We start from the raw sequence: 115,343 nt of genomic DNA, 5'->3' as shown, positions 1-115,343 counted from the left end.
TACCTGCAACGCGCTGGTGTAGCTGAGCAGCCCGACGAGCTGTTCGGTAACGAGTTGTTCAGGGCTGATGGTTTCGGTGATGTCGAAGACGGTAAGGCTGCCGTTTTCCGTATCGTCATTTTCGGGGTAGGGGTATTCCAGATATTCGCTGGAACGCACGCGGGCGATGCGGCTGGGGATATTGAAGAGGTCGGCGGCGATTTTACAGGCGACGATGTTGGTTTCGTCGCTGCGGGTCAGGGCGAGCAGGAGGTCGGAGTCTGCCGCCCCCGCCTGTTCGAGGATGAACGGGGATGCGCCGTTGCCAAGTATGGTTTGGACGTCGAGACGGCTGCCGATGTGTTGCAGGGCTTTTTCGTCGATGTCGATAACGGTAACGTCGTTGCTGGAAACGGAGGCGAGGTTTTGCGCGACGGTCGAGCCGACCTGTCCGCTGCCGAGGATGAGGATTTTCACGGTTTTTTGGGGGGATTGGTAAGGATGATGGGATTGTATAACAAAAAGGTCGTCTGAAAACCTATTTTCAGACGACCTTTTGTTGATTTCAGGCAGGGTTTACCAGTAGCCCAGCACTTTCCACCAGATAATGCCGATGGTGCCGAAAATCAGGATTTCGACCACGCTCATGATGAAGCCGGCTTTCCACCATTCGGTCATGCTGACATAGTTCGAACCGTAGATGACGGGGGATGAACCGGAAGCGTAGTGGGTCAGCGACATCATGATGCCGGTGGCGGACGCCATAATCAGGGCGAACAGCATTGGCGGTGCGTCCAAGGCGAGACCTGCACCGTAGAACGCGCCGAACATGGCGGTAACGTGTGCCGTGCCGCTGGCGAAAACGTAGTGGGCGTAGAGGTAGGCGAGTACCAGAAGGGCGCAGCCGGCTTCCCAGCCCAAGCCGAGATGGGAGATGCCGCACTGCAGGGATTCGGACAGCCATGCAATCAGTCCCAATTTGTTGAGGAAGTTCGCCATCATTACCAAGGCGGCAAACCAGACGATGGTGTCCCACGCGCCTTTTTCTTTCAGCGCGTCGTCCCATGTCAGTACGCCGGTGAGCAGGCACAGGCTCAGGCCGAGGAAGGTGGTGGCGGTGGCATCGACTTTCACGCCGAACAGCATTTCGGGAACGCCCGCCCACAAAAGCAGCAGAATCACGAAAATGCCGAGCATGATTTTTTCATCGCGCTTCATCGCGCCCATTTCTTTCAGTTTTTCTTTGGCAAGGGCGGTCGCGTTAGGTGTTTGTTTGATTTCGGGCGGATACAGGAAATACAGCACCAGCGGCATCAGGAACATGGCGATCAGACCGGGGACGACCATGGCGGCGAACCATGTGCCCCAAGAGAGGTGGATTTGCGAATCGGTAGCTTTGGCGACTAATTCGACAACCAACGGGTTGGGTGCGGTTGCGGTAATGAAGATACAGCAGGTGATGATGTTGGCGTGGTAGTTGACCAGCGCGAGGTATTTACCGATTTTGCCTTCCGTGCCTTTTTCGGGGTCGGAATCGAAGCTCAGGGCGATGGAACGCATAATCGGATGCACAATCGCGCCGCCGCGCGCGGTGTTGCTCGGCGTTACCGGACCGATGACCAAGTCCGCCAAAGCCAGGCTGTAACCTACGCCCAGCGTGCGTTTGCCGAAAAGGGAAATCAGAAGGTAGCCGATACGCATCCCCAAGCCGGTTTTCAACAAACCGCGCGAGATGATGATGGCGATACCGATCATCCAGATTAACGAGTTGTTGAGGCTACTCAGAGCGTCTTTGGTTGCGTCGGCTGCTTTTTCGTTGGTCACGCCGGTCAGCGCGACCAAGGTAATGCCCAAAATCGCCATTGCGCCGATGGGCATGGCTTTGCCGATGATGCCGGCGATGATGCCGACGAACAACGCCAAAAGGTGCCATGCGTCGGGCGATACGCCCTGCGGCACGGGTATGACGAACCAGATAATCAGCGTCAGCGCGAGCGCAACCGCCGCAGGAATTGGCTTGAAGCCCATGTTGAGTCTCCTAGTTTGAGGTATCGGGGAAATCGGATTTCAGACGACGTGTGTCCGTTTTGGTGGGGAGAGGTCGTCTGAAACGTATTTGGCAGCAGTTGTTTTTTATGTTTTTCTTTTGGTGGTTTGGGTAGTGCGTGTTTGTGTTGCCATCTTTTTCAGACGACGTTTCTTGAGTTTTACGTTTTGCCCTCTCCCTAACCCTCTCCCACGGGGAGAGGGAATAATGGCGCTGAAAATCAACCTTTATCAAATTTTCTGCAATCTGTCCCCTCTCCCCGCGGGAGAGGGTTAGGGAGAGGGTAAAATCTCAGGATGCACCGTATCGTTTTCCTTGATGGCAAATCTTCCGGTAAGTTTTAGTCAGACGACGTGTGCCCGTTTTGGTGGGGGAGGTCGTCTGAAACGTATTTGGCAGCAGTTATTTTTTATGTTTTTCTTTTGAGTGTTTGGGTAATGCGTATTTTTTGTTGCCATCTTTTTCAGACGACGTTTTTTAGGTTATTGCGTTTTGCCCTCTCCCTAACCCTCTCCCACGGGGAGAGGGGATAATGGCGCTGAAAATCAACTATTATCGGATTTTCTGCAATCTGTCCCCTCTCCTGCGGGGAGAGGGAATAATGGCGCTGAAATCAACTATTATGGATTTTCTGTAATCCGTCCCCTCTCCCCGTGGGAGAGGGTTAGGGAGAGGGAAAAACCTCAGATTTAGTAGGTTCGGTTGTGAAACCCAACAAATACTGAAACCCTAATCATCATGTTGGTTCATATCCCAACCTACGAGCATTTTTCAGACGACCTCCTATATAGAAAAGGTCGTCTGAAACGCCGTATCGGATTAATCCTGCTCCGCCGGCAGTCCGTACTCTTCGGGGAAGGTACGCAGCGAGCTTTGCAACACGGTAACCGCGCCGTCAATCAGGCCGCAGCGGCCGCTTCGGGGCAGCAGTTGGCACAGGCTTTGCAGGGCGCGGAGGTCGTCTGAAGTGCCGATGCCGGTATCCACGCGGTTGAGCAGGCGTGAAAGTTGGAAGGTGCCGCCTTTGCACGGCGGGCATTGTCCGCATGAGTTGGAGGCAAAAAATTCCACATACTCAGCCACTTTGCGCACGACGCTGGTTCCTTCGGAAATCACAATCATCGCGCCCGTGCCGAGGCTGGATTTGCGTTCGCGCACGGACACGAAGTCCAAAGGCACATCCAAATCTTTGACGGTCAGGAGCGTGTTTGACGGGCCACCGGTGAAGACGGCTTTAAACGTCCGTCCTTCGAGCATACCGCCGCCGTGGTCGAAAATCAGCGATTGCAGGGTCGTACCCATCGGCAGTTCGTACAGGCCCGGATTCAATACGTCGCCGGAGAGCGAGTAGAGTTTCGTGCCTGCGGCATCGCCCAGGCCCAGCGATTTGTACCATTCCGCGCCTTTGGCAAGGATTTGCGGGATGTTGGCGAAGGTTTCGGTGTTGTTGATTAAGGTCGGTTCACCTGCTACGCCGCTTTCGGCAGGGAACGGCGGCTTGCGGCGCGGGAACGGGAAACCGCCTTCCAACCATGAAATCACGGCGGTTTCTTCGCCGCCGATGTAGCGGCCTGAAGTTTCGACCAATTTCAGGTCTAAAGGTTTGCCCAGATAGTTTTCGATGCGGATGAACAAATCGCTTTTTTTCCATTGCTCGATGGCGGGTACGATGGAGGCGACGGATTCGGTCTGGTGCGGGTTGACGTACATAATCGCTTTGTTGGCGCGGCAGGCGACGGCGGCAATCAGTACGCCCTCGATGACTTGGTGCGGCGTTTTCGCCAGCAGTACGCGGTCTTTGAACGTACCCGGTTCGTCTTCGTTGGCGTTGCAGACGACGTATTTGTCGCCGTGTTTGCTTTCTGCGGCAACGGCCGCCTCCCATTTGCGCCAGGTCGGGAAACCTGCGCCGCCCATGCCGCAGAGGTTGGCGTCTTGCAGCTTGGAAACGATGCTTTGAGGATCGGCAAGCGCCGCCAGCAGGCCTTCGCCGCCGCCGACTTTGCGCCACGCGGCCAAATCCGCGCCGACTTGGCGGGACGGGTGCAGTAAGTTTTGATTGGCTTGGTTCATGATTGTTGCTCCTGCAAACCGGCGTGTTCGCGCAAATCGAATTTGCCGTAGTCGGGATATAAAACGGGGGCTTTGATGTCGCTGGTTAGTCCGGCGCGGGTCATTTCGCGTTGCAGATCGTGGACGTGTCCGACACCGCCGCGTACTTTTTTCAGCGGCAGACCGCAATTTGCGGCGGCTTTACCCGCGCGGCGGCCGAAGCTGATGATGTCCAGAAGCGCATTGCCCATTAAGCGGTTGCGGCCGTGGATGCCGCCGGTTACTTCGCCGGCGCAATAGAGACCTTCGACGCAGGTCGCGCCGTCGCCGTTGATTTCGACGCCGCCGTTTTGGTAGTGCAGGGTCGGATGAATCATTACAGGCTCGACGGCGGGATCGATGCCGCATTTATGGGCGACGTGGCCGAGCGTAACCAAACGGTTCAATACATCAGGATCGTTTTCAATCAGGCGCGGGGTGTCGAGGAACACGCCGACCTGTCCGTCGCGTACTACGCCGCGGCCTTCGCGGCACTCGCGCAAAATGGCGGCGGCAACAACGTCGCGCGGCTGTAATTCGTCAACGAAACGTTCGCCCAAGCCGTTGACCAGTTTGGTGCCTGCGGAACGCACGGCTTCGGAAATCAGCGCGCCTGCCAAGTGCGGCGGATGGGCGACGCCGGTCGGATGGTATTGGAAGGAATCGATGTCGCGCAGTTTCGCGCCGATGCGGTATGCCATCACCAGACCGTCGGCGGTTGCGCCGTAGTGGTTGGAAGTGGCGAAACCCTGCAAATGCAGCCGTCCGCTGCCGCCGGTTGCCAATACCACGGCTTTGGCGTGAACCAATACCAAAGAGCGTTTTTCCAAATCGTACAAAATCGCGCCGACGCAGCGGCCGTGTTCGTCCGACAATAATTCGATGGCGGGGTGGCGGTTGAGCTGGGTAATGTTTTCGTCGAGTTCGACCGCCTCGCGCAGTACGCGCATCATTTCGAGGCCGGTGAAGTCGCGGTAGCTCAGGATGCGCGGCACGGTTGTACCGCCCGCACGTTTGCGGCTCAACATACCGTTGCTGTCCGCGCCTTTGGCAAGGTCGAAAGTCATGCCCAAGCCGATCAGCCAGCGGATAGCGGACGGCGCGTCGGTAACCATTTGCGCCACCAATTCTTTTTTGCCTGCGTTGTGGCCGCCTTTGATGGTGTCGTCAAAGTGCTGCTGCAAGCTGTCTTCCGCGCCGACAGCAGCCTGAATGCCGCCTTCTGCCATTACGGTATTGCTGTCGCCGATACGCAGCTTGTTCGCCATAATCACGCGCGCGCCTGCTTCGGTTGCAGACAACGCCGCTGCCGCACCCGCACCGCCGCCGCCGATAACCAGCACGTCGGTGTTCAAATGTTCCGCGCCTGACAAATCATAGTCGTCAATCAGCGGATGACTGATCAGCAGTTTCGCTAAATCAGGATGGCAGTAATCGCCCGTGTTCGGGCCGATGGGCAGTTTGACGCGCGCATTTGCTTGATAGTCGGGGTGGAATTGGCTCAACAATTCGTTTTTTTCCGGCAAGTCGCCGCGCAGTTCCAATGAGGAAGCACGCAGGTTGGCAAGGGCGGTTTCGTAGTCTATGCCTTGAATTTTTTTCGCCATCACATTGCCTCCTCTTCAAATTCGACTTTCATTTTGCCGCTGTCGATTTCTTGCAGGCGGCGCATCAAATCCACCGGACGCAGCGTGCGCGCAGCTTTCATACGGCGGGCGAACAAGCCTAAGTGGTTCGGACGGATGTGTTCCGGGCAGGAAAGGGTGCAGAGGTTGCACATCACGCATTGGTCGAACGTCAGCGCAGCCGCGCCAAAATCTCCTGATACCACTTGCGCCACGCCGTTTTCCACTTCCAAACCTTTGGGGCAGGCGCGGTTGCAGCCGCCGCAATGACGGCAGTGTTGCGCTTCGGGGAAGGCTTTGGCGGTGTCGTCCAGCCAGTTCCAGCCGTCGCCGACCTCGCTCACGTCGTAATATTGGATATGCTCGGGAATGAAGTAGTCCAAGAAGCTGACCTGCATCCCTTCTTCGACTTTGGTTTCACACGCCAACGCAGTCGTTACTTCGCGCTCGCCTTCCTTGCGGATCATGCAGCGGCACGAACCGCACACGCCTTGCCCCATACAACCGACGTTGGCGGTAATCGCGCTGCCGGCACGGGCATAGGCCTGAATGATTGACGAGTCGGCGGAGGCTTTGACCTCGTGGCCGTCTATGGTCAGGGTTAACAAGTTTTCACTCATGGTAGTGTCCTGTGGAATGAGATAGGGAAATCGGATGCGTGTATTTTTATTACAAATTTTTAAAAGTGCGGATATTTTTGGGAAATATCTTATAAATCAATGTCTGACTGTCTTTTATCAGTGTATCAGAATTCGGATTTTTTGATGATGGCGGAGTTTGAAAGACAGAGCAGGGGCGGATTGTGAACAAAAAACAGCAGTTTTCAGACGACTTTTACGCCATCTTGTTATTTTGTAAGATAAAATAAACTTACGATAAAAGAATAATTGCTAAAAATCGTTTTGAAATACGAGTAAATATCATTATTAAGCATTTGATATAAAAGTATATATCTATGTATTTATTAGATAAATTTGCGAAGTGTAAGCAAATGCAAATGGTGTTATAAAATTTCAGAAAAATAACTAAGTTTGACTTCCATCAAAAATCATCATGGGTAGAATGACACGGCTTTTACATTTGTGTATGGTTGAAAAAAGAAGGATGGGTCGTCTGAAAAGTAATTGTTTATTTTCTAAATTATGGTTTTAGTAGATTTGGTTGCAGCGATGAAGCCGAAGTTTTCAGACGACCACTTACGCTTTGAACCATCGGTTTGCTTGTAGTTTTATTTCTGTCTGTGAAAATTGCCGACAATATCCGTTATCATCATCCGAGTGGAATGATAGGTTATTAAGTTCTATAAGAATCAATTAATTATAAAAATTATATTGTCGCTCATAGCGATTGACAGCACTATTACACCGATTAAGGTCGTCTGAAAAGCGACATCTATAAAAAGTGAACAAACCCTCCCTACCATGAGAAAAGGAACATAATCATGACCGTCATCAAGCAAGAAGACTTTATCCAAAGTATCTGCGATGCCTTCCAATTCATTAGCTATTACCATCCGAAAGACTACATTGACGCGCTCTATAAAGCGTGGCAGAAGGAAGAAAATCCCGCCGCTAAAGACGCGATGACGCAGATTTTGGTCAACAGCCGTATGTGTGCGGAAAACAACCGCCCCATCTGCCAAGATACCGGTATCGCAACCGTTTTCCTCAAAGTCGGCATGAACGTCCAATGGGATGCGGACATGAGCGTGGAAGAGATGGTTAACGAAGGCGTACGCCGCGCCTACACTTGGGAAGGCAACACCCTGCGCGCGTCCGTTCTCGCCGACCCTGCCGGCAAGCGTCAAAACACCAAAGACAACACCCCCGCCGTCATCCATATGAGCATCGTGCCGGGCGATAAAGTCGAAGTAACCTGCGCGGCAAAAGGCGGCGGCTCTGAAAACAAATCCAAACTCGCCATGCTCAATCCTTCCGACAACATCGTCGATTGGGTGTTGAAAACCATTCCGACCATGGGTGCGGGCTGGTGTCCTCCCGGCATTTTGGGCATCGGCATCGGTGGTACGCCCGAAAAAGCCGTGTTGATGGCGAAAGAATCCCTGATGAGCCACATCGACATTCAAGAGTTGCAGGAAAAAGCCGCGTCAGGCGCAGAATTGTCCACCACAGAAGCCCTGCGCCTCGAACTCTTTGAAAAAGTCAACGCGCTGGGCATCGGCGCACAAGGTTTGGGCGGTCTGACCACCGTGTTGGACGTCAAAATCCTCGATTACCCGACCCATGCCGCTTCCAAACCGATTGCCATGATTCCGAACTGCGCCGCCACCCGCCACGTCGAATTCGAATTGGACGGCTCAGGTCCGGTCGAACTGACTCCGCCGCGCGTTGAAGATTGGCCCGATTTGATTTACAGCCCCGACAACGGCAAACGCATTGATGTCGATAAACTGACCAAAGAAGAAGTCGCCAGCTGGAAAACCGGCGACGTATTGCTGCTGAACGGCAAAATCCTCACCGGCCGCGATGCCGCGCACAAGCGTCTCGTCGATATGCTCGATAAAGGCGAAGAATTGCCCGTCGATTTCACCAACCGCCTGATTTACTACGTCGGCCCCGTCGATCCGGTCGGCGACGAAGTTGTCGGTCCCGCAGGTCCGACCACCGCCACCCGCATGGACAAATTCACCCGCCAAATGCTCGAACAAACCGGCCTCTTGGGTATGATCGGCAAATCCGAGCGCGGCGCAGCCACCTGCGAAGCCATTGCCGACAACAAAGCCGTGTACCTCATGGCAGTCGGCGGCGCGGCGTATCTCGTGGCGAAAGCCATCAAATCTTCCAAAGTATTGGCGTTCCCCGAATTGGGCATGGAGGCGGTTTACGAGTTTGAAGTCAAAGACATGCCCGTAACCGTCGCCGTGGACAGCAAAGGCGAGTCCATCCACGCCACCGCCCCACGTAAATGGCAGGCAAAAATCGGCATCATCCCCGTCGAGTCCTAATGTCTTGATGCTGGGTTGAAAAGGTCGTCTGAAAACTTGAAACAGGGTTTTCAGACGACCTTTTGGCTAATACGGTTTCAATGACGTAAAACCGGCATCCGTATTCCGGCAAAACCCTGCGACAAAGCGTAAAAAACCGCTATAATTGCTGACAATTTTCCCTTTCAGACGACCTTCTTAAACCGAGAGGTCGTCTGAAAAAACAGACAAGGAAGAAATCCGATGAAAAACTACCAAGCGCCCGACGAGAAGGGCTTTTTCGGCGAACACGGCGGACTTTATGTCTCCGAAACCCTGATTCCCGCCTTACAAGAGCTGGCGGATGCCTATAAAGCAGCGAAAAACGACCCGTCGTTTTGGGAAGAGTTCCACCGCGATTTGAAACACTACGTCGGCCGCCCCAGCCCCGTTTACCATGCCGCGCGATTGTCCGAGCATTTGGGCGGCGCGCAAATCTGGTTGAAACGCGAAGACTTGAACCATACCGGCGCACACAAGGTAAACAACACCATCGGTCAGGCATTGCTTGCCCGCCGCATGGGCAAAAAACGCGTCATCGCCGAAACCGGCGCGGGTCAACACGGCGTGGCTTCCGCCACCGTCGCCGCCCGCTTCGGCATGACTTGCGACGTGTACATGGGCGCGGACGACATCCAGCGTCAAATGCCCAACGTGTTCCGCATGAAATTATTGGGCGCAAACGTGGTCAGTGTCGACAGCGGCAGCCGCACGCTGAAAGACGCGATGAATGAAGCCATGCGCGAATGGGTCGCCCGCGTGGACGATACGTTCTACATCATCGGCACCGCAGCCGGCCCCGCGCCGTATCCCGAAATGGTGCGCGATTTCCAATGCGTTATCGGCAACGAAGCCAAAGCGCAGATGCAGGAAGCCATCGGCAGACAGCCTGACGTCGCCGTTGCCTGCGTCGGCGGCGGATCGAACGCCATCGGACTGTTCCACCCGTATATCGGCGAAGAAAACGTGCGCCTCGTCGGCGTGGAAGCCGGCGGTTTGGGCGTGGATACCCCCGACCACGCCGCACCGATTACCAGCAAAGCCCCCATCGGCGTATTGCACGGCTTCCGCAGCTACCTGATGCAGGACGAAAACGGTCAAGTTTTGGGGACGCACTCCGTTTCCGCAGGCTTGGATTACCCCGGCATCGGCCCGGAACACAGCCACCTGAACGACATCCAACGCGTCGAATACACCGTCGCCAAAGACGACGAAGCACTCGAAGCCTTTGATTTATTGTGCCGCTTCGAAGGCATCATCCCCGCGCTCGAATCCAGCCACGCCCTCGCATGGGCAGTCGCCAACGCGCCGAAGATGGGCAAAGACCAAGTGATTCTGGTCAACCTGTCCGGCCGCGGCGATAAAGACATCAATACCGTGGCGAAGTTGAAAGGGATTGAGTTGTAAGCATCTCCGTTGAGCGGATAAAGACAAGAGGTCGTCTGAAAACTGGGTAAATAGGTTTCAGACGACCTTTTACCTTTTCAATAACAAAGTATAGTGGATTAACTTTAAATCAGGACAAGGCGACGAAGCCGCAGACAGTACAGATAGTACGGCAAGGCGAGGCAACGCCGTACTGGTTTAAAGTTAATCCACTATAAAGTTATGGAGGTTTGGTCTGCCGCATGATGCCGTTATAATGCGGGTTGCAGCATTTTGAAAGGGCAGGGTGATGGAAGAATGGTTTGAACGGACTATTATCGGCCGCTATACGGCGGAGCGGGAAAAGCAGTTTTTTGCGCATTACTTGGAGCGGTTTGCGCCATGCGGTGTTCAAACCGTCGTCCAGCAAGGTGGTGAATGGTTGGGGTCGTCTGAAAACGTGGTTGCCGTGCCTCATGATGTATTGATGACGGCGGATGCTATGGCTTGGGAAAGTCATTCTATTGATGTGCTGCTGATGCCGCACAGTCATGAAACTGCCGCGCTGACGCAAGTGCTGCATGAAGCGTCCAGGGTGTTGAAACCTGAAGGGCGGTTGGTTTTGACGGGATTTAATCCGAAATCTTTGTGGTTTTTCAGCAAGTGGTTTGATGGAACGCGCTTGCCTAAAAAGGAGCATTGCCTGACTTTGCCGGCTTTGAAGCAGCGGCTGGCGGATTTAGATTTTGAGGTGGAGTTTGGGAAGTTTATGGTGTACCTGCCTGCTGTGAATTCGCAAAATGGGCTGCGGTTTTGGCGTTTTATGGAGAAGGCGGGGGATAGGTGGTGGCCGCAGTGCGCGGCGGTGTACGGTTTGGTTTTGGTTAAACGTATGGCGGGGGTTACGCCGTTGCCGGAGTTTGAAAAAATATTGGGAACGCAGACAGTGGCTTTGGGGGCGGCGCGGATTTCGGATTGAGAAATGCGGTGTTGATAAAACCGGCATGACTGGTTTTCAGACGACGTTTTGGGGCTGAATATTTGAAAACAGCAGGTTTGACTCCATAAAAATAGCCTCTTCTATATTTGTCATTTTGCCTTGGATTTGCTGCTTGCTTCCTGTAAAGCCGATTGGTTGCAAATTGTCAGGCTGCTTTTGCATCGGTAGAATCGCAGGTCGTCTGAAAGATCGATGTTGACTGTATTAGCTTGAGGATAAAGAAAAATGCCGGAATTGCCTGAGGTGGAAACGACTTTGCGCGGTATCAGCCCGCATATTCAAGGTAAAAAGGTGGCGGATGTCGTGTTGCGCCAAACCAAGCTGCGTTGGCAGGTCAATCCGCAGTTGGCGGAGCTTTTGGCGGGGCAGGAGGTGTTGAGTTGTCGTCGGCGGGCGAAATATCTGATTATCGGTTTTGCAACGGGTATTTTGTTGATTCATCTGGGTATGTCGGGCAGCTTACGGATTTTTACGGATGGCGACGCGCGGATTGATCATCCTGATAAACATGATCATGTGGACATTGTGTTTGCGGATGGAACGGTGTTGCGCTATCACGACCCGCGTAAGTTCGGCGCAATTTTGTGGTACGAAGGCATTGCGGAACATCATCCGCTCCTTGAGAAACTGGGCCACGAGCCGCTTTCAGACGACTTTTCCGCCGATTATCTGTATCAAAAGCTCAAAACGCAAAAACGCGCGGTCAAATTGGCTCTGATGGACAATGCCGTCGTGGTCGGTGTGGGCAATATTTATGCGAACGAAAGCCTGTTTAAAGCGGGTATTTCGCCGCACCGCCCAGCGGACAAGATTAAGAAAAAAGAATGTGCCGTCTTGGTGGAGACGGTCAAAGCAGTGTTGCAGCGCGCGATTGAAACCGGCGGCAGTACGTTGCGCGACTTCGTCAACAGCGACGGCAAAAGCGGCTATTTCCAGCAGGAATATACGGTGTACGGCAGACACAACGAACCCTGCGTCCGTTGCGGCGGTTTGGTACAGAAGGAAGTTCTGGGGCAGCGCGGGACGTTTTATTGTCCGAACTGCCAGAAATAATGTTTGAACCTGTTTTCAGACGATCCCTTCAATAATTCAGGTCGTCTGAAAATTCTATTACTATGATTTGATACACATTTAATACGAAAAGAAAAACAGTTATGCACTCACGAAAAGCACCGTTTTTTACCCGTTTGGGCAGATTGTTCCGCCTGACGGGATGGCTGTTCCGAACCGGAAGTCATTTGCGCCGTATCGATGCCGGCAATCCTGCCGAACGCGACCATGCGGTCATCACTTTGGGCAAAGGCGCGCTGGAAGCCTTGGATATTGAATTGGAAATCGGCACGCCGCCCGTAGATAATGTGAATGGTGCTTTGGTGGCGGCAAATCATGTGTCTTGGCTGGATATTTTTGCCATGAGCGCGGTGTATCCGAGTAGCTTTATCGCCAAGCAAGAGATTAAAAACTGGCCGGTGTTGGGTAAAATGGGGCAAAATGCAGGTACGGTGTTTATCAACCGCAATTCCCGCCGCGATGTCGAGCCGATTAACCAAGCCATCTGCGCTGCGTTGAAAGCAGGGCAGAATGTCAGCTTTTTCCCCGAGGCGCGGACTTCTTTGGGCTTGGATATTTTGCCGTTCAAAGCCGCGCTCTTCCAATCCGCCATTGATGCCGACGCGCCTGTTCAGGCGGTTACGCTGCGCTATTATGATGATGCCGGTAAAAGGACGACGATTCCGTCTTATGCGCAAGTCGATTTGGTGCGCTCGCTCTGGCGTATCGTTTCCATGAAAAAGCTGCGCATTCGTATTGATTTTGCCGCCCCGATTCGCCCCGGTAAAGACGAAGACCGCTTTATGTTGAAAGACAAAGTAGAAAGCAGCATCCGCGAAGTCGTATTGTCCGATGCACATGATTCCGAAAAATAATTCCAAGCTGGGGGCTTGTTTTCTTTCAGACGACCTCTATTTGATTGAAACATTCGCAGATTGATTTTCATAGCTTCAGGTAATTAATATTATTTGAACTATAAATTATACAAATCAAACTCCCTGCGCTAGAATGCACCCATTCACTCGTATCATTCCCTAAACCTAAAATTTCAAGGAGATCCAAAATGGCTTTGCAAGATCGTACCGGTCAAAAAGTACCTTCCGTCGTATTCCGTACCCGCGTGGGCGACACTTGGAAAGATGTTTCCACTGATGATTTGTTCAAAGGCAAAAAAGTAGTCGTATTCTCTCTGCCTGGTGCATTTACTCCGACTTGTTCTTCTTCCCACCTGCCACGTTACAACGAATTGTTCGGCGCGTTCAAAGAAAACGGCGTTGACGCAATCTACTGCGTATCTGTAAACGATACTTTCGTGATGAACGCTTGGGCTGCCGCAGAAGAATCTGACAACATCTACATGATTCCTGATGGCAACGGCGAATTTACCGAAGGCATGGGCATGCTGGTCGGCAAAGAAGACTTGGGCTTCGGCAAACGCTCTTGGCGTTACTCCATGCTGGTTAACGACGGCGTGATTGAAAAAATGTTCATCGAGCCTGAAGAGCCGGGCGATCCTTTCAAAGTGTCTGACGCTGACACTATGTTGAAATTCATCGCTCCTGACTGGAAAGCTCAAGAGTCTGTTGCCATCTTCACCAAACCTGGCTGCCAATTCTGCGCTAAAGCTAAAAAGGCTTTGCAAGACAAAGGTCTGTCTTACGAAGAAATCGTATTGGGCAAAGATGCAACTGTTACTTCCGTTCGCGCCATCACCGGCAAGATGACTGCTCCTCAAGTCTTCATCGGCGGCAAATACATCGGCGGCAGCGAAGATTTGGAAGCTTACTTGGCTAAAAACTGATTGCCTAGTGCTTTAAGACGGTTTGAATAAAACCGTCTGAACAGAAAAATAGAGTTATTCAGACGATACGCTACACGGTCGTTCTGAATAGCTCTATATTTACAAGTAGAATTTGAGATTATTGTTTTAAATCGAGATTTTTAAAATGGCTATTGATTTTATATTATCGATAGTTTTTTAGAGAGGTCGTCTGAAAACTTGATACGCTTCACGCTGATACCGCTTCGGACGCTCAACAAAAAAAGGACAAAGATTATGAAAAAAATTCAAGCAGATGTCGTCGTAATTGGCGGCGGTACTGCCGGCATGGGCGCGTTTCGCAATGCCCGTTTACATTCGGATAATGTTTACCTGATTGAAAACAACGTGTTCGGCACGACCTGCGCGCGCGTGGGCTGTATGCCTTCCAAGCTCTTGATTGCCGCCGCAGAAGCGCGTCATCACGCATTGCATACCGATCCGTTCGGCGTGCATTTGGACAAAGACAGCATCGTCGTTAATGGCGAAGAAGTGATGTACCGTGTCAAATCCGAGCGCGACCGTTTTGTCGGCTTTGTCGTTGCCGATGTGGAAGAGTGGCCTGCCGACAAGCGCATTATGGGTTCGGCTAAATTTATCGACGAGCATACCGTCCAAATCGACGACCATACCCAAATCACGGCAAAAAGTTTCGTAATTGCCACCGGTTCGCGTCCTGTCATCCTGCCGCAGTGGCAGTCTTTGGGCGACCGTTTGATTATCAACGACGACGTTTTTTCATGGGATACGCTGCCTAAGAGCGTTGCCGTGTTCGGACCGGGCGTTATCGGTTTGGAACTGGGTCAGGCATTGCACCGTTTGGGCGTGAAAGTTGAAATTTTCGGCTTGGGCGGCATCATCGGCGGCATTTCCGACCCTGTCGTTTCAGACGAGGCAAAAGCCGTGTTCGGCGAAGAATTGAAACTGCATTTGGATGCTAAAACCGAGGTCAAACTCGATGCGGACGGCAATGTAGAAGTCCATTGGGAGCAGGACGGCGAAAAAGGCATCTTTGTTGCCGAATATATGCTGGCAGCCGTAGGCCGCCGTCCGAACGTTGACAATATCGGTTTGGAAAACATCAATATCGAAAAAGACGCGCGCGGCGTACCCGTTGCCGATCCGCTGACCATGCAAACCAGCATTCCGCATATCTTCATCGCGGGAGATGCGTCCAATCAATTGCCTCTGCTGCACGAAGCTGCGGATCAAGGCAAGATTGCCGGCGACAACGCGGGCCGCTACCCGAATATCGTCGGCGGTTTGCGCCGCAGCACCATCGGCGTAGTGTTCACCAGTCCGCAAATCGGCTTTGTCGGTTTGAAATACGCGCAGGTTGCCGAACAATACCAACACGACGAATTTGTCATAGGCGAAGTATCGTTCAAAAACCAAGGCCGCAGCCGCGTGATGCTGGTAAACAAAGGCCATATGCGCCTGTATGCCGAAAAAGCCACCGGCCGCTTCATCGGTGCAGAAATCTTAGGCCCGGCCGCCGAACATTTGGCGCACCTGTTGGCATGGGCGCATCAAATGAAGATGACCGTTCCGCAAATGCTGGATATGCCGTTCTACCACCCTGTTATCGAGGAAGGTCTGCGCACCGCGTTGCGCGATGCCGATGCGAAGTTGAAAGAGGCTTGATGGTTTGACTTAGTTAATCAGCAGGAATGAAAGGTCGTCTGAAAACCTGATGATTTAAGGTTTTCAGATGACCTTTTTTGTCTTTACGTTGCGGAATAAAATCAGTTGCTGGGTAATGTGTAGTCGGATACTTGTATTCGACGAATATTTAATGCTTCTGCTTCCTTTAGGTGTTGTGGCAGATGGAGATGTCAGATTCAAGAATCTGACCTACAGCTGTCCTCTCTACCAAAGTGAAAGGTCGTCTGAAAACCTGATTCAAAGTTTTCAGACGACCTTTTATCTCTCGATTCAAATATTGTCGGGTGGTTCAATATCGGTTTCGCCGATTCCCGCATTTTTCCGATACTGTCCTGGCGAAATCCCGTATTGTTTTTTAAACGCTTTGCCGAAGTGGGTTTCGGATTGGAAGCCGACGTTCAGCGCGACGGATAAGACAGAATCGGCGGTTTGCCGCAGCAATACGGCGGCTTGGCGCAGGCGGATGAGGTTGACGAAGGCGTGGGGGCTGATGCCGGTTTGCTGTTTGAACAGGCGCATGAGTTGGGCGCGGGAGAGATTGGCAAGCGCGGTCATTTTTTCGATGTTCCATTCGTCTTCGGGGCGGCTGACGACGGTTTGGATAAGCTGGCGCAGGCGTTTGTCGCGCAGGCCGTTGAGTATGCCGCCCAAAGGCGCTTCTCCGCCTTGTTCGAGATGGGCGCGGACGATGAGGACGAGGAGGACGGAGGAAAGGGCGTTGACGATGGCGCGCGAGCCGGAAAGCGTGTGCGCGCTTTCGTATTGCAACATGGAAATGAGGCATTGCAGCGAGGGATGGTCCATCTTGATAAGGACGGTTTCGGGCAGGTCGTGCATGATGTCGGCGTGTTCGTCGTATTCGAAGCGGGCGCAAAACAAATCGAGGCTTTTTTCGCCGCCGCTACGGGACGAAGCGACCGTGAATGCGCCGCTGTTGTCGATATGCGGTGTATCGCCGCAGTTGTTGCAGTCCGCTTCGCTGCTGATGATGTGTTCCGCGCCGCGCGGGAAAAAGATAAGGTCGCCGGTTTGCAAGAGACGTGCTTCGGGTTCGCCTTCGATTTTGATGTAGCTTTCTCCGGCGACGACAAGGTGCGCGATGCCGTGTGCGCGCCTGCGTCCGTGCGGTGCGTACCATTTGTCGCGGAACAGGCATTGTATGTCCACGCTGCCGGTGATTTGCGCCAGTTCGATGAGTTTGTCCAAAGTGTCCATAAGTGTTTTTTGCAAGTGAATGAGATGATTTGACGATTATAATAGTCAAATTATTGCAATAATGCCATTCATCGGATGTAAAGATGGCGGATTAAATTTTAAATCCGCCATGAAAGAGCAGCATCCTACATATCAAACACATTGGAAAGGAAATCAAAATGTTTCAAAATTGGCCCGAACACACCGCACACGTTAAAAAATCTTTCGGCGAGCTGGGTAAAAACCACCCGAAAATGCTGCAAGCCTACGGCGCGCTGGAACAAGCCGCCGCAGCCGAAGCATTGGATGCGAAAACCCGCGAACTGATTGCCATCGCCGTTGCCATCACTACCCGTTGCGAAAGCTGCATCAGCGTACATGCCGCCGCAGCCGCCAAAGCGGGTGCGACTGAAAGCGAAATCGCCGGCGCGCTGGCGACCGCTATTTCCTTGAACGCAGGCGCAGCCTACACTTATGCCCTGCGCGCTTTGGAAGCGGTTGACGCGCAGCGTTGATTTTTGTCTCAAAGGGTCGTCTGAAAACAACTCCCGTTTCAGACGACCCTTCTGCTGACGGGCATTGCTTTTTGCCGCCGAACCGTTTAGATTGATGTCTTTGTTCAACCGTTTGGAGAAACAACCATGAAAAAATTACTGACTGCTGCGCTGACTGCCGCCGCACTCGTCCTTCCTGCCGCCGTATCCTATGCCGCGCCCGCTGCCAAAGCCGCCAGCGCGCAACCTGCCAAAGCAAAAGGCGTATGGATTGACGTACGTTCTGAAGAAGAATTCAAATCCGGCCACCTGCAAGGCTCGGTCAACATTCCGCACGAACAAATCGTCGAACGCATCAAAAGCGTCAGCCCCGACAAAAACGCGCCCGTCAACCTCTACTGCCGCAGCGGCCGCCGTGCCGAAGTCGCGCTTGCCGAGTTGAAAAAAGCAGGCTACACCAACGTAACCAACCACGGCGGTTACGAAGACTTGCTGAAAAAAGGTTTGAAATAACAACAAACAAGGTCGTCTGAAAAAGTTTCAGACGACCTTTTATCCAAGGAAAAACATGAAACCGATACGCACTTTCGCCGCAGCCGCCATTCTCGCCGCCCTGACCGCCTGCGCTTCACATAGCGGCGATGCCGCCCGACAACCCGATTCCCGACAAAGTTCAGCCATGAATCAAACCCATACCGCCGTCAGCAAATACAGCTTCGACGATACCGTCCGCCGTTTGGAAACCGCCGTCAAAGGAAAAGGCATGACCGTGTTCGCCGTCATCGACCACCAAGCCGCCGCGCGACAAAGCGGTTTGGACATGCAGCCCGCGAAAGTCATCGTTTTCGGCACGCCCAAAGCAGGCACGCCGCTGATGCAAAAAGACCCTGCTTTCGCCCTGCAACTGCCATTGCGCGTCCTCGTTACCGAAACCGACGGCGCAGTCCAAGTCGTATTCAACGACACGCGCGCGCTGGTGTCGGGCAGCAAAATCGAGTTTGCCGAAGTGGAAAACACACTCGCCAACGCGGAAAAACTGATCCGTAAAACGGTAGCGGAATAGGGATAAACCAAATAATCGAAAGGTCGTCTGAAACCGACAAAAGGTTTCAGACGACCTTTATTGTTAATAGGCTTACTATTCTTCAGAAGCGTCGAATATAGAGTGGATTAACTTTAAACCAGTACGGCGTTGCCTCGCCTTAGCTCAAAGAGAACGATTCTCTAAGGTGCTGAAGCACCAAGTGAATCGGTTCCGTACTATCTGTACTGTCTGCGGCTTCGTCGCCTTGTCCTGATTTTTGTTAATCCACTATATTTCTTCGTCCCAGCTGCTTTTGAGTGCGGCGTGAATAGTGTCCATGTCGAATCCGCGGTAGGCGAGGAAACGCGCTTGTTTTTGTTTGTCTTTCAAATCGGCGGCAGGCTGTTTGAATTTTTTGCGTAACACGGCGACTGCGGTTTGCAGTTCGCGCGCTTTGTCGGGCATGAATTCGTGGCTGACGGTTTCGTCTATGCCTTGCTGCGCCAATGCCTGTTTCAGACGCAGGGAGCCGTGTTGACGGCTTTTGCTGTGGATGTAGGCTTCGGCGTAGCGTTGGTCGGATTGCCAGTTGCGTTCGGCAAATTCGTCCAACACGTTTTCCAATTCTTCTTCGCTTTCGGCATACGGGGCGAGCTTGCGCTTGAGTCCGACACGGCTGATTTCTTGTCGGGAAAGGATGTCCATCGCGCGGGCGCGCAGGGATTTTTGGGGTTTCATGCAGAGGTCGTCTGAAAAGGTCGATTCGTAGGTCAGATACTTGAATCTGACTTTAGGGGTCGGATAGAGGAGAGATAAGAAACTTTCATTCTGTCATTCTCTTTGTTCGGGAATGACGAGTCTTTTTATTTCCACTGCTTTATTTTCAGACGACCTTTTGAAGTAGGAATAAAGGTCGTCTGAAAACAAGGGTGCCGATTTATTCGTCGTCTTCCGCTTTTTTCGGTCGCAGGTTTTCGTAGATTTCGGGCAGCGAGCCGATAATCCAGTCGGGCTTGGTCGCTTTGTCTTGTGAGAGCAGAGTCATGTCGCCGTAGCCGAAGGTTACGCCGACGCTGAGGCAGCCGGCGGCTTTGGCGGCGATAATGTCGTTGCGGGAGTCGCCGACCATAATCATGTTGGCGGGATCAATGCCCAAAACTTCGGCGGCGTGTTGCAGCGGCAATGGGCTGGGTTTCTTTTCGGGCAGGCTGTCGCCGCCGAGAATCAGGCTGAAGTAGTCGGCGAGTCCGAGCTGTTTCAAGAGTTCGGCGGCGAGGATTTCGTTTTTGTTGGTGATGACCACCAGCGGGATACCCAGCGATTTGAGCAATGCCAGTCCGGCTGCGGTTTCGGGGTAGGGGCGGGTGAAGTCGCTTAAGTGGTCGCGGTAGTATTTCATGTAGAACACGAAACCTTTTTCCCACAAATCGGGCGCAGCTTCTTGGTCGCGGTCGTCGGTGATGACGCGGTGGACGAGTTTGCCGATGCCGTCGCCGACGTAGCTTTCTACCGTTTTAGCGGGAAGCGGCTCCATGCCGAGATATTCGCGCATGGCTTCGGCTGCGGCGGCAAGGTCGGGGACGGAATCGCATAATGTGCCGTCCAAATCAAAAGCTGCGGCTTGGACGTGTTCGATGGCGGCGGTCATGATGTGTTTGCTCGTGAATGATAGGGACGCGTATTTTAACATTGTTTCCCGATAGGTAGTTTTCAGATGGATTGTTAACAATATAGTTGGAGCTTGAAATGGCATTTCATTGATTTTCAGAAGCTTTGACTTTGAAAGGCAGGCTGATTCAATTTTCAGACGACCTTTTTTAAAAACAAAGGTTTTTGGAGAGCGTTCAGAAAATAGGAACATTCTGTAAAGGGATGGATGAAGCAGTTTGAATGTCCTCTTCAGTCGTCTGAAAAATAAAACCATATATAAATTAATCAATTTTGAAAATACCGACTACATGCTATTACATTTCATTTGGAAATTGGTTATAGTTACAGCTGCAAAGTCTTTAAACCTCAATCCGACATGAGAAGGAAGAGCAATGTCCCAATCCGCAGCAAAAGAAACCCTTAATCCTTTCGAAATCGCCCGCAAACAGGTCAAAACCGCCTGCGACCGACTCAATGCCGATCCCGCGGTTTATGAAATCCTGAAAAACCCGCAACGCGTTTTGGAAGTTACCTTCCCCGTCAAACTCGACGACGGCACGGTCAAAACCTTCACCGGCTACCGTTCGCAACACAACAATGCCGTCGGCCCTTACAAAGGCGGCGTGCGCTTCCATCCCCATGTGAATCTGGACGAAGTCAAAGCCCTGTCGATTTGGATGACCATCAAATGCTGCGTTGCGGGCATTCCTTACGGCGGCGGAAAAGGCGGCATTACCTTGGATCCGCGCGATTACTCAGAAGCCGAGTTGGAACGCATTTCACGCGCTTATTCTGAAGCCATTTCTCCGCTCATCGGCGAAAAAATCGATATTCCTGCACCTGATGTGAACACCAACGGCAAAATCATGTCGTGGATGGTCGATGCCTACGAAAACGTCGTTAAAAAATCCGCGCCCGGCGTGTTCACCGGCAAACCGGTCGAATTCGGCGGCTCTTTGGCGCGTACCGAAGCAACGGGTTACGGCGTAAACTTCGCCGCCGTCCAAGCTTTGGAAAAACTCGGCAAAGACGTGAAAGGCGCAACCTACGCCATTCAAGGTTTCGGCAATGTGGGCTATCACACAGGCTATTACGCGCATCAATCCGGCGCGAAAATCGTTGCCGTTTCTACCGTCGATGTCGCCATCTACAATGAAAACGGCTTGGATATGGAAGCCCTGTTCAAAGAGTTCCAAGAAAAAGGCTTTATTACCAATGAAGCGGGCTACGGCAAAGAAATCAGCAACGCCGAACTCTTGGCGCTGGATGTGGACGTACTCGCCCCTTGTGCGCTGGAAAACCAACTGACTTCGGAAAACGCCGGCAAAGTGCGCGCTAAAATCGTGGTCGAAGGCGCAAATGGCCCGACTACGCCTGAAGCCGATGCCATCCTGCGTCAAAACGGCGTGTTGGTCGTCCCCGATATTTTGGCGAACTGCGGCGGCGTGGTCGTTTCCTATTTCGAATGGGTGCAAAACCTGCAAGGCTATTACTGGGAATTTGACGAAGTTCAGGAAAAAGAAACCGTCGTCCTGCGCCGCGCGTTCCGCGATATTTGGAATCTGGCACAAGAGTATGACGTGGACCTGCGTACCGCGTCGTACATGATGAGTATCCGTCGTGTTGAAAAAGCGATGAAGCTGCGCGGCTGGTACTAATTAAATTTTGAAGGATTGGTTTGAGAAAAAAGGTCGTCTGAAAATTTTTCAGACGACCTTTTGGTTTGTGTGGCGGATAGTGCTTAAAAATGGAGCGGGCGGACTGACGGCATTGCGGGTCGTATGTCTGCGGATAGGGGAGGTACGTCGATTGTCAGGTTTTTCTTGGAAGAGCGGGTGTGAATGTCGAGGTTGACGTGCAGCGGTAAACCCGAACCGGCAGCCGGGACGGGCTGATAGATTTTGCCATCGAGGTTGATGCACTTGAATGGCGTTTTTTCCCCTTTGCTGAAGGTGAACGCCAATTTTTGCAGCGTTTTTTCTTCATCTTTATCAGTATGGGGGTAAGACAGGCAAAGCAGTGTGCTGAATCTGCGATCCTCTTGCCAAACGGTAAACCCTGCCTTTTTGATATTCTTCATAGAAGAGGCAAACTTGATTTCGTAGGGATGTTTCAGTTTGGCCTTAAAGACGGGAGATAGCTTTTCAGACGACCCTTTGTCTAACACATAGGTGTATTGATCGCCGAACATGACCCAGCCGCCTGCGGGCGCATCTTCCGTAGCGGAGCCAAGCTTCCCGAAAGAGAGGATGCTGTCGTTGCCTTCGCGGATAGAAGGTGTGCCGTCGTCTGAAAAAGCAGCGCAGCCTGCAAGAAGGAATACTGCGGATAAAAAGGGGAAGGCGTATGTTTTCATAATGTTTGTTTGAAGGTATTTAAAATCAGGCAAATGGGGGAATACTCAATCCGAATTGTTCCAACAAGCCGACCGTTTCGTAAACGGGCAGGCCCATCACGCCGGTGAAGCTGCCTTGCAAATGCTCGACAAACACGCCGCCCAAACCCTGAATGCCATACGCGCCCGCTTTGTCCATCGGTTCGCCGCTTCGGATATAGGCGGATATTTCTTCGGCAGACAAGGTTTTGAAACGTACATCGCTGGTTTGCAAAACGCCGTGCGTTTTCCCTTGCCAATATACGCATACGGCAGTCAGCACCTGATGCGTCTGCCCTGAAAGCCGGGCGAGCATTTCGGCTGCTTGGGCTTCGGTTTCCGGTTTGCCGAGGATGTGGTTTTGATAGGCGACCGTAGTGTCGGCGGTCAGAATCGGATATTCGGGCGACGCGTCGTGTGTGGCAAACCATTGCTCGACAGCGGCGGCATTTTTTTCCTGCGCCATACGTTGCACATAATCGGCGGCTTTTTCGTCGGAATGCGGCGTTTCGTCGATGTCGGCAGGGAGACGGATAACTTTGAATCCTAGGTTTTCCAGAATTTCGCGGCGGCGCGGGCTGCCGGAGGCTAGGTAGAGTGTGTGCATAAAACTTTCTTTTTTAAAGGGATATAAGGTCGTCTGAAAATTATTTTGACTGTTTGTGTTGGCCGGACAGGCGCACATAATGCGCGGAAGAATATTTCAAAAATTCTTTTTCTTTTTCGGTCAGCGGGCGGACTTGTTTGACGGGCGAGCCGACATAAAGATAGCCGCTTTCCAAACGTTTGCGTGGTGGCACCAAGCTACCTGCGCCTATCATCACGTCGTCTTCGATGACGGTATCGTCCAGAATAATCGTACCCATCCCAATCAACACACGATCGCCGATGCGGCAGCCGTGCAGCATGACTTTGTGTCCGACGGTTACGTCTTCGCCGATAATCAGGGGCGAGCCTTCAGGCTTTTCCGCGTTTTTGTGCGAAACGTGTAAAACGCTGCCGTCCTGCACATTACTGCGCGCGCCGATGCTGATGCTGTTCACGTCGCCGCGCAACACGGCATACGGCCAAACGGATACGTCTTCGGCAAGCGATACTTCGCCGATGATGACGGAGGTTTCGTCGATGAGGCAGGATTCGTGAATTTGCGGAGTATGGTCTAAGAAGGGGCGGATAGGGTTCATGTTGTTTCTTCCTTTTTGATAGTGTGGCAGGTTTCAGACGACCTGCGGCTCGGTATGGCGAAAGTATGCCGTTTTGACGCAGGTGAGGCAAGGACGGCGTCTGCCGAGATGTCGTCATGTCTTTGTAAACAATATTTTTATGGTTATATAGTGGATTAACTTTAAACCAGTACGGCGTTGCCTCGCCTTGCCGTACTATTTGTACTGTCTGCGGCTTCGTCGCCTTGTCCTGATTTAAATTTAATCCACTATAGAACCATTTTCCGTTAAGCCTGCATCTCTTGTTTGCCGAAGGTGAAAAATTGTCCGTTATTATCTTGTAGTTGCAAGTAGCTGCAAATCATTCTCTTGCCATTTGAATTAGAATGATATATATTTTTAAAAAATATTTCATAAAATAACGAAACCCGATGGTTTGTTTTCAAACGGATTTGACGGGTTTCCCATCCTGCAAACCTCCGCTTCCATCCCATATCTGTTTTCAAACCTATCCAATCCACCTTGTTTAAATAAAGGCGGCCTGAAGGTCGTCTGAAACTTTATGAAGGATATTCACATGAGCGAAACACAAGAGCTGACTTTTGCCAAACGGCTGAAAGAGCAGACTACAACTATTCACGATAGCGTGGACAACTTGGTTATGTCTGTCGAGCCGTTTACCAGCAAAGAGAACTACATCAAATTTTTGAAACTGCAATCCGTGTTCCACAAAGCGGTCGATCATATCTATAAAGATCTGGAGTTGAACAAAGCCATTCCCGAGCTGGAATACATGGCGCGTTACGAAGCGGTAACGCAAGACTTGGCTGATTTGGGTGACAAACCTTACGAATACGGCAAACCGCTGCCACACGAAACCGGCAACAAAGCCATCGGTTGGCTGTATTGCGCCGAAGGTTCCAATTTGGGCGCGGCATTTTTGTTTAAACACGCGCAAAAACTGGATTACACCGGCGAACACGGTGCGCGCCACCTCGCTCCCCATCCGAACGGCCGCGGCAAACATTGGCGTGCCTTTGTCGAGCATCTGAATGCTTTGGGTTTAAGCCCTGAAGCCGAAGCCGAAGCGATTCAAGGCGCAAAAGATGCGTTTGCGTTCTACAAAGTCGTTCTGCGCGAAACTTTCGGTCTGCCTGAAGGCGCGGAAGCTCCGGAAGGCTTTGTTCCGCACCGTCATTAATGGTTTGACGATATAAGTAGAGGTCGTCTGAAACACATCTGTATGCACGGATTCATAAATTCTGTTTTCAGACGACCTTCATGCTGATGTAAGTTTAGTACCGTTTGGTTATCCGCATTTGCGGTATATTTTAATTGGTTTGATGTAAATAATTATCAAATATTTTATCACCATCATTCCAAAATACCATTATCACATTCAGGAGTTTGACCATGAAGGAATCATTTAAATTAAGTATGTTGGCGATTGCCTGCAGCATCGCATTGAGTGCATGCGGCTCAAGCGGTGGTGGCACGCCGTCTGCACAGCCTGCACCGACCCCGCAACAGCCGGGCAATAATTCCGGCTCGGGCGGAGGAGGTGATTCAAAACAAACAGAAGACGCTAAGAAAGCCGAAGAAGCCAAGAAAGCCGAAGACGCTAAGAAAGCTGAAGAGGCTAAGAAAGCTGAAGAAGCTAAGAAAGCTGAAGAGGCCAAGAAAGCTGAGGAAGCCAAGAAAGCTGAGGAAGCTAAGAAAGCTGAGGAAGCTAAGAAAGCCAATGAGGCCAATTCAGGTCAAGGTTTTGGCGGCGAAGGCAAAGTAATGGGCAAGGCTTTGGATGGCGGTGTCTTGGTAGCGAAAAAACGTGAAACCGGCGATTTGGAATATGCCAAAACCGAAGCTCCGACTGCCTCGGATAAAAACAGCGTCGTACTTGATGGTGTCGCCATTAATACCAAAGACGTTAAAGCAGGTGAGTTCACGTTGGGCGAAAGAAGTACGAACGGCGGTAAAGCCGATGCAGCACAATATGCGATACACAGCGGCGACCTGCTGTCTGATGTTCGCTACGGCGGTGTTGCCGATGTAACCAATCTGCGTGATTTCAAACAAGCTTTATTTGTACAAGGTACTCCTGCCGGAAGCGATACTGTTGCCGCTCTAAAAGGCGAAGCCACTTATAAAGGTATCGGTTTGCATTTTGCAAACGGACTGCCGGTCAATACCAGTTTGTTAAACGAGCTTCCTGATACAAGTGCCGAGTCTAAATTGGCAAACCTGTATTCTGCCGCCAGAGCAACCGATGTTACCGCAAAAGTCAATTTCGACCAGAAAACCATCAATGTCGGCATCAACCGCTATTCCGATCAAACGGTTGGCGGTGGTAGCGGTGGCAATAGGATTGCAGGTGTCGTCAAATCCAATGCGCGCGATATGGCGGAAAACCTGTCTTTCAATGGCGATTTGCACGGCAACACCTTCTCCAACAAGCAAGGTACGATGCAAGGCGGATTCTTTGGTGCGAAGGCAGACCAACTTGCCGGTACATATAGTGCGGCAGGTAAAAACCAACGTGATGAAGACGTAGTGGCGCGCGGTGTGTTTGGTGCAAAACGCCAAGATGCAGCTCAAGCAGGCGGACAGCCTGATGCGCCGGTTGCCAAACCTGATGCGCCCGTAACCAAACCTAAAGTTGATGCCGCCGCAGCCGAATTGAAAAAAGGTGAAACAGGCGAGCAATACGTCTTATCGAATATCGCGGACTTGACCAAAGTCATTATCAACGGTACGGCAATCGCTTTGGCACCTGTTACCAACAAGCTCCATCAAACTGAATTGGGTTCGGACTACAAGTCGTTTGTTGCTTCAGGCAATTTGAGCAATGTTGTCTTCGGTGCTGCAAAACTTGCCGATAATGCCTACTCCTTGTTTGTTCAGGGTGAAATGAGTGCTTCTCTGCCGTCCGGTACTGCCAAATATGCCGGCGATGTGTTGAATTTCCGTGCCCGCAACTTGGATGATAAGGAGAACTGGGTGGGTGATACAGGAGGCTACCGTACTACCGGTTCGTTTACCGCAGATGTCAACTTCGATACCAAGACTATCGCAGGTAAAATCAATAGTGGTGACAGATGGTTCATGAATGAACGAGCCTTTACTGCAAATATTGCAGGCAGCAGCTTTAATGGTAAATGGGATTCCGGTGTGCAAGGTTCTATCTCAGGCGGATTCTACGGCGACAAAGCTGCCGAAATGGCGGGACGATACAGTTACAATGAAACACCAGGTGATAATGGCTCTTCAAGTAACAACGCTTTCGGTGTATTCGGCGGTAAAAAACAATAACCGTCTGTTTAAGCTGAAAACAAACCGCCTGAAAGGGCGGTTTGTTTTTGAGTGGGTAGGATTTTCAGACGACCTTTTACGGTATAGTGGATTAAATTTAAACCAGTACGGCGTTGCCTCGCCTTGCCGTACTATTTGTACTGTCTGCGGCTTCGTTGCCTTGTCCTGATTTAAATTTAATCCACCATAACAACAATCTGGAGAGCAATCTACCCGCTAAAAGGTCGTCTGAAAACCTTGAATCTTATTTTCAGATAATCTTTCGTTTAATAATTTAGATTGCCATTCGGAAGACTGGGAATCTCCCCTTTTTTGCCCGCGTTTCAAGTGTCTTTGATAGGCGGCAACATAGTCTGCTTTGGGTAGTCCTACGAGGACGCTGATATGGGCTGCGGCGGATTTTGCCAAAGGTTCGAGTGTGTAGCCGCCTTCCAGTACGGAAACGATTCTGCCTGAGCAGCTTGATGCGGCTTGGATGATTTTGTGGGTTAGCCAGGCGAAATCGGCTTCGTGCAGGTTCAAACGACCTGTTTCGTCTTGTTTGTGCCCATCGAAACCTGCAGACAGTAAGACCAGCTCGGGTTTGAATGCGGTCAGTTTGTGCAACCATTGTTCGCGTACGGTAGTGCGGAAAACGCGGCTGCCGGTGTTGGATGCGAAAGGCAGGTGCAGCATATTGGCACCGTTGGCAGAATGGTTGGTTTCGGGAAATGGGAAGAGGTCGGTTTCAAAAAGGTTCATAAACAGGACGCGCGGGTCGTCTTTGAAGATTTCCGCTGTGCCGTCGCCGTAATGGACGTCGAAGTCGATGACGGCGATGCGTTGCAGGCGGTATTCGGCAATGGCATGCATGACGCCTGCGGCGACATTGTTTAATAGGCAGAAACCGCCGGCTTTATCGCTGTGTGCGTGATGTCCGGGTGGGCGGACGGCGCAAAAGGCGTGCCATGCTTTCTTATTCATTACCATGTCCACCGCCTGAACGACAGCACCTGCGGCGTGACGGGCAGCTTTGAGCGAACCATGACTCATGACGGTGTCGCCGTCGAGACGGTAGATTTTGTCCGGCTGGGGCAGGCAGGCTTCTAGAGAGCGCAGGTATTTGCGCGGATGAACCAAGGCGAGGCGGGCATCGCTGATTTCTTCGGCTTCGACAGTTTGCAGATGCCGCCAAATATCCTGGCGTTTGAGTTCTGCCTTGATAACGGCAGTGCGTTCGGGCGAGTCGGGGTGTCCTACGCCGGGCTGGTGTTGCGCAAAAATGGGATGAGAAATCCAGACCGTGCGCGCATTTTTACCCAAAAGGCGGCGTAGGCGCGTACGCAGTCGTCGAATGAGTTTTTTCATGAGGAAAAGGGCGCGGAGCCTGTCGTTGGTGGGAAGGGGGCAGGTCTTAATGTCATGGAAACTTCATTTTCAGACGACCTGACATGATAAATATGGTTAATAAATAGGGAAAAGCTTGGAAATTTTTCAGACGACCTTTAGAATAGCTTAATTTTGCGGCTGTACCAATGCTTTTTTCTGCCGCAAGCGGTGTTTTACTTAATTTTAATCTCTTAGAAAACGGACAAATTATGAATCAAACTGTGGCCCAATTTGCCCCTTTAGTGCTGATTATGGTGGTGTTCTACTTCCTGATCATGCGTCCCCAACAAAAGAAATTCAAAGCACACCAAGCCATGCTTGCCGCTTTGAAAGTCGGCGATAAGGTTGTTTTGGCAGCAGGCTTCAAAGGCCGTGTTACCAAAGTCGGCGAGCAGTTTTTCACTGTGGACATCGGTCAGGGTGCAAAAATCGAAGTCGAAGTGGAACGTAACGCGATTGCCGCCAAAGCCGAGTAATCCGTATTTTTGCCAAGAGCCGCCTCGGAAAGCTGAGCGCGGCTGTTTGTCTTAATAATAAATCGAAGGTTTACCATGAACCGTTATCCTTTATGGAAATACCTGCTGATTGCGTGCTCGATTTTGGTTGCCGTAGTGTATTCGCTGCCCAACCTTTTCGGTGAAACGCCCGCAGTACAGGTATCAACCAACCGACAAGCCATCGTTATCAACGAACAGACCCAGTCCAAAGTGGATGCCGCGCTGAAGCAGGCAGGTATTCAGACCGACGGGATGTTTGTTACAAACAACTCGCTGAAAGTGCGTTTCAAAGATACCGAAACCCAGCTTAAAGCCCGCGACGTTATAGAAAACACTTTGGGCGATGGCTATATTACTGCGCTCAACCTGCTGGCAGACAGCCCCGAATGGATGGCAAAAATCGGCGCCAATCCGATGTTCTTAGGCTTGGACTTGCGCGGCGGTGTGCATTTCACCATGCAGGTGGACATGAAAGCTGCGATGCAGAAAACGTTTGAACGTTATTCGGGCGACATCCGCCGCGAAATGCGCCGTGAAAAAATCCGCACCGGTACCGTCCGTCAGATTGAAAACGGTCTGATTGTCCCGATGCAGGACGTTGCCGACGTACAAAAAGCCATGCCTAAGCTGCGTCAGCTTTTCCCTGAGGCAAATTTAAATGCCGACGGCAATAACATCACGCTGACATTGTCCGAAGAAGCGATTAACAAAGTACGATCCGATGCGGTGAAACAAAACATCACCACCTTGCATAACCGTGTCAATGAGTTGGGCGTGGCTGAACCTGTCATCCAGCAATCTGGCCTCGACCGTATCGTCGTGCAGCTGCCGGGTGTACAAGATACAGCCAAAGCAAAAGACATTATCGGCCGTACCGCGACTTTGGAAGTACGCATGGTGGAAGACGACCCTGTCAAAGTGCGCGAAGCTTTGGAAGGTAATGTTCCGAGCGGTTTCGAGTTGCTGACCAGTGGTGGTGATCATCCTGAAACCTTGCTGATTAACAAACAGGTTGAATTGACCGGTGACAATATCAATGACGCGCAACCCAGTTTCGACCAAATGGGCGCACCTGCCGTCAGTCTGAGCTTGGATAGCGCAGGCGGCAGTATTTTCGGCGAATTGACCGCCGCCAACGTCGGCAAACGCATGGCGATGGTGTTGATTGACCAAGGCAAATCCGAAGTGGTTACCGCACCGGTTATCCGTTCCGCTATTACCGGCGGACGCGTGGAAATTTCCGGCAGCATGACGCAGGCGGAGGCCAATGATACTTCCTTGTTGCTGCGTGCAGGTTCTCTCGCTGCACCGATGCAAATCGTGGAAGAGCGCACCATCGGCCCGTCTTTGGGTAAAGAAAACATTGAAAAAGGTTTCCATTCGACCTTATGGGGCTTTACCGCCGTTGCCTTGTTCATGGTGGTTTACTACCGCCTGATGGGATTCTTCTCGACCATCGCCCTGAGTACCAACATCTTGTTCTTAGTCGGTATTTTGTCTGCCATGCAGGCAACGCTGACGCTGCCCGGTATTGCCGCATTGGCGTTGACGTTGGGTATGGCGATTGACTCCAACGTATTGATTAACGAACGTATCCGCGAAGAGTTGCGCGAAGGTGTGCCGCCGCAACAGGCAATCAACCTCGGTTTCCAACACGCATGGGCAACCATCGTCGACTCCAACCTGACCTCTCTGATTGCCGGTATTGCCCTTTTGGTATTCGGTTCCGGCCCGGTCCGCGGGTTTGCCGTCGTACACTGTCTGGGTATCCTGACTTCGATGTACTCATCCGTCGTCGTCTTCCGCGCCTTAGTGAATCTTTGGTACGGACGCCGCCGCAAATTGCAGAACATTTCCATCGGCGCAGTATGGAAACCTAAAGCCGAAACTGCGGCTGGCAAGGAGTAAGACATGGAACTCTTTAAAATCAAACGCGACATCCCGTTTATGAGCTACGGCAAACTGACGACCTTTATTTCGTTGGTAACCTTTATTGCCGCCGTATTCTTCCTCGTTACCAAAGGTTTGAACTTCTCCGTCGAATTTACCGGCGGTACCGTGATGGAAGTGCAATATCAGCAGGGCGTGGACGTCAACAAAACCCGTGAAAAACTCGATACCCTGAAAATGGGTGATGTCCAAGTTCAGGCGTTGGGTACGAATAAACACATTATGATTCGTCTGCCCAACAAAGAAGGCGTAACTTCCGCCCAGCTTTCCAATCAGGTTATGGACTTGCTGAAAAAAGAGCAGCCCGACGTTACCCTGCGCCAAGTCGAATTTATCGGTCCGCAGGTAGGCGAAGAATTGGTAACCAACGGTCTGATGGCACTGGGCTTCGTCGTGGCGGGTATCATCGTTTACCTGTCGATGCGCTTTGAATGGCGTTTCGCTGTATCCGCCATCATCGCGAATATGCACGACATCGTGATTATTTTAGGCTGCTTCGCCTTCTTCCAATGGGAGTTCTCACTGACCGTGTTAGCGGGTATCCTTGCCGTATTGGGCTATTCCGTGAACGAATCCGTCGTCGTCTTCGACCGTATCCGTGAGAACTTCCGCAAACCGAGTATGCGCGGACACACCGTTCCGCAAGTCATTGACAACGCGATTACCGCCACCATGAGCCGTACCATCATTACCCACGGTTCGACCGAGGCAATGGTCGTTTCCATGCTGGTGTTCGGCGGCGCAGCGTTGCACGGTTTCTCCATGGCGTTGACCATCGGTATCGTGTTCGGTATTTACTCTTCAGTATTGGTAGCCAGCCCGCTCTTGCTGATGTTTGGTCTGAGCCGCGACAATATCGCGAAGGAAGTGAAGAAGAAAGAAGAAGTCGTGGTCTGATTTTTTCATGATTGCGATTTGAAGAAGTCATCTGAAAACTTGGCAACAGGTTTTCAGACGACTTTTTTATTTTGGGTAGTTGATTTGATAGTTGTGATGCAAATATGGCGGTATTGTTTTGACTGTATGGAAAGGAACACACTTTTCTTGTTTCAGATAGAGGAAGGGAAAGATTGGCTTAAAGGGAAGGATTCTTTGAAAGTAATCGACTGTATAAGACGGACACTTCTATGCTGCTCTTGGTAATGAATTACACAAAATGCAAAAAGGTCGTCTGAAAATTTTCAGACGACCTCAGATTAACTTCTACGGGTGGAGTTAGAAATTAACGTTTTGCTTTTCCGGCAGATTTTTTAGGAGCCGGTTTGCCTGCTTTGGCAGGGGCGTTGGCAACGGAGCAGTATTTCGCAACGATTTGATCAACGACTTCTTCTTTGCCGTTAACAGTTGTTTTACCGCGTACGGTCAGCATATTGCCGTCCACTTTGTCGATATTGCCCAAATTGGCACGACCTGCCACCCATGCGACATTTTCGCCCCAGAAGGCATTAATATCGTCGCTGGAGCCGACGATGCGGAACAGGTTGGGGGTCAGTTCGTTTTTGTATTTCACTTGTGCTGCAACAGGTTCGTTGCCTTTGAAGCCGTACATAACGCTCAATGGGTCTTGACCGTTTTGACCGCAGCGGTAGTGTACCTCTTTGGTGCTGTCGATAGCGTCCACTTTCATGGTTTGAGGAGTGAAAGGTTGGTTTTGTTGCGCTGCTTGTTGCGGAGCAGGAGCAGGTTGCGCAGCAGGTTTTCCTTTGGAAGAGCTGGAACATGCGGACAGCGCGGCAGCGGCAATAACGGCAGAAATCAGTAACTTGGTATTTTTATTCATCGGTTTACTCCATATGAATTATTGATAAAAGTGGTGCTAAACGTTAACACAATAGCAGAGATAACATACTTTGTCTTTGGTTTAGACAAATCTTTAATAAAAGCATCAAACGGAAAAGTAAATTTACTTTTGAAAGGACATCTAAATATTTTACCCTTATATAGTTGCGGGTTTTGCTATTTCGCTCAATATATAGTGGATTAAATTTAAACCAGTACGGCGTTGCCTCGCCTTGTCGTACTATTTGTACTGTCTGCGGCTTCGTCGCCTTGTCCTGATTTAAATTTAATCCACTATAAAACGGCAAAGTCGAAAAATCGGCGACGTAATGTTTCAGCAGTTTGCGCTTTTCCCCTATCAAGAGAATAATGACCTCCATCTATCATCTATACATACGAGGGCAGGCATGAACTCTTTTGCATCATTGTTAAATCATCCCGACATTTCTTTTTCCCCGATTTCAGACGGCATCAAAGTCGATAATCCGGCGACGGGCGAGACTTTGGCGTTTGTCCGCACGACCCATTCAGACGACCTCAAGCTGCTGATTCAAAAGGCGGATGCAGCACAAAAATTATGGGCGGCAAAAACTGCGTTGGAACGCGCCGATGTGTTGTGGCGTTGGTATTTTCTGATAAAGGAAAACAAAGAAGAACTGGCGCGCATCATGACGATGGAACAGGGTAAAAGCCTGACCGAGGCGCGCGGCGAAATCGATTATGCGGCTTCGTTTGTGCGCTGGTTTGCCGAAGAGGCGCGGCGGATTGACGGCGATGTGCTGACAAGTGTGAAGGCGTCGCAAAAACTGGTCGTGTTGAAACAGCCTGTCGGCGTTACCGCCGCGATTACGCCGTGGAACTTCCCGTCCGCGATGATTGCGCGCAAGGCTGCGCCTGCTTTGGCGGTGGGCTGCGCGATGATAGTCAAACCTGCGTCGCTCACGCCCCTGAGCGCGTATGCGCTGGCGCTACTGGCTTACGAAGCTGGCGTGCCGCAGGATTTGCTTCCCGTCGTTAGCGGTCGTGCTTCGGAAATCAGCCATGAATTTGCCACGAATCCGACCGTGCGCAAAATCAGCTTTACGGGTTCGACCGAAGTCGGCGCGAAAATTTTTGCCGACAGCGCGGCAGACATTAAAAAACTCAGTTTGGAACTGGGCGGCAACGCGCCGTTTATCGTGTTTGACGATGCCGATTTGGACAAAGCCGTCGAAGGTGCACTCGCCAGCAAGTTCCGCAACAGCGGTCAGACCTGCGTCTGCACCAACCGCGTTTACGCTCAATCAGGAATTTACGAAGAATTTTGCCGTAAATTGAGTGAAAAAGTAGCTGCGCTCAAATTGGGCAACGGCTTGGATGAAGGCGTCAACCAAGGGCCGCTGATTGAGGAAAAAGCGGTGGAGAAAGTCGAGCAGCACATCGCCGACGCGCTCTCCAAAGGCGCGGTCTGCCTGACCGGCGGCAAACGCAGCGCATTGGGCGGAACGTTTTTCGAACCGACCGTTTTAAGCGGCGTAACGGCGCAAATGGCGGTGGCGCGCGAAGAAACCTTCGGGCCGTTGTGCCCCGTGTTCCGCTTTGAAACCGAAGCCGAAGTCATCGCGGCCGCCAACGATACGGAATACGGTTTGGCGGCCTACCTCTTCACCTCCGACACCGCCCGCCAGTGGCGCGTCGGCGAAGCCTTGGAATACGGCATGGTCGGCATCAATACGGGCTTAATCAGCAATGAAGCGGCACCGTTCGGTGGCGTAAAACGCAGTGGGCTGGGACGCGAAGGCAGCAAATACGGTGCGGACGAATATTTGGAATTGAAATATTTGTGTATCGATGTGGCGGATTAAGTTTGCTACTAGAAGCAACAAGTCGTCTGAAAAGCAAATTTCATTGAAATCCTGTTTTCAGACGACCTTTTTTCATACTATCCCGCCAGCCATAGCGATACCGTATAAATCACCAGTCCGACCAGACCGCCGACGAGTGTGCCGTTGATGCGGATATATTGCAAATCCTTGCCCACGCTCAATTCCAGTTTTTCCACCATCAGACGGCTGTCCCAGCCTTTGACTTTGTCCGCGACAAATAAAGCGGCTTTATCTTTATAACGCATCACAAAATCCCGAACCAAAAGCGAAATCCGTACATCCGCCCGCCGCATAAATTGCGGGTATGCCTGGGCTTGCGAAAGCATATGGTTCAGTAGCTTTTCCAGTTGCGCTTGGCACAAAGAGTCTTGTTTTTCCACATCTTCCCGCGCCCAGTCCAAAATGCCGCGCCATAGGGTCATGATTTGACGTTGCAGGGCGGGCGACTGCGCAAGCTCAGTTTTGAATTTGTCCAGGCGGCGGTGCCACAGGCGCGATGTGGTCAGGCGTTCGGTCAGTTCGTCGTATTGCACCAAGAATTGTCGGCGCAGCGCGTTGTCCTGCTTGTCCGCAGTTGCCAAATAGCCGTCTATCCATGCCAACGCTTTTTCTGCAGCCCAATCATCGACTTTCTCCACCAAGGTCGATTTCACCGCCGCTTTGAGCCTGTCCCAAGTTCCGGGATTGCCGCCTTCGATTTTCGCCGCCCACTCGCGCAGGTTCTGCTCCAACATTTCGCGGGTTTCCGGCGTTTTCAGCCAACGCCGAATCTGACGGAGCAGGCTTTCAAACGCTTTTTCGTGCATCCCTTGCGCTTTCAGCAGCCGCAAACCGTCGGCAAGTGTGTTGCCGATTTGTTCGCCGCTGTAACGTTCTTCCAGCAACATCGTTGTGAAACGCGCTGTCTGTTCCGGTTTGGCGATGGCAAGCAGGGTCGGAATCTGCTTGGAAAGCCACGGCAGCCAATGCGATTTCACGTCTTCGCCGTCCAGCCATTTCAATAATTTATCGCTGGGCTGCGCTTGATAAATACGCATGGCGATGGGTTTGCCCTGCAAAAAATTGTGTTCGATAAACCGTCCCAATTCATCGCCGATACGCGCCTGATTACGCGGCAAAATCGCGGTATGGGGAATTGGCAGCCCGAGAGGTCGTCTGAAAAGCGCGGTTACGGCAAACCAGTCCGCCAGCGCACCCACCATCGCCGCTTCGGCAAACGCTTTGACAAATCCCAACCAAGGATATTGGCGCACATAAACGGCGGAGGCTGCAAACAGCCCGCACGCCGCGAGCAGCAAGCCCGTCGCCCAACGCCTGCTTTTTGCCAACTTTTTGCGCGCCTCATTTAAGCGGATTTGTTCCGAAAGGGTGTGCATTTCTATTCCTGTCTTTTTTGTCTTTAGAGGGTTGCGAATAGATTGATTATTTTTTAATCAGCTAAAAATATTCAATAGATTTCAAAATATTATCTGAGTTTTCCACAGAATGCACACATCAATCCGAATGCGGGTTGTGGGCAATATTTTGTATTGCCTGTTTTTTAATCATGATATTTTTATTTTGGAAAATCAAAAGGAAAGGAGAGTTGTTCACAAGCTGTTCACATGATTCTGCGGTATGGCTGTGTACAGGTTTTCAGACGACCTTTATGCCGTCCAGTCTGAAACCGAAACCCAAAGCCGCCACAAGGCCCAAGCCGCCACCGTCAACCCTGCCAACAGGCGGATACTGCGTTTTTGCAAAAGCGTTTTCAACTGCGCTGCAAAGATGCCCATCGCCAAAAGGTTGGGCAGCGTGCCGAGCGAAAAAGCCAACATATATAAAGCACCGTGAACCGCGCTGCCGCTGCCCAAAGCGTAAAGCGACGCGCTGTAAACCAGGCCGCACGGCAGCCAGCCCCAGAGCATCCCCACGCCGAAACAGGCTGGGACGGAACGGATGGGCAAAAGCTTGTTTAAAAAAGGATTCAGCCGCTTCCATATCGGTTTGCCGATGCGTTCGATACGCGTTGCCGCCGTCGAAATTCCCGCCAGATAAAGCCCTAAAAGCAACAACAGAATGTTTGCCGCGATATACAGGCCCTGCTGCAACACACGGGTGTCATCCAAAGAAATCCCTGCCTGCCCGATCAGTCCGACTAGGAAGCCGATGAGGACATAGCTGCTTACACGTCCTAAGTTCAACAGGACAATCAATCCGAAACGGTTGAGGTTGGGCGGAAGCTGCAAGGCAAATGCGCTGCTTAACCCGCCGCACATACCGACGCAGTGGCCGCCGCCGAAAAAACCGAGCAGAAACAGAGTGAGGAAGGTAAGGTTTTCGTCCATATCAGATATATTTGAAATTGTTATCAGGCTGTTTCGTATTGTATCAACAACGGAGGAATGAGGATAAGAAAGGATGGAATAGGGGCGGATTATTGCGAATCCGTTTGGAAAGGTCGTCTGAAAATCGCTTTGTCTTGATTGGAGGCATCGGATTTTCAGACGACCTTTGGACTACTGCGTATTTGTGCAGCTTTATTTTGAGGAAAATAATTTGATTTTATTTAAAAACAAAATGTTAAATAATTTAAATATTTCTGAACAGGATACCGAAGAAGCAAGCAAATGTTTGCATATTATCGAGATTTGGTTAAAATTATCGAAAATATATAAATAATAATCAAAATCATTATATTTATATTCAATCTGACTTGCGGCAAAACCTTTCCGAGATCGTCTGAAAACTTTCAGACGACGCTGTCTGACATTCCGCCACACAAGGAATCCGTTATGAAGCCAGTCAAAGTCAACACCCTTGCCGCCTGCATTGCCGCCATCGGTTTCTCTCCCATCATTTATGCTGCCGATAATACGCCGACCGTGATTCTAGATACCGTTACCGTCAAAGGCACACGCAATAAAGATGAAATCGGTAAAAACCGAGTTTATACCCGCGAAATCGTCAATCTTTACAAAGGCAAAAACGAAGTCGAAACCTTCAAAGGCAACACCGTATCCGACCTTTTGAGCGGTATGTCCGGCGTGTACAGCGGCGACGCGCGCAACAGCGGTGCGCTGGACCCAAATATACGCGGCGTACAGGGACAGGGACGGATTCCCGTTACCATCGACGGCACTGAGCAGGCGATTACCGTCTGGCGCGGCTACGCAGGCGCAAACAACCGCAACTACGTCGACCCCAACATCATCAGCAGCGTTTCCATCGAAAAAGGCCCCTCGTTCAGCCGTGATATGAAAAGCGGCATAGGCGGCTCCGTCGCCTTGAAAACCATCGATGCCGACGATATTGTCCCCGAAGGGCAGAAATACGGATTTGAAGTGAAGGCGGAGGCTGCCAATAATTCCATCAAACAACGTGCCAATGTCTATGAAAAATCAGTCGATTATCGGACATTGGATGCGCCTGCTGTCGCACTCGGCGGTATTTGGCGGGCGATGTTGGACGATACTGACCGCGTCAGTCAGCGTTTCAGCGGACGCAATAGATTTGGGGAGGATAAAGCTTACCGCATTGCCGCCGCCACCAAGCAGGACAATTTTGATGCCATGCTTGCCTATGCCTACCGCAGTAAAGGCAATTATTTTTCCGGTAAAAAAGGTGCGGAGCGCTACGGCTATATCGGTCCTTGGACAATGGAAACGGTCAATGAATTAAACAGGCAGATTGCGGATGCCGCTGCAAGAGGCGAAAAATTTTACGGTAGTGAAAATATGTTAGGTTCACCTGACATTGCCAAGATCGGACTTTTTTATCATCCGGGCGGAGAGGTAACCAATACTTCGCTCGAAACCAAATCATGGGTAGGTAAAACCACCTTCCGTCTGCCGAACCATCAGACTCTTAAATTCGGCCTACGCCATACTGATACTATTTTTGGCGAAATCATGCCTTCCCGCGTTATCGGTCCGATTTATGCCACGCCGGAAAACTTGAATAAGATTGCAGAATGGCCGAGGGCATGGGTTAAGCAGCGTTCCTACAATATCGATTATGCGTGGAAGCCCGAGGGTAGCCGCTGGATAGATTTGAGCGCATCATTGTGGACGACCCGTACCAAATCCAAAACCAATACAGCAGGCGGCTCACCCGGCGATGCCCTGTATGAAGACAGGGTAGATAATCTGTCTCCATGGAAAACCGCCATGAATCGATGGCATACCTATGACGAAGAAACCAAGAGAATAATTGAAGAATCAGGTTACACAAAAAAACCTGATGTTGTCGAACAGCTTCCAAACACCAACGGACGCTTCAATACCATAGAGGGTAATGCCTACTATGCCAACAATACCCGCAACGGTTTCAATTTTTCCAACCGTATGAAATTGCACGATAAACTGACGCTGACCTTAATGGGTGATTTCCAAAATGAAAAATTGAGATCCCGTAATGAGTTTGCCGAAGAGTTGCGTAATGAGGGAAGGGACAAATACCCCGAAGAAGTGGAAGAAGGCAAAATCCGAGCCAATTATGAGTTGACCAATTTCGGAGAACCGCGCAACGGTAGGCGTAGGGAATGGAATCTCGGTTTCAATTTCCGGTATCAGCCGCTGAACTGGCTGACACTGACGGCAGGTGCGCGCTATACCAACTTCAAAATACAAGATCACAGTGAGCGTTTGAAAACGGGAATAGACAGTTGGGGGCAGCCTTTGATGATGAATCGTGGGATGGCTTACAAGCTGACACGTGTGGCTACCGAGCAGGAATATCGTGATTATCTGAATGCGATTAACAATGACGAATTCAATGACAGTATCGAAATAGATGAAAGAGGGGTGGCAATATTAAATCCCACTCCCCATAATGATGTAAACAGACCAAAGCTGGACAAGCTGGAATACTATTGGCTTAAGGACGATAAAGGCCGTTTGAATCCGAGTACAAATCCGATTTTCTCTACACCTAGTTTGGTTACACCTGTGGTCAACCCCGCATACGATCCAAATAATCCTGAGAGTCCCCGTATGGTGTTGCCATATAAAGTGCTTATAGGAAATAATGAAAGGGATAATTATCTGACTCCGATTACACCTGCGGAGTTGCAGCGCGCCCGAAAACAGGGCGGTAGTGGGTGGGCTCCAGCTTTTTCCGCGACCGTCAATTTTACCGATTATGCCCGCGCCTATCTGCGCTATACCGAAACCCTGCGCTTTCCCAGCATTTTTGAGGGGACATACGGCTTCTCGACAGCGGCAGGCTCATTCGCCCGTTACGGCTACGGCTGGAAGCCGGAACACGCAAAAAACTGGGAGATCGGCTATATTCATGATTTGACAGGGTTGTTTCCGAAAATGAAAAGTGCGGATTTCCGCATCAACTACTTCCACAACAAAACAAAAAACGTCATCGACCGCGACTACAATCTCGAGTTTGAGCAGTTTGACAAATTATTGAGGACAGGCGTGGAATTGCAGACGCGTTTCGATACTGGAAAATTTTTTGGCGGATTGGGCGTACTGAGGACATTGAAAAACTGGATGTGTGATGATTCTTATGCATACAGGGATATTGATGTTGTATCAAAATATCTTCAAGAAGGAAAATTAATCAAACATCCAACCTGTAATCATGGCAGCATCACTGACGGTTATCTTGCTACGGCGATTCAACCCCGCTGGTCTATCGATGCAGATTTGGGCGGGCGATTCTTTAGCAATAAACTGGAAAGCGGCGTCCGTTTCCATTTCCACAGTAGGGTTTATCAAAACCGCAGGGCGATTTTTCAGGCATATTACGACCAAGCAGGTTATGGAAAACAGGCAGACCCCGATTATATGAGATGGCAGCCTGTCGCTACATGGGATGCCTATCTGCGCTACAAAATCGGCAAGAACCTAACCGCCGAACTGGTTGGAACGAATTTGGGCAATCGCTATTATCTTGACCCAGTCAATCCTACCCATATGCCCGCGCCGGGTAGGACCATCAGAATAGGGATTACCGGCAAGTTCTAAAGTAATTTCAAATTAGGATTTCCCCATATTTCGATATTGGGAAGAGGATATTTAGGGGCTTTGTCATCAAAGCAGAATACAAGTTTTAAGCCCTCGAGGTCGTCTGAAAACGAATTTTCAGACGACCTCGAAGGTTTCTGTTGCATAAGCTGTCAGCTAAGGAGTCGGTTTTGTAAGAGTGCTATTTTTATCCTGAATACACGCTATAATACGAACCTTATTCCCAACCCGATTTGAGATTCTGTTTTCAGACGACCTTTAAGATAAAAGGTCGTCTGAAAACATTTGTCCCGCCCATACGCATCCGCCGAACTATGATTCCATCCGATTTCATTGACGAGCTTCTGGCCAAAGTCGATATTGTCGATATTATCGACGAGCAGGTTCCGCTGAAGAAGGGCGGGGCGAATTATATGGCTTGTTGTCCGTTCCATAAGGAAAAGACGCCGTCGTTTTCAGTCAGTCCGACCAAGCAGTTTTATCATTGTTTCAGTTGCGGGGCGCATGGTTCGGCGATTGGTTTTGTGATGGAACATCAGGGGCTGTCGTTTCCGGAGGCGGTGCAGTTTCTTGCCGACCGTGTGGGCATGGCTGTGCCTAAAGTGCGCGGGCAGAGCGATAATCCCGAAGTCCGTGCCGAACGTAAGAAGAAACAGCAGACGTTGGAGGAAACGACGGCTGCGGCGGCTGATTTTTATGCGCAACAGTTGAAATTCAATCCGGCGGCGAAAGCTTATTTGGACAGGCGCGGCTTGAGCGCGGAAGTCATCGCGCATTATGGTTTGGGCTACGCGCCCGACGGCTGGCAGCCTTTGGCGCAAGTGTTCCAACCGTACCCGAATACCGCGTTGGTGGATACGGGGATGGTGATTGACAATGAGGGTCGGCATTACGACCGCTTCCGTCATCGGATTATGTTTCCTATCCGCAATCCGCGCGGGCAGGTCATCGGTTTCGGCGGCAGGGTGTTGGACGACTCGAAACCGAAATATTTGAATTCGCCTGATACGCCTTTGTTTGATAAGGGGAAAAACCTTTACGGCTTGTATGAAGGGCGTGCCGCGGTCAAGGAAGCAGGGCGGATTTTGGTGGTCGAAGGCTATATGGATGTGGTCGCGCTGGCGCAGTTCGGCGTGGGCTACGGCGTGGCGGCTTTGGGCACGGCGACGACGGCGGAACACGTCAAAATCCTGATGCGGCAGGCGGACAGTATTTATTTCTGTTTCGACGGCGACAGCGCGGGTCGGAAAGCGGCTTGGCGCGCGCTGGAAAATGCGTTGCCGCAGTTGAAAGACGATAAATCGCTGCATTTTTTATTCCTGCCGGAAGAACACGACCCCGACAGCTACATCCGCGCCTACGGAAAAGCGCAATTTGAAGACGCGCTGTTGAATCAAAGCAAGCCTTTGTCGGAATATTTTTGGGAGCATCTTTCAGACGACCTCAATCTCAATACGCAGGAAGGTAAGGCGGAATTGGTGAAAACCAGTTCGCCGCTTTTGGCGCAGATTACCGCGCCGGCATTGGCGTATCTATTGAAACAACGGCTTAGCGAGCTGGTCGGCATCGATCCCGACAATCTCGCCCAACTGCTGGGGCAGGAAGCGCCCAAACGGCACGTCAAACAAAAAAGCTACAAACTGCCTCCGATTTCCGTCAAACAGCCGGTCATGCTGACGCTGGTGCAACGGCAAATCCGCAGCCTCTTGATAAATCCGGATTGGGCTGCATATATAGACCTGCCCGATTATGTGGCATTGGACGGCGATTTCGCCTGCCTTGCCAATCTCGCCGAAACCATTAAAAGCCATGCCGCCGTACCTGCTACCGCGCAGGTTTTAGAGTATATGCGCGGTTCTCCTTACGAAGAAACCGTGAACCAAATCTTCCAATCGACACTCTATTCTGAAGAAATGGAAGGCGGAGGCGAAGAAGACCGCGAGAACTTCCAAATCGGCATGAAGAAACTCCTTAACGAGTTAAAATACAAACAAATCGAAACTCTCAAGCAGAAAAGCCTGCAATCGGGTTTGAATGAAAATGAAAAAAAACTCTTGCTGTCGCTTTTGACCGCAAAGCAAAATTGAACGAACGGCAATCCCAGCCGAATCCAGCAACCTTCAGGCCGTCAGAAAAGCATTGTCCCAAGCTGCGAACATGATCCCGCAGAACACCCGTTCCAAAGAGCTTTCAGACGACCTCAGCGTTACAACCCGGCAGATTGAATTTAAATCGGTTGTAACTCTGTTCCGCCTTCAGGTGCATCATGCAAACCGTTGGCACACCATCAGATCAAGAAAGTAATCCATGTCTAAAGACCAAAATCACGAAGACTATCAAGAACAGGACGACAACCGTCCGCTGACCCTCGAAGAGCAGCGCGCCCGCCTGCGCCAGCTCATCATCATGGGTAAGGAACGCGGCTACATCACTTATTCCGAAATCAACGACGCCTTGCCCGACGATATGTCCGATGCGGATCAAATCGACAACATCGTCAGCATGATTTCCGGCTTGGGCATCCAAGTGACCGAACAGGCGCCTGACGCGGAAGACATTTTGTTGAGCGACAACGCCGCCGCCGTTACCGACGACGATGCCGTTGCCGAAGCAGAAGCCGCCTTGTCCAGCGCGGACTCCGAATTCGGCAGAACCACCGACCCCGTGCGTATGTATATGCGCGAAATGGGGCAGGTTGACCTGCTGACCCGCGAAGACGAAATCATCATCGCCAAAAAAATCGAAAACGCCCTGAAAAACATGGTGCAGGCAATTTCCGCCTGTCCGGGCTCCATTGCCGAAATCCTCGAGCTGATCGAGCAAATCCGCAAGGATGAAATCCGCGTGGACGAAGTGGTCGAAGCCATCATCGATCCGAACGAAGTGTTGCTCAACGAATTGGGCTTGGGACACTTGGAAAGCGCGTCAAACGACGACGATTCCAGCGGCAGCGACGAAGATGAAGAGGATGAAGACGAAGATGACGACGATTCCGGCAGCGATGCCGAAGCCATGTCTGCCGCTCATCTTGCCGAATTGAAGCAAAAAGTGCTGGATCATTTCGCCTTCATCGAAAGCGAATACGGCAAGATGATCAAAAAGCTGGAAAAACACGACAGCCGTCACCCGGATTATCTGGCACACCGCGACGCCATTGCCAACAAGCTCTTGGAAGTCCGCTTTGCCACCCGTCAAATCGAAAGCCTCAGCGGCAACCTGCGCAGCCGTGTTGAAAATATCCGCAAGCTCGAACGCGAAATCCGCGACATCTGCCTTGACCGAGCCCATATGGAACGCGACTACTTCATCCAAAACTTCCTGCCCGAAATCACCAACCTGAAATGGGTGGAAGAAGAAGTCGCCAAAGGCAGAGTCTGGAGCGACGCGCTTGACCGCTTCCGCCACGCCATCCTCGAAAAACAAACCGAGTTGGCGAACATGGAAAAAGAAACCCGCATTTCCATCGAAGAGCTGAAAGACATCAACAAAAACATGGTGTCGAGCGAAAAAGAAACCGCAGCCGCCAAGCAGGAAATGATTCAGGCAAACTTGCGCCTGGTGATTTCCATCGCCAAAAAATACACCAACCGAGGTTTGCAGTTCCTTGATTTGATTCAAGAAGGCAACATCGGCTTGATGAAGGCGGTCGACAAGTTCGAATACCGCCGCGGCTACAAATTCTCCACCTACGCGACATGGTGGATCCGCCAGGCGATTACCCGCTCGATTGCCGACCAAGCGCGCACCATCCGTATTCCGGTGCACATGATTGAAACCATCAACAAGATGAACCGCATCTCCCGCCAGTATCTGCAAGAAACCGGCGAAGAGCCCGATTCCGCTAAACTTGCCGAGTTGATGGAAATGCCGGAAGACAAAATCCGCAAAATCATGAAAATCGCCAAAGAGCCGATTTCGATGGAAACCCCGATCGGCGACGACGACGATTCGCACTTGGGCGACTTCATCGAGGACGCCAACAACGTTGCCCCTGCAGACGCCGCGATGTACACCAGCCTGCACGAAGTCACCAAAGAAATCCTCGAAAGCCTGACCCCGCGCGAAGCCAAAGTCCTGCGTATGCGCTTCGGTATCGACATGAATACCGACCACACGCTCGAAGAAGTCGGCAAACAGTTTGACGTAACCCGCGAACGTATCCGTCAAATCGAAGCCAAAGCCCTGCGCAAACTGCGTCATCCGACCCGCAGCGACCGCCTCAGAAGCTTCCTCGACAGCGAAGACAGCAAACTGTAAAACAGCAAACCGCAGGTTTATCCCTGCGGTTTTTATATGCCTGAGGTCGTCTGAAACAGAAGTTGTACGTTTTCAGACGACCTTTTGTGTTCATTACACTATGCTTGCTTAAAACCCATAGCGTGGGCTTTGCCCGCGAATAATAGGGAAAGTTTCAGCAGCCTTTTTTTATTCATCATCTTCATGGGCAAAGTCCACGCTATAAGGCGGCATCATTCTTGAATGGGTGTGCAATTAAAACATGATTGTAAAAAAGGTCGTCTGAAAAAACAGGAAACCGGTTTTTTCAGACGACCTTTCATTTTTTTGACTCTTTAGCCCAATTCTTTCAATTCTCGGCTCAAAATGCCGTGTATTTCCAGCGCCGTTTCGTAGCGGTCTTCTTTGGCGGGAACCGGCTCCAGAAAATGCAGCTCCACCTTGCTGGAAGGCTGGCTGATGATCATGCAGATGGATTGCCACAGGCTGGTATCGCCCACATAAGCCGCCTGAAGGTTCGGACTGGTGCCGTCGGGATTGGGGTAGCGGCAGAGCATGGGGATAATGGGAACGCCTGCATCGTAGGCGGTTTGGAAAAAGCTGGGCTTGAACGGGAGGATTTCATAACCTTCCGTACTCGTCCCTTCCGGGAAAATGGTTACGGTATCGCCGTTTTTAAGGGCTTCCGTTACGGTGGCAATTTTAGCGGTATTGCCTTTGGTGCCCTTATTGCGTGAAACGTAAACGGTCTGCGCCTGCGTGGCGAGATAGCCCACCACCGGCCATTTGGCGACATCGTCTTTTGCCACGAAGCGACCCGGAAATGCACCGTTGACCGCCATGATGTCCAACCAAGAGATATGGTTGCTGATTAACAACTGAGCCTGCCCTTCCTGAGGCAGCGTACCGAAGGTTTCCAGCTTCATGCCGCAGGAAGCGAGGACGCGCAGCGACCAGATTTGGATGGCACGCAGTTTGCACCGTTTGCTGTAAAAGGGAAACAGGAAGAACATTTCCGCCATACCGTAAAGCAGGCAGAAGCCGATACAGAGCAGGCGGAAAGTAAAACGTAGTTTGGCAATCATAAGGTTGTGGTGTGTGTATATTGGTATAGGGTAAAATTGCTAAAAATCGTTGATTTCACAATAGTTGAGGTCGTCTGAAAAGGTTTTCAGACGACCTTTTAGTCTTTATAGTCTAGGGGCGAAACGCTGAAGGTAACGGTCTGCCAGACGGGTAATGTCCATCATGATAAGCACGTCGGCGCAGTTGAACGCCTCATCGACACATGGCTCGCCGCAAAACCATGCACCCGCATTGAGGTAACCTTTAATCAGCGGTGGGACGTCCGGCTTCTCCGACGGGGTAATTTCGTCCCACTTGAGCGGATTGAGCGGCTTGACGCACCATTTTTCAGGCGCAAGGTATTTGGATTTCAGAGCATGATACAGACCTGCCGCATCGCTGCCGCCGTCGTGCATATCGATGCTGCCGCAGCCTATCATGAAACGCAGGTTTTCGTCTTTCATGAATTTGACCAAACCCGACCACAAAAGCATGACCAAACCGCCGTTGCGGTAGTCGGGGTGGGTACAGGCGCGGCCGAGTTCGACGGTTTGCGGCAAGATGTCTTTCAAAGGAGTTAGGTCAAATTCGTGTTCGCTATACCAGCCGCCGACTTTTTTAGCGGTTTCTTCGGTAATCAGGCGATAGCAGCCGATGACTTCGCCAGTTGCGTCGTCAAAAGCCAAAAGGTGGTGGCAATGTTCGTCGTAAGGATCGACATCGCGACCGTCGTCGCTTTCGATTTCTGCACCCAGCTCTTGGGCGAATACCTGATAACGCAAGCGTTGTGCTGCTTCAATTTCCGCCTGCGTTTCCGCAAGGCGCACGCTCAGACCGATTTTGGGGCCGGTTTGGTTGAAACGGCTGGAGGACATTTGACTTCCTGTCGGATTAAAAGAGTTGATTATAGCGGATATGGTAGAGGATTTATATTTCTACCCCTTTGGATGCCTTCATTTGCCGGTTGTTAGACGGAAAGTGTTGGTAAAAGGTCGTCTGAAAATACCTTGGCGTGATTTCATAAGATTACCCAGTATGGCAAAAGCAGCATAACTGACCACTGATTTAAATCAATTATTAATTACATATAATTAATAATATTGTAATAATACTATACAATATAACTAATTCTAAATAGTTAAATATAGTTATTTAGAATTAGTTGATATTTTTAAAAATTCAAAAATGGAGAATGAAAAGATGAAACTAAACTTATCCGTCAAACCGCTGTGTTTGGTGTTGTCCCTTGTTTTTGCAAATGTTTGTGTTGCAGAAGGTATTGCGACAGGAGCGATGCACAAAAACGGTTCGGTCGCGTTGGGCAAAGACTCGAAGGCTGGGGAGAATGCGACCGCGTTGGGCGACAAAGCGGCTGCGGCGGGTTATAAGTCTGTTGCTGCCGGCTATGATTCAAACGCTTCAGGTTTGAGTGCGTCGGCACTTGGCAGTGAGGCTAAGGCGGAAGCATTGCGGACGGTTGCCGTCGGTTTCAGGGCGAATGCAAAAGGAACCAACGATATTGCCGTCGGCGGCGCATCGAAGGCTTCCGGCGGACAGTCGGTGGCGGTCGGTTTGATGTCGCAGGCAACGGGTTTGCGTTCTATTGCAGTTGGCGATAGCGCGAAGGCTGCCGATATTGATGCGGTTGCGTTTGGACGCGGCAGCGAAGCCAATGCGCTCAGTTCCACCGCTGTCGGGGATAGGGCAAAAGCAAACGGTACGCAGGCGGTTGCACTGGCATCTGCTGCCGAGGCAAACGGTTATCAAGCAGTTGCAGTCGGTACGCGCGCGGTTGCCGAGGAAACCAACAGCGTGGCATTGGGCGTAGAATCTTCGTCCACCGCGCTCAACGGTCTTGCCGCCGGTACGCGCGCACGGGTACGGAAATCCGGCGGAACGGCTTTGGGCGCAGGTGCTGCCGCATTTGAGGAAAAATCCGCTGCTTTGGGCTACAAAGCGGAAGCGCGTCAGCAAAACTCCGTAGCGCTCGGTACGGACAGCGTTGCCGATACTGCGGCAGGTGTTGCAGGCCATGACTTCGCTACCGGCGCGGCAAGTACGGAAACAGGCAGAACATGGGTATCGACTTTAGGTGCGGTATCTGTCGGCAGCGAACAAAACAGCCGCCAGATTACTAATGTTGCTGCGGGTAAGGAGGATACGGACGCGGTCAACGTTGCCCAAGTGAAGAGCCTTGCACGCCAAACCCAAAGCAGCCTTGCCGCAGCCGAGAGCAATCACCAGACCCAAATCGCCGCTTTGCGCAACGAAGCCAAAGTCCGTATGGACAAACTTGAAGAGCGCGCTGATTCAGGCTCCGCCGCTGCAATCGCGGTCGGCAGCCTCGGACAGGCATATCAGCCGGGACAAGGCGCGGTTTCCGTCGCAAGCGGTATCTGGCGCGGTAAAAGCGGTTACGCCGTAGGTGTTTCTAAAGTATCCGCCAGCGGTAAATGGCTGGTTAAAGGCTCGGCAGTCGGCGCGGCGAAAGGCGGTGCGGGCGGCGGCGCCAGCGTAACCTACCTCTGGTAATCGTTGTTAGGCGTATTGCCGAAAGGTCGTCTGAAAACATTCCGTTTGGTCGGAATCGTGTTTTTCAGACGACCTCGTTCTTGATAATTCCATATTTGTCCCAATTCTGTCGAAGTTATCAATTTTCGACAGAACAAAATGAATCCCAAATACGCTCCGCTTTTCCAATCTTTCACACTGAACAACGGCGTAACCGTCAAAAACCGCCTCGCCGTTGCGCCCATGACCCATTTCGGTTCCCACGCCGACGGCTTAATCAGCGACCAAGAACGCACGTTTCTCGGCAACCGCGCAGGCGATATGGGGCTCTTTATCTCCGCCGCCACTTTGGTTCAAGAAGGCGGCAAAGCATTTCGAGGACAGCCTGAAGCTACGGGCGAAAACTGCCTCGACAGCCTGAAAGAAACCGCCCAAATCATTCAAAAACAAGGCGCAAAAGCGATTTTGCAGATCCATCACGGCGGCTCCCAGGCAATGGTAGAACTCAACCACCGCGACAAAATCAGCGCGTCCGCCAGCGAAAAGGATGGAGCGCGTGAAGCGAGTGCCGCAGAAGTTGAAGAACTCATCGCCTCCTTCGCCCAAGCTGCCGATTTGGCACTTCGCGCAGGTTTTGACGGCGTAGAAATCCACGGTGCGAACGGCTATTTAATCCAACAGTTTTACTCCGCCCAAAGTAATCGCCGTAACGACCAATGGGGTGGCAGCTTGGAAAACAGAATGCGCTTCCCACTCGCCGTCGTCGATGCCGTTGCCGCCGTCCGTGAAAAACACCAGCGCAACGACTTCATCATCGGCTACCGTTTCTCGCCCGAAGAAGCAGGCGAAGACGGGTTGACCATGACCGAAACCGGCGCACTGATTGACGCCTTGGTGCAAAAGCCGCTGCAATATCTGCACGTTTCCTTGTGGGAATTCGACAAGAAAATCCGACGCGGCGGCGATACGGCGCAAACCCGTATGCAGTTCATTCACGACCGCATCAACGGCAAGCTGCCCCTTATCGGCGTGGGCAACCTGTTTACCGCCGATCAAATTTTGGCGGCGTTTGAAACCGGCTGGGCGGAATTTATCGCACTGGGCAAAACCGTCATGATCAATCCGCACATCGCCACACAAATCAGCGAAGGCCGCGAAGCCGAAATCGAAACGCAACTCGACCCGACACGCGCCGATCATTACGGCTTGCCCGACATCCTGTGGGAATTTTCCGCCAGCGGTACGCAATCTTGGCTGCCGCCGATAAAAGGTGCGGACTGGAAGCCGGTGGATGCTTGATTGAACAATTCAGCCGCCTACCCATTTTTTGAGCGGGGTAGGGGATGAAATTACCGTTACAGCTAAAGAGGTCGTCTGAAAAACGTTTTCAGACGACCTCTTTCTTGTCCGACAAAACGCTATGTTTTTCAGTTACAATACGCGCTTACTATAATGATCGACAGTTTGAAGAGACGCGATGAAAGAACATAAGGCCCGGAAACGCTTCGGGCAGAATTTTTTGCAGGACACGCGGATTATTGCCGACATTGTCAACGCCGTGCGTCCGCAGGCGGATGATGTGGTGATTGAAATCGGGCCGGGTTTGGCGGCGATTACCGAGCCTTTGGCGAAGAAACTGAACTGCCTGCACGTTATCGAAATCGACCGCGACATCGTACGTCGTCTGAAAACGCTGCCTTTTGCGGATAAGCTTGTGATTCATGAAGGCGATGTCTTGCAGTTTGATTTCAACAGTATCGCGGGCAAAAAGAAAATCGTCGGCAACCTGCCGTACAATATTTCCACGCCGCTTTTGTTCAAGCTGGCGGAAGTGGCGGACGATGTCGTCGATATGCACTTTATGCTGCAAAAAGAAGTGGTCGAACGCATGGTTGCCGCGCCGAAAAGCAACGACTACGGCCGTTTGGGCGTAATGCTGCAATATTTTTTCGATATGGAGCTGTTGATTGACGTGCCGCCCGAATCGTTCGACCCTGCGCCTAAAGTGGATTCGGCGGTGGTGCGCATGATTCCGGTGAAACACCGCATCGGCAAGGCGGACGATTTCGAGCATTTCGCCAAACTGGTGAAACTCGCCTTCCACCAACGCCGCAAAACCATACGCAACAATTTAAAAGAGCTTGCCGGCGACGAAGATTTGCAGGCAGTCGGTATCAGTCCGCAAGACCGCGCCGAACACATCGCGCCGGAGAAATATGTGGAACTGAGCAATTATCTCGTCCGTAAGGTCGTCTGAAAACATCTGGAAACAACATGATTAAATTCAAAAACGTACATAAACATTTCAAAGACCTGCACGTCATCAACGGCGTCAATCTGGAAGTGAAGCAGGGTGAAGTGGTGGTGGTTTGCGGACCTTCGGGCAGCGGCAAATCGACGCTCATCCGTACCGTCAACCAGCTTGAAAGCATTGAGAGCGGCGAGATTTGGGTGGACGGTATCAATGTTGCCGATCCGCAAACGGATTTGAACAAGGTGCGTGAGGAAGTGGGTTTTGTGTTCCAAGGCTTCAATCTGTATCCGCATCTGACCGTATTGGAAAACATCATCCTGTCGCCGATGAAGGTGAAAAAACAAAGCCGCGAACAGGCTGAGGAAAAGGCGATGGAGCTGTTGGAACGCGTGGGTTTGGCGCATAAAAAAGACGCTTTCCCCAGCCAGCTTTCCGGCGGTCAGCAGCAGCGCGTGGCGATTGCACGCGGGTTAGCGATGGAGCCGCGCGTGATGCTGTTTGACGAACCGACTTCCGCGCTCGACCCGGAAATGGTCGGCGAGGTGTTGAAAGTGATGCAGGATTTGGCGGAAAGCGGCATGACCATGATGTGTGTTACACATGAAATGGGCTTTGCGCGCGAAGTGGCAGATCGCATTATTTTTGTGGATAAAGGGCAGATTTTGGAAAATGAAACGCCTGAAGAGTTTTTTACCAATCCGAAACACGAACGCGCCAAACAGTTCTTGCAGCAAGTGATGACGCATTAACAGCTTGTCAAAAGGTCGTCTGAAAGACAGATTTGGGCTTTCAGACGACCTTTGGCGAATACAACCGATAGATATAGACGGCAAAGAAGTCATTTCCGATTTTGCCGTTGCAAAGGAAAACCATGTATTTTGTTGACCGTACCGCCGTCGTGCTTAAGCCGACCGCCCGCTTTTTGGAATGGCTGAAATCCGCCGATGAAAATATGCCCGACCTGACCATCGAACAAATCCGTGCCAACTGCTCCGTGTTTCTCGTGCCGCAGTTTGATGAGCCGGAAGCCGTAATTGCCTATTTTGACGAACGCTACCAACAGATTTTCGAGGCGGAGCTGGCAGGCTGGGACATCGATAAAAGCAAGTGGCCGCAAGACATGAGCCTGAAGGCGTTTTGGGAATTTTTCGATACCGAAATCCACGATATGGTTTTGGACATGGAAGAGGCGGAATTGAGCATTACGCCCGTGTTCGACAATATGATGTAAGGCGATGCGCGCTTTTCAGACGACCTTGAAGCCGTCCCGTTCTTTAAAAGCCTTGTCCGTCTTGTTGCATTTGTCCGCAGTTGCCGTGTGCCTGATATGGTTTTACGGCTGGATGATGTGGTTCGGGCTGGCGGCGTTGGCGGGCAGTTTTGTCCACGCTTGGCGCGTGGTGAATTTGCGGACGGTGGGTGCGGTAAAGAAAATTGCCATCGACCGCCATGCGCGCGCTTCCGTATTTTGCGGAGACGGAGAAGGGCAGGGCGCGGTGTTGGACGGTGCGACGATGCTGACCCCTTACGCTTTGTTTTTGCAGTGGAACGCCGATGGCAAAACGATACGGCAATGCGTCACGCCCGATATGGCGGATAAGGAATCTTACCGTCGTCTGAAAGTTTGGGCGCGCTGGTGTCAGGCTCAGGATGACGCGAATCCGATTTAATCTCAGCAAGGCGGTTTCTCGTCTTGTCCTATACAAATTAAACCCAATATAAAAATAATCCACGCAAGCAGCAGTAACCGTCCAAATTATTCCGAAACGACGGTTTCAGACGACCTTTTGAAAAACGAAACACACATGAAAACATTACAAGACTGGCTCTCGCATTTGGAAACCGCCCACAGCGGCGGCTTAATCGACATGGGCTTGGAACGCACGGGCGAAGTGAAAAAACGCATGAAACTCGAGCCGCAATGCCCCGTCGTCGTCGTTGCGGGAACAAACGGGAAAGGTTCGGTCTGCGCCTACCTGACGCAGATTTACAAACAGGCAGGCTTCAAAGTCGGTACGCTGACCAGCCCACATTTATTGCGTTACAACGAACGCATCGCCGTCAATGCCGAGCCGGTTTCAGACGACATCATCACCGCTTCTTTCGAGCGCATCGAAGCGGCGCGCGGCGAAATATCGCTAACCTATTTTGAATTCAATGCCTTGGCGGCGGTCGATATCTTCATACGCGAACAAGTCGATGTGATGATATTGGAAGTCGGTTTGGGCGGACGTTTGGACGCGGTCAATGTGTTCGACTGCGATTGCGCGGTGGTTACTAGCGTGGATTTGGACCATCAGGCGTTTTTGGGCGATACGGTCGAACAGGTCGGCTTTGAAAAAGCAGGCGTGTCCCGCAGCGGCAAACCCGCAATCTGCGGGCAAAACCCCGCCCCCGAATCGTTGGTCGCACACGCCGAAGCCATAGGCGCGAAACTGCTGATGGTGCAGCGCGATTTCGATTTTTCCTCTTTGGAAAACATCCAATGGAACTACCGCTTTCATCCGCAGCATTCAGACGACCCCGCGCGCAACCGAAATTCCCTGCCGTTCCCTGCATTGCGCGGCGCATACCAGCTTTCCAACGCCGCCTGCGCGTTGACCGTGTTGGAATGTTTGAACGACAAACTGCCGGTGGACATCGGCGCCATCAAGCGCGGATTGCTGCTGGTTGAAAACCCCGGACGCTTCCAAGTCCTGCCCGGTCGTCCGCTGACCGTTTTGGATGTCGGACACAATCCCCACGCTGCCCGCGCCCTGCGCCGAAGCCTGATTAATTTGGCGTTTGCGCAAAAGCGCACCGCCGTGTTCAGCATGCTGTCCGACAAAGACATAGACGGCGTGTTGGAAATCGTTAAAGACCAGTTTGACGAATGGTATATCGCGCCTTTGGACGTGCCGCGCGGCATGACGACGGACGCGTTGCAGGCGAAACTGGAAGCACAAAATATCGAAAATATACAAACTTTTACCTCCGTTCAAGAGGCGTACCGCGCAGCTTTGGCTAAGGCGGGCGAAAATGATAGAATCGTTGTTTTCGGCTCATTTCATACCGTTGCCGACGTGATGGCGGCGTTGTAAAAGGAAATCTCCATGTCTGACAATAAGCAAAATGAAGTTCTGACCGGTTACGAACAGCTCAAACGCCGCAACCGCCGCCGCTTGGTTATGGCATCGGGGTTGGTGGCGGCATCGACCGTTTTATTGGGCGTCGCCCTGTCAACCGGACCGGAAAACAAGCAAGAAGAAAACGCCCAAACTACAACCATCCAACAGAATAATGCCAACGCAGAACCTGCCAACTTGGCGGATGCGACCGTGTTGGAACCTTCTACCAAAGAAGATTTGGAAGCAGCGGCAGAAGCGGCTAAAAATGCCGATGCCGAAGTAGCGGAAGCAGCGGACAAGCCTCAGGAAATCGGCGCGCCGGAGCGAAATGCCCAAGCGCAGCCCGAGCAGCAACCTGAAGCGCCGCCTGCCGCGCCCGAAGATTTAGGTCCGCCTTTGGTGCTGATTAACGATACGCTGTCAGACAGCGACATCAAAGGTTTGGAAGAATCCAAGAAAATCCAAAAGGCCGAAGCCGCCAAACGCGAAGCAGCCGCACTCCGTGCGGAAGAGCGTCGCCGTAATCGTGAAGAACAGCGTAAAGCGCAGCAGCTCCAAGCACAAGAAGCAGCGGAACGCGAAGCCAATGCCGCCGCACGCAAACGCGCCCTTCAAGCCGCTAAAGCCGAGAAAGCCGAACGCGCTGCCGCAGCCGAACGCAACAAACTGGCGCAATTGGAAAAAGCTGAAAAAGCCGTTGCCGAACGTAAGGCGTTAAAAGCCAAAGAAGAAGCGGCGGCGAAACACAAAGCGGCAGCGGAAAAAGCCAAAGAAACCGTTACGGCATCCGCGTCCGAACCTAAAGAAAGAATTCGGGTAGATGCTTCCAAATACGAAAAAATCGAAACGGCCAACAAAAAAGCTTCTGCGGTAAGGGAAGCCGACGCGAAAGTTGCCAAAGCCAAAGCCGAGCCGGCAGCCAAAGCAGAGAAAACCGCTGCTGCCGAAAGGTCGTCTGAAAAAGCAAAAACCAAAACCTCCGAAGTCAAATCAGGTAAAAAAGCTGCCATTCAGGCAGGTTATGCTGAAAAAGAACGCGCCTTGAGCCTGCAACGCAAAATGAAAGCGGCAGGTATTGACTCGACCATTACCGAAGTGATGACGGATAAAGGCAAGGTTTACCGCGTCAAATCGGGCGCATACAAAAACGCCTACGACGCCGAACGCGACTTGAACAAATTGCGCGTACACGGCATTGCCGGACAGGTAACCAATGAATGATATTCCGCTAGCCGACATACTTACCTTCGGCGTGATTACGGCGTGTATCGTGATGTCGATGATACGCGGCGTCATTGCCGAAGCGGGTTCGCTGTTTGCGTGGGTGATTTCCTTCTTGTTGGCTAAAACGTTTGCCGTGCCGTTTTCAGAAGTGGCGTTCAAATCGATTCAACCGCATGCCTTGGGCGTTGCCATTTCGTTTGTCGTGATTTTCTTTTTGGCGCGTTTTTTACAGCAGTTTTTGCGCACCATACTGACTAATGCAGCGTCAGCGATGGGCTTGGGAAGTGTCAACAGAGTATTGGGCGGCGTGTTCGGCGCAGCCAAAGGCGTGTTGCTGGTAACTTTGGCGGTCATGGTCTGCGCTCATACCGATTTGCCGGAAACGGAAGATTGGCAAAGCTCGTACAGTATTCCTTATTTCCAATCATTGTCTGAAGTCATCATGCCTTATCTGCCCGGTCAGAAGGATAAGACGGAAGATAAGGCGGAATTGTAAACCGACCGGTTTCGGACGGCCTCGATTACATCAAAGGTCGTCTGAAACCGGTTTTTATTAGGATACATTGTTGTATAGAGAGTTATAGTAGATTAAATTTAAATCAGGACAAGGCGACGAAGCCGCAGACAGTACAGATAGTACGGCAAGGCGAGGCAACGCCGTACTGGTTTAAATTTAATCCACTATAAGTTTAAACCTGGGTAGCTTTACTTTGATCTAGTTTGAAAAGGATAATTTTCTATTGAGTTATCAGAGTAAGGGTAATAAGAGAAATAGTTTTATACATCTTGCTGTCGACAGCCTCATTGCTTTGCTCTGATTTAAGTTTAACTCAATAAAAATCCCCACTGAAAAGTGGGGATTTTTTGCTGTTCTTATGCTTAACCTTTGCGGGCAGGCAATTTTTCTTTAATACGGGCTGCTTTACCAGTCAGACCACGCAAGTAGTACAGTTTGGCGCGACGAACGTCACCGCGGCGTTTTACTTCAATTTTTTCTACGGTAGGGGAGTAGAGTTGGAAAGTACGCTCAACGCCTTCGCCGCTGGAAATTTTGCGAACGATGAAGTTGCTGTTCAGGCCGCGGTTACGACGGGCGATAACAACGCCTTCGTAAGCTTGCAGACGGCTGCGTGAACCCTCTACTACGCGTACGGAAACGACTACGGTGTCGCCCGGTGCGAATTCGGGGATGTCTTTGTTCAGGCGAGCAATTTCTTCTTGCTCTAATTGTTGAATCAGGTTCATTGTTTTTCCTAAATTATGATTGGATTTCCTGTTGCTCTTGCAAGATTTCTTTTAAGAGGCGGGATTCCTTTGGGATTAAACTGCGCTTTTCCAGTAGATCTGGTCTGCGCTCCAGGGTGCGCCGCAGCGATTGTTTCAACCGCCATTCGGCTATCAAGCCATGATTGCCCGAACGCAATACGTCGGGAACAGTCATGCCTTGGAATTCTAAGGGTTTGGTGTAATGGGGGCAGTCTAAGAGGTCGTCTGAAAACGAATCCTGCTCGGCTGACTGTATATCGCCCAATACGCCGGGTATCAGTCTGAGTACGGCATCCATCAGCATCATGGCGGGCAGCTCTCCGCCGGAAACGACGAAGTCGCCTATGCTGATTTCTTCATCTACGCTGCTTTGCAGCAGGCGTTCGTCAATTCCTTCGTATCGTCCGCAAAGCAGAATGAGATGCGGAGATTTTGCAAGTTCTACGGCTTTTTTGTGGGTTAGCGGCTGACCTTGCGGGCTAAGATAGATGACTTTTGCAGGAGCTGAAGATGTTTGTTTGGCTTCTTCTATCGCTGCTTGCAGCGGCGGTGCCATCATAATCATTCCCGGACCTCCGCCAAAGGGGCGGTCGTCAATATAGCCGAGTTTGTTGTCGGCGAATTTGCGAGGATTGATTGCTTGGAATTGCCAAAGGTTTTGTTTTTTTGCACGACCGGTTACGCCGTATTCGGTGATGCTGTCGAACATTTCGGGGAAGATGGTGATGGCTTGAATCAACATCAGTAGTCTAAGCCCCAGTCGGCGGTAATGGTTTTGCTTTCGGTATCGACGGTTTCAATGTAGTTGGATACGAACGGGATCAGAATTTGACCATGTTCTCCATTAATCATCAAAACATCGTTGGCACCGGTTTCCATCAGGTTTGTGACTTTGCCGAGCACGATATCGTCTTTGTTGACGACGGTCATGCCGACTAAATCTGCCCAATAATATTCGTCTTCCTCGGTGGGGGCGAATTCTTCTCGGGGGATTTCGATGGTATAGCCGCGTAGGGCAAAAGCTTGATCGCGATCGTCTATGCCTTCGAATTTGACCTGAAGCTCTCCGCTGACGATTTTGCCGGCTTCGAGTGTTACATTCAGGGTTTTGCCGTCTTTGCTTAACTGCCACTCAGGGTAGTCCAGGAGGCTGTCGGCGTATTCTGTATTGGCGGCTATTTTGAGCCAGCCTTTGATGCCGAATACGCCTTTGATGTAGCCCATGGCTACCCGTTGTCGAGTGTCGGTCATAGCAAGATTAGCCGGTGATTAAGCAGCAGCTTTTTGTTCTTTGATCAGTTTTGCAACTGCGTCGCTGACTTGTGCGCCTTGAGCGATCCAGTGGTTCAGGCGGTCGGCTTGGAGGCGTACGCGCTCTTGTTTTTCATTGGCGACAGGGTTGTAGAAGCCAACGCGCTCGATGAAGCGACCGTCGCGACGGTTGTGGGAGTCGGCAACGACTACGTGGAAGAAGGGACGGTGTTTAGAACCACCGCGAGCCAAACGGATAACTACCATTTTGAGTCCTTTTGAGAAAATCGGATAGATAAGAAACCGCTAATTTTAGGATATTTTGCGTTGTTCATGCAAGTTTTTATTTGTTTTTGTTGCTGTTTTGCGGAGTGGTCAGGCTTAGGCGTGCTTGGCACAAAGTGTTGTCTTCTTCGGAAGGGGTAATGGTAAAGCCTGATTTTTCAGCAAGTTTAAGCATAGGGGTGTTGGACTTGAGTATTTGGGCACTCATGACGCGGTAGCCTTGTTGTGTTGCGGATTGGATAATCAGCTTCATCATTTCCACTGCCAACCCTTTGCCGCGTACGCTTTCAGCAAGCGTGATGCCGAATTCGCATTCGTTGCGGTTGATACGGCTGAAGCGGCTGACGGCGACGATGAGGTCGTCTGAATTGCGTGCCGTCCATGCGGCTTCGCTATGATAGTCGAGTTTGCTGAAGCGTGCGAGGGTGGGGGTGGGCAATTCGTTGGTGTGGGTCATGAAGCGGGTGTAGCGCGCTTGCGGAGAGAGGCTGCGGACGAATTGTTGCTTGGCTTCTGCGTCTTCGGGAGTGAGGGGGCGGATGGTTACGATTTCGCCGTTTTTGAGGGTAAGCGTAGCAGGATGATCGGTCGGGTAGGGGGCGAGCACGTTTTGGATGGGGGCTTCGCTTTCGGTTTTTGCGCCCAAAAGTTCGGCGGCGGCTTCGCCGGTATTGCGGAGAAACTCGGCGGCGGCAGGGTTTTTGCTGCGCAGATATTCTGCTGCGGTCTGTACTTTGGCGGCGGCTTGCTCGAGCTTGAGGGTGGCTATATTGGTTGGTTTGTTTTTCGGGGAGGGACGTTCGTCAGCCTGCAAGATAAAGTCGCTACTGTATTGGTCGCCGTTGAGGTTGAGCAGGATTTCGCCGATGTATTGCTGCCGTTGGCTGAGTGTGTTTAGGGTGTGCAGGAGTTGGTTGAGAATGTGCGTGTTTTCAAGTTGGGCGAAACGGGCGATGTGTTCGATGTCCAGCGTAGAAAACGGCGGGAGCGTGGCGGTGGTTCTGCCTTGATGGCATACGGTTAGGATGTCGCCATAGACGGTATGGCGTTGAAAACGGAATTGCACCGCGTTATGCACGGTGTGCTGATAGGCAGGCAGGCACAGGGCTTCGGCAAGCAGGGGTAGGTCTTTTGAAGCGAGGGCTTTGGTAATGTTTCTTGCTTGCGGGGTTTTCAGACGACCTTTTTTAGGCGTGGCGATGCGTAACTGCTCTTTTTGTAGTTGGTCTGCAATATTGCGGAACGATACGGCTTGCAAGGCTTGTTCAGGACGGTCGAAATGCAGGAGGTCGTCTGAAAAGCGGCTGCTGACGAGCAGGGGGTTGGCAGTGTGTTTCGCTAGCATGCTCAGGGTGCGGGTCAGATTTTTTTCGTCAGGGCTGTCGGTCGGGGAGACGATGGCGAGCAGGGCTTCGGTATGGGTGTTTTGAAGTTGTTGGCTGGCGATGCTGTGGTAATGGGCGGGCGTGGGTGTGCTGCCGATGTAACCTTGGCGGATGTTTGGCTGCTCGGTGGGGAATTGGAGTTTTAGGTTTTGAGGCGCGCAGGTTTCCAGCCACTCGGCAGGGGTGTTGGATAGGATGTCGATACTGTTCAGAGGAGGGAGGTCGGATAAACGTGCGTGCAGGGCGGCTTCGAGTTCGCTGCTGCTGAAGGTGGCGAGGAAGTTGCAATGACGCGCAAGGCAGCGCAACACGGCTTTTTCGGTGTTGTCTGAACGGTGGGTAACGTGAAGGATAAGCGGGGTGTGGCGGGTGAAATGGCGTATGGCGCTGAACAGGTTGCGTTGGTTTTCGGCTGGGTTATGCTCGATGACGGCGACTTTGGTGTGGCGGTTGTGGCCGAAACGGTTGAGCCAGTCGGCGGAAGTGGTGGGGCTGAGCGGATAGTTGAGGCTAATATGGCGCGAAATGCCCTGTCCCATTTTTTGCAGCATGAGGTTGATTTCGCTACTGACGGAGGCGTGTCCGGTCAGAAGGGCGGTGTAGCCTGCCGGATGGTCGGGTTGTGAGCTGATGTTGAGGCTTTGCGATGGAAGCTGCACGCCCGCGGGGCTGCACACGCTGATGTTGAGTTCGTTGCCGTGGTGTTTTTTGATGGCGGCTTCGGCGGTGTGCCATTCGTCGTCGGACAGGCTTTCCCAGTCTTGGATGAGGATGATGTGGCCGAACTGTTTTTTGCGGCAGGATTTGAACAGGGCATCGTAGCTGTCAGGCGGCGTTACTGCGATGACGAGGTCGGCGCTGCCGGGGATTTTGTTGAGATTGGTGTAAGAGGTGAGTCCGGCAACCGTGCGGTGGCGGAGGTTGACGGGTGTGATTTGACCTTGAAACGGTGCGCTCAGGAGGTTGCTCAGAATGCGTTCGCCCAAGCTGTATGGGCGTTCGCTCGCGCCCACGAGGATGATGTGGTTGGGCATGAAGAAGTAGCCGGACATGGATTGGGCGGACATGGTGCCTCCTTTTCGGTGTGAGGATGGTGTGTTTCAGACGACCTTTCGGGCGGTTTGGGTTGGAAGGGTTGCCGTGTGTAAATAAACCGGATTCGGTGTTTATTATTTGTTTTTGTTGTAAATGAAAAGTTTGTTTGTTGCTTGGGATGACGAACATGCAAACTATAAATGATTTAATTATTTATATGAATTATATATGACAAATGGCATAAAAGGTCGTCTGAAAGGCGGGAACGTAAGGGTTTGTTCTTTTCAGACGACCTTTTATAGGTTTGGGGTGTGGCAATTTGTTTACAAACCCCGATTGGCAACATTCATGGTCAAGTGGTTTTGGGATGCGGCTTTTCTGCTTTACCGTTCACTTTCTTTTTGGGCAGGATAAAGTGCATTTTCAAACCATTTGGCTTGATGTTTTCAGCCATGATTTTGCCGTTGTGCTGCTCCATGATGTGCTGGGTCAGGGCAAGGCCTAAGCCTGTGCCTGGTTTGCTGGCGCTGGAATCGGCACGGTAAAAGGCGGTGAAAATGTGCGGCAGTTGCATTTCGTCCACGCCGGGACCGTTGTCGGTAACGTCCACAATCCAATGTTTGCCGTCTTGTCCGATATTGACGCGGATGGTGCTGCCTTCGGGGCTGTAATTGATGGCGTTGCGGATAACGTTGTCAAACGCGCGGTACAAATAGCCTTCGTTGGCGCAGACCGTGGCATTTTCGGGGATTCTGGGTTCGACCGAAAGGGTAACGGTTTGTTTGTTCTGTTGGGCGATGCTTTGGTTGTCTTCCACGATGTTTTTCAGGAAGGGGACGAGTTTTAGGCTTTCTTTTTCCAGAGGAATATTGGATGTTTCCAAACGGGAAAGCGTCAGCAACTCGCCGACCAAGGTATCCATGCGGGTCAATTCGCCTTCCAGCCTTTTTAGGTATTGTTCCTGCTTTTGCGGTTGCGCCTGAATCAGTCCGACAATCGCTTGCATACGCGCCAAGGGGGAGCGCATTTCGTGGGAAACGTGGTGCAGCAGGTGGCGTTCTTTGGCAACGAGTTTTTCCAGTTTTTCCGCCATTTTGTCGAACTGGATGGCGAGGTGGGACAATTCGTCGTCGCGGTCGTCCACTTGCTGGGAAATACGGGTTTCAAGTTCGCCGTTTGCCACCCTGTCCATACCGCTGCCCAAGATTTTGATGGGCTTGGTAATGTTGCTGGCGAGGATGTACGCCATCAACAGACCGACAACGATGATGAAGGAGAGAATGATAAATTCGTGCCAAATCGGGGCGAGCGGCAGGCCAGGAATAAAGAGCGGGCTGGGCAGGCGTTGCGCCTGATGGCTGTCCCAACCTTTGATAAAGAAGAGGTATTCTTCGCCGAAGCGGTCGTATTCGATGTGCGCCAAATCGGAATTGGGATTATTGATGGCAAACACGCGGGCGCGTTCGATGGTGTGTCCGTCGATATTGCGGTCGAGGATGTCTTTTTTCTCGTCACCCAAAATGACGTAAACGGAATTGGAGACAGGGCTGTCTTCCCATTCCGCCAAAATTTCGCGCGCACCGCTGTCCCCGCGCGCCCTAAAGGCGGAGAGGATACTGTTCATCAAAGTGGTTTCGATGGTGCGGCGTTGGTTGAATTGGTTTTCGGCAAGGGTGTTTTGCACCAGCCAAAAAGAAAAACTCGCCACAAAGATTGCGCAGACGATAACTGCGCAAAATGTGGCGAAGATGCGTTGAAACAGTTTCATTGATCTGTTTTATCTTTAGTTTTTAACAAACAGGTAGCCCAAGCCGCGTACGGTCTGAATCAGCGAGGCATCGCCCAGTTTGTGGCGGATGCTGGAGATATGGACGTCGATGCTGCGGTCGAATTTTGCCAGTTTGCGATCAAGCGCTTCGATGGACAAAGTTTCTTTGCTGACAACTTGTCCGGCGTGGCGCATCAGGACTTCGAGCAGGTTGAACTCGGTGCTGGTCAACTCAAGCGGAGTGTCTTTGATGGTTGCCTGACGTTTGGCAGGATACAGGACAACATCGCTGACGGAAATGCTGTTTGGCGCGTTGTTCGGCTCGCCGCTTTGTTGGGCGCGGCGCAGGATGGCGTTGATGCGTGCCAACAGTTCGCGCGGGGTGCAAGGTTTCGGAACATAGTCGTCCGCACCCATTTCCAATCCGATGATGCGGTCGATGTCGTCGCCTTTGGCGGTCAGCATGATGATGGGAACGGTGCTTTGGGAGCGGACGTTTTTCAATACGTCCAAGCCGTTCATTTTCGGCATCATGGAGTCTAATACGACGACATCGTACTGGCCGGTCAGGATTTCGTGTACACCGGCTTCGCCGTCCGGAACACTGTGGACGTTCAATCCTTCGGCGGTAAGGTATTCGGTGAGCAATTCAGTCAGTAAAGCGTCGTCATCTACGAGTAATACGCGACTCATGGGATTTCCTTTTCGTGATTGTATGCGCTGCGCAAACCCGAAATAAACGGGTGCGGCGGATAGTGATGGCTAATCTTAACACGCATTTTGAGTTTTTTGATAGCTTGTTTTCCTATGCTTTTGCGCTTTTTTGCATTGCAGGGACGCTGTCTTTACATTTTCAGACGACCCCTGTACCAAATCCCCAAAATATACGCCGGATACGCGCCAAACGGGCGGCAAAATGATGCCGGTAAAGGCTGCGTTCGAGAAAGGACGAGGGATTCTATAGTGGATTAACTTTAAATCAGGACAAGGCGACGAAGCCGTAGACAGTACAGATAGTACGACAAGGCGAGGCAACGCCGTACTGGTTTAAAGTTAATCCACTATAAAACAGGTCGTCTGAAAACGTATTCAGGCTTTCAGACGACCTGTTTGGTGTTAGAATGATTGTTTATATCTATGAATGAATCACAAAGGGGCTTGTCGATATGTCCTTATCCATTGATGAACAGCTTTTGCCGCACCGCAATGCCATTGATGAAATCGATGCCGAGATTTTGCGTCTGTTGAACGAGCGCGCAGGCCATGCGCACGCCATCGGCGAATTGAAAGGAACGGGCGCGGTGTACCGTCCCGAGCGCGAAGTGGCAGTATTGAGGCGGATTCAGAGTTTGAACCAAGGCCCGCTGCCTGACGAGTCCATCGCAAGACTGTTTCGCGAAGTGATGAGCGAATGCTTGGCGTTGGAACGTCCGCTGACGATTGCCTATCTCGGTCCGCAGGGAACGTTTACCCAGCAGGCAGCCATCAAACATTTCGGCCATGCCGCCCATACCGCCGCATTTCAAACCATAGACCAATGTTTCCGCCAAGTTGAAACGCGGCAGGCGGATTATTTGGTTGCGCCGGTTGAAAACTCGACCGAAGGCTCGGTCGGACGCACTTTGGATTTGCTGGCGGTAACCGCGTTGAAAGCCTGTGGCGAAGTCATTGTCCGCATCCATCACAACCTCTTGCGTAAAGGCACGCATGAATCGGGCGGCATCACAAAAGTCTTCGCCCACGCCCAAGCATTGGCGCAATGCAACGACTGGCTCGGACGCAACCTGCCCAACGCCGAACGCATCGCCGTTTCCAGCAACGGAGAGGCGGCAAGGCTGGTGGCAGAATCAGACGACCCAAGCATCGCTGCAATCGCAGGACGTACCGCAGCCGATATTTATCATTTGAACTATGTCGCCGAATGTATCGAAGATGAGCCGAACAACACCACGCGTTTCTTGGTTATGGGGCATCAAGATACCGGCAGCAGCGGCAACGACAAAACCTCGCTGGCGGTCTCCGCGCCCAACCGCGCCGGCGCCGTCGCCGCGCTGTTGCAGCCGTTTACCGAATCAGGCATTTCCATGACCAAGTTCGAAAGCCGCCCGAGCAAATCCGCGTTGTGGGAATACCTGTTCTTCATTGATATCGAAGGGCATCAAAACGACGAAAAAGTCCAAAACGCCCTGCGGCTCTTGAGCGAACGCGCATCGTTTGTCAAAGTTATCGGCTCTTATCCGGCAGCCGTTTTGTAATGTAGCGGGAATGAAAAAGGTCGTCTGAACATTCAGACGACTTTTTTTCATAGCAAAACCGGCATTAATTATTTGTCCACGACGATTTTGTCTGCCTGTTCGTCTTGCGACGGCTCATATTGTGTGGATTCGTCGCCGTAATACAGTACGCCGAGTTTGATGGGGATGCGGCCTTGCGATTTGCGGTGGGCGTTGGAGTCGCGCAGGGAGTAGGCGCAGCCGCAGTATTCTTGTTGGTAGAAGTGTTCGCGTTTGCTGATTTCGATCATGCGCGCGCTGCCGCCGCCTTTGCGCCAGTTGAAATCCCAATACACGACGTCGTCGTAAGGTGCGGCGGCGCGGTGGCCGCAGTCGTTGATTTGCGCCATGTTTTTCCAGCGGGAAATGCCCAGCGAGCTGGTGAAGACGGGGAAGCCGTTTTCGTGGGCGTATTGGGCGGCTTTTTCGAAACGCATGTCGAAACACATGGTGCAGCGGATGCCGCGTTCGGGTTCGAATTCCATGCCTTTGGCTTTGGCGAACCATTCTTTGCGGTCGTTTTCGTAGTCGTCGTCTTTGTCGATGAAGGGGATGCCGAATTTGTCGGCGAAGCGCATGTTTTCTTCTTTGCGCAGCATGTATTCTTTGAGCGGGTGGATGTTGGGGTTGTAGAAGTAGATGGTGTAGTCGATGCCGCTGGCGAGCATGGCTTCCATGACTTCGCCGCTGCACGGGGCGCAGCAGGAATGCAGCAGGACTTTTTTATGGCCGCCGGGCGGGACGAGGACGGGGCGGTTGATGTCGGTAACGATGGGGCTGGTTTTGTCGTTCATGATTGGGGTGTTCCGTTTGTGGTGTTTCAGACGACCTTTGGGTTTTATGGGTCGTCTGAAATGTCGTTATGGGATGGGTTTGTTTTGTTTTTTGGTTGCTTTGCCGTCTTTGGGGTCGGGTGGTGGCGGCTCGGCGAAGATGCTTTCGGGGTTGGGGTGTGCGGCAAATTCTTGCAGCAGTTTTTGGTAGTCTTGGGACTGTTTCATCAGCTCCGCCGCGGCGGTCCGCAGGTTGTCCACGTCTTCGGGCGGGAGGTAGAAGCTGGTGGGGATGTTCAACACTTTGTCGCGCAACGCGGAGGGCGGCAGGTCTTTGAGGTTGAGGCTGACGAAGGAAAAGCTGATTCCGTCGCCGTTTTGTCGGCTGGCTTCGTTGCGTTTGTCGACAAAGGCGCGGAAGCGGCGTTGGGATTCTTGGGTGTATTGGTCGATGGGGATGTTGACGATGGCGGTAACGACGTCGCGGAATCCGGGTACGGCGGCGGTTTTGTCCATATTGCTGCTGATTTGGTTTTGGGCGTTGACGCTGATGACGACGATGTGGCGCAGGTTGCGGCTGCGGATTTGTTGTTCCAACACTTTGTCGGGATACATTTCGGTCATGTCCAAGAGGCTGCGCATGCCGAGGTTGTCGGTCAGCCCGCCGTCTATCAGGTGGATGTAGGGACGGGTTTTGCTGTCGCTGTATTTGTTGAACCTGTTTTTAAACTCTTGATAAGTGGCGTTTTGCTGCTTTTGCGATTCGAGGCCGGTCATTTGCAGTTGCGGCGGCAGGGTGTAGCCGCAGTTGCCGCCGTTGTTGTTGAGGGTAATCGGGGCAAACACCATCGGCACTGCACTGGAAGCGGCGACGGCACGGGCAAGGCGCAAACCGCCCAAGTCGAGACACATGGGGTCGAAGTATTCTTGCGTGAAGTTCAGGCGTTCGCCCGCGCCCATGTCGGTGGCGGAAATGATGGCGAACGGGCCTTTGCCGTATTTTTCCAAATCACGGAAGGTGGTTTTGCCGAAAAGGTGGTTTTCAAACTGCTCCTGCAAGAGGTCGCCGCGTCCGTATTCGGGCGAGGCGAGGCGGGGCAGGTTGGTCATGGAGAAGGCTTGTTTGACGACTTGGCGTTGGAAGTTTTGGTGAAGGAAACGCTTGTAAAACATGGGGATGGTTTCTTCGCCTTTGAGCGCGAAGTAGGCGGCGAGGACGGAGCCGCCGGATACGCCGACCACCAAATCGACGTTGGACATCAGCGATTTGCTTTTGCCGCCGATGCTGACTTTTTGCTGCTGAAGCTGCCCCAATACGCCGTAGCCCAACGCCGCCGCGCGCGTGCCGCCGCCGGAGAGCATCAGGATGATGAAGGTGTCGTCTTCTTCGCGCTGAAACTGGCTGGTTTCAAAACGATAGCCTTGGTTCATATCAATTTTATTGATGGTCGCGACAGGCTGATATTTGACCAGCGAGCAGGCAGACAGTGCGGCCAAAGTAAAGGCGGTCAGAACGGTTTTGAACGGGCGTTTCAACATGGAAGTCGGATAAGAAACCAAAGAGCTTGATTATAATGGATTAAATCGGTTTTCGATACCGTGCGGCAGGTTAAGGTAATGCCGCAGCGTAGATTGGAAGGTTTTCAGACGACCTTGGTTCATTCCGTAATCGGACAGGTCGTCTGAAAAACAAAATCAGGATTTATCTGCCTTGTCTCCGATTTTTCCTTCCTTGCCTTGAAGCAGGTTTTGGATATTGCTTTTATGGCGGTACAACACCAGCACGGCGATGATGACGGTCGCCCAAGCCCAAGAAGGGTAGGGCATCAGCCAGAAGGCGGCGAGCGGCGCGGCTACGGTGGCGACGAGTGCTGCAAGCGAGGACACTTTAAAGCCGAACGCCATTACCAGCCAAATCGCCGCGCAAACCAAAGCTGTCGCGGGAGAAAGCGCAAGCAGTACGCCCAACGCGGTCGCCACGCCCTTGCCGCCTTTGAAGCCGAAAAATATCGGCCACATATGTCCGACCAACGCGGCAACGGCAACCGCCGCTATGGCGATGTCCGACAGATTCAAAGCATCTTGCAGACAGCGTGCCAAAATCACTGCAACCAAACCTTTGAGCGCGTCGCCCAGCAAAGTCAGCGCCGCCGCCTTTTTCTTGCCGCTGCGCAAAACATTGGTCGCGCCGGGGTTGCCCGAGCCGTAAGTGCGCGGATCGTCCATGCCGTAATATTTGGAAACAATGACGGCAAACGACAGCGAACCGATTAAATAAGCCGCGATAACGGCGGATACATTGAACATTTCAGATGCTTTACTTAAAATGGGACGCTCATTTTATCAAAAAAAACAGGCAGGCAAATGGACAAAATCTTTTTACGCGGCATGAAGGCGGACACCCTGATCGGCGTGTACGACTGGGAACGCGAACGCCCCCAAACCCTGATTTTGGACTTGGACATCGGCATCCCCGAACAAAGCGGTCAAGACGACCACATCGGCAATACCGTCCACTACGGCGAAGTCTGCGAAGCCGTCAGGGCAAGCCTTGCCGAACAAAGTTTCCTATTGCTCGAATCATTGGCGGAACACATCGCCAAGCTGATTCTCGACAACTTCGGCGCGCTGAACGTGCGCGTCAGAATCATCAAACCCGGCATCCTGCCCGATGTCAAAGAAGTCGGTATCGAAATCGAACGCAGCAAGGTTTAAAGCAGCACAAACGGTTTAGCGAAACCCGCTTCGCTCGTTTCAGACGAGCCTTTTCATGACTCAAGAGGTCGTCTGAAAGCTCGGCTTCAACGAAGTTAAAACCCATTCCCGATTTTCAGACGACCCCGTATCAAACTTTACAAAGAGAATACGCAAATGGATTTGAAAGAAACCAAACTCAGCAGCGAGCCGATTTATCAAGGCTCATTTGTTACCATCAACCGCGACAAAGTCCGCCTGCCCAACGGCAACGAAAGCCAGCGCATCGTCATCCGTCATCCCGGTGCGGCCTGCGTTTTAGCGGTTACCGAAGAGGGCAAAGCCGTACTCGTGCGCCAATGGCGTTACGCCGCAGACGCTGCCACGCTCGAGCTGCCCGCCGGCAAACTCGATGCAGACGAAGACCCCGCCGAATGCGCCCTGCGCGAGCTGGCGGAAGAAACCCCGTACACCGCCGACCGCGTCAAACTCATCAGCAGCTTCTACACCGCCATCGGCTTCTGCGATGAAAAAATGTACTTCTACCAAGCAGAAGGCGTGCGCCTCGGCAGCACCTTGAGCAACGACGAAGACGAAATCACCGAAACCGTCCTGATGAGCAAGGAAGAAGTCCGCACCGCTTTGGAACACAACGAAATCAAAGACGGCAAAACCTTAATCGGCCTGCAATATTGGCTGATGCAGGATTGATGTGAAAAGAATGTAAAAAGGTCGTCTGAAAGAATATTTTCAGACGACCTTTTTGTTTAAAGTGCCGCTTATTTAGTGAAGTTTTTCAGTATGGCGGAGGCAATGTCGTCCAGACCGAAACCGTCGGCTTCTTGTGCCGAGCCGTTGGGTGTGGCTTTATCGACGAGGTTGGGCAGGACTTGCGCCAGCAGGTCGCCCGCCTGGTTGGCATCAATGCCGAACTTTTGCGCCACTTGGCTGATGGTGTCGCTGCCCAGCGCGTTTTGCAAATCGCTGCCGGATATGGGCGCGTTGTCTTGTTGGTTGGAAACCCAGCTGTTCAATACGTCGCCCAATCCGCCTTGTTGCAACTGGTTGATCAGACTGCCCACTCCGCCTTGCTGACGTACCAAATCCATCGCCATATCGGTCAGAGAGTTTTGTGCGCCGCTACCGTCTTTACCGCCCAGTGCTTGTGCTGCCGCGTTCAGCAGACTGTCCATTAATGCCATGATGTTTCCTTTGTGTGAAGTGTAAAATGCCGAGTGTAACAAAATTCCGTCATTTAATTCGCGGTTTAACTCAATTAAACCCGGCTTAGGGAGAATTGACGCGAAAACAAAAAAGGTCGTCTGAAAGCCTGTGTTGCACTTGAAATCCGAATCCAAGGCCCCTTTATTTCAAGCCGAGGCAGGGAGGTTTCCGCTATTCCCCGTCTTGGAAAATCACGTCGTTTTCAAACCGCGCCATATTGTGCAGTCCGTCGGTCAGGGCGATGCCTTTCAGTTCGTGGCGACGAACCAAGTCCAACACGGCTTCCTTGCCGGAAACGGGATGGCAGCCGGCAGGTCCCATGTGTTGGAAACGGTCGGTGTAAAAGAGGTATAAATAACCGTCCCGCGCGTAAAGTCCGCCGTCTTTGAGGCTTATCCCGACAAAAAGCGGCTGCTCCGCCAGTTGGTTCCAAACGATATACTTCACGGATTTCGCCAAATCCGCCGAATATTTTTCCACCAGCCCGATCAGCAACACATTCTCCTGCGGCGTGTTGCCGGCAAAAAAATTCAGCAATTCCTCATTTTCGACATTCGTAAACTGCTTGAACAATTCCTCCGCCCGCGCAGGTGTAACCTTATAGGGATTGGAAAAACCGACAATGGCTATCGGGTGAAATTGCAGCGGCAGCTTGGCATCGGTGCCGATGGACAACGCCTCCATTTTTTCTCGGGAAGCCGCCATGCCATCCGCGCCGTTGACACGCATCAGCCACGAAAGCGCGCATTCGAAATGCTCGCCGCCCTGCCCTCGGTATTCCATCAGTTGAATGCCCAACGAGTGCGCAACACGCAGGACATTGTTCAGATTATTGAACTGGTCCGCCTTATCCAACGCACCGACCAAGCCGATGCCGTCTAAAGCGCCGTCCTGCCCGTCTGAAAAAGCCCGCGCCGCTTCATAGGTTTCAAACAGATATAAAACCGTCCGCCCGTCTTTCAGACGACCTATATAAGGGATGCCCGTCCCTTCCGACACATCCGCCTGCATGGCAGACAGCGGCACATACACTTTATCTTTCGCATAAATCGCCCGCGCCGCGCCCTCGCTTTTTTCCTGCGCGGAAAGTCTGCGCGGCTCTTGTACCGTTTCGCCGGACGGCTTGTTCCCAAAAATTTTCGACAAAATACTCATTCGGTTTTCCTTAATGTATTGGTATGCGCCCGCTTGAATGCTTTTCTGCACAACAGAACGGCGGCAAACCGAGCGTGCAGGATTTTATCACAGCCTTTTTCAGACGACTTGCATTACCCCTAAGATACCGTCCATAATAGCTTTATGCTTTAAGCTAGGAAAAACAATGACTCTCCGAACCTCTACGTTATCCCTACTCACCCTGCTTATCCTTTTCCCGACGATGGCTGCAGCGAACGACGAACCGCCCGCCGACGGCGACACTTGGTTGGACCACCGCCACAAAGGAGTTTCCAAACGCTTGGACAAATGGTCCAACCGCATAGACGACTGGTTTGGCGAACCAAATCCCGACCATCCTGCCGATGCCAACCTTCGCGTCATGCTCGATACCGAATGGAACCCTGAAGACAAGTTTACCGTGACGCCCCGCGTACGGGGTCGTCTGAAACTGCCGACCTTGGAGAAAAAAGTCCATGTGGTTTTCGGTGACGACTCTTTGGACGACGAGTTGAAACACGAAGCCAACGCCTACCGCAACCGTACCAATACCAACGGCAGGATATTCGATGCATCCCAAAGCCGCGACAACAATGCTTCCATTGCCGTACGCTGGTCTGAAGCATTCGCAAAACAGCACACCGATACCGACTTCGATATCGGTATCCGCTCCGGCAGCGACCTGTACGCCCGCGCCAAAAGCTCGAGCAATTGGCAACTGACCGACCACATCGACACTAGCTTGGAACAAATCTACCGTTACGGCATCAAGAGCAAACACCATGTCCGTACCAACTGGGAAACGCGCTACATCCCCAGCGAAAAAAGCTTTATCGCCAATCAGGCACACCTGCAATACGAACACGATAAAACCGAAGACTGGACATGGGGCAACAGCCTTTTTCGACAACACAACCTCGGCAAACACCGCCACGTCAACTACGGCGTATATACCGGCGGCAATATTGAAAAACGCAAAGCCGCCCTCAATACCTACGGCCCGTTTACCACCTACCGCCAGCCGATTTGGCGCAACTGGCTGTTTACCCAAACCGAGGTCAACTACTACAACAACCGCAAGGAAAACCAAAAACACCGCGTCGGCGCGCTGTTAAGGATTGAAGCCTTGTTCTGATGCAAAAAGGTCGTCTGAAAGCCTGTTAACGGATTCAACCCCGTCAATACAGCTTTCAGACGACCTTTTTTCTCAAAATTTTTTCAAACTCTCTCAAACGGATGATTCTTCCGAACCTTCTTCCCTGCCGTTGAAATACTCCGCCGCGCCGCCGTCGAAAAAGCCCTGCAAAATCGCTTGCGCGGCCACTTGGTCAAGTACCGCCTTCTGTTTGCGCCCGAACACCTGCGCCTCGGCAAGCAGGCTTTCGGCGTATAACGAAGACATCCGTTCGTCCACCCAATATATGGGCAGGTTAAAACGCCCGTGCAGGCGGCGGCCGAATTTGCGGCTGAGGCGGGTCAACTCGTGTTCCGTGCCGTCGGCGTGGGTCGGCAGCCCGACGACCAGATGCTTGGGCTGCCATTCCCGTATCAGCTTGGCGATGGCGTTGAATTTCTCGTCATTGCTGTTGCCGGTAACGGTCGCCAAAGGATGTGACAAGCCAAGCTCTGCATCACCCTGAGCCACGCCGATACGCGCCTCGCCGAAATCAAACGCCAAAACCGTCCCTGCCGGCGCTTTATGCATGACCGGCTCCACAGACAAGCGCATCGGGCTGGATGCCCAGCTTGGCAAACGCAGCGGCGTAGCGGTGTTCGTAAGGCATATCGAACAAAATATGCCCGTCCGCCTTCACCGTCAGCCAGACATTGTCCGCCAGCTCGCGTTCAAGCTGCCCTTTGCTCCAGCTCGAATAGCCTATGCTAATCAAAATCTTGTCCACCGCGCCCTGACGGGATAAGTTTTCAATCACATCGCGCGAAGACGTCAGCGCAATGTCGTCTGAAACAATCATACTGTTTTGCCAGTTGCCCACGGGCGTATGCACGACATAGCCACGGTCAATCTGCACCGGCCCGCCCATCATGACGTGTTCGTGCTGCATCCGCAAAGGGATGTTGCGGTCGGTTGCCGCAAAAATCATATCCATCGTAATCGGCGACGGTTTGTTGATGATGATGCCCAACGCGCCCTCTTCGTTGTGTTCGCACACATAAATCACCGAATTTTCAAAAAACGGATCATCCATATCGGGCATGGCAATCAAGAAATGGTCGGTTAGGTTCATATCGCTTGTCTTTTATTTGGTCGGTACAGGCGCATCCACAACGCACGCACCGTAAATCTGTTTACCTTCCGCACCGGCAATTTGCTGCACATCCGCTTTAGCACCGCTAAAGCAAGACACCGCGCTCAAAGAGTTCTTCGGCGAACCCTGAACGATTTTGTCGCTGTAAATCAAATACGCAAACGCCTTACGCTTAGGATCGTAATAACGGATAATCTGCTGGCTCTTAAACGCCAAACTCGCACTGCGTTTAAACACTTCCCGCGGCTTAACGACAGCTTGCTCGTTGTAACGGATAACCTCCGCCGTCTGCACGCACGACACGGAAGCATCGCTCGCATCCTCCTCCAAATTCACCGTCTCTTTCAAACCGCCTTTTTTCGCATAAGAAATATAACAGGCAACCCCTTGCACATCAGGATCGTCAAAACCCTCAACTTCAATACGGTCATTTTTCCCCAGCATATGAAAAACCGTGCTGGCACGTCCGATTTTATCGGTATCGTTACCGCAAGAAGCAAGAAGCAGAGCGCAAAGCGCAGGCAGAATGATTTTATTCATGTAAATAAGAAACCTTTGAGGGTTGAAAATAAAGAAGCTAACACCGTAGCTCCTACTATATAAGACCGCTTGTTCAGATTGCAAGCGCAGAGGAAAGTATTGTCTGAACAAATATGGGCAGATGTTATTTTCAGACGACCCCGCTGACTATATAATTCCGCCTATTGCCTTTATTTTAACGATCCAGAATCCAATCATGCGTTACAAACCTCTTTTACTCGCCCTGCTCATCGGTTTCGCCTCGCCTTCTTTCGCCGCCAAAGACACGCCCAAAGAGAAGGCTGCGCCCGTCAAGAAAAGCGTCAAAGACAAAAAAGACGCCGAACCTGCTAAAAAAGAAGCGGCCAAAGACAAAGCAAAGCCTGCCGCCAAAAACGCTAAGGACAAGGCAGAAGACAAGCCCGTAGCCAAAAGCAAAAAAGAAACTGCCGAAGCGGCGAAAAACGAGCGTGCCAAAGAACGTAAAAACGACAAAGAAGCCAAAAAACAAGATAAAGCCGACAAAACCAAAAAAGGCGAAACCAAAGCGGAAGAGAAGGCAGGCAAAGCCGTTTCCGCAAAAAACGAGCCTGTAAAAGGCAAGGACAAAGCGGCAGACAAACTCGAAGCCAAAAATAATGTAAAGGCAAAAAAAGAAGCTGCCGAGTTGCCTAAAAAAGACGAAACACCGGCAAAACAGGACAGAAAAGCCGTCGAGAAAAAAGCGGACAAAGCTGATAAGAAAACCGCTGCCGCCGATTCAGACGACTTCAAAGCCGCGGTAACCGCTGCTGCCAACGATTTGGAAAGCAAAAAATCGCTGCGCAGCCGCAACGAAAGTTTCATCATCCACGTCAACACCACGTTGAAACAGTTGCAGCAAAGCCGTATCAACCTGTCCGCCATCAACCGCCAACAACGCGACGCATGGGACAAATTTCAAAAGCTCAATGCTGATTTAAACCACCTGAAAACTCAGGTTTCCAACACGCGCGCGCAAATTTCCCGCTTTGTTTCAGGCAACTATAAAAACAGCCAACCCAACGCCGTTGCCTTGTTCCTGAAAAATGCCGAGCCGGGTCAGAAGACCCGCTTCCTGCGTTACACCCGCTATATCAACACTGCCAACGAGCAAGTCATCAAAGACCTTGAGAAGCAGCAAAAAGAGCTGGCGGCGCAAGAGCAAAAAATCAACAACGAGCTGGCATACCTGAAAAAACTTCAGGTCAACGTCCAGTCCTCGCTGCGCCGACACGGCGTAACCAACACCGCCGAACAAGCGGAAAGCCGCCGCCAAAATGCGCAGATGGCAAAAGATGCGCAGAAAAAAATCAACCACAAAGAAAACGAACAACGCCTGAACAACTTATTGAAAGACTTGGACAAACGCAAAGCTGAGCAACACCGCCAAGAAGCCGAAGCGCGTAAAAAAGCCGCCGAAGCCCGTCTTGCCGCCGCCGAAAAAGCGCGCAAAGACCGAGCCGCTGCCGCGCAGAAAGCCACCGATGAACGCGCCGCCATGTCCAACCTGACCGCAGAAGACATGAGCATCCGCGCACCTTCCTACGTCAGCATCAGCAATGCCAACAGCTTCAGCCGTATGCAGGGTCGTCTGAAACAACCGGTCAGCGGCACGCTTGCCGGACTCTTCGGACAAGACCGCGGCGACGGTGAAGTTTGGAAAGGCGTGTTCTACCAAACGACTCCGTCAACCGTCAGCAGTATCGCTGCTGGTACGGTTACTTACGCCGATGAATTGGAAGGTTTCGGCAAAGTCATCGTTATCGATCATGGCGACGGATATGTCAGTATTTATTCAGGTTTGAGCGAAATTGAGGTCGCCAAAGGCTACGCCGTAGCCGCAGGCAACCGCCTGGGCATCAGCGGCACCTTGCCTTCAGGTATGGAGGGCCTGTATTTGGAAGTCCGCTACAACGGACAGGCAATGAACCCGCTCTCCTGGATAAGCTGACCTGCAAACCAGTTTGACATTTTCAGACGACCTCTTTCCGCATCACAGGGTCGTCTGAAATTTAATAACTGAACCCAACGGCCTTATATTCAAAAGCTTTTACACCCGCGCAGATATTTTTTACGCTAATCCTGTTGTTTATCAAGCGTAAATCGCATACAGTTTTGCGGACGTATATTCAGGTCGTCTGAAGCAATGTTTCCCCATCCCGTTTCACAGTCATTACGGTCTGAAATGAAATAAGACAAAAAGAAAGCTATTTATAATGTCAACATCCACTTTGAAAAAAGTCGCACTCTACACACTCGGCGCATTCAGCGGTGTCGCCCTCAGCTTGAGCGTTCAAAGCTTTGCCGCCGAAAAAGACAAAAAAGACAACGAAACCCTGCCCGTACAATCCATCCGCAACATGGCGGAAGTTTACGGGCAAATCAAAGCCAATTATTACCAAGACAAATCCGATGCCGATCTCTTTGAAGGCGCGATGAAAGGCATGGTGTCCGACCTCGACCCGCATTCCGAATATTTGGATAAAAAAGGCTTTGCCGATATGAAAGAATCTACCAGCGGCGAATTCGGCGGCTTGGGTATGGAAATCGGGCAGGAAGACGGATTTATCAAAGTCGTTGCCCCGATTGAGGATACGCCCGCCGAGCGTGCAGGTGTGAAAAGTGGCGACTTCATTGTCAAAATCGACAACGTTTCCACACGCGGTCTGACCACCAGTGAAGCCGTGAAAAAAATGCGCGGCAAACCGGGTACCAAAATTACCCTGACCCTTTCGCGCAAAAATGCGGATAAACCCATCATCGTCAACCTGACACGCGCCATCATTAAAGTCAAAAGCGTCCGCCACCACCTGCTCGAACCGGGCTATGGCTACATCCGCGTGTCCCAATTCCAAGAGCGCACCGTGGCAGCCATCAATGAATCCGCCAAGGCATTGATTAAAGAAAATAAAGGCGCGCCACTCAAAGGCCTCGTCCTCGATCTGCGCGACGACCCGGGCGGCTTGCTTGACGGCGCGGTCGGCGTATCCGCCGCCTTCCTGCCTGCAGATGCAAAAGTCGTCAGTACCAAAGGACGCGACGGCAAAGAAAGCTCGGTATTGAAAGCCCGTCCCGAAGACTATATCCGCGTAAGCGGCAAAGACCCGCTGGCAGATCTGCCTACCGAGTTGAAAACCATTCCGATGACCGTCTTGATTAACTCAGGCTCTGCTTCCGCTTCTGAAATCGTCGCAGGCGCACTGCAAGACCACAAACGCGCCGTCGTCGTCGGTACGCAAAGTTTCGGCAAAGGCTCGGTACAAACCCTGATTCCGCTGTCCAACGGCAGCGCGGTCAAACTGACCACCGCGCTGTACTACACGCCAAACGACCGCTCGATTCAAGCGCAAGGCATCGTTCCCGACGTCGAAGTCAAAGACAAAGACCGCGCTTTTGAAAGCCGCGAAGCCGACCTCGCCGGACACATCGGCAACCCGCTCGGCGGCGAAGACGTCAACAGCAGCAACGAAATCAGCACGCCTGATTCAAACGAAGCTGCCAAAGCCGATGAAAACGCCAAGTCCAAAAAAGGCAAGGACAAAGAAAAAGACGAAGACATCTCCAGCCGTCGTATTCCTAATCCTGCCAAAGACGACCAACTCCGCAAAGCTTTGGATTTAGTGAAAAATCCAGCCGAATGGCAGAAGTATTTAGGCTTGGCGGCGAAAAAACCGGCTCCGAAAAAAGACAAGAAAGACGGTAAAGACGAAAGCAAATAAGCTCAGTCCGAATCCTTGAAAAGAGGTCGTCTGAAAACGATATAAAGTTTTCAGACGACCTTTTCACGCTTCAAAAATCCCATAGGGAAAACATCATGGCAAAAGCCCCCAAAACCATCTACCAATGCACCGAATGCGGCGGCACTTCCCCGAAATGGCAAGGCAAATGCCCGCATTGCGGCGAATGGAACACGCTTCAGGAAAGCCTAGCCGCGCCCGAGCCTAAAAACGCCCGCTTCCAATCTTGGGCGGCGGATACCTCGACCGTCCAATCCCTCTCCGCCGTTACCGCCACCGAAGTGCCGCGCAATCCGACCGGCATGGGCGAACTCGACCGCGTATTGGGCGGCGGTTTGGTCGATGGCGCGGTCATCCTGCTCGGGGGCGACCCCGGCATCGGCAAATCCACGCTGCTGTTGCAAACCATCGCCAAAATGGCGCAAAGCCGTAAAGTGCTGTACGTTTCCGGTGAGGAATCCGCCCAACAAGTCGCCCTGCGCGCGCAGCGTCTGGAACTGCCCACCGAAGGCGTGAACCTGCTTGCCGAAATCCGCATGGAAGCCATTCAAGCAGCGTTGAAACAGCATCAGCCCGAAGTCGTCGTCATCGACTCCATCCAAACCATGTATTCCGACCAAATCACTTCCGCCCCCGGCTCCGTATCGCAGGTGCGCGAATGCGCCGCCCAACTGACGCGCATGGCGAAACAAATGGGCATCGCCATGATACTGGTCGGACACGTGACCAAAGACGGCGCGATTGCCGGCCCGCGCGTGCTGGAACACATGGTCGATACCGTGCTGTATTTCGAGGGCGACCAACATTCCAACTACCGTATGATACGCGCCATCAAAAACCGCTTCGGCGCGGCAAACGAACTGGGCGTATTCGCCATGACCGAAAACGGTTTGAAGGGCGTGTCCAACCCGTCCGCCATCTTCCTCGCCAGCTACCGCGACGACACGCCCGGCTCGTGCGTTTTGGTCACGCAGGAAGGCAGCCGCCCGCTTTTGGTCGAAATTCAGGCATTGGTCGATGACGCACACGGCTTTACCCCCAAACGCCTCACCGTCGGCCTCGAACAAAACCGCCTCGCCATGCTGCTCGCCGTCCTCAACCGCCACGGCGGCATCGCCTGCTTCGACCAAGACGTGTTCCTCAACGCCGTCGGCGGCGTCAAAATCGGCGAACCCGCCGCCGACCTCGCCGTCATCCTCGCCATGCTCTCCAGCTTCCGCAACCGCCCGCTGCCCGAAAAAATGGTCGCATTCGGCGAAATCGGACTAAGCGGCGAAGTCCGCCCCGTCGCGCGCGGACAAGAGCGGCTCAAAGAAGCGGAAAAACTCGGTTTCAAACGCGCCATCGTCCCCAAAGCCAATATGCCGCGCAACGAAAAAGAGTTCCCAAATCTAAAAATCTTCGGCGTTTCCAGCCTTCAGGAAGCCATCGAAATCTGCCGCGATGCGGAAAATTGACAGACAGCAATCGAAAAGGTCGTCTGAAAACCTAATCCAAGTTTCAGACGACCTTCATCGAGGAGGAGCGTGTGGTACATTTGATATGCCTCTTACGAAAATCAGTATGAAGCAAAATTCCAGCCTATTCTTTTGTCTTTAAGAAGAAGGGAAGGGTGATAGGCTGGGGATTTTTATTTCACCTTGCCATACTATACGAATGTGAGGTTAGGGTATGCTGGTGTTTCTGATTTTAATTTGCCGTATAGAGCGGTATATGTTTAAAGATTGAAAAGCCAAAGAGACTGGAAAATACAGTCGGTTTGAGAAGCAGTTCGCACTACCCCCGCATCCTGTTAAAATACCCGGTCTGAAAAGACAGAAGACAAGAATAGAATTATGAGTATTGCTAATAATAAAAAAGCCTTTCACGACTTCTTTATCGAAGACCAGCTCGAAGCCGGTTTGGTATTGGAAGGTTGGGAAGTGAAAGCCATCCGCGCCGCGCGTGTGCAGCTGAAAGAAAGCTATATCTACTGGAAAAAAGACGCGTTTTATCTGGTCGGCTGCCATATTACCGCGCTGCCGACTGCCTCGACACACGTCAAACCCGATCCCGTCCGTCCGCGCAAGCTTTTGCTCAAGCAATCCGAAATCAACAAGCTCATCGGTAAAACCGAGCGTGCGGGTTACACCATCGTCCCGTTGAACCTGCACTTTACGCGCGGCAAAATCAAAATGGAAATCGGTTTGGCGAAGGGTAAAAAACAACATGACAAACGCCAAAGCCTGAAAGAAGCCGACTGGAAACGCGAAAAACAACGTTTGATGAAAAATGTGCGCTGAGGCTGATAGCAGCTTGAATTGACCGCATGACGCCGATGTTGCCGCAAACGTGTATAGTGGATTAACTTTAAATCAGGACAAGGCGACGAAGCCGCAGACAGTACAGATAGTACGGAACCGATTCACTTGGTGGGTGCTTCAGCACCTTAGAGAATCGTTCTCTTTGAGCTAAGGCAAGGCAACGCCGTACTGGTTTAAAGTTAATCCACTATACCCGCCGTTTACACATCAAGCCCTATGTTTGCAAAAACATACCCAAGATTGCTTTCTTCAGGCTTTTCAGACGACCCCTGCGACCCAATAATCAGGGTCGTCTGAAATTTTACGGAGTAACGCCATGTCCCGCTCTTCGCTTTTCCTGCCGCTGTTTTTGATTATCTTCGGTGCCGTTTGGTTTTTGAAAACGACGGACATCCTGCCCGCAACTTCGACCATCGTGTCCGCCGGTATGGTGCTGGCGGGGATTGCGGTTTTGGTGATGGACGGTGTCAACAAGCAGTCTATCGTTTCCGGCCCGCTGCTGGTGTATATCGGCGCGGCGGTATATCTGCACAATCAATACTGGCTCGGTTATTCGCCGCTGGTTGCTTTGGGAATGATGGTACTGGGCTGCCTGCTGCTGCTTTCGCGCAGCGATATGGTGCCTTATAAGCAGCATAAACAGCAGGATAACTAAGCCCCTCTCTCTGCAAAGGTCGTCTGAAAATGGTATAATCCGCCGTTTTCAGACGACCTGTTTTGTTATCGGAATCCCGTTTTGAAACAGTCAGACCGTTCCCTATCACTCTGCAAAGTTCCCGCCATGACCCAAGACAAAATCCTCATCCTCGACTTCGGTTCGCAAGTTACCCAGCTTATCGCCCGCCGCGTGCGCGAGGCTCATGTTTACTGCGAGCTGCATTCTTTCGACATGCCTTTGGACGAAATCAAAGCCTTCAATCCGAAAGGCATCATCCTTTCCGGCGGCCCCAATTCCGTTTACGAATCCGACTATCAAGCCGATACCGGCATCTTCGATTTGGGCATTCCGGTTTTGGGTATCTGCTACGGAATGCAGTTTATGGCGCACCACTTGGGCGGCGAGGTGCAGCCCGGCAACCAGCGCGAATTCGGTTACGCGCAAGTCAAAACCATCGATAGCGAACTGACCCGCGATATTTACGACGACGCGCCGAATACGCTGGACGTATGGATGAGTCACGGCGACAAAGTGTCCAAACTGCCCAACGGCTTTGCAGTTATCGGTGATACCCCGTCATGCCCGATTGCCATGATGGAAAATGTCGAAAAACAATTCTACGGCATCCAATTCCACCCCGAAGTGACCCATACCAAACAAGGCCGCGCCCTGTTGAACCGCTTTGTCTTGGACATCTGCGGCGCGCAACCGAGCTGGACGATGCCGAACTACATCGAAGAAGCCGTCGCCAAAATCCGCGAACAGGTCGGTAGCGACGAAGTGATTTTAGGGCTGTCGGGCGGCGTGGACTCTTCCGTAGCCGCCGCGCTGATTCACCGCGCCATCGGCGACCAACTGACTTGTGTGTTCGTCGATCACGGCCTCTTGCGCCTGAACGAAGGCAAAATGGTGATGGATATGTTCGCCCGCAACTTGGGTGTGAAAGTGATTCACGTCGATGCCGAAGAGCAATTCATGGCGAAACTCGCAGGCGTTACCGATCCCGAGAAAAAACGCAAAATCATCGGTGCGGAATTTATCGAAGTATTTGATGCCGAAGAGAAAAAACTCACTAACGCCAAATGGCTGGCGCAAGGCACGATTTACCCCGACGTCATCGAATCCGCAGGTGCGAAAACCAAAAAAGCCCACGCCATCAAATCGCACCATAACGTCGGCGGTCTGCCTGAAAACATGAAGCTCAAGCTGCTTGAGCCGTTGCGCGACTTGTTCAAAGACGAAGTGCGCGAACTGGGCGTCGCTTTGGGCTTGCCGCGTGAAATGGTGTACCGCCATCCGTTCCCCGGCCCCGGTTTGGGCGTGCGTATCTTGGGCGAAGTGAAAAAAGAATACGCCGACTTGCTGCGTCAAGCGGACGATATTTTCATCCAAGAATTGCGCAACACTACCGACGAAAACGGCACATCTTGGTACGACCTGACCAGCCAAGCATTCGCCGTGTTCCTGCCCGTAAAATCCGTTGGCGTAATGGGCGACGGACGCACTTACGACTACGTCGTCGCACTGCGCGCAGTCATCACCAGCGACTTCATGACCGCACACTGGGCAGAACTGCCGTACTCGCTGCTCGGCCGCGTGTCCAACCGCATCATCAACGAAGTCAAAGGCATCAACCGCGTGGTTTACGATGTAAGCGGCAAACCGCCTGCTACGATCGAGTGGGAATAAAAGTAAAGAGATAAACGCATAAAAAGGTCGTCTGAAATGGTTTCAGACGACCTTTTGGTTTTTAAACGACAGTTTCTTTTTCTGTGTAATCAACACGCTGTCCTCGATCGGCTATATGCCGAAACCAATTTGCAAACCCTGAAAACCTTGTCTGGTAGATGCCTAAGGTACATAAACCACTTGACCGATTACATCGGATTACGTAAAGTATGCGGCGTTCTTTTAAATTGGTATTACCAATTTATTTGATAATTACTCTCAGATTAAGGTTCGATATCTCTCTCGCATCCGACATCATTAGAAAAATTGATAAACAACGCTGATTTTAAGGATTCACCATGGCACTATTCCTCAGCATTTTTCCCATCATCCTGCTGATTTGGCTGATGGTTAAGAAAAACAGTATGCCTTCCTACATCGCGCTGCCGATTACCGCCGCGCTGATTTACGCCATCAAGCTGTTTTATTTCAAAGACGACGCTATGCTGCTCAACGCAACCGCAGCGTCCGGCCTGGTTTCCACACTGACGCCGATTACCGTGATTTTCGGTGCGATCATGTTCAACCGTATGATGGAAACCACCGGCTGTATCGATATTATCCGCAAATGGCTGGCGACCATCAGCCCGAATCCAGTGGCACAGCTGATGATTATCGGCTGGTCGTTCGCCTTTATGATTGAGGGTGCATCCGGCTTCGGTACGCCTGCTGCGATTGCCGCCCCGATTCTGATGAGTCTGGGTTTCAACCCGTTGAAAGTGGCGATTTTTACGCTGGTTATGAACTCCGTGCCGGTATCTTTCGGCGCGGTGGGTACGCCGACTTGGTTCGGTTTCGCACCATTAAACCTGAGTGCTGAAAACATCCTTGCCATCGGCAGACAAACCGGCGTGATGCACTTCTTCGCAGGTTTCGTCATTCCCGTCATCGGCTTGAGCTTCATCGTGCCTTGGTCTGAAATCCGTAAAAACTTAGGCTTCATCGGCATCGCCGTCTTCTCTTGTACCATTCCTTATGTCGCATTAGCAATGGTCAACGAAGAATTCCCATCACTCGTTGCCGGCGCAATCGGTCTGATGGTATCCGTATTCGCAGCCAACCACGGTTGGGGTTTGAGCAAAGACCATCCGAAAGATCCGAATGCCGAAAAAGTACCTTTCGCCCAAGTCGCCAAAGCACTTGCCCCTCTGGGTATGCTGATCGGTATGCTGGTCGTTACCCGTATCAAACAGCTCGGCATCAAAGGCCTGCTGACCAGCAAAGAAGAATGGTTCAGCTTCCAACTGCCGTTTGATTTGAGCAAAATCACCGTCAGCGACTCTTTGACCATTACCTTCGGCAATATTTTCGGACAAGGCGTCAATGCGTCATACCAAACTCTCTACGTTCCCGCATGGATTCCGTTTGTCTTTACCGTTTGGATTTGTATCCTGCTTTATAAAACCAAATTCAAAGACGCCTGGGCTTTCTACGCTGCAACGTTCAACCAAACCAAAAAACCGCTGCTTGCCTTGATGGGCGCACTGATTATGGTTCAACTGATGATGGTCGGCGGCGACGACTCCATGGTGAAAATTATCGGTAAAGAGTTTGCCGCGATGGCAGGCGAACACTGGGTTTACTTCTCTCCTTACCTTGGTGCTATCGGTGCATTCTTCTCCGGTTCGAACACTGTATCCAACCTGACATTCGGCCCGATTCAGCAACAAATCGCTATTGATACCGGCCTGTCCGTTACCCTCATCCTCGCCCTGCAATCCGTCGGCGGCGCAATGGGTAACATGGTCTGCATCAACAACATCATCGCCGTATGTACCGTACTGGACGTGAAAAACGCCGAAGGTGCGATTATCAAGAAAACCGTTATTCCGATGACGATTTACGGTGTAATCGCTGTCGCCATAGCAGCTATTTTCTTCATGTAAAAACCTTCTAAAGCAAAAGGTCGTCTGAAAATTTTCAGACGACCTTTTTCTTTTGTCCTTCCGGTACGATGTTTTGTTACAATATTCATAACCATACCGATAAGCACAAGCTGCAAACCAAGGAGAAAACATGAAAACCGCTATTGTCGATTACGGCATGGGCAACCTGCATTCCGTCCTCAAATCCGTACAAGCCGCGCAAGCCTTGTCCGGCAAAGCTGCCGAAATTTACCTGACCGCCCGTCCTGAAGACATCCTTGCTGCCGACAAAATCATTTTCCCCGGTCAGGGCGCGATGCCCGACTGTATGGCTGCATTGCGGCAAAGCGGTTTGGGCGAAGCAGTGGAAGACGGCTTGAAAAACAAACCGTTTTTCGGCATCTGCGTCGGCGCACAATTATTGTTTGAACACAGCGAAGAAGGCGATACCACCGGACTAGGTTGGTTTAAAGGCAGGGTCAAACGCTTCGCCGCCAACCAAACTGATGCACACGGAGGTCGTCTGAAAGTGCCGCATATGGGCTGGAACACAGTACGCCAAACCCGCCCGCACCCGCTGTTTAAAGACATTGGTCAAGAAACGCGCTTTTACTTTGTACACAGCTACTACTTCGCTCCCGAAGACCCCGAAACTGTCCTTGCTACCAGCGAATATCCTAACGAATTTGCCTGTATCGTCGGCAAAGACAATGTGTTCGCCACCCAGTTCCATACTGAAAAAAGCCACGACGCAGGATTGTTGCTGTTACGCAATTTCTTGGACTGGACAGGTTGAAAAGGCTTACCCTTTGATTTCTAGAAATTAATTGGGTCGTCTGAAAAGGGTTTTCAAGCGATTTTGATTAGGATTTTGTATTACTGTTAACTTGAATTATTCAAATCTGCTAAAACTCGATAATTTGTGTAAAATACACTCCGCATAAGGATAGGACTCCCATGCTGCTGATTCCCGCAATCGATTTAAAAGAAGGCCGCTGCGTGCGCCTGAAACAAGGTTTGATGGAGCAAGCGACGGTGTTTTCCGATTCGCCCGCCGAAACTGCGCTGCATTGGTTCAAACAAGGCGCGCGCCGTTTACATTTGGTGGACTTGAACGGCGCATTTGCCGGCGTTCCGCAAAATTTCCCCGCCATCAAGGACATCCTCGCTGCTGTTGCCAAAGACATTCCCGTACAGCTGGGCGGCGGAATACGCGACTTGGAAACCATTGAAAAATATTTGGATTTTGGACTGAACGACGTCATTATCGGTACGGCGGCGGTAAAAAATCCCGACTTCGTGCGCGAGGCGTGTAAAACATTTCCCGGGCAGATTATCGTCGGGTTGGATGCCAAAGACGGCATGGTGGCGATAGACGGCTGGGCGACGGTAACCGAGCATCATGTGATTGATTTGGCGAAACGTTTTGAAGACGACGGCGTCAACAGCATTATTTACACCGACATCGGCCGCGACGGCATGATGAGCGGCGTGAACATCGACGCAACCGTCAAATTGGCGCAAGCCGTCGCCATTCCGGTTATCGCATCAGGCGGATTGACCAATTTGGACGACATCCGCGCTTTGTGTGCCGTTGAGAAACACGGCGTGGCGGGTGCGATTACCGGTCGTGCGATTTACGAGGGCAGTATTGATTTTGCCCAAGCGCAGCAGTTGGCGGATTCGCTGGCATAAGTTGGTGTAGCGAAACTCGCTGCGCTCGTTTTCAGACGACCTTATTTAAAAACAACCATCCAGGTCGTCTGAAATGACCTTATGTTTTCTTACTCACTTGTCCCGCCGTTTTCAAACAATATAGCGGGACGAAGATACACAATACTCGGTTGAACCTGTTTGCTTTCATTGTTGTCCTGTCTGCACAGGCAGGACAACAGACGGGTTCGTCCTTTTTTCTTCACAATAAAAGGCGGCTGACCGCCGAATATTGTTTGGGACTCACCATCCCACACTCACTAGTTTTATTTACTTTTCAAGGGGTATTTCATGTTTGAAGCATTTATTTTGGGCTTTTGGATTATCTGGTCGTCCGGCCGCAACGTGCGCGCCGTCAGCGAAGGTTTGGGATTTACCATCATCGCCATCCTCGTCCGCCAGCTTTCCGCGTTCGATATGCCGATGATCGACACCTATTGGATGGTGTTTAACGGCGCGTTGTGGGCATTTGCCAGCACAGTATTTTATATCGTCGGACGCTTCAGCGGCCGCTTTATGACTTCCTGCGTATTCGCCGCCATTGCAGGCGTCGGCTATTTCCAACTGCTCCAACACCTGCCCAAATGGGTGCACAACTGGCTGGCGTAACACCTGCCTTGCCGGTATCAATGATTTGAAAGGTCGTCTGAAACGGATTGTCCGTTTGGGTGGAATTCGTTGTATGGGTTTTAGCGAAACTCGTTACACTCGTTTTAGCGAAACTCGCTTCGCTCGTTTTCAGACGACCTCATTCCTAGGTTTTGGAAAGGCATTCAAAATGGCACTGGCAAAACGCATCATCCCCTGTCTCGACGTTAAAGACGGCCGCGTCGTCAAAGGCGTGAACTTCCTCGGTTTGCGCGATGCAGGCAATCCCGTCGATGTCGCCAAACGCTACAACGACGAAGGTGCGGACGAACTGACCTTCCTCGACATTACCGCCTCCTCCGACAACCGCGACACCATTTTGCACGTCATCGAAGACGTTGCCTCACAAGTTTTCATTCCGCTGACCGTCGGTGGCGGTGTGCGCACCGTAGCCGACATCCGCCGCCTGCTCAATGCCGGTGCGGACAAAGCCAGCATCAACACCGCCGCCGTCACCAACCCCGATTTAGTCAACGAAGCCACCGGATTTTTCGGCTCGCAAGCCATTGTCGTCGCCGTCGATGCCAAAGCTATCAATCCCGAAAACACCCGCTGGGAAATTTTTACCCACGGCGGGCGCACGCCGACCGGCTTGGACGCAGTCGAATGGGCGGTTGAAATGCAGCGGCGCGGCGCGGGCGAAATCCTGCTCACCAGCATGGACAGGGACGGCACGAAACAAGGCTTCAACCTGCCGCTGACCCGCGCTGTCAGCGAAGCAGTCGACATTCCCGTCATCGCCTCAGGAGGCGTCGGCAATGTGCAGCATCTGATTGACGGCATCAAAGAAGGCAAAGCCGATGCCGTGCTTGCCGCCAGTATTTTCCACTTCGGCGAAGTCAGTATCCGCGATGCGAAGCTCGCCATGCGCGAAGCTGGAATCGAAGTGCGGCTGTAAGTTGAACTTGATTGACTCGAGGTCGTCTGAAAACGAGCGCAGCGAGTTTCGCTAAAACGAGTGTAACGAGTTTCGTCAAAATAAATAAGGATGCCGAATATGGATAACAGCCTGCTTGAAGCCGTCAAATTCGACGAAAAAGGCTTGGTCTGCGCCATTGCCCAAGACCGGCAGACCCGCCGCGTATTGATGGTCGCATGGATGAACGCCGAGGCGCTGCAAAAAACCGTAGAAACCGGTTTCGCCCACTATTACAGCCGTTCGCGCCAAAAGCAATGGATGAAGGGCGAAGAATCGGGACACACGCAAAAGGTGTACGAATTACGCCTCGACTGCGACGGCGACGCCATCGTGATGCTGATAGACCAAAACGGCGGCATCGCCTGCCATACCGGACGCGAAAGCTGTTTCTACAAAGTTTGGAAAGACGGCGCATGGCAGACGGTTGATGCCGTGTTGAAAGACGAAAAAGCTATTTATGGGCATACGCATCCTTAGAGGTCGTCTGAAAATGAGCGCAGCAAGTTTCGCCAAAACGAGTGTAACGAGTTTCACTAAAAATCGGGCGGATGATTGTCTGTTGTCAGAAACAGCGTTACGCGAAGCCAAGCAAACCTATGCCTTATCCGAATAGTCCTTATCCTTCAAAGCCGAAAATCCCATGACCGACACCATCCTCTCCCAAATCCAAAACACCATCGACTCCCGCAAAGGCGGCGATTCCGAAGCTTCCTACGTTGCCCAGCTTCTGCACAAAGGTGAAGACAAAATCCTCAAAAAAGTTATCGAAGAAGCGGGCGAAGTCCTGATGGCGTCGAAAGACGGCGGCGGCGAACACCTCGTTTACGAAGTTGCCGACTTATGGTTTCACACTATGGTTCTCTTGGCGCACCATGGTTTGCGCGCCGAAGATGTCGTCAACGAGCTTGCGCGCCGTCAAGGTTTATCAGGCTTGGCGGAAAAAGCCTCTCGCAAAGAGTCTTGAATTTATATTACAATCCGACCTTATTCGTTTTTCTGCCGTCTGTTTGACGAAACGCGCTGCACTCGTTTTAGCGAAACTCGATTCTCTCGTTTTCAGACGACCTCGGAGCCATTATGGACAACTGTATTTTCTGTAAAATCGCCGCCAAAGACATTCCGGCGCAAACTGTGTACGAAGACGACGAGATGTTGTGCTTCAAAGACATCCGCCCCGCCGCACCAGTTCATCTGCTGCTGATTCCGAAAGTCCATTTCGACTCGCTGGCACACGCCGCGCCCGAACATCAAACCCTCTTGGGCAAAATGATGTTGAAAGTCCCTCAAATCGCCGAAGCGGCAGGTTTGACCGACGGCTTCAAAACCCTAATCAATACAGGCAAAGGTGGCGGGCAGGAAGTGTTCCACCTGCATATCCACATCATGGGTACGCCTGCGTAAACCAACATTTCAAATATCCATTCTCAACTATATCAAGGATTTATTATGGGTAGCTTCTCTCTGTGGCACTGGATTATCGTATTAATCATCGTTGTTTTGGTTTTCGGTACCAAAAAACTGCGCAACGTCGGTAAAGACCTCGGTGGTGCCGTGCATGACTTCAAACAAGGTCTGAACGAAGGTACCGACGGCAAAGATGCTAAAAAAGACGAAGTCATCGAACACAAAAAAGACGAAGACAAAGCATAATCTATGTTTGATTTCGGTTTGGGCGAGCTGCTTTTAGTCGGCATCGTCGCCCTGATTGTACTCGGCCCAGAGCGTCTGCCCGAAGCTGCCCGCGCCGCCGGACGGCTTATCGGCAAGCTGCAACACCTCGTCAGCAGCGTCAAGCAGGAATTCAACACCCAAGTCGAATTGGAAGAGCTGCGCAAAGCCAAACAGGAATTTGAAGCCGCCGCCGCACAAGTGCGCGACAGCCTCAAAGAAACCGGTACGGATATGCAGGACAACCTGCACAACATTTCCGACGGACTCAAACCTTGGGAACGCCTGCCTGCGCAGCGTACGCCTGCCGATTTCGGTTTGGATGAACACGGCAACCCGCTTCCTTCGTTAAGCACGGAAGTTTCAGACGACCCGGCTGTTTCCACGTCGTCTGAAAACGCTATGGCGCAAGCAGGCAATCCGACGGATGCCGTCGAAACCGACACGCCTGCGGAATCCGAACAAGACCGCGCTTGGCGCGAATACCTGACCGGCAGCGCCGCTCCGGTGTCCAATGCCGTAGAAGTCAGCTATATCGACACTTCCGCAGACGCGCCCGTGCTGCATATTACTTCCCTCAAAAAACAAGCGATGAACCGCAAGCGCGACCTGCGCCCGAAATTTCATGCCAAACCCAAACTTCGCGTCCGTAAAAAGTGAGTAAACCGGTGTCCGAACCTCAAAACGAACAACCCGTCCAACCTCTTATCGAACACCTTATCGAGCTGCGCCGCCGCCTGATGTGGATCGTCATCGGCATCGTCATTTGCTTTTTCAGCATAATGCCGTTTGCCCAGCAGCTTTATACCTTCGTTGCCGACCCCCTGATGGCAAACTTACCCAAAGACACCAGCATGATTGCCACCGACGTCATCGCACCGTTTTTCGTACCGGTAAAAGTGGCGCTGATGGCGGCATTCCTCGTTTCCCTACCGCACACGCTCTATCAAATCTGGGCATTCGTCGCACCTGCCCTCTACCAAAACGAAAAACGCCTGATTACCCCGCTCGTCCTCTCTAGCGTCAGCCTGTTTTTTGTCGGCATGGCGTTTGCCTACTACCTCGTTTTCCCCGTTATCTTTAAATTCCTCGCGGGCATCACCCCCGTCGGCGTCAACATGGCGACCGACATCGACAAATATTTGTCTTTTATTTTGGGCATGTTCGTCGCATTCGGCACGACTTTCGAAGTCCCCGTCGTTGTCGTCCTGCTTGCCAAAATCGGTATTGTGACCACCAAACAACTCAAAAACGCACGCCCCTACGTCATTGTCGGCGCATTCGTCATTGCCGCCATCATCACCCCGCCGGACGTGATTTCCCAAACGCTGCTTGCCGTCCCGCTTATCCTGCTTTACGAAGCAGGCATCTGGTGCAGCCGCTTTGTCAAACCCAAATCGGACGAAACCGACGAACACCCGCCCCTTCCGCCCGCCGAAACTTAAATACAGCCTGTAATGGAGAGCGTAAATGTTAAAAGGTCGTCTGAAATGTTTCAGACGACCTTTACTACGTTTAACGAAGTGCTAAATGACTGCTAATTTTGCCGTGTTTTAATACACTCATCAAAACCCCAACGACACATTTCGAAAGGAAGTCGAACATGAAAAAACTATTATTGACCGCCATCGTCGCTTTATCCGCTACTGTCGCAGGTGCCAACGATTACATCGAGCACCAAATTTACAGCGACAGAAATTTTGAACAAAACCGTGCCAAAGCGATCAGAATGCTTGAGCAACGCGGTTACCGCGTTCACGACATCGACGCCGACGACTATCGCGGCAGACCTGTATTGGACGTAGAAGCCTACAAAGGCGGACGCGAATACGACATCAAATTGTCTTACCCCGACTTGAGAATCATCAAAGAGCGTATCGACTACTAAGAAACGATGCGTTCAAGACTGCCGCAAACTGCCCGTTTGGCGGCAGTTTTTGTTGAAGGAATGGAAATTGGATTGCCGACTTTATCATTACATACATGATTATTCCAAAGAATGTAATGTTTTCATCAACAATGTATGACGTTGTGTAAATTCCCCAAATCTAAGGAACTAAAAAACGTTTTTTTCTTTCCATTCAATTGATTCACTCAAACGGAGTATAAACATGGATTTCCACGATAAAAATAAAAAAGGACAAGAGCCGCAGGTTTCCGACTGGGAGAAACCTTTCGAGCGCCCCGACCCCGATGCGCCCCAGCCTGTTTCTGAAGTTTGGGAAGGCTCGGAAGAAACGTTCCATAAGGGTGAAGAAACTTTAAAAACCGAAGAGCTTGCGAAAATTGAAGAAGCCGTAAAAGCTGAAGAAACTTTAAAAGTTGAAGAAGCTGTGGAATCTGAAACGGCAGACCATCAACAAGGCGACAATCCCGAAGAGCTTACGCCGAAAAACATCATCATCGAAGGCATCGGGACGTCGTCTGAAAAAGCCAAAAAGAAAAAGAAAGACAAAAAAGACAAGGCGAAGAAGAAAAACCAAGCTGCCGATGTGCCGCCTTCCGATCTTTTGGGTACGAACAAAGGCGTGGAAACCATGTTCCGTAACGCCGTGCGCTCGGAGATGGAGCTGCTCGCGCTGGCGGCGACCAAGGCGAATATTATGATTTCGCTGAATGGTTTCATCGTGTCGGCGCTGATGATTTCGGGCGCATTTATTTTCTCATCGTCGCCCGAATTTCTGATTCCGGCGAGTACGTTTATGATTACCGCCGCCGCGTCCATCGTGTTCGCACTGTTGTCCGCTTCACCGGATCGTATCGGCAAAATGCAGGCTGCGCGTACTTGGATTAAGGATTTTTTCCGCGGTCGCGCCAAACTGCGTGATTTGAAAACCCGCCTCAGCAGCACTCAAACGCGCTTTTTCAGCGGCAGCCAGCCCAATATTTTGATTTACGAAGACCGTGTAAAGGTGCAAAAAGAGCAATATTGGGAAATGATGCAAGAGATTATGGGCGATCGCAAACAAGTCTATCAAAAGATGAGCGATCATCTTTACTGGCTGGGCTTGCTGGCGGACAAACAGTTCAAATACATCAACTTGTCTTATGCCGTATTCCGCTGGGGGCTTTTGGCTTCGCTGGCGGCGTTTATCGGCGTGAAGACACTACCTTCCCTTTTGACTAAACCTGCCAGCAATGCGGCCGAACTGCGCGCCTTGGGGATTAATATGTTCAACGGTGTGTACGAGCCTTCCGCCGTACAGCAGCTTCCCGACGGCAAACTGCTGATTGCCGAAGACGAACCGAACCACGCGTTCAGTATTGTCAGCATCGATCCGTCAGGCAGATTTATCGAAGACGAAGCCTTGGATACGCGTGTGATTACTGGCTTCAAACGCCGCCTGAGCGACTTGGAAGCATTGGCACGCGACGATGAAGGCTTTATCTACGCGCTCACTTCGCACTCTCGCACCCGCAAAGGCAACCGCTCGCCCGACCGTGAACACCTGATGCGCTTTAAAATCCAAGACGGCAATGTGTTGGGTCTGACCAGCTACGACAATCTGACGCAGGTTTTGGAAACCGACCACAAATTGCACGACCTCATCCGCGAACGCACCAAAGCCGAAGTTTCCTTTGAAGAAATCAATATCGAAGGTATGGCATTCGACCCTGTGAAGAAACGTCTCGTCTTGGGCTTCCGCGATCCTGAGTTCAACAATATGGCACTGGTGGCATTCATCAGCAACCCGAAAGACGTGTTCGAGCGCAACGCCAAGCCTGAGTTTGACGAAGTTGCCATCCTTGACATCGATGGCGGCGGTATCCGTTCTATCAACTACGACCCGGTGTTGAAAAACTACGTCATCGCCAACGAAGTGAAGGATGAAAACGGTCAGAAATTCTCGCAACTGTGGACCTGGAGCGGCAACCCGACTGAAGAGCCGCAAAAAATCTCGCTGCCCAACCTGCAACACATCACCAACGTCGAAGCCGTCGATTCGATTACGGTCAACGGCAAGCCGCAGATGATTGTGATGGGTGACGAAGGCAACGCTTCGCAGAAAATTACCGCCAAGTACATGGTGGTGGATTACAGCCAGTTCGGCAAACAGTAGTTTTAAAGCCGATCAAAGGTCGTCTGAAACTGAGGTTTAAGGTTTCAGACGACCTTTTTATATTTGTGGCTTTGGGATGTTGGCTGGAGGTGGAGTGATTGCCGTTTGTCCTATACTTTTTAATTATTTTTAGCAAGATGCTTCGTTAATTCATGTCGAAAAATTCGATTTAAGTCAGAAAAATAACCGCATTTTTCTTTTTTTGTTGCTTTTTGGTCAATATTAAATTTAAGGTAAAAGTTGAGGAGGAGACAATAATGAGGATTAAAACAAGAATAAATTTCAAACATTTATGCTTATTGAGTTGATATTTGTTGTGATATTTTTGAGAGTGAATTCTACGGAATAGATATATACGGAATAAATTGTTACTAATTGTTAAATATTCCTGGCGATTTGCCGATTATCCTGATATTATACCGTTCATCATAAATATACCGATTATCTTTGATAAGAACCATTTATCGAAGAAACTATTTCCAGATTTATCTGGTTTTTTGTGGAGTCACATCATGACGACTGTTGCTATCGATATTCAACCCCAATTCCGCTTTACCTGCATGGCAGCCAATGCCAACCATTTCCTGCATCAGCCGGAAAATATGGTTAAAGAATTAAACCGTCAGGCAGCTATCGCAGATAAGCGTATTTTGGTCGAGAACGTCAATATCGATCCGGAGAGTATTTGCGCCGCAGTCGTTAAACGCAACGGAATTATGTTTGCGCGGGAAAGTGGCTATTTTAGCCAGTGTGCAGGTGGTTGCCGTGGTGCAAATTTGCTGGATGGTTTGCCGGCATCTGCTGATTATGATCATGTAATCGAATTGGGCGGGGAGAATGGTTTTGGCGCATGCTTCCATGATGATAATGAAGCCCGCAGTACCGGTTTGATTGAATGGCTTTATGCACAAAAAGCCGATACCGTCATTATCGGTGGTTTGGCAACGGAAGAAGCAATCAGCCGTACCGCCGAACAATTACTGTGGTACAACGACAGCCTGCACATTATCGTCAATCTTGCCGCCTGTCACGGTTATGCACCTGAAAGCACCATTCAGACTGTCTATAAAATGCGTAAATCCGGTATCTCTGTTGTCAGCAACGCTGAAGAGATTCCCGAACAAATGCTCCGTTATGCTAACGAAGCTTGGTTTAAAGTGTCGTAACCTCTTGCTATCACTCCCAGCTGCAAGAGTTTTTCAGGTCGCTTTTAGCGGCCTGTTTTTTTGGGGTTATATGGTATGAATGAGAAAAGGTCGTCTGAAAGTGTATAGTGGATTAAATTTAAATCAGGACAAGGCGACGAAGCCGCAGACAGTACAGATAGTACGGAACCGATTCACTTGGTGCTTCAGCACCTTAGAGAATCGTTCTCTTTGAGCTAAGGCGAGGCAACGCCGTACTGGTTTAAAGTTAATCCACTATAATTTTTGTTTTCAGACGACTTGAGGCAAGGTGCTTATGGATAAAATATACGGTGATAAAAGCCAAGCGGTCCTTGTCTCTGTAATATTTTATGATACAATATGCCCTTTCTCTTGAGGGTCTGTAGCTCAGGGGTTAGAGCAGGGGACTCATAATCCCTTGGTCGTGGGTTCGAAACCCACCGGACCCACCAAATACCGAAGCCTGGACAAATGTCCGGGCTTTTTCTTTTGTTCTTTTTATCATGGTAGTGTTTTTGTTTGAAATAAAATATCAAAATTACCTATTTTTTGTATTTATGTTTATCCAAAAAACAAAATCTCAGATTTTTTATTCAATATTGTCTTTTTAAGCGCACCTTATGTGCGAAATTTTGAAGCAGGCCATTATGGCTGTGCTATATGCGGTTACGCTTTGCTACAATGCGGTTTCTTCACATTTCTTAATACAATAATCATGAATCATTCGGTTTCTTGGTCGTCCAAACTTGGTTTTGTGCTAGCTGCGGCAGGTTCGGCAATCGGCTTGGGCGCAATTTGGAAATTTCCGTACACCGCGGGGACAAACGGTGGGGCGGTGTTTTTCCTGTTGTTTTTGCTTTTTACGATTTTGGTGGCATTACCCGTACAGCTTGCCGAGTTTTATATCGGCAGAACGGGCGGTAAAAATGCCATCGATTCTTTCAAAACCCTGCGTCCTGGTTCGCAATGGCCTTGGGTGGGGCGTATGGGGGTAGCAGCCTGCTTTATCTTGCTGTCTTTTTACAGTGTCGTCGGTGGTTGGGTGTTGAACTACGTCGTCCATAGCTTTACCGGAGAAATCCATGCCGGTGCGGATTTTGAGGCATTATTCGGTGCGACCATTTCCAGTCCTGCAGGGTCGTTGTTTTATCAAGGGCTGTTCATGCTGATTACCATTTGGGTAGTTCAGGGCGGTGTATCCGACGGGATTGAAAAAGCAAACCGTTACCTGATGCCGGGCCTGTTTATCCTGTTTATTGTTTTGGCCGTTCGTTCACTGACGCTGCCCGGGGCGATGGAAGGGGTATCCTTCCTGCTAAAACCCGACTGGTCGCATCTGAAGCCGCAAACCATGCTTACGGCTTTGGGGCAGGCATTTTTTGCGTTAAGTATCGGCGTGTCTGCGATGATCACTTATGCATCTTATTTGGGCAAAGACCAAGATATGTTCCGTTCAGGTAATATCATTATGTGGATGAACCTTTTGGTTTCTCTGCTGGCGGGGCTGGTTATTTTCCCGGCGGTATTTGCTTTCGGTTTTGAACCGAGCCAGGGGCCGGGTTTGATTTTCGTTGTTTTGCCTGCAGTGTTCATGAAAATGCCGTTGGGGCAGATTTTGTTCGCCGTCTTTATGCTGCTGGTGGTGTTTGCGACGCTGACTTCGGCCTTTTCGATGTTGGAAACCGTGATTGCCGCTACGATTCGTCAGGATGAGGGTAAACGCAGCCGCCATACTTGGCTGATTGGTACGGCAATTTTTATTGTCGGTATTCCTTCCGCCTTGTCTTTCGGTGTTTGGGGTGAGTTTAAAATCTTCGGAAAAACTGTTTTCGATTTGTGGGACTACCTGATTTCGGCAGTTATTATGCCGATTGGCGCATTGAGCGTTGCCGTGTTTACTGCGTGGATTCAGGATAGGGAGTCCGTATTGGCGAATGCCAGTGCAGGCAGCAGCGTTCCCCAAACCATTATCCGTCTTTGGCTGATGGTGTTGCGCTATGTTGCACCTTTGGCGATTGTCGTCGTATTTGTCAATTCTCTAGGCTTGATTTAAAAACTGTCCGGAAATGGCAAAGGTCGTCTGAAAATCTTGATTTGTGGTTTTCAGACGACCTTTTTACTTTTATAGTGGATTAAATTTAAACCAGTACGGCGTTGCCTCGCCTTGCCGTACTATCTGTACTGTCTGCGGCTTCGTCGCCTTGTCCTGATTTAAATTTAATCCACTATAAGTCGTTCAGGCTATGGTTTCGATGCGGTTGTCGGGCATGACGAGCCAGACTTTTGCCTGTTTGGCGCGTGCGGCGGTACGGATGGCGGCTTCGTCCATGATGGAGAACGCGGTGGAGAAGGCATCGGCAACGGCGGCGGTCGGCGCCATGACGCTGACGCTGTGGTAGCGCGGTGTGGCAGTGCCGGTGCGCGGGTCGAAGAGGTGGGTGAACTTGCCGGCCTCGTCCAGCACGGTACCGTAGCCGCCTGAGGTGGCGAAGGCTTGATTTTGCATGGAGAGGGTCAGGAGGGTGGCTTCTTCGTTTTTGGGATTGCGGATGCCGACGTTCCATGTGCGTTGGTTGTTGGTGTCGAAGCCGCGGATTTCGCCCATATCGACGAGGGCTTGGCGGATGCCGTGCTGTTGCAGCAGGGCGGTGATTTTGTCGGTGATGTAGCCTTGGGCGATGCCGTTGAGGGATAAGCCCATGCCTTTTTGTTCGAAGAGGATGGCTTTTTGGTCGAAGACGACGTGTTTGAAGCCGACGAGTTTGAGGGTGCGCCGGATGTCCGGTTCGGACGGCGGGGTTTCGGCACGCGGATTGCGGCGGAAATGGTCTGCGTAAAGGTTCCACAGCACTTGGACGGTGGGGTCGAACGCACCGTCTGTCAGGGCGTAGGTGTCGCGGCAGATGCTCAAAAGAGCGAGGAAATCGGGCGGCGGGTTGTTCAGACGACCTTCTTTGTTCAGTCGGTTGATCAGGCTGTCTTCGCGGTAGAGGCTGAAGATTTTTTCGAGGCGGGCGACTTCGGCGAGGACTTTGTTGACAAGGATTTCGGCTTCTTTGCGGTCAACACCGAAGAGGCGGAGCTCGGCGCCGGAACCCAGCGCGATGCCTTTCCAGATAACGGGCTCGCCGGTGGTCGGCAGCGGGGCGGGGCGGTTGCGGTTTAGGAGAAAGGGCGCGGCCGCTCCGGCGGTAGTCAGGGCGGCGATGGCGAAAAAGCGGCGGCGGGTGAGCGGGGTGTTCATGGCTTGGGATGGGTCGTCTGAAAAGTGAAGCGGGGGAATTGAGTGGAAGTCGGTTTGGCTGAGTTTGTGTGTGAGGGTGTAGGGCAGGCGTTTCAGGCGTACCACCATTTCCGCATAGGATTGTTATTGTTACGGAAAGGACAGCGGGTGACGGCTGAGGCTTAATTTACGTTTTGGCAGAACTTGTTTTTCCGCCATCAAGCCTGCCTTCACACTTTAGCACCAAGCGTCAACCGCCTCGTCAGTCGCCCATTGCCGCCAGAAGCTCTGCCTGATGCTCGGCAATCAGGGCGTTGGTGATTTCTTCCAAATCGCCGTCCATCACAAAATCCAGCTTGTGCAGGGTAAGGTTGATGCGGTGGTCGGTCACGCGGCCTTGCGGGTAGTTGTAGGTGCGGATGCGTTCGCTGCGGTCGCCGCTGCCGATAAGGGATTTGCGTTCGGCGGCTTCTTTGGCTTGGGCTTCGCGTTTTTGCGCGTCGTTCAGGCGGGCGGCGAGGACTTTCATTGCCTGCGCTTTGTTGGCGTGTTGGCTGCGGCCGTCTTGGCACTCGACCACCATGCCTGTGGGCAGGTGGGTGATGCGGACGGCGGAGTCGGTTTTGTTGATGTGCTGACCGCCCGCGCCGGATGCGCGGAAGGTATCGATGCGCAGATCGGCGGGGTTCAACTCGATGTCTTCCAGTTCGTCCGCTTCGGGCATGATGGCGACGGTGCAAGCGGAAGTGTGGATACGGCCTTGGCTTTCGGTGGCGGGAACGCGCTGCACGCGGTGGCCGCCCGATTCAAATTTCAGACGACTGTACGCGCCCAAACCGACGATGCGGGCGATGACTTCTTTATAGCCGCCCAACTCGCTTTCGTTGGCGGAAACGATTTCAACCTGCCAGCGGTTGCGCTCGGCGTAGCGGCTGTACATACGCAGCAAATCGCCTGCAAACAGCGCGGCTTCGTCGCCGCCCGTTCCGGCGCGCACTTCGATGAAGATGTTTTTGTCGTCGTCGGCATCTTTGGGCAGCAACAGTTTTTGCAATTCGGTATCGAGCGTGTCGATTTTGGCTTTTGCCGCTTCGATTTCTTCGGCGGCAAAGTCTTTCATTTCGGGGTCGGACAGCATTTCTTCGGCATCCGCCAAGTCGCTTTGCGCCAGCTGATAGTTTTGGAACACTTCGACCACGGGCGTCAATTCGGCGTGTTCTCGCGTAAGCTTGCGGTAGTTGTCCATATCGGACGTGGCTTCGGGCTGTCCGAGAAGGTGGGTGACTTCTTCCAGTCGGTCGCTGAGTTGTTGTAATTTTTCTAAGATAGACGGCTTCATAATTCTTCCATAATAAATGCCGCCGGGAGTCGTCCGCGACGGCGCGAGGAGGCGTTATTATAATGGGTTTGGTTGGAAATTCAAAAAGATATGACTGAAAAGGTCGTCTGAAAACTTTTCAGACGACCTTTTGACGGTTTAACGTTTGTCCAATTTCCGCGCCAACGCGTTGCCGATGCTTTGAATCAGGATAACGAGCAGCACGAGGAGGGCGACGATGAAGATGATGACCTCGGTTTGGTAGCGGTAGTAGCCGTAGCGGATGGCGAGGTCGCCCAAGCCGCCGCCGCCTATCATGCCTGCCGCCGCGCTGTAAGAGAGCAGACCGATGGCGAGGACGGTAATGCTGGAAACCATGCCCGCGCGCGCTTCGTTCAAGAGGACTTTGCGGACGATGGCAAGCGGCGATGCGCCCATGGCGGTGGCGGCTTCAATCACGCCTTTGGGGACTTCGCGCAGGTTTTGTTCCACCAGTCGGGCGAAGTAAAACAGGCCGGACACGCTCAATACCAGCGAGGCGGCAATCGGGCCGATGGTGCTGCCGACGATGGCGCGGGTCGCGGGTATCATGGCAATCATCAGGATGACGAAGGGAAAGGCGCGCATCAGGTTGACTAAGTTGTCGAGCAGGAAATTCACCGGCTTGTTGTAATGCAGCTGGCGGTTGGAAGTCACGAAAAGCAAGACGCCCAAGAGTGTGCCGAAGATGACGGCAATCGTGGTGGACAACCCGACCATAACGAAGGTTTCGCCCAAGGCGCGGACGATTTCGTCTTTCATGCCGACGATGGTGGAAACGGCTTGTTCGAATGTTAAGTCTGCCATATCAGTCCTCCCGAATCAGCTCGCGCCCGATTTCGGATTGGGCGTGGATTTGGTTGCCGCGTACTTCGATGATTTCCACCACTTTTCCTTTATCCAAAAGAGCGGCGCGGTCGCACAGGCGGCGGATGACGCTCATTTCGTGGGTTACGATGACGATGGTAACGTTGAAGCGTTTGTTGATGTCTTCCAAACATTCCAAGACGCTGCGCGTGGTGGCGGGGTCGAGGGCGGAAGTGGGTTCGTCAGCGAGGATGACTTGGGGCTTGGATGCGAGCGCGCGGGCGATGCCGACACGCTGTTTTTGTCCGCCGGAAAGCTGGGCGGGGTAGTGGTCGGCGCGTTCGGTCAGACCGACGATTTCAAGACATTCTTTAACACGTTCTTTGATTTTTTCAGACGACCATCCGGCAATTTCCAAAGGAAAGGCAACATTGTCGGCAACGGTACGGTTGCTCAAAAGATTGAACTGTTGAAACACCATGCCGATATTCTGCCGCGCCTGACGCAATGCGGCGGCATCAAGGGCGGTCAGCTCTTGTCCGCACACATTGACCTTGCCGCTGTCGGGACGTTCCAACAGGTTAATCAGGCGCAGCAGGGTGGATTTGCCCGCGCCGGAATAGCCCATCAGACCGAAGATTTCGCCGTCTTGGATTTCGAGGCTGGTCGGCTCGACGGCGGCAAAACGGGTTTTGTCGCGCGTTTGGTAATGTTTGGAAACGTTGTCCAAAATAATCATAAATACTTCCTGATACTTCCGGAAAAAAAGAAGCCCGATGCTGTACACAACGGGCTTGGATATAAAGAAAGGAATAAAAACAGCAGAAAATGAAAATACGCTTTAGCTGTTAATGCCCGCAAGCTGTGTCAAATCGGCAATGTTAACTCAGATACGACTATAATCAAAATCGGTAACTTTGTCAAGTTTTGATATGATTTGTAATTTTTAAATAATAAATTGTCAGTTTATTTGCCGAAAAGCTCCGCCACCATGCGGGCTTCTTCCTCAGTATAAGCCGCGCCGTTGAGCTTCGCGGTCAGGATAAATTCACCGCTTAACCCTTGTTCGGCGCAGGTTTCGCGCCAGCCTTGCAGCCTTTCTTCATCGCTGGCTTTCCGTTTCAGACGACCTATGGTCTGAGCCGCCTGTTTGGTTTGTTCGTTCATTAGCGTTTCTTAACAAAATGAAACAAAAGGCAAAGGTCATCTGAAAATTTTCAGACGACCTTTGCTATTCGTATTTACACCGTTTGCGAATATTGGGCTTTGGTTTCCTTGTGGCGCAGATGGTAGTCAAAGACCATGGCGATGTTTCGTATCAGGAAACGGCCTTTGGGGGTAACGGTCAGTCCGTGCTGTTTCAAGCGGACGAGTCCGAGGGAGGCGAGTTGTTCCAAGTCGGCAAGTTCGTCTTTGAAATAGAGGTTGAACGGAATACCGAACACGCTTTCGTAGATTTGGTAATCCAAGGCGAAGCGGCACATCAAGTCTTGAATGATGTTGCGGCGCAAAAGGTCGTCCTGATTGAGCTGGTAGCCGCGCATGATGGGCAGGTGTCCTGCATCGAGTGCGGCATAGTAAGCGTCAATGTCGCGTTCGTTTTGGGAGTAGGTACTGCCGATTTTACCGATGGAAGATACGCCGATGGCGACCAAATCGCAGTCTGCGTAAGTCGAGTAACCTTGAAAGTTGCGCTGGAGGAAGCCTTCTTTGAGGGCGATGGAGAGTTCGTCATCGGGTTTGGCGAAATGGTCCATGCCGATGAAAACGTAGCCGCGCTCGGTCAGGGTTTGGACGCAATATTGCAGCATATCGAGTTTTTCTTCGCTGCCGGGAACGGCTTCGGTATCGATACGGCGTTGCGGCTTGAAGATATGCGGCAGGTGGGCATAGTGATAAAGGGCAAGGCGGTCGGGATCGAGCGACAATACCGTATCAATGGTGGTTTTGATGCTTTCGGCGGTTTGGTGCGGCAGACCGTAAATCAAATCAACGCTGACGGATTTGAACCCTGCTTCGCGGGCAGCATCGATGACTTCTTTGGTTTCATCGTAGCTTTGGATGCGGTTGACCGCTTCCTGCACTTTGGGATCAAAGTCCTGAATGCCGACGCTCATGCGGTTGAAGCCGAGCTTGCCGAGCATGAGGACAGTTTCGCGACTGACTTTGCGCGGGTCGATTTCGATGGAGTATTCGCCGCCGGGTATCAGTTGGAAATGTTTGCGTATCATGCGGAATACGCGTTCGATTTGGTCGTCGCTCAAAAAGGTCGGCGTACCGCCGCCGAAGTGCAGTTGCGCGAGCTGATGCCGTCCGCCCAGATGCGGGGCGAGCAATTCCATTTCTTTTTCGAGGTATTCGATATAGGCATCGGCGCGGCTTTTATCTTTGGTGATGATTTTATTGCAGCCGCAGTAGTAGCAAATAGTATTGCAGAAGGGGATGTGGATATAAAGCGAAAGGGGCTTGTTCAAAGCCCCCATACTGCGCTGATTCAAGGCATTGATATATTCGGCTTCGCGAAATCCGTCATGAAAACGGTCGGCTGTGGGGTAGGAGGTATAGCGCGGACCACTAGAAGGAAGAGTAGAGATGAGTTCGCGGTCAAACTCAGGCTTGTCATTGTTTCTATTGTGATTATTTTGTATTGGTATTACTTTCATGGCGTGTGCGTAGTTTTAGAGTAATGATGTTAGTCAATCTTCAGATAGTTTGGTAGAATGCCACAGTATGATAAACCTGTCTTGATATGTGTCAACAACTTACTCAATCGAGACCGGATAAAAACCTTAATTTTAAGGGTGTTTTATGACCACACACAATGCTATGCATCAGATGAAAACCCTGTGTTCTTCCTGTTCGCTGCGTGAACTCTGCCTGCCCGTCGGGCTGCTGCCGAATGAGTTTGCCCAATTGGACGCGGTCATCCGCCAGAGCCGCCGCTTGAAGAAGGGGGAATATCTGTTCCGCACCGGTGAGCCTTTCGCGTCGCTGTTTGCCATCCGTGCCGGTTTTTTCAAAACCACGGTTGCCAGTCAGGACGGCCGCGATCAGGTTACCGGTTTTTTTATGTCCGGCGAACTCATCGGCATGGACGGCATTTGCTCCCATGTCCACAGCTGCGACGCGGTGGCTTTGGAAGACAGCGAGGTGTGTGAGCTGCCCTTTAGCCACATCGAAGAGTTGGGACACAACATCCCCAGCCTGAGAAGCCATTTTTTCAGATTAATGAGCCGAGAAATCGTTCGCGACCAAGGTGTGATGCTGCTTTTGGGTAATATGCGTGCCGAAGAACGTCTGGCGGCGTTTTTGCTTAACTTATCCCAACGCCTTTACTCGCGCGGATTTGCCGCCAACGATTTCATTCTGCGGATGTCACGCGAAGAAATCGGCAGCTATTTAGGGCTGAAACTGGAAACCGTCAGCCGTACGCTGTCCAAGTTCCATCATGAAGGTTTGATTTCGGTCGAACACAAACACATCAAAATCCTCGACTCGCAAACCCTCAAAAAAATGGTATCCGGTTGTTCGCACGCCATCTGATTGATACCGAGACTATTTTTAAACAGAACTCAAGGTCGTCTGAAAAAATTTCAGACGACTTTTTCCATGCCTTTAACTTGTAGCATCTTCAGCATAATCAGCCCATTGGGCAGCCCATTCTTTCAATAAACGGTGGCGTTTTTTAAATGTCCGACGCAAGGCCGGTAATCCGATTAGCCGGTCAATCATTTTTCCTAGCTCGAAAGTAAATTCCACCGTATCCGTCACGCAGGTACGCCCTCCGGAAAAAATTGAATTCATGCGTATGGCGGAAAGAGCGGTAAATCCCGTTCAACATCAGGTCGGTAAACGATTGGTTCGGCTCAAGCGAAATGATTTCGGCACGATGCCGCAACCAAATCCCGCAAACTCTGTATTTGAAATCCAAAATATCTCCACGCGCCCAGTATTCCTTTTCCGACAGCCATTGCACGTCAAACGGAAACTGACAGGCAAATCAGTGTCGGGAAGTGCAGTAGCGGAATATCGGTGCGAGCGACGTATCCAACCGGACGCTGCGGGTATAAGTCAGCATGACATTGACCGTTGTGGGTAAATATGGGGATGTTGATAAGAGTGGTGCGGTCGGTATCAGTTCATAATGGCATTAAATAGCGTGATTTGTTTATTATAGATAATGGAATAAAGGTCATCTGGAAATTTTCAGACGACCTTATATTGAGAATAATCTGAAAATTAAGATAAGTTATTTTCTTTATTTTCCAAAAATTTTTTAATATTATCTAACTTTTTAATTTTAAATTGTATTAGTTTTTTTTGTTTTTCTGATTCGGCTTTTAGTTGCTCTGCTCCGCGGTTATAGTCTTTTGCTGGTTCAGGTATTTCACCTATTTCTTGATTCAGTATAGATATACCATCATTAATTATTTTAATAGCTATATATTTAATATCTTGGAGCTTTTTTATATCATAAAATAGATTATTATCCCCAAAAGATTTTTTAAGATTTCCAATGGGATTTATTGCATTAAAAACCCATATAACATCATTATTATTTTGAATAATATCACCATAATCATGAATTATAGGTATGGGTAAGTTTAAATATTCTAAAAAGTTATATCTATTTATCAAGCCTTGAAAGTTATAAAATATAGATGAAACGATTCCTTTATCTTCCTGATTCAAATGTAGGCAGTTAAAAATAAGTAATATAAAAATATCATTAGGGATAAAGGAGCGAAGTATGTCGCTATATATTTTCTCTTGTGGATTAATATAAAGATTACTAAGTTTTTCCCTTGATTGTTCATTATCATGAGAAAAATCATTTATAGTGATCTTATTATCTGTTTTTCCTTTTATATCTTTGGATAAACTTAATGATATAAATTTAAGTATTTGAAATAATATGATAAAATATTGTTTTAGTGAGGGGTTTTGGCGAATATTATCTTTTATATAACTATCAATATTAAATTTTTCATCAATGGTAACATTTGTTAGATCAGGTATTTTTGATTCAACAAGGTTTTCAATAACCTTATTATGGTGCTCTAGCAAAGAAAAAAATGTCGATTCAAACTGTTGCAGATTAAAAATCTCTGATTGGCGGCTTTGTTGTTTTACCTGTTTGCGTTGCTGTTTTGCCGCCTGTTTCAACTCTTTGCGCGTTGCTTGCATTTCCTGCGCTTGTTGATGAATGGTGTAGAGCAGACCGATAAGGGCTAGGAAGCTGATGATGGGGTTCAGCGTACCGCCCAGATAGTCGCCGAATGTTCCCCATGTGGCAGGATCATTAGAAAGCTTGGCTAGGAAATTGTCTAATATGAAGGAGTTTTTATGTGAATTATTAATGAAATCTTCCCATGTGGAGTAATTACAAAACATAGGTGATATATTAAATTTCCAATAATAAAATGCTAAGGCAACAGCAAAAAATAAAAAAGCGAATACGCCTAATACCCATAATAACCAGCCAGGCTTACTTTGGTTTGTCATGATTATTTTTCCTTTTTTTGTACTCATAAGGTCGTCTGAAAATTTTCAGGCGACCTTATTTTATAAATTCGAATCAGCAATATCCATGCCGTTATTTCTGTGTATGGGGAATTGCGATGCGAGGATTTTCTAGTTCAATCTGCGGTATGTTTGGCGGGTATTCAGCCCAGCATCGCCAAAAGCTCTTCCTCACTCAATACCGCCACACCCAAGGCATTGGCTTTTTCCAGCTTGCTGCCTGCGGCTTCTCCGGCGACGACGTAGTCGGTTTTTTTGGACACGCTGCCGGAAACTTTGCCGCCTGCGGCTTCGATCAAGGCTTGGGCTTGGTCTCGTTTGAGGGTAGGCAGGGTGCCGGTTAACACAAAGGTTTTGCCTGCTACGGCTTCGTTGAGGTCGTCTGAAACCATTGCTTCTTGGTTTTCAGACGACGTTTGGGCAAAGAAGGTTTTCAGATTTTCGAGCAGGGCGGCGTTTTGTGTTTCGCTGCGCCATGCTTGCCAGTCGGCGGGGAGGGCTTTGTCGGTTTGCAGACCTTCTATGCTTTTGCCGGCGAGTTCCCATAAGGCTTGGGCTTTGTTTTCGCTGATTTTGAAATCGGGCAGGCGGGCAATCCAGCGTTGCGGCTCGGCGTGGCGGGCGGGCGGGATGGTAACGGCTTGGGTTTGCGGGGCAACGCCTGCGGCGAGCAGCTCGTCTATCATCGCCTGCTGCGCGTCTTGGGCGAAGAAGTGGGCGATGGAGTGGGCGACGACGGTGCCGATGTCGGGCAGGCAGGCGAGGATGGGTTCGGGGGCGCGGCGGACGTGTTCCAGCGAACCGAATGCTTGCGCCAGTGTTTTTGCGGTGCGTTCGCCGACGTGGCGGATGCCGAGCGCGAACAGGAAGCGGGCGAGTTCGGGTGTTTTGCTGGCTTCTATGCCTGCAAGGATATTTTCCGCCCACTTGGTCGGTTGTTTTTTGCCGTTTTGGGTGTTGGATTCAGATAGGTCGCCTGAAACCGTTTCTGCGTCGCCGTTTTCGTTTTCAGACGACCCTTTATCCGCCGTTTCCTTCATCTTTTGCAAGGTCGGAATGTCGAGGCGGTAGAGGTCGGCGAAGTGGCGGACGAGGTCTTGGGCAACCAGCTGCTCGATTTGTTTTTGACCGAGTCCGTCGATGTCCATGGCTTTGCGCGAGGCGAAGTGGATTAAGCCTTGCGCGCGTTGCGCCTGACAAAGCATACCGCCGCTGCATCGGGCGACGGCTTCGCCTTCTTCGCGTTCGATTTCGCTGCGGCAGATGGGGCAATGGGTCGGCAGGCGGTAGGGCTTGTGGAGCGGAACGGATTGGGTTTGGTTTGCGGACGGTGTTTCGGCAAACAGGTCGTCTTGTTGCTGCTTGAGGTCGTCTGAAACGGCAACGGCGGTTTTCTGCATTGGGCGGCGTTCGAAAATCACGCGCACGACTTCGGGAATCACGTCTCCGGCACGGCGCACGACGACGGTGTCGCCGACGCGCACGTCTTTACGCGATACTTCGTCCTGATTGTGCAGGGTGGCGTTGGTGACGGTGACGCCGCCGACGAATACGGGTTGCAGGCGGGCAACGGGGGTAACGGCGCCGGTGCGCCCGATTTGTACGTCTATGGCTTCGACGACGGTCAGGGCTTCTTCGGCGGGGAATTTGTGGGCAATCGCCCAGCGCGGCGCACGGGAGATGAAGCCGAGTTCGCGCTGTTGCGCCAAACTGTTGACTTTGACCACCATGCCGTCGATTTCGTAGGGTAGGGAAGGACGTTTTTGCTGCATTTGTTCGTAAAATGCCAATACTTCGTCGATATTTTTGAAACATCCGAAATTGCCGTAGGGCAGGCTGAAGCCGAGTTCTTGGAAATAGGCGAGTTCTTGGATGTGTTCTTCTGCGACGAAACCGCCTTGCTGACGGGCGACGGAGTAGGGGAAAAAGTGCAGTTTGCGTTGCGCGGTGATGCGCGAATCGAGTTGGCGCAGGCTGCCGGCGGCGGCGTTGCGCGGATTGGCAAAGGGTTTTTGCCCATTTTCGTTTTGTCTTTTATTGAGGGCGGCAAAATCGGCTTTGAGCATCAGCACTTCGCCGCGCACTTCGATGAGTTCGGGCGTATTTTCACCGTGCAGCCGCAAGGGGATGTTGGCGACGGTTTTGACGTTTTGGGTAACGTCTTCGCCCGTCGTGCCGTCGCCGCGTGTTGCCGCCTGTACCAATACGCCGTCGCGGTAGAGCAGGCTGATGGCGAGGCCGTCGAATTTGGGTTCGATAACGTATTCGGGTTTGCCGCCGTCCAAGCCGTCGCGCACGCGTTGGTCGAAAGCGTACATTTCGGCATGGTCGAACACGCCGTTTTCATCTTGCGGGGAGAAGGCGTTGGTCAGCGACAGCATCGGCACTTCGTGGCGTACTTCGTCAAATCCCACCAAAGGTTCGCCGCCGACGCGCTGGGTCGGGCTGTCGGGCAGTTTGAGCTCGGGATGGTTTCGTTCCAACGCTTCGAGTTCGCGGAACAATTTGTCGTATTCGGCATCGGGTACGCTGGGCGTGTCGAGGGTGTAGTATTCGTAGGCGTAGCGGTTGAGGAGGTCGGTAAGGTGGCCGATGTGTTGTGCGGTTTGATTCATGGAGAAGGGGTTTCAGACGACCTTTGTCTGATACGGGCAAAGGTCGTCTGAAAAATGATAGGTTGAAAACAGCTGAATTTTACCCGAAAAAAGCGGATATGCCGTAACGACATATCCGCTTTGATTACATTTGATTTTAAGAGAACAGGCGCAGGGCTTGTTTGCTGCCGGGTTTGATGCCGACTTTGACCATTTCTTCCTGACGCGCCAAGACGTAATTGCGAATGTCTTTGAGCCATTGGGTAGAAACTTCTTCCATTTTGTCGTTGACCAAATCCAATCCCAACTGACCGGAGAGGCGTACCGCCAAGTCCATAAAGAGGTCAAAGGTTTTTTCGCCGGCAGGTGCGTGCGGGATGTCGAGCAGCATGCTGAAGCCTTTGTAGGACTGGTTGTCCAAAAGGGCGTTGGTAAATGCGTCGCCTGTGAGGCTGTGGATGGCAAACATCGGGCTGCCGGTTTGTCCGGTGTAGTGGAACGCGCCGTCTTCGCCCAATACGAAGCCGAGGTTTTCAACAGAAGCGCGGAGTTCTACGCCGCTGATGTTGCTGTGTGAAACCAAGTGGATGGCGATGGTTTGATCGACGCGGGCGCAGAAGGTATCCAATGCCTGCGCGACTTCGGTAAATGCCGCCAAATCGGTGTGGAGGACTTTGCCGCCCATCAGTTGGGCGAAGGTGTCAACCTGTTGGTTGAACTGTTGCAATTCTTCTTGGGTTGCCAAACCGTTGCGGCTGACTGCTTGCAGACCGACGACAAAGCCTTGGTAATACACGCTCGGAATCGGTTCGGCAACTTGGAAGCGGTCGTCCATGGTGCAACCGATGATTTGGAAGCGGTGGCGGTTGGACAGACGGGGCAGGGCGTGCAGCTCTTGCGCTTCGGAGAGGGCGATGTAGGCGAGGTAGTCGAAGCGCGGGTCAAACCACGGCAGCTCGACTTGAGACAATTCGTCCAAGCTGACCAAAGGCTGGTTGGCGGCGGAAGGCAGATTGATCGGCTCGTCGCTCGCGGCTTGGGTGGTGATTTCGTTGTTCAGACCGATGACGGTATGTTGCACCGGCTCGTCGGTGAAGTCGTCTTCCATTGCCAACTCGACATCGGTTTTGATGGCGGAAGGCTTGGCAAGCTTGGCTTTGGCGGCGAAGATTTCGTCTTGTTCTTGCAGATTGCGCAGCGCGGCTTCTTGGGCTTTGTTCGCTTTTTTGACGAACAGACCTTTGCCGCCGGATTCTTTGCCGTCGCGCACATGGCTGGTTTTACTGTTCAGGAGCGCGTCTTTGTCGGAGTGGCCGAACTGTTCGCGCACCTGTTTGCGGTATTGGTTTTCTTGATACATATTGTAGGCGATGACGGCAAGAATGACTGCCAAGCCTAAGACGATGAAAATCATGGGTAATCACTTTTTTGTAAGAGCGGCATTCCGTCTTTGTTGCCTTAGGGCGGTTTGCCTTAGGGTGGTATGCGGAATCGTATTGCCGCGAGTAAGTTCGTCGGAGTCGGACACGGATTGTCCCGTATGGATGCTCGATTATAACGAAAATAAACTTTTCTGACAGCAAATGCCGCGAATGATAGCCCAAAATGGGGCAGGGTCGTCTGAAAAATGCTATATGGCATTTTTGAGCGATTAACGGACAACCGGAAAACCTGCCGCCTGCAATCTTTGCCAATCGAAAAAGTGTCCGGGGTCGGTTTTGCGGTCGGGGGCGATGTCCTGATGACCGGTAACGGCGGTGATGGGGTAATGCCCGGCCAAGGCTTGTAGCAGGCTTTTCAACGTTTGATATTGTGCTTCGGTAAACGGTTCGAAATCGCAGCCTTCCAATTCGATACCGACCGAAAACGCGTTGCACTTTTCACGTCCGTGAAACGACGACACGCCTGCGTGGTACGCCATATCGTCGCAAGAAACGAACTGCACCGCCTCGCCCTCGCGGGTAATTAGAAAATGACTGGACACGCGCAAGGTGTGGATGACACTGAAAAACGGGTGTTCGTCGGGGTCGATGCGGTTGGTAAACAGCTTTTCCACCGTGCCCGTCCCATATTCGAAGGGCGGCAAGGAAATATTGTGTAAAACCACCAGCGACACGGTTTCTGATTCTGCACGCGGTTCGAAATTCGGCGAAAACGCGCGGCGCGCAGGCTGCCACCAGCCTTGCTGCCAGTCAATGTCTTTGCATTCGGATGGAAGATTCATATTCAGACGACCCTTTATTTCAGACGACCACTGAGGCGGAAAAAACATACGTCGGGCGGGTGCGCGAGGAAGAGGGCGCGCATTTCAGTTATACTGTCGCCCGACGTTCACAAATCAAAAATCCTACCATGCTGAAAAAAATGTTGAAATGGTTTGCGGTATTTTTTGTTGCCGTTGCCGCCGTGTTCGCCGCCTTGCTGTTCGTTCCCAAAGACAACGGCAAAGCATACCGTATCAAAATCGCAAAAAACCAAGGCATCTCTTCCGTCAGCCGGACGCTTGCCGAAGACGGAATCGTTTACAACCGCCACGTCTTGGTTGCAGCCGCCTACATGATAGGCGCACACAACAAACTCAACGCAGGTTCATACCGCCTTCCTTCCAACATTTCCGCATGGGGCATTTTGCAGAAAATCCGCAGCGGCAGACCCGATGCCGTTACCGTTCAAATTGTCGAAGGCTCGCGTTTTGCCACTATGCGTAAAATCATCGACAATACGCCCGACATCGAACACAAAACACGCGGTTGGAGCGATGCAGAACTCATGCAGGCAATTGCCACCGACGCGCTCAGCAGCAACCCAGAAGGCCAATTCTTCCCCGATAGCTATGAAATCGACGCAGGCAGCAGCGATTTGCAAATCTACCAAACTGCTTATCAAACCATGCAACGTCGTCTGAAAGATGCTTGGGAAGATCGCGAAAGCGGATTGCCCTACAAGAATCCGTATGAAATGCTGATTATGGCGAGCTTGATTGAAAAAGAAACCGCCCACGAAGACGACCGCGCCCATGTTGCTTCAGTATTCGTCAACCGCCTCAATATCGGTATGCGCCTGCAAACCGACCCGACCGTGATTTACGGTATGGGCAGCGCGTACAAAGGCAAAATCCGCAAAGCAGACCTCCAGCGCGATACGCCGTATAACACCTACACACGCAGCGGCTTAACCCCGACCCCCATCGCCCTGCCAAGCAAAGCCGCCCTTGAGGCTGCCGCGCATCCATCGAATGAAAAATACCTCTATTTCGTTTCCAAAATGGACGGCACCGGCTTGAGCCAGTTCAGCCATAATTTGGAAGAACACAATGCTGCCGTACGCAAATATATTTTGAAGAAATAGGTTGAATTAAGCCTCAAAAGCATAAAGGTCGTCTGAAACCTGATCTTCGGTTTCAGACGACCTTTTATAGTGGATTAACTTTAAACCAGTACGGCGTTGCCTCGCCTCGCCGTACTATCTGTACTGTCTGCGGCTTCGTCGCCTTGTCCTGATTTAAATTTAATCCACTATATCTTTCGCAAGCCTTAAGCTGCTTCCCAGTAATCGATATAAAGCTGCAATTCCATCTGATTGCGCCACTCGTTTGCCACGGGGCGGTAAACCGTGCGGATGTATTCGGGAATGTCATCGGTACAACGCCAGAACATGGCTTCAAATTCGTAGCCGTCTTTTTGCAGCCAAACTTTTTTGTGTTTGCCCTCCGCGCCCAAGGGTTGCTGGCGGATGACGTGAAACTCGTCGGTAAAGCTCGGCGGCGCGAAGCCTTGTCCCCAAACATGGCGGGCGAGGTTTTGCGCCTGTTCCAACGTGATGTCGCAGGCTTTCAAGCTGCCGTCGGTGATAAAAGTTTGCGACAAGTCGTCTTCGCACACCATTTCGCGCACGGCTTCTTCAAAGGCCGTCTGAAACGCGGGAATGTTGTGTTCGAGTATGCTTAAGCCCGCCGCCATCGCGTGTCCGCCGAATTTCAAAATCAAATCGGGATGGCGTTTGGACACCAAATCCAACGCGTCGCGCAGGTGCAGGTTGGGAATGGAACGCCCCGATCCGCGCACTTCGCCGTTGTCCGCCGGAGCGAACACGATGGTCGGGCGGTAAAAGCGGTCTTTGAGGCGGCTGGCGACGATGCCGACCACGCCTTGATGAAAATCGTCGCGGTAGGCGACCAGTGTCGTCTGATCTGAAGGCAGGGTTTCGGGAAAGGCGTTCAGCGCGTCTTGCAGCATGGACTGCTCGATTTCGCGGCGTTCGATATTGAGGTCGTTCAACTGCGCCGCCAATGCCTGCGCTTCTGCGTCGTCGCGAGCCAACAGGCAGGCTATGCCGACTGACATATCGTCCAGCCGTCCGGCGGCGTTGATGCGCGGGCCCAATGCGAAACCCATATCGAAAGGCTGCGCTTTGCGCCAGTCGCGTCGCGCCACTTCAAATAAGGCGCGGATGCCGGGACGCATTTTGCCGGAGCGCATCCGTTTCAAACCTTGCGACACGAGGATACGGTTGTTGTGGTCGAGGGGGACGACATCGGCGACGGTGCCGAGTGCGACCAAATCCAAAAGTTCGCCCAGATTCGGCTCTTTAAGGTCGTCTGAAAAATAATCGCGGCGGCGCAATTCGGCACGCAACGCCATCAATACATAAAAAATCACGCCCACGCCCGCCAGACTTTTACTTGGGAAGCCGCAGCCTTTTTGGTTCGGATTGACGATGATGCAGTCGGGTATGGTTTCGGCGGGCAGGTGGTGGTCGGTTACGATCACGTCCAAACCCAATTCCTGCGCCCGCGCCACGCCTGCGATGCTGGCGATGCCGTTATCGACCGTAATCAGCAAATCCACGCCTTGCGCGGCGGCGATTTCGGCGAGTTCGGGCGTTAAGCCGTAGCCGTGTTCGAAGCGGTTGGGTACGAGGAAATCCACCGCCGCGCCCATCGCTGCCAAGCCGCTCATGCCGACGGAACAAGCGGTCGCGCCGTCGGCATCGTAGTCGGCGACAATCAGGATTTTTTCTTTGCGCTCGATGGCATCCGCCAAACGGCGGGCGGCGGCTTCGCAATGCGTCAGCGATTGATAAGGCAGAAGGCCGGCGAGTTTGTCGTCCAATTCGGCGGGACTCTGCACGTCGCGCGAGGCGCACAGCCGGGCGATCAAAGGGTCGGCGCCGGCGGTGAGCAAATCATCGAGGACGTTTTGGTTGATAGGGCGGGTTTGGATTTTGACGGGCATGGTGTGTGGACGGGGTATAGTTGTATTTGAGGGGATGTATTTTAAGGCGGGAAAGGTCGTCTGAAAACCTAAAAGCAAAGCAAAATCTGCTGCCTGTTTTCAGACGACCTTTTATTGTGAAAGGGAAGGGGAATTTCTTACCCGTTTTAAACTTCCGGAACAAAGTTGTCGTCAAACAAATTGTCCTGCTGTATTTCTTCCCATTCGTCCTGTTGTCTCAGCAAATCGAGTTTTTTGTTGCGGATTTTGGTTTTACGCATATGCAGCAGGCGCATGACTTGGTGCTTTTGGTCGTCCGTCATTTGCTGCCAAAAATGCCTTTCTTCGCGGCTGCGCAAGCAGCCTTTGCAATAACCTTTTGCGTTGGCTTCGCATACGCCGATGCAGGGGCTGGGGATGGGAAAGAAATCGGGTTGTTCCATGATGAAGGTGCAGAAAGGTCGTCTGAAAGAGTATAACCAAGGTGTAGGGTTTCGGCTATGTATGGTTGTCATTCAGGCAATTTTTTATTTTGATACTCTGCTGAGCGATGAAGAGCATCATGCTGATCTTAGTTTTACCGTCGCAGGATAATAATGCGCTTCCTCATTAAAATTTAAAACTCAAAAAGGCTTAGCTTGACGATACGTTGACTGTGCTGAATTCATCAGCGGTATATCTATTTTACACGACCGTATAACACGACCGTATAAGTAGCTGAAATCGGATTGAGAGATTTTAAAAGGACAGATAAAACGAAAGGTCGTCTGAAATCTTGTTTAGATTTCAGACGACCTGTTTTAAATCTCAAATCGTTCCGTTATTAGCGGTCGATGTTAACAGGTTCGCAGTTTTTCACGATGAAGCGGTTGCGTGAGTCGGTTACGCCCACAACTTCAGAAGTGGTGTGGGTGTTTTTGTCGATGTAACCGGCAGACATAGAGAAGCCGCGTTTGTTGGTGAAGGTTGTACCGGTGCTGTCTGATTGGCGTTTGTCAACGCGCAGGCTGATTTGTTTGCCGGCTGCATTTGCAGATGCGCCAACTGCATTACCACTGCGGTCAAATTCGTAAACGACATTCAGTTTTTTACCGTTGTCGCATTTGTAAGGAACGTAGCCAGCGGGAGCGGCAGCGGCAGTCATGGAAACACCGGCAGTCAGAACGGCTACAATAGCGGCAGATAAGAATTTCATCTGGTATTACTCCATAAAGTGAGAAAAGAGTGATGTGTGGCGTGGACTATCCGGCGCCATCCTTGCTTTGTTTTGAAAGCAGTACATATTTTATCCGTTCCGAAAAAATATACAATATGCCGATATGCAAAGCTATACAAAGAAATTTTCGGGAAGGGTTATTCTGGTTGTACGCAATTAAATAAGTTGAAAATTTATCATAACAAAATAACTTATTTTATTGTTTTTCCTTTTATTTTCGGGTGTTGATTTTTTTTGAAAAAGTTCATCATCAAAGCAAGTACCTGAAAGCCTTTGCGCAACACTAACCCCAAATTAGATATTAAGTATGTTGTTTTTTGGGTGCTGTCCTGATTGGGGATAAAAAGCGATACAAGGTCGTCTGAAAAAGGTTTCCAGCCACAAAATGCTGATGATTGGAGATTTTCGATTCGGTACAGCTTATTTTTAACATGTTTCGGCATGAAATATCCGAAATGCTGTTAGATAATCTCTTGATTTACGTTAAAATACGCCTTTTTTTGTGAAGGTCGTCTGAAAAAGACGGAGAGAATGATGTCTGAACAACACACACACGCTTCGACTTGGAAAAGCAAAATCAATGCACTGGGGCCCGGAATCATGATGGCTTCGGCAGCGGTCGGCGGTTCGCACCTGATTGCCTCGACACAGGCGGGCGCGCTTTACGGCTGGCAGCTCGCGTTGATTATTATTTTGACCAACCTCTTCAAATATCCGTTTTTCCGCTTCAGCGCGCATTACACGCTGGATACGGGCAAAAGCCTGATTGAAGGTTATGCCGAGAAAAGCCGCGTTTATTTGTGGGTATTCCTGATTTTATGCGTTATCTCGGCAACGATTAACGCGGGTGCGGTCGCCATAGTGACCGCCGCCATCGTCAAAATGGCGATTCCCTCGCTGACGCTGAATGTCGGCGCAATCTCTGCGTTGATTATGGCTTCCTGCCTGATTATCTTGGCGAGCGGACGCTACAAAGCCTTGGACAATGTTTCCAAAATCATCATCGTCAGCCTGACGATTGCCACAGTCGCCGCAGCCGCCATCGCCATGTCGCGCGGCATGCAGATGAAGCCCGACTTTATCGAGCCTACCCCATGGACACTGGCAGGCTTGGGCTTCTTAATCGCGCTGATGGGCTGGATGCCTGCGCCGATTGAAATTTCCGCCATCAACTCGCTCTGGGTTACTGAAAAACAACGCATCAATCCTTCCAGCTACCGCGACGGTATTTTCGACTTCAACGTCGGCTACATCACCAGCGCAGTGTTGGCAGTCGTCTTCCTCGCCTTGGGCGCGTATGTGCAGTATGGCAACGGCGAGGCAGTGCAGATGGCGGGCGGCAAATACGTCGGGCAACTGATTAATATGTACGCCGTTACCATCGGCGATTGGTCGCGCCCAATGGTCGCATTCATCGCCTTCGCCTGTATGTACGGCACGACGATTACCGTGGTCGACGGCTATGCTCGCGCGATTGCCGAGCCGGTGCGCCTGCTGCGCGGCAAAGACAAAACGGGCAACGTCGAACTCTTTGCCTGGAACGTTTGGGTCGCAGGTACGGGCTTGGCAGTGATTTTCTGGTTCAACAGTGCGATGGCGGAGCTGCTCAAATTCGCCATGATTACCGCCTTCATCGCCGCCCCCGTGTTCGCTTGGCTGAACTACCGCCTCGTTAAAGGCGACGAACGCCACAAGCTGACGGCAGGCATGAACTTCCTCGCCATCCTCGGCTTGATTTACCTGACCGGATTTACGGTGTTGTTCCTATTGAACCTGACAGGCATCTTGGCTGCACCTAAGTAAGCCCAATAAAACAAAGGTCGTCTGAAAACCGGATTTTGGTTTTCAGACGACCTTTTTGTTATGGGTTTGGTTTTGGGAGGGAGTTATTTATTGGTATAGGCGAATGATATTACGAAGTTCATGATTATATAGTGGATTAACTTTAAACCAGTACGGCGTTGCCTCGCCTTGCCGTACTATCTGTACTGTCTGCGGCTTCGTCGCCTTGTCCTGATTTAAATTTAATCCACTATAATCAATAATTCGTAAAACCTATTTGAAATGAGATGAAAGAAGGTCGTCTGAAAATTGAACTGGCCCCCAAATCTTGGACACTCATAAAAGCCTATTCAGGCGCTCTGTGCAAGCTGGGTTCTGTATGCGACAGGACTCAGCTTTTTCAATTTCAAACTGCAACGCTCGCGGTTGTAGTAATCCATATAATCATCTATCTGTTTCATCAATTCATCCACCGTCAATTCCCCTGCACGATAGAAACACTCCGTCTTCAGCACCGCAAAGAAGCTTTCCATCGGTGCATTGTCCCAGCAGTTCGCCTTTCGCGACATGCTTTGAACCATGGAATGTTTTGCAA

The 115,343-nt window shown here is 51.4% G+C and carries 105 protein-coding genes, 1 tRNA gene and 5 pseudogenes (1 of these 111 running past the window's edge); 59 read left to right on the top strand and 52 right to left on the bottom strand.

Going from position 1 to position 115,343, the window contains the following annotated elements; translation table 11 throughout:
• The 5 genes from trkA to DBY90_RS03735 form a co-directional block, all read right to left on the bottom strand.
• Positions 1-456 carry the start of a Trk system potassium transporter TrkA gene (gene trkA, locus DBY90_RS03760; RefSeq protein ID WP_070492617.1) on the bottom strand. It extends 957 nt beyond the left edge of the window, so 456 of the gene's 1,413 nt are visible here — the first part of the coding sequence; the start codon lies at positions 454-456; its stop codon lies off the left edge, out of view.
• 99 nt (positions 457-555) lie between these two features.
• Positions 556-2,007, bottom strand: coding sequence for a DASS family sodium-coupled anion symporter (locus DBY90_RS03755; protein ID WP_070492616.1), 1,452 nt, complete (start codon positions 2,005-2,007; stop codon positions 556-558).
• An 838-nt stretch (positions 2,008-2,845) separates the two neighbouring features.
• Positions 2,846-4,099 (bottom strand): complex I 51 kDa subunit family protein, encoded by a 1,254-nt coding sequence (locus DBY90_RS03745; RefSeq protein ID WP_070493556.1) that lies wholly within the window; start codon positions 4,097-4,099, stop codon positions 2,846-2,848.
• Positions 4,096-5,724, bottom strand: coding sequence for an FAD-binding protein (locus DBY90_RS03740; RefSeq protein ID WP_070493559.1), 1,629 nt, complete (start codon positions 5,722-5,724; stop codon positions 4,096-4,098). Before DBY90_RS03740 ends, DBY90_RS03745 begins: the two co-directional genes overlap by 4 nt.
• Positions 5,724-6,362: a 2Fe-2S iron-sulfur cluster-binding protein gene (locus DBY90_RS03735; RefSeq protein ID WP_003740748.1), complete on the bottom strand. Its 639-nt coding sequence runs from the start codon at positions 6,360-6,362 to the stop codon at positions 5,724-5,726. Before DBY90_RS03735 ends, DBY90_RS03740 begins: the two co-directional genes overlap by 1 nt.
• Positions 6,363-7,183: 821 nt before the next feature.
• On the opposite strand from DBY90_RS03735, the gene DBY90_RS03730 reads away from it, so the two are divergent.
• The 7 genes from DBY90_RS03730 (at position 7,184) to DBY90_RS03700 (ending at position 15,603) form a co-directional block, all read left to right on the top strand.
• Positions 7,184-8,707 carry a fumarate hydratase gene (locus tag DBY90_RS03730; RefSeq protein WP_070493566.1) on the top strand — a complete coding sequence of 508 codons (1,524 nt, stop codon included), beginning with the start codon at positions 7,184-7,186 and terminating at the stop codon, positions 8,705-8,707.
• A 222-nt stretch (positions 8,708-8,929) separates the two neighbouring features.
• The gene (gene trpB, locus DBY90_RS03725; protein ID WP_003740753.1) at positions 8,930-10,132 is read left to right on the top strand and encodes a tryptophan synthase subunit beta; all 1,203 of its coding nucleotides are present in this window, start codon (positions 8,930-8,932) and stop codon (positions 10,130-10,132) included.
• A gap of 268 nt (positions 10,133-10,400) precedes the next feature.
• Positions 10,401-11,069 carry a class I SAM-dependent methyltransferase gene (locus DBY90_RS03720; RefSeq protein WP_070491235.1) on the top strand — a complete coding sequence of 223 codons (669 nt, stop codon included), beginning with the start codon at positions 10,401-10,403 and terminating at the stop codon, positions 11,067-11,069.
• A 246-nt stretch (positions 11,070-11,315) separates the two neighbouring features.
• Positions 11,316-12,143: a bifunctional DNA-formamidopyrimidine glycosylase/DNA-(apurinic or apyrimidinic site) lyase gene (mutM, locus tag DBY90_RS03715; protein WP_070491237.1), complete on the top strand. Its 828-nt coding sequence runs from the start codon at positions 11,316-11,318 to the stop codon at positions 12,141-12,143.
• A gap of 101 nt (positions 12,144-12,244) precedes the next feature.
• A complete protein-coding gene (locus tag DBY90_RS03710; RefSeq protein WP_070491239.1) occupies positions 12,245-13,015 on the top strand; it encodes a 1-acylglycerol-3-phosphate O-acyltransferase in 771 nt (256 codons plus the stop codon).
• Positions 13,016-13,203: 188 nt separating this feature from the next.
• Positions 13,204-13,941 (top strand): redoxin family protein, encoded by a 738-nt coding sequence (locus tag DBY90_RS03705; protein ID WP_070491241.1) that lies wholly within the window; start codon positions 13,204-13,206, stop codon positions 13,939-13,941.
• A gap of 255 nt (positions 13,942-14,196) precedes the next feature.
• Positions 14,197-15,603 (top strand): dihydrolipoyl dehydrogenase, encoded by a 1,407-nt coding sequence (locus tag DBY90_RS03700; protein WP_070491244.1) that lies wholly within the window; start codon positions 14,197-14,199, stop codon positions 15,601-15,603.
• 291 nt (positions 15,604-15,894) lie between these two features.
• Here DBY90_RS03700 and DBY90_RS03695 read toward each other — a convergent pair whose 3' ends face one another.
• On the bottom strand, positions 15,895-16,839 hold the full coding sequence (locus DBY90_RS03695; RefSeq protein WP_070491246.1) for a helix-turn-helix transcriptional regulator: 945 nt from the start codon (positions 16,837-16,839) through the stop codon (positions 15,895-15,897).
• Between the two features lie 158 nt (positions 16,840-16,997).
• Between DBY90_RS03695 and DBY90_RS03690 the strand changes: the two genes are divergently transcribed.
• The 3 genes from DBY90_RS03690 to DBY90_RS03680 all read left to right on the top strand — a co-directional run bounded on the left by DBY90_RS03690 (position 16,998) and on the right by DBY90_RS03680 (position 18,375).
• On the top strand, positions 16,998-17,333 hold the full coding sequence (locus DBY90_RS03690) for a carboxymuconolactone decarboxylase family protein (RefSeq protein WP_003740764.1): 336 nt from the start codon (positions 16,998-17,000) through the stop codon (positions 17,331-17,333).
• 126 nt (positions 17,334-17,459) lie between these two features.
• Positions 17,460-17,825 (top strand): rhodanese-like domain-containing protein, encoded by a 366-nt coding sequence (locus DBY90_RS03685; RefSeq protein WP_070491248.1) that lies wholly within the window; start codon positions 17,460-17,462, stop codon positions 17,823-17,825.
• A 55-nt stretch (positions 17,826-17,880) separates the two neighbouring features.
• The gene (locus DBY90_RS03680) at positions 17,881-18,375 is read left to right on the top strand and encodes a DUF302 domain-containing protein (protein WP_107986555.1); all 495 of its coding nucleotides are present in this window, start codon (positions 17,881-17,883) and stop codon (positions 18,373-18,375) included.
• A 249-nt stretch (positions 18,376-18,624) separates the two neighbouring features.
• Here the strand turns inward: DBY90_RS03680 and recX are convergent, their stop codons facing one another.
• The gene (gene recX / locus DBY90_RS03675; RefSeq protein ID WP_107986552.1) at positions 18,625-19,074 is read right to left on the bottom strand and encodes a recombination regulator RecX; all 450 of its coding nucleotides are present in this window, start codon (positions 19,072-19,074) and stop codon (positions 18,625-18,627) included.
• A 199-nt stretch (positions 19,075-19,273) separates the two neighbouring features.
• Positions 19,274-19,984, bottom strand: a complete 711-nt coding sequence (locus tag DBY90_RS03670) for a phosphoglycolate phosphatase (protein WP_070491255.1) — start codon at positions 19,982-19,984, stop codon at positions 19,274-19,276.
• A 394-nt stretch (positions 19,985-20,378) separates the two neighbouring features.
• Here DBY90_RS03670 and DBY90_RS03665 point away from each other — a divergent pair, with 394 nt between their 5' ends.
• Positions 20,379-21,644 carry a Glu/Leu/Phe/Val family dehydrogenase gene (locus tag DBY90_RS03665; protein ID WP_070491257.1) on the top strand — a complete coding sequence of 422 codons (1,266 nt, stop codon included), beginning with the start codon at positions 20,379-20,381 and terminating at the stop codon, positions 21,642-21,644.
• A gap of 83 nt (positions 21,645-21,727) precedes the next feature.
• Here DBY90_RS03665 and DBY90_RS03660 read toward each other — a convergent pair whose 3' ends face one another.
• Genes DBY90_RS03660 through DBY90_RS03650 form a run of 3 tightly spaced genes read right to left on the bottom strand, consistent with a single transcriptional unit; the run spans position 21,728 to position 23,544 of the window.
• A complete protein-coding gene (locus DBY90_RS03660) occupies positions 21,728-22,342 on the bottom strand; it encodes a hypothetical protein (RefSeq protein ID WP_107986550.1) in 615 nt (204 codons plus the stop codon).
• A gap of 25 nt (positions 22,343-22,367) precedes the next feature.
• Complete coding sequence (locus tag DBY90_RS03655) at positions 22,368-22,967, bottom strand: Maf family protein (RefSeq protein WP_070492326.1); 600 nt, start codon at positions 22,965-22,967, stop codon at positions 22,368-22,370.
• 40 nt (positions 22,968-23,007) lie between these two features.
• Entirely contained in the window at positions 23,008-23,544 is a 537-nt protein-coding gene (locus tag DBY90_RS03650; protein ID WP_019270852.1) for a gamma carbonic anhydrase family protein, read from the bottom strand.
• A gap of 556 nt (positions 23,545-24,100) precedes the next feature.
• Here DBY90_RS03650 and DBY90_RS03640 point away from each other — a divergent pair.
• Together DBY90_RS03640 and DBY90_RS03635 are read left to right on the top strand one after the other, a co-directional pair.
• Complete coding sequence (locus tag DBY90_RS03640) at positions 24,101-24,724, top strand: biliverdin-producing heme oxygenase (RefSeq protein ID WP_070492321.1); 624 nt, start codon at positions 24,101-24,103, stop codon at positions 24,722-24,724.
• A gap of 212 nt (positions 24,725-24,936) precedes the next feature.
• Entirely contained in the window at positions 24,937-26,832 is a 1,896-nt protein-coding gene (locus DBY90_RS03635) for a transferrin-binding protein-like solute binding protein (protein ID WP_070492319.1), read from the top strand.
• 45 nt (positions 26,833-26,877) lie between these two features.
• Here the strand turns inward: DBY90_RS03635 and DBY90_RS13105 are convergent.
• A pseudogene (locus DBY90_RS13105) lies at positions 26,878-27,021 on the bottom strand (IS5/IS1182 family transposase); the annotation flags it as partial.
• A gap of 27 nt (positions 27,022-27,048) precedes the next feature.
• Positions 27,049-28,179, bottom strand: a complete 1,131-nt coding sequence (locus DBY90_RS03630; protein ID WP_070492317.1) for a histone deacetylase family protein — start codon at positions 28,177-28,179, stop codon at positions 27,049-27,051.
• Positions 28,180-28,409: 230 nt separating this feature from the next.
• On the opposite strand from DBY90_RS03630, the gene yajC reads away from it, so the two are divergent.
• From yajC to secF, 3 genes are all read left to right on the top strand, one after another.
• Positions 28,410-28,676 (top strand): preprotein translocase subunit YajC, encoded by a 267-nt coding sequence (yajC, locus tag DBY90_RS03625; RefSeq protein WP_019270848.1) that lies wholly within the window; start codon positions 28,410-28,412, stop codon positions 28,674-28,676.
• 75 nt (positions 28,677-28,751) lie between these two features.
• Entirely contained in the window at positions 28,752-30,605 is a 1,854-nt protein-coding gene (secD, locus tag DBY90_RS03620) for a protein translocase subunit SecD (RefSeq protein ID WP_070492314.1), read from the top strand.
• 3 nt (positions 30,606-30,608) lie between these two features.
• Complete coding sequence (gene secF / locus DBY90_RS03615) at positions 30,609-31,544, top strand: protein translocase subunit SecF (RefSeq protein WP_070492312.1); 936 nt, start codon at positions 30,609-30,611, stop codon at positions 31,542-31,544.
• 325 nt (positions 31,545-31,869) lie between these two features.
• Here secF and DBY90_RS03605 read toward each other — a convergent pair whose 3' ends face one another.
• Positions 31,870-32,427, bottom strand: a complete 558-nt coding sequence (locus DBY90_RS03605; RefSeq protein ID WP_070492310.1) for a hypothetical protein — start codon at positions 32,425-32,427, stop codon at positions 31,870-31,872.
• A 43-nt stretch (positions 32,428-32,470) separates the two neighbouring features.
• Positions 32,471-32,725 (bottom strand): annotated as a pseudogene (locus tag DBY90_RS13630) (hypothetical protein); the annotation flags it as partial.
• Between the two features lie 108 nt (positions 32,726-32,833).
• Here DBY90_RS13630 and DBY90_RS03600 point away from each other — a divergent pair.
• Positions 32,834-34,270, top strand: coding sequence for an NAD-dependent succinate-semialdehyde dehydrogenase (locus DBY90_RS03600; RefSeq protein WP_070492307.1), 1,437 nt, complete (start codon positions 32,834-32,836; stop codon positions 34,268-34,270).
• Positions 34,271-34,347: 77 nt separating this feature from the next.
• Here DBY90_RS03600 and DBY90_RS03595 read toward each other — a convergent pair whose 3' ends face one another.
• Positions 34,348-35,667 carry a DUF445 domain-containing protein gene (locus DBY90_RS03595; protein ID WP_070492306.1) on the bottom strand — a complete coding sequence of 440 codons (1,320 nt, stop codon included), beginning with the start codon at positions 35,665-35,667 and terminating at the stop codon, positions 34,348-34,350.
• A 270-nt stretch (positions 35,668-35,937) separates the two neighbouring features.
• Positions 35,938-36,618: a sulfite exporter TauE/SafE family protein gene (locus DBY90_RS03590; RefSeq protein ID WP_070492304.1), complete on the bottom strand. Its 681-nt coding sequence runs from the start codon at positions 36,616-36,618 to the stop codon at positions 35,938-35,940.
• Positions 36,619-37,065: 447 nt separating this feature from the next.
• Between DBY90_RS03590 and DBY90_RS03585 the strand changes: the two genes are divergently transcribed.
• From DBY90_RS03585 to rpoD, 3 genes are all read left to right on the top strand, one after another.
• The gene (locus tag DBY90_RS03585) at positions 37,066-40,254 is read left to right on the top strand and encodes a TonB-dependent receptor domain-containing protein (protein WP_070492302.1); all 3,189 of its coding nucleotides are present in this window, start codon (positions 37,066-37,068) and stop codon (positions 40,252-40,254) included.
• Positions 40,255-40,568: 314 nt separating this feature from the next.
• The gene (gene dnaG, locus DBY90_RS03580; RefSeq protein ID WP_107986548.1) at positions 40,569-42,341 is read left to right on the top strand and encodes a DNA primase; all 1,773 of its coding nucleotides are present in this window, start codon (positions 40,569-40,571) and stop codon (positions 42,339-42,341) included.
• Positions 42,342-42,561: 220 nt separating this feature from the next.
• Positions 42,562-44,511, top strand: a complete 1,950-nt coding sequence (gene rpoD, locus DBY90_RS03570) for an RNA polymerase sigma factor RpoD (RefSeq protein ID WP_107986546.1) — start codon at positions 42,562-42,564, stop codon at positions 44,509-44,511.
• 314 nt (positions 44,512-44,825) lie between these two features.
• Here rpoD and DBY90_RS03565 read toward each other — a convergent pair whose 3' ends face one another.
• Entirely contained in the window at positions 44,826-45,575 is a 750-nt protein-coding gene (locus DBY90_RS03565) for a lysophospholipid acyltransferase family protein (protein ID WP_070493881.1), read from the bottom strand.
• A gap of 105 nt (positions 45,576-45,680) precedes the next feature.
• Positions 45,681-46,430, bottom strand: a complete 750-nt coding sequence (locus DBY90_RS03560; RefSeq protein WP_070493876.1) for a GNAT family N-acetyltransferase — start codon at positions 46,428-46,430, stop codon at positions 45,681-45,683.
• Between the two features lie 325 nt (positions 46,431-46,755).
• On the opposite strand from DBY90_RS03560, the gene DBY90_RS03555 reads away from it, so the two are divergent.
• The 9 genes from DBY90_RS03555 (at position 46,756) to DBY90_RS03515 (ending at position 55,147) form a co-directional block, all read left to right on the top strand.
• Positions 46,756-48,087: a YadA-like family protein gene (locus tag DBY90_RS03555; protein WP_070493873.1), complete on the top strand. Its 1,332-nt coding sequence runs from the start codon at positions 46,756-46,758 to the stop codon at positions 48,085-48,087.
• 138 nt (positions 48,088-48,225) lie between these two features.
• Entirely contained in the window at positions 48,226-49,365 is a 1,140-nt protein-coding gene (locus tag DBY90_RS03550) for an NADH-dependent flavin oxidoreductase (RefSeq protein WP_070493870.1), read from the top strand.
• A 178-nt stretch (positions 49,366-49,543) separates the two neighbouring features.
• Positions 49,544-50,323: a 16S rRNA (adenine(1518)-N(6)/adenine(1519)-N(6))-dimethyltransferase RsmA gene (gene rsmA, locus DBY90_RS03545; RefSeq protein ID WP_016687675.1), complete on the top strand. Its 780-nt coding sequence runs from the start codon at positions 49,544-49,546 to the stop codon at positions 50,321-50,323.
• 17 nt (positions 50,324-50,340) lie between these two features.
• Positions 50,341-51,069, top strand: coding sequence for an amino acid ABC transporter ATP-binding protein (locus DBY90_RS03540; RefSeq protein WP_003740819.1), 729 nt, complete (start codon positions 50,341-50,343; stop codon positions 51,067-51,069).
• Positions 51,070-51,191: 122 nt separating this feature from the next.
• Positions 51,192-51,551: a hypothetical protein gene (locus tag DBY90_RS03535; protein WP_003761526.1), complete on the top strand. Its 360-nt coding sequence runs from the start codon at positions 51,192-51,194 to the stop codon at positions 51,549-51,551.
• Positions 51,552-51,555: 4 nt separating this feature from the next.
• Complete coding sequence (locus DBY90_RS03530) at positions 51,556-51,990, top strand: protein YgfX (RefSeq protein ID WP_107986544.1); 435 nt, start codon at positions 51,556-51,558, stop codon at positions 51,988-51,990.
• Positions 51,991-52,125: 135 nt separating this feature from the next.
• Entirely contained in the window at positions 52,126-53,400 is a 1,275-nt protein-coding gene (gene folC, locus DBY90_RS03525) for a bifunctional tetrahydrofolate synthase/dihydrofolate synthase (RefSeq protein WP_070493864.1), read from the top strand.
• Between the two features lie 12 nt (positions 53,401-53,412).
• The gene (locus DBY90_RS03520; RefSeq protein WP_070493860.1) at positions 53,413-54,648 is read left to right on the top strand and encodes an SPOR domain-containing protein; all 1,236 of its coding nucleotides are present in this window, start codon (positions 53,413-53,415) and stop codon (positions 54,646-54,648) included.
• Positions 54,641-55,147 carry a CvpA family protein gene (locus tag DBY90_RS03515; RefSeq protein WP_070493857.1) on the top strand — a complete coding sequence of 169 codons (507 nt, stop codon included), beginning with the start codon at positions 54,641-54,643 and terminating at the stop codon, positions 55,145-55,147. The genes DBY90_RS03520 and DBY90_RS03515 overlap by 8 nt, the downstream gene beginning before the upstream one ends.
• Before the next feature lie 383 nt (positions 55,148-55,530).
• Here DBY90_RS03515 and rplS read toward each other — a convergent pair whose 3' ends face one another.
• The 7 genes from rplS to misR all read right to left on the bottom strand — a co-directional run bounded on the left by rplS (position 55,531) and on the right by misR (position 62,334).
• Positions 55,531-55,896: a 50S ribosomal protein L19 gene (gene rplS / locus DBY90_RS03510; protein WP_003740828.1), complete on the bottom strand. Its 366-nt coding sequence runs from the start codon at positions 55,894-55,896 to the stop codon at positions 55,531-55,533.
• Positions 55,897-55,909: 13 nt separating this feature from the next.
• Positions 55,910-56,659: a tRNA (guanosine(37)-N1)-methyltransferase TrmD gene (trmD, locus tag DBY90_RS03505; RefSeq protein WP_003740829.1), complete on the bottom strand. Its 750-nt coding sequence runs from the start codon at positions 56,657-56,659 to the stop codon at positions 55,910-55,912.
• A complete protein-coding gene (gene rimM, locus DBY90_RS03500) occupies positions 56,659-57,168 on the bottom strand; it encodes a ribosome maturation factor RimM (RefSeq protein ID WP_003740831.1) in 510 nt (169 codons plus the stop codon). The genes trmD and rimM overlap by 1 nt, the downstream gene beginning before the upstream one ends.
• Positions 57,169-57,186: 18 nt before the next feature.
• Complete coding sequence (rpsP, locus tag DBY90_RS03495) at positions 57,187-57,435, bottom strand: 30S ribosomal protein S16 (RefSeq protein WP_003740833.1); 249 nt, start codon at positions 57,433-57,435, stop codon at positions 57,187-57,189.
• A gap of 76 nt (positions 57,436-57,511) precedes the next feature.
• The gene (locus DBY90_RS03490; protein ID WP_070493854.1) at positions 57,512-59,905 is read right to left on the bottom strand and encodes a bifunctional acetate--CoA ligase family protein/GNAT family N-acetyltransferase; all 2,394 of its coding nucleotides are present in this window, start codon (positions 59,903-59,905) and stop codon (positions 57,512-57,514) included.
• A gap of 320 nt (positions 59,906-60,225) precedes the next feature.
• Entirely contained in the window at positions 60,226-61,641 is a 1,416-nt protein-coding gene (locus DBY90_RS03485; RefSeq protein WP_003740838.1) for a HAMP domain-containing sensor histidine kinase, read from the bottom strand.
• Between the two features lie 15 nt (positions 61,642-61,656).
• Positions 61,657-62,334 carry a two-component system response regulator MisR gene (gene misR, locus DBY90_RS03480; RefSeq protein WP_003740839.1) on the bottom strand — a complete coding sequence of 226 codons (678 nt, stop codon included), beginning with the start codon at positions 62,332-62,334 and terminating at the stop codon, positions 61,657-61,659.
• 473 nt (positions 62,335-62,807) lie between these two features.
• On the opposite strand from misR, the gene pheA reads away from it, so the two are divergent.
• A complete protein-coding gene (pheA, locus tag DBY90_RS03475; protein WP_003740841.1) occupies positions 62,808-63,896 on the top strand; it encodes a prephenate dehydratase in 1,089 nt (362 codons plus the stop codon).
• 68 nt (positions 63,897-63,964) lie between these two features.
• Here pheA and DBY90_RS03470 read toward each other — a convergent pair whose 3' ends face one another.
• From DBY90_RS03470 to plsY, 3 genes are all read right to left on the bottom strand, one after another.
• On the bottom strand, positions 63,965-64,708 hold the full coding sequence (locus tag DBY90_RS03470; RefSeq protein ID WP_070539658.1) for an epoxyqueuosine reductase QueH: 744 nt from the start codon (positions 64,706-64,708) through the stop codon (positions 63,965-63,967).
• 66 nt (positions 64,709-64,774) lie between these two features.
• Positions 64,775-66,226 carry a patatin-like phospholipase family protein gene (locus DBY90_RS03465; protein WP_107986542.1) on the bottom strand — a complete coding sequence of 484 codons (1,452 nt, stop codon included), beginning with the start codon at positions 66,224-66,226 and terminating at the stop codon, positions 64,775-64,777.
• A 156-nt stretch (positions 66,227-66,382) separates the two neighbouring features.
• Entirely contained in the window at positions 66,383-66,994 is a 612-nt protein-coding gene (gene plsY / locus DBY90_RS03460) for a glycerol-3-phosphate 1-O-acyltransferase PlsY (RefSeq protein WP_003777818.1), read from the bottom strand.
• Positions 66,995-67,051: 57 nt separating this feature from the next.
• On the opposite strand from plsY, the gene folB reads away from it, so the two are divergent.
• On the top strand, positions 67,052-67,402 hold the full coding sequence (folB, locus tag DBY90_RS03455; RefSeq protein WP_029609657.1) for a dihydroneopterin aldolase: 351 nt from the start codon (positions 67,052-67,054) through the stop codon (positions 67,400-67,402).
• A gap of 156 nt (positions 67,403-67,558) precedes the next feature.
• Complete coding sequence (locus DBY90_RS03450; RefSeq protein WP_070492724.1) at positions 67,559-68,092, top strand: NUDIX hydrolase; 534 nt, start codon at positions 67,559-67,561, stop codon at positions 68,090-68,092.
• Positions 68,093-68,160: 68 nt separating this feature from the next.
• Here the strand turns inward: DBY90_RS03450 and DBY90_RS03445 are convergent, their stop codons facing one another.
• Complete coding sequence (locus tag DBY90_RS03445; RefSeq protein ID WP_045072410.1) at positions 68,161-68,583, bottom strand: YidB family protein; 423 nt, start codon at positions 68,581-68,583, stop codon at positions 68,161-68,163.
• 193 nt (positions 68,584-68,776) lie between these two features.
• Positions 68,777-69,760, bottom strand: coding sequence for a hypothetical protein (locus DBY90_RS03440; RefSeq protein ID WP_052242820.1), 984 nt, complete (start codon positions 69,758-69,760; stop codon positions 68,777-68,779).
• A 166-nt stretch (positions 69,761-69,926) separates the two neighbouring features.
• On the opposite strand from DBY90_RS03440, the gene DBY90_RS03435 reads away from it, so the two are divergent.
• Positions 69,927-70,895 (top strand): hypothetical protein, encoded by a 969-nt coding sequence (locus DBY90_RS03435; RefSeq protein WP_107986540.1) that lies wholly within the window; start codon positions 69,927-69,929, stop codon positions 70,893-70,895.
• Positions 70,896-70,988: 93 nt separating this feature from the next.
• Here the strand turns inward: DBY90_RS03435 and ruvX are convergent, their stop codons facing one another.
• The 3 genes from ruvX to DBY90_RS03420 are packed head-to-tail and all read right to left on the bottom strand — an operon-like array spanning position 70,989 to position 72,567.
• Positions 70,989-71,465: a Holliday junction resolvase RuvX gene (gene ruvX / locus DBY90_RS03430; protein WP_003763870.1), complete on the bottom strand. Its 477-nt coding sequence runs from the start codon at positions 71,463-71,465 to the stop codon at positions 70,989-70,991.
• Entirely contained in the window at positions 71,458-72,006 is a 549-nt protein-coding gene (locus tag DBY90_RS03425) for a YqgE/AlgH family protein (RefSeq protein WP_107824620.1), read from the bottom strand. The genes ruvX and DBY90_RS03425 overlap by 8 nt, the downstream gene beginning before the upstream one ends.
• Before the next feature lie 12 nt (positions 72,007-72,018).
• A complete protein-coding gene (locus tag DBY90_RS03420; RefSeq protein WP_070492728.1) occupies positions 72,019-72,567 on the bottom strand; it encodes a CreA family protein in 549 nt (182 codons plus the stop codon).
• A gap of 196 nt (positions 72,568-72,763) precedes the next feature.
• Between DBY90_RS03420 and DBY90_RS03415 the strand changes: the two genes are divergently transcribed.
• The 23 genes and pseudogenes from DBY90_RS03415 to DBY90_RS03295 all read left to right on the top strand — a co-directional run bounded on the left by DBY90_RS03415 (position 72,764) and on the right by DBY90_RS03295 (position 95,086).
• Positions 72,764-74,518 carry a murein hydrolase activator EnvC family protein gene (locus DBY90_RS03415; RefSeq protein ID WP_070492741.1) on the top strand — a complete coding sequence of 585 codons (1,755 nt, stop codon included), beginning with the start codon at positions 72,764-72,766 and terminating at the stop codon, positions 74,516-74,518.
• 265 nt (positions 74,519-74,783) lie between these two features.
• Positions 74,784-76,286 (top strand): S41 family peptidase, encoded by a 1,503-nt coding sequence (locus tag DBY90_RS03410; protein ID WP_070492729.1) that lies wholly within the window; start codon positions 74,784-74,786, stop codon positions 76,284-76,286.
• Between the two features lie 95 nt (positions 76,287-76,381).
• On the top strand, positions 76,382-77,761 hold the full coding sequence (gene radA / locus DBY90_RS03405; protein WP_003740864.1) for a DNA repair protein RadA: 1,380 nt from the start codon (positions 76,382-76,384) through the stop codon (positions 77,759-77,761).
• A gap of 366 nt (positions 77,762-78,127) precedes the next feature.
• Positions 78,128-78,586 (top strand): annotated as a pseudogene (gene smpB / locus DBY90_RS03400) (SsrA-binding protein SmpB); the annotation flags it as partial.
• A gap of 337 nt (positions 78,587-78,923) precedes the next feature.
• A complete protein-coding gene (locus DBY90_RS03390) occupies positions 78,924-79,262 on the top strand; it encodes a hypothetical protein (RefSeq protein WP_003760104.1) in 339 nt (112 codons plus the stop codon).
• A 126-nt stretch (positions 79,263-79,388) separates the two neighbouring features.
• On the top strand, positions 79,389-80,954 hold the full coding sequence (gene guaA / locus DBY90_RS03385) for a glutamine-hydrolyzing GMP synthase (RefSeq protein WP_003740869.1): 1,566 nt from the start codon (positions 79,389-79,391) through the stop codon (positions 80,952-80,954).
• A 338-nt stretch (positions 80,955-81,292) separates the two neighbouring features.
• The gene (locus tag DBY90_RS03375) at positions 81,293-82,879 is read left to right on the top strand and encodes an L-lactate permease (protein ID WP_070492732.1); all 1,587 of its coding nucleotides are present in this window, start codon (positions 81,293-81,295) and stop codon (positions 82,877-82,879) included.
• A gap of 130 nt (positions 82,880-83,009) precedes the next feature.
• Positions 83,010-83,654 (top strand): imidazole glycerol phosphate synthase subunit HisH, encoded by a 645-nt coding sequence (gene hisH / locus DBY90_RS03370; RefSeq protein ID WP_070492733.1) that lies wholly within the window; start codon positions 83,010-83,012, stop codon positions 83,652-83,654.
• Between the two features lie 161 nt (positions 83,655-83,815).
• A complete protein-coding gene (hisA, locus tag DBY90_RS03365; protein WP_070774816.1) occupies positions 83,816-84,553 on the top strand; it encodes a 1-(5-phosphoribosyl)-5-[(5-phosphoribosylamino)methylideneamino]imidazole-4-carboxamide isomerase in 738 nt (245 codons plus the stop codon).
• 309 nt (positions 84,554-84,862) lie between these two features.
• On the top strand, positions 84,863-85,180 hold the full coding sequence (locus DBY90_RS03360; RefSeq protein ID WP_107986538.1) for a multidrug transporter MatE: 318 nt from the start codon (positions 84,863-84,865) through the stop codon (positions 85,178-85,180).
• 169 nt (positions 85,181-85,349) lie between these two features.
• The gene (gene hisF, locus DBY90_RS03355) at positions 85,350-86,117 is read left to right on the top strand and encodes an imidazole glycerol phosphate synthase subunit HisF (protein WP_107986536.1); all 768 of its coding nucleotides are present in this window, start codon (positions 85,350-85,352) and stop codon (positions 86,115-86,117) included.
• Between the two features lie 99 nt (positions 86,118-86,216).
• A complete protein-coding gene (gene hisI / locus DBY90_RS03350; RefSeq protein WP_003769029.1) occupies positions 86,217-86,615 on the top strand; it encodes a phosphoribosyl-AMP cyclohydrolase in 399 nt (132 codons plus the stop codon).
• Positions 86,596-86,751, top strand: a complete 156-nt coding sequence (locus tag DBY90_RS13100) for a hypothetical protein (RefSeq protein ID WP_168166270.1) — start codon at positions 86,596-86,598, stop codon at positions 86,749-86,751. Before hisI ends, DBY90_RS13100 begins: the two co-directional genes overlap by 20 nt.
• A gap of 27 nt (positions 86,752-86,778) precedes the next feature.
• Positions 86,779-87,102 (top strand): phosphoribosyl-ATP diphosphatase, encoded by a 324-nt coding sequence (locus DBY90_RS03345; protein WP_070774815.1) that lies wholly within the window; start codon positions 86,779-86,781, stop codon positions 87,100-87,102.
• 113 nt (positions 87,103-87,215) lie between these two features.
• Positions 87,216-87,539 (top strand): histidine triad nucleotide-binding protein, encoded by a 324-nt coding sequence (locus tag DBY90_RS03340; protein WP_003740880.1) that lies wholly within the window; start codon positions 87,216-87,218, stop codon positions 87,537-87,539.
• Positions 87,540-87,584: 45 nt separating this feature from the next.
• Positions 87,585-87,788 carry a Sec-independent protein translocase subunit TatA gene (gene tatA, locus DBY90_RS03335; protein WP_003679438.1) on the top strand — a complete coding sequence of 68 codons (204 nt, stop codon included), beginning with the start codon at positions 87,585-87,587 and terminating at the stop codon, positions 87,786-87,788.
• 3 nt (positions 87,789-87,791) lie between these two features.
• Positions 87,792-88,466 (top strand): Sec-independent protein translocase protein TatB, encoded by a 675-nt coding sequence (tatB, locus tag DBY90_RS03330; RefSeq protein WP_070774814.1) that lies wholly within the window; start codon positions 87,792-87,794, stop codon positions 88,464-88,466.
• An 8-nt stretch (positions 88,467-88,474) separates the two neighbouring features.
• On the top strand, positions 88,475-89,251 hold the full coding sequence (gene tatC / locus DBY90_RS03325) for a twin-arginine translocase subunit TatC (RefSeq protein WP_107986534.1): 777 nt from the start codon (positions 88,475-88,477) through the stop codon (positions 89,249-89,251).
• A 158-nt stretch (positions 89,252-89,409) separates the two neighbouring features.
• Positions 89,410-89,694: a PepSY domain-containing protein gene (locus tag DBY90_RS03320; protein ID WP_003740886.1), complete on the top strand. Its 285-nt coding sequence runs from the start codon at positions 89,410-89,412 to the stop codon at positions 89,692-89,694.
• 223 nt (positions 89,695-89,917) lie between these two features.
• A complete protein-coding gene (locus DBY90_RS03315; RefSeq protein WP_070493569.1) occupies positions 89,918-91,867 on the top strand; it encodes a Pycsar system effector family protein in 1,950 nt (649 codons plus the stop codon).
• Positions 91,868-92,379: 512 nt separating this feature from the next.
• Positions 92,380-93,033, top strand: coding sequence for a cysteine hydrolase family protein (locus DBY90_RS03310; RefSeq protein WP_019271425.1), 654 nt, complete (start codon positions 92,380-92,382; stop codon positions 93,031-93,033).
• Positions 93,034-93,409: 376 nt separating this feature from the next.
• A tRNA-Ile gene (locus tag DBY90_RS03300) sits at positions 93,410-93,485 on the top strand.
• Between the two features lie 263 nt (positions 93,486-93,748).
• Entirely contained in the window at positions 93,749-95,086 is a 1,338-nt protein-coding gene (locus DBY90_RS03295) for a sodium-dependent transporter (protein WP_083286778.1), read from the top strand.
• A 72-nt stretch (positions 95,087-95,158) separates the two neighbouring features.
• On the opposite strand, the pseudogene DBY90_RS13625 reads toward DBY90_RS03295, so the two are convergent.
• From DBY90_RS13625 to hemN, 7 genes and pseudogenes are all read right to left on the bottom strand, one after another.
• Positions 95,159-95,269, bottom strand: a pseudogene (locus tag DBY90_RS13625) (IS5/IS1182 family transposase); the annotation flags it as partial.
• Positions 95,270-96,277, bottom strand: a complete 1,008-nt coding sequence (locus tag DBY90_RS03285; RefSeq protein ID WP_070493722.1) for an FAD:protein FMN transferase — start codon at positions 96,275-96,277, stop codon at positions 95,270-95,272.
• A 241-nt stretch (positions 96,278-96,518) separates the two neighbouring features.
• Positions 96,519-97,595: a peptide chain release factor 1 gene (prfA, locus tag DBY90_RS03280; RefSeq protein ID WP_070493572.1), complete on the bottom strand. Its 1,077-nt coding sequence runs from the start codon at positions 97,593-97,595 to the stop codon at positions 96,519-96,521.
• A 138-nt stretch (positions 97,596-97,733) separates the two neighbouring features.
• A complete protein-coding gene (locus DBY90_RS03275) occupies positions 97,734-98,420 on the bottom strand; it encodes a methionine ABC transporter permease (RefSeq protein WP_070493575.1) in 687 nt (228 codons plus the stop codon).
• Between the two features lies 1 nt (position 98,421).
• Entirely contained in the window at positions 98,422-99,159 is a 738-nt protein-coding gene (locus DBY90_RS03270; RefSeq protein WP_070493578.1) for a methionine ABC transporter ATP-binding protein, read from the bottom strand.
• Between the two features lie 227 nt (positions 99,160-99,386).
• Positions 99,387-99,587 carry a hypothetical protein gene (locus tag DBY90_RS03265; protein WP_019270508.1) on the bottom strand — a complete coding sequence of 67 codons (201 nt, stop codon included), beginning with the start codon at positions 99,585-99,587 and terminating at the stop codon, positions 99,387-99,389.
• A 74-nt stretch (positions 99,588-99,661) separates the two neighbouring features.
• Entirely contained in the window at positions 99,662-101,083 is a 1,422-nt protein-coding gene (hemN, locus tag DBY90_RS03260; protein WP_070493581.1) for an oxygen-independent coproporphyrinogen III oxidase, read from the bottom strand.
• A 145-nt stretch (positions 101,084-101,228) separates the two neighbouring features.
• Between hemN and fnr the strand changes: the two genes are divergently transcribed.
• Positions 101,229-101,963: a fumarate/nitrate reduction transcriptional regulator Fnr gene (gene fnr / locus DBY90_RS03255; RefSeq protein ID WP_003740905.1), complete on the top strand. Its 735-nt coding sequence runs from the start codon at positions 101,229-101,231 to the stop codon at positions 101,961-101,963.
• A gap of 72 nt (positions 101,964-102,035) precedes the next feature.
• Here the strand turns inward: fnr and DBY90_RS13265 are convergent, their stop codons facing one another.
• The 5 genes from DBY90_RS13265 to ampD form a co-directional block, all read right to left on the bottom strand.
• Positions 102,036-102,224, bottom strand: coding sequence for a hypothetical protein (locus tag DBY90_RS13265; RefSeq protein WP_234405095.1), 189 nt, complete (start codon positions 102,222-102,224; stop codon positions 102,036-102,038).
• A gap of 435 nt (positions 102,225-102,659) precedes the next feature.
• Positions 102,660-103,925 (bottom strand): putative phage abortive infection protein, encoded by a 1,266-nt coding sequence (locus tag DBY90_RS03245; RefSeq protein ID WP_070493585.1) that lies wholly within the window; start codon positions 103,923-103,925, stop codon positions 102,660-102,662.
• A gap of 161 nt (positions 103,926-104,086) precedes the next feature.
• Positions 104,087-106,558, bottom strand: coding sequence for an NAD-dependent DNA ligase LigA (ligA, locus tag DBY90_RS03240; protein WP_107986532.1), 2,472 nt, complete (start codon positions 106,556-106,558; stop codon positions 104,087-104,089).
• 136 nt (positions 106,559-106,694) lie between these two features.
• Positions 106,695-107,951, bottom strand: coding sequence for a cell division protein ZipA C-terminal FtsZ-binding domain-containing protein (locus DBY90_RS03230; protein WP_070493591.1), 1,257 nt, complete (start codon positions 107,949-107,951; stop codon positions 106,695-106,697).
• A gap of 237 nt (positions 107,952-108,188) precedes the next feature.
• Complete coding sequence (gene ampD, locus DBY90_RS03225) at positions 108,189-108,761, bottom strand: 1,6-anhydro-N-acetylmuramyl-L-alanine amidase AmpD (RefSeq protein ID WP_070493594.1); 573 nt, start codon at positions 108,759-108,761, stop codon at positions 108,189-108,191.
• A 128-nt stretch (positions 108,762-108,889) separates the two neighbouring features.
• Between ampD and mltG the strand changes: the two genes are divergently transcribed.
• The gene (gene mltG / locus DBY90_RS03215; protein ID WP_070493725.1) at positions 108,890-109,885 is read left to right on the top strand and encodes an endolytic transglycosylase MltG; all 996 of its coding nucleotides are present in this window, start codon (positions 108,890-108,892) and stop codon (positions 109,883-109,885) included.
• Positions 109,886-110,070: 185 nt separating this feature from the next.
• Here mltG and recJ read toward each other — a convergent pair whose 3' ends face one another.
• From recJ to DBY90_RS12665, 4 genes are all read right to left on the bottom strand, one after another.
• Complete coding sequence (recJ, locus tag DBY90_RS03205; protein ID WP_107986530.1) at positions 110,071-111,771, bottom strand: single-stranded-DNA-specific exonuclease RecJ; 1,701 nt, start codon at positions 111,769-111,771, stop codon at positions 110,071-110,073.
• Between the two features lie 146 nt (positions 111,772-111,917).
• Entirely contained in the window at positions 111,918-112,193 is a 276-nt protein-coding gene (locus DBY90_RS03200; protein ID WP_070492468.1) for a DUF1289 domain-containing protein, read from the bottom strand.
• Positions 112,194-112,573: 380 nt separating this feature from the next.
• On the bottom strand, positions 112,574-112,945 hold the full coding sequence (locus DBY90_RS03195; protein WP_003740987.1) for an ACP-like domain-containing protein: 372 nt from the start codon (positions 112,943-112,945) through the stop codon (positions 112,574-112,576).
• Positions 112,946-113,157: 212 nt separating this feature from the next.
• On the bottom strand, positions 113,158-113,409 hold the full coding sequence (locus DBY90_RS12665) for a hypothetical protein (protein ID WP_070492467.1): 252 nt from the start codon (positions 113,407-113,409) through the stop codon (positions 113,158-113,160).
• Between the two features lie 91 nt (positions 113,410-113,500).
• Here DBY90_RS12665 and DBY90_RS03185 point away from each other — a divergent pair, with 91 nt between their 5' ends.
• Complete coding sequence (locus DBY90_RS03185) at positions 113,501-114,769, top strand: Nramp family divalent metal transporter (RefSeq protein WP_029609683.1); 1,269 nt, start codon at positions 113,501-113,503, stop codon at positions 114,767-114,769.
• 126 nt (positions 114,770-114,895) lie between these two features.
• On the opposite strand, the pseudogene DBY90_RS12660 reads toward DBY90_RS03185, so the two are convergent.
• Both DBY90_RS12660 and DBY90_RS03180 read right to left on the bottom strand, forming a co-directional pair.
• Positions 114,896-115,003: pseudogene (locus DBY90_RS12660) on the bottom strand (IS5/IS1182 family transposase); the annotation flags it as partial.
• Positions 115,004-115,098: 95 nt separating this feature from the next.
• Positions 115,099-115,343, bottom strand: a 245-nt coding sequence (locus tag DBY90_RS03180) for an IS3 family transposase (protein ID WP_234405084.1), incomplete at its 5' end; no start/stop codon positions are given.

It is taken from the genome of Neisseria mucosa, assembly GCF_003044445.1.
Classification (GTDB): Bacteria; Pseudomonadota; Gammaproteobacteria; order Burkholderiales; family Neisseriaceae; genus Neisseria; species Neisseria mucosa_A.
The sequence above is the reverse complement of the archived record's forward strand: the minus strand, read 5'-3'. Positions and strand labels throughout refer to the sequence as shown.

Excerpts from the sequence above, each read along its gene's own strand:
- DBY90_RS03375 (WP_070492732.1), top strand. The coding sequence starts at position 81,293 with ATGGCACTATTCCTCAGCATTTTTCCCATCATCCTGCTGATTTGGCTG.
- DBY90_RS03730 (WP_070493566.1), top strand. The coding sequence starts at position 7,184 with ATGACCGTCATCAAGCAAGAAGACTTTATCCAAAGTATCTGCGATGCC.
- guaA (WP_003740869.1), top strand. The coding sequence starts at position 79,389 with ATGACCCAAGACAAAATCCTCATCCTCGACTTCGGTTCGCAAGTTACC.
- ampD (WP_070493594.1), bottom strand. The coding sequence starts at position 108,761 with ATGAATCTTCCATCCGAATGCAAAGACATTGACTGGCAGCAAGGCTGG.
- secF (WP_070492312.1), top strand. The coding sequence starts at position 30,609 with ATGGAACTCTTTAAAATCAAACGCGACATCCCGTTTATGAGCTACGGC.
- secD (WP_070492314.1), top strand. The coding sequence starts at position 28,752 with ATGAACCGTTATCCTTTATGGAAATACCTGCTGATTGCGTGCTCGATT.
- DBY90_RS03705 (WP_070491241.1), top strand. The coding sequence starts at position 13,204 with ATGGCTTTGCAAGATCGTACCGGTCAAAAAGTACCTTCCGTCGTATTC.
- DBY90_RS03470 (WP_070539658.1), bottom strand. The coding sequence starts at position 64,708 with ATGAACGACAAAACCAGCCCCATCGTTACCGACATCAACCGCCCCGTC.
- rpoD (WP_107986546.1), top strand. The coding sequence starts at position 42,562 with ATGTCTAAAGACCAAAATCACGAAGACTATCAAGAACAGGACGACAAC.
- DBY90_RS13100 (WP_168166270.1), top strand. The coding sequence starts at position 86,596 with ATGGGCATACGCATCCTTAGAGGTCGTCTGAAAATGAGCGCAGCAAGT.
- DBY90_RS03340 (WP_003740880.1), top strand. The coding sequence starts at position 87,216 with ATGGACAACTGTATTTTCTGTAAAATCGCCGCCAAAGACATTCCGGCG.
- hemN (WP_070493581.1), bottom strand. The coding sequence starts at position 101,083 with ATGAAAGTAATACCAATACAAAATAATCACAATAGAAACAATGACAAG.
- DBY90_RS03740 (WP_070493559.1), bottom strand. The coding sequence starts at position 5,724 with ATGGCGAAAAAAATTCAAGGCATAGACTACGAAACCGCCCTTGCCAAC.
- trmD (WP_003740829.1), bottom strand. The coding sequence starts at position 56,659 with ATGTTGATTCAAGCCATCACCATCTTCCCCGAAATGTTCGACAGCATC.
- DBY90_RS03320 (WP_003740886.1), top strand. The coding sequence starts at position 89,410 with ATGAAAAAACTATTATTGACCGCCATCGTCGCTTTATCCGCTACTGTC.
- DBY90_RS03360 (WP_107986538.1), top strand. The coding sequence starts at position 84,863 with ATGTTTGAAGCATTTATTTTGGGCTTTTGGATTATCTGGTCGTCCGGC.
- DBY90_RS03520 (WP_070493860.1), top strand. The coding sequence starts at position 53,413 with ATGTCTGACAATAAGCAAAATGAAGTTCTGACCGGTTACGAACAGCTC.
- DBY90_RS03700 (WP_070491244.1), top strand. The coding sequence starts at position 14,197 with ATGAAAAAAATTCAAGCAGATGTCGTCGTAATTGGCGGCGGTACTGCC.
- ruvX (WP_003763870.1), bottom strand. The coding sequence starts at position 71,465 with ATGCATAAAGCGCCGGCAGGGACGGTTTTGGCGTTTGATTTCGGCGAG.
- DBY90_RS03670 (WP_070491255.1), bottom strand. The coding sequence starts at position 19,984 with ATGACCGCCGCCATCGAACACGTCCAAGCCGCAGCTTTTGATTTGGAC.
- DBY90_RS03695 (WP_070491246.1), bottom strand. The coding sequence starts at position 16,839 with ATGGACACTTTGGACAAACTCATCGAACTGGCGCAAATCACCGGCAGC.
- DBY90_RS03425 (WP_107824620.1), bottom strand. The coding sequence starts at position 72,006 with ATGAACCTAACCGACCATTTCTTGATTGCCATGCCCGATATGGATGAT.
- recX (WP_107986552.1), bottom strand. The coding sequence starts at position 19,074 with ATGAAACCCCAAAAATCCCTGCGCGCCCGCGCGATGGACATCCTTTCC.
- DBY90_RS03450 (WP_070492724.1), top strand. The coding sequence starts at position 67,559 with ATGGATTTGAAAGAAACCAAACTCAGCAGCGAGCCGATTTATCAAGGC.
- DBY90_RS03650 (WP_019270852.1), bottom strand. The coding sequence starts at position 23,544 with ATGAACCCTATCCGCCCCTTCTTAGACCATACTCCGCAAATTCACGAA.
- DBY90_RS03665 (WP_070491257.1), top strand. The coding sequence starts at position 20,379 with ATGTCCCAATCCGCAGCAAAAGAAACCCTTAATCCTTTCGAAATCGCC.
- hisH (WP_070492733.1), top strand. The coding sequence starts at position 83,010 with ATGAAAACCGCTATTGTCGATTACGGCATGGGCAACCTGCATTCCGTC.
- DBY90_RS03540 (WP_003740819.1), top strand. The coding sequence starts at position 50,341 with ATGATTAAATTCAAAAACGTACATAAACATTTCAAAGACCTGCACGTC.
- DBY90_RS03195 (WP_003740987.1), bottom strand. The coding sequence starts at position 112,945 with ATGAAATTCTTATCTGCCGCTATTGTAGCCGTTCTGACTGCCGGTGTT.
- DBY90_RS03275 (WP_070493575.1), bottom strand. The coding sequence starts at position 98,420 with ATGGCAGACTTAACATTCGAACAAGCCGTTTCCACCATCGTCGGCATG.
- DBY90_RS03465 (WP_107986542.1), bottom strand. The coding sequence starts at position 66,226 with ATGTTGAAACGCCCGTTCAAAACCGTTCTGACCGCCTTTACTTTGGCC.
- pheA (WP_003740841.1), top strand. The coding sequence starts at position 62,808 with ATGTCCTTATCCATTGATGAACAGCTTTTGCCGCACCGCAATGCCATT.
- folC (WP_070493864.1), top strand. The coding sequence starts at position 52,126 with ATGAAAACATTACAAGACTGGCTCTCGCATTTGGAAACCGCCCACAGC.
- DBY90_RS03310 (WP_019271425.1), top strand. The coding sequence starts at position 92,380 with ATGACGACTGTTGCTATCGATATTCAACCCCAATTCCGCTTTACCTGC.
- DBY90_RS03605 (WP_070492310.1), bottom strand. The coding sequence starts at position 32,427 with ATGAATAAAAATACCAAGTTACTGATTTCTGCCGTTATTGCCGCTGCC.
- DBY90_RS03185 (WP_029609683.1), top strand. The coding sequence starts at position 113,501 with ATGTCTGAACAACACACACACGCTTCGACTTGGAAAAGCAAAATCAAT.
- folB (WP_029609657.1), top strand. The coding sequence starts at position 67,052 with ATGGACAAAATCTTTTTACGCGGCATGAAGGCGGACACCCTGATCGGC.
- DBY90_RS03270 (WP_070493578.1), bottom strand. The coding sequence starts at position 99,159 with ATGATTATTTTGGACAACGTTTCCAAACATTACCAAACGCGCGACAAA.
- radA (WP_003740864.1), top strand. The coding sequence starts at position 76,382 with ATGGCAAAAGCCCCCAAAACCATCTACCAATGCACCGAATGCGGCGGC.
- DBY90_RS03485 (WP_003740838.1), bottom strand. The coding sequence starts at position 61,641 with ATGAAACTGTTTCAACGCATCTTCGCCACATTTTGCGCAGTTATCGTC.
- DBY90_RS03690 (WP_003740764.1), top strand. The coding sequence starts at position 16,998 with ATGTTTCAAAATTGGCCCGAACACACCGCACACGTTAAAAAATCTTTC.
- hisF (WP_107986536.1), top strand. The coding sequence starts at position 85,350 with ATGGCACTGGCAAAACGCATCATCCCCTGTCTCGACGTTAAAGACGGC.
- DBY90_RS03265 (WP_019270508.1), bottom strand. The coding sequence starts at position 99,587 with ATGAACGAACAAACCAAACAGGCGGCTCAGACCATAGGTCGTCTGAAA.
- DBY90_RS03635 (WP_070492319.1), top strand. The coding sequence starts at position 24,937 with ATGAAGGAATCATTTAAATTAAGTATGTTGGCGATTGCCTGCAGCATC.
- DBY90_RS03565 (WP_070493881.1), bottom strand. The coding sequence starts at position 45,575 with ATGATTGCCAAACTACGTTTTACTTTCCGCCTGCTCTGTATCGGCTTC.
- DBY90_RS03445 (WP_045072410.1), bottom strand. The coding sequence starts at position 68,583 with ATGGCATTAATGGACAGTCTGCTGAACGCGGCAGCACAAGCACTGGGC.
- dnaG (WP_107986548.1), top strand. The coding sequence starts at position 40,569 with ATGATTCCATCCGATTTCATTGACGAGCTTCTGGCCAAAGTCGATATT.
- DBY90_RS03630 (WP_070492317.1), bottom strand. The coding sequence starts at position 28,179 with ATGAAAAAACTCATTCGACGACTGCGTACGCGCCTACGCCGCCTTTTG.
- tatB (WP_070774814.1), top strand. The coding sequence starts at position 87,792 with ATGTTTGATTTCGGTTTGGGCGAGCTGCTTTTAGTCGGCATCGTCGCC.
- DBY90_RS03415 (WP_070492741.1), top strand. The coding sequence starts at position 72,764 with ATGCGTTACAAACCTCTTTTACTCGCCCTGCTCATCGGTTTCGCCTCG.
- DBY90_RS03745 (WP_070493556.1), bottom strand. The coding sequence starts at position 4,099 with ATGAACCAAGCCAATCAAAACTTACTGCACCCGTCCCGCCAAGTCGGC.
- DBY90_RS03560 (WP_070493876.1), bottom strand. The coding sequence starts at position 46,430 with ATGTCCTCCAGCCGTTTCAACCAAACCGGCCCCAAAATCGGTCTGAGC.
- DBY90_RS03515 (WP_070493857.1), top strand. The coding sequence starts at position 54,641 with ATGAATGATATTCCGCTAGCCGACATACTTACCTTCGGCGTGATTACG.
- DBY90_RS03440 (WP_052242820.1), bottom strand. The coding sequence starts at position 69,760 with ATGAGTATTTTGTCGAAAATTTTTGGGAACAAGCCGTCCGGCGAAACG.
- fnr (WP_003740905.1), top strand. The coding sequence starts at position 101,229 with ATGACCACACACAATGCTATGCATCAGATGAAAACCCTGTGTTCTTCC.
- DBY90_RS03345 (WP_070774815.1), top strand. The coding sequence starts at position 86,779 with ATGACCGACACCATCCTCTCCCAAATCCAAAACACCATCGACTCCCGC.
- DBY90_RS03755 (WP_070492616.1), bottom strand. The coding sequence starts at position 2,007 with ATGGGCTTCAAGCCAATTCCTGCGGCGGTTGCGCTCGCGCTGACGCTG.
- ligA (WP_107986532.1), bottom strand. The coding sequence starts at position 106,558 with ATGAATCAAACCGCACAACACATCGGCCACCTTACCGACCTCCTCAAC.
- DBY90_RS03685 (WP_070491248.1), top strand. The coding sequence starts at position 17,460 with ATGAAAAAATTACTGACTGCTGCGCTGACTGCCGCCGCACTCGTCCTT.
- DBY90_RS03720 (WP_070491235.1), top strand. The coding sequence starts at position 10,401 with ATGGAAGAATGGTTTGAACGGACTATTATCGGCCGCTATACGGCGGAG.
- DBY90_RS03490 (WP_070493854.1), bottom strand. The coding sequence starts at position 59,905 with ATGTCCGCCCAATCCATGTCCGGCTACTTCTTCATGCCCAACCACATC.
- prfA (WP_070493572.1), bottom strand. The coding sequence starts at position 97,595 with ATGAAGCCGTCTATCTTAGAAAAATTACAACAACTCAGCGACCGACTG.
- trpB (WP_003740753.1), top strand. The coding sequence starts at position 8,930 with ATGAAAAACTACCAAGCGCCCGACGAGAAGGGCTTTTTCGGCGAACAC.
- tatA (WP_003679438.1), top strand. The coding sequence starts at position 87,585 with ATGGGTAGCTTCTCTCTGTGGCACTGGATTATCGTATTAATCATCGTT.
- DBY90_RS03295 (WP_083286778.1), top strand. The coding sequence starts at position 93,749 with ATGAATCATTCGGTTTCTTGGTCGTCCAAACTTGGTTTTGTGCTAGCT.
- rplS (WP_003740828.1), bottom strand. The coding sequence starts at position 55,896 with ATGAACCTGATTCAACAATTAGAGCAAGAAGAAATTGCTCGCCTGAAC.
- DBY90_RS03230 (WP_070493591.1), bottom strand. The coding sequence starts at position 107,951 with ATGATTTTCATCGTCTTAGGCTTGGCAGTCATTCTTGCCGTCATCGCC.
- DBY90_RS03390 (WP_003760104.1), top strand. The coding sequence starts at position 78,924 with ATGTCCCGCTCTTCGCTTTTCCTGCCGCTGTTTTTGATTATCTTCGGT.
- DBY90_RS03660 (WP_107986550.1), bottom strand. The coding sequence starts at position 22,342 with ATGAAAACATACGCCTTCCCCTTTTTATCCGCAGTATTCCTTCTTGCA.
- DBY90_RS03200 (WP_070492468.1), bottom strand. The coding sequence starts at position 112,193 with ATGGAACAACCCGATTTCTTTCCCATCCCCAGCCCCTGCATCGGCGTA.
- DBY90_RS03595 (WP_070492306.1), bottom strand. The coding sequence starts at position 35,667 with ATGCACACCCTTTCGGAACAAATCCGCTTAAATGAGGCGCGCAAAAAG.
- DBY90_RS03535 (WP_003761526.1), top strand. The coding sequence starts at position 51,192 with ATGTATTTTGTTGACCGTACCGCCGTCGTGCTTAAGCCGACCGCCCGC.
- DBY90_RS03590 (WP_070492304.1), bottom strand. The coding sequence starts at position 36,618 with ATGGACGAAAACCTTACCTTCCTCACTCTGTTTCTGCTCGGTTTTTTC.
- mltG (WP_070493725.1), top strand. The coding sequence starts at position 108,890 with ATGCTGAAAAAAATGTTGAAATGGTTTGCGGTATTTTTTGTTGCCGTT.
- DBY90_RS03550 (WP_070493870.1), top strand. The coding sequence starts at position 48,226 with ATGAATCCCAAATACGCTCCGCTTTTCCAATCTTTCACACTGAACAAC.
- DBY90_RS03285 (WP_070493722.1), bottom strand. The coding sequence starts at position 96,277 with ATGAACACCCCGCTCACCCGCCGCCGCTTTTTCGCCATCGCCGCCCTG.
- DBY90_RS03245 (WP_070493585.1), bottom strand. The coding sequence starts at position 103,925 with ATGACAAACCAAAGTAAGCCTGGCTGGTTATTATGGGTATTAGGCGTA.
- DBY90_RS03680 (WP_107986555.1), top strand. The coding sequence starts at position 17,881 with ATGAAACCGATACGCACTTTCGCCGCAGCCGCCATTCTCGCCGCCCTG.
- DBY90_RS03555 (WP_070493873.1), top strand. The coding sequence starts at position 46,756 with ATGAAACTAAACTTATCCGTCAAACCGCTGTGTTTGGTGTTGTCCCTT.
- hisA (WP_070774816.1), top strand. The coding sequence starts at position 83,816 with ATGCTGCTGATTCCCGCAATCGATTTAAAAGAAGGCCGCTGCGTGCGC.
- DBY90_RS03710 (WP_070491239.1), top strand. The coding sequence starts at position 12,245 with ATGCACTCACGAAAAGCACCGTTTTTTACCCGTTTGGGCAGATTGTTC.
- misR (WP_003740839.1), bottom strand. The coding sequence starts at position 62,334 with ATGAGTCGCGTATTACTCGTAGATGACGACGCTTTACTGACTGAATTG.
- plsY (WP_003777818.1), bottom strand. The coding sequence starts at position 66,994 with ATGTTCAATGTATCCGCCGTTATCGCGGCTTATTTAATCGGTTCGCTG.
- DBY90_RS03315 (WP_070493569.1), top strand. The coding sequence starts at position 89,918 with ATGGATTTCCACGATAAAAATAAAAAAGGACAAGAGCCGCAGGTTTCC.
- DBY90_RS03655 (WP_070492326.1), bottom strand. The coding sequence starts at position 22,967 with ATGCACACACTCTACCTAGCCTCCGGCAGCCCGCGCCGCCGCGAAATT.
- rimM (WP_003740831.1), bottom strand. The coding sequence starts at position 57,168 with ATGACCGACACTCGACAACGGGTAGCCATGGGCTACATCAAAGGCGTA.
- rpsP (WP_003740833.1), bottom strand. The coding sequence starts at position 57,435 with ATGGTAGTTATCCGTTTGGCTCGCGGTGGTTCTAAACACCGTCCCTTC.
- DBY90_RS03585 (WP_070492302.1), top strand. The coding sequence starts at position 37,066 with ATGAAGCCAGTCAAAGTCAACACCCTTGCCGCCTGCATTGCCGCCATC.
- DBY90_RS03640 (WP_070492321.1), top strand. The coding sequence starts at position 24,101 with ATGAGCGAAACACAAGAGCTGACTTTTGCCAAACGGCTGAAAGAGCAG.
- DBY90_RS03410 (WP_070492729.1), top strand. The coding sequence starts at position 74,784 with ATGTCAACATCCACTTTGAAAAAAGTCGCACTCTACACACTCGGCGCA.
- recJ (WP_107986530.1), bottom strand. The coding sequence starts at position 111,771 with ATGCCCGTCAAAATCCAAACCCGCCCTATCAACCAAAACGTCCTCGAT.
- yajC (WP_019270848.1), top strand. The coding sequence starts at position 28,410 with ATGAATCAAACTGTGGCCCAATTTGCCCCTTTAGTGCTGATTATGGTG.
- DBY90_RS03420 (WP_070492728.1), bottom strand. The coding sequence starts at position 72,567 with ATGAATAAAATCATTCTGCCTGCGCTTTGCGCTCTGCTTCTTGCTTCT.
- DBY90_RS12665 (WP_070492467.1), bottom strand. The coding sequence starts at position 113,409 with ATGCCGAAACATGTTAAAAATAAGCTGTACCGAATCGAAAATCTCCAA.
- DBY90_RS13265 (WP_234405095.1), bottom strand. The coding sequence starts at position 102,224 with ATGAATTCAATTTTTTCCGGAGGGCGTACCTGCGTGACGGATACGGTG.
- DBY90_RS03530 (WP_107986544.1), top strand. The coding sequence starts at position 51,556 with ATGCGCGCTTTTCAGACGACCTTGAAGCCGTCCCGTTCTTTAAAAGCC.
- hisI (WP_003769029.1), top strand. The coding sequence starts at position 86,217 with ATGGATAACAGCCTGCTTGAAGCCGTCAAATTCGACGAAAAAGGCTTG.
- rsmA (WP_016687675.1), top strand. The coding sequence starts at position 49,544 with ATGAAAGAACATAAGGCCCGGAAACGCTTCGGGCAGAATTTTTTGCAG.
- DBY90_RS03735 (WP_003740748.1), bottom strand. The coding sequence starts at position 6,362 with ATGAGTGAAAACTTGTTAACCCTGACCATAGACGGCCACGAGGTCAAA.
- DBY90_RS03435 (WP_107986540.1), top strand. The coding sequence starts at position 69,927 with ATGACTCTCCGAACCTCTACGTTATCCCTACTCACCCTGCTTATCCTT.
- DBY90_RS03600 (WP_070492307.1), top strand. The coding sequence starts at position 32,834 with ATGAACTCTTTTGCATCATTGTTAAATCATCCCGACATTTCTTTTTCC.
- mutM (WP_070491237.1), top strand. The coding sequence starts at position 11,316 with ATGCCGGAATTGCCTGAGGTGGAAACGACTTTGCGCGGTATCAGCCCG.